This window comes from Arthrobacter sp. P1_D4 (assembly GCF_056406115.1).
Map to the genome: position 1 here is coordinate 57,672 of NZ_JBFUAU010000008.1, position 113,200 is coordinate 170,871.

Here is a 113,200-nt window from a genome sequence, read left to right on the forward strand (position 1 = left end):
CCGGGTATCTGCTCCAGACGAACTTCGATTCGCAGTGGATTGCCTTTGAAGCGAAGGATGCGCTGAACGCGGTCGGCGTAGGCGCTTGGTTCAATGTGGCCAACGTCGGTCAGCTCTTCACCTGGCACGTCACGCTGCTGCCCTTGGCCGTGGGTGCTGTGGTGGTCCTGCACGTCCTGCTGGTCCGGGTCCACGGCGTTGCACCTCCACTGGATGCCGCGGAGTCCGACGCCCAGCTGCTTCACAACCGCCAGGAGGCCACCGAACCTCCGAAGGCCACCGAACCCGGGGGCACAGAATCCGGGGGCGCTGAATTCGGGGGTGCAGTGCAGTGACCAGGAAGAGCCGCAGTATCTCCTCGCGGAAGGCGGACGACGTTGCCGGCCGGCCCTGGACGGGCAGCGTCCGCGAATATGACCTCATCAAAGAACTGATCATCGGCGTTGTGGTGGTCGGCGTGCTCGTGCTCGGTGTGTCCGCCATCTTCGGGTCCCCTGATGAGCCCAGCGTGAGCCTCAAGGCGTGGGCCACGGCCGCCCCCGCGGATTTCGTTGGCACCGCCGCGAAAGAGCTTGCCGGCACCAGCGATACTGCCGGATACGGGCCGCCCTACAACTCGACCCCGGACGCGACGCAGAACATCGGCCCCGTGGACCTTCAAAGCCTCTCCGGCGTCCGCCTTCCGGTTGATACCGCCAATGACTTCGTGATCGCCCCGCTGGCGACGCTGCCGTCGCCGCCGGCAGAGCTGGCCAGCTGGACGGCCGCCACAGATCAGCAGCGCTCAGCCTGGGCAGCTGCCTATTCGGACGCCCTTGCCGCTGCGCCGGATAACGACCCGGCCCAGGTGGGCGACGGCGAGTATGGCCCGGTCCCTGCACTGACCGGAGCGTTGCTGGAGATGGCGCGCCAAGGCAGTTTGGACGGCGTGCTGCAAAACGGTGGAAACTTCTACAACATGGACTACACGCGCGGCCTCCTCTTTTTGGGCGACGGCGGCTACTTCCCGGATCTTGCGGCCAGCCAACACCTCTCCGGGGATCAGTGGGGCGTGATGAACGAAACCGGCGATACGCCTGGGCAGTCCTGGTTGTGGCTCTTCTCGCTCCTTTACCAAGTGGAACCGTTCAAGTCCGCGCCTAATGCCGATGCCCTCGTCGTCGTCACGATGTTCGTGCTGACGGCGTTGCTGGCCCTGCTGCCGTTCATCCCCGGACTACGGTCGCTGCCGCGGGTGATCCCCCTCCATCGCCTGATCTGGAAGGACTACTACCGCAACCGCTGAGTCCGCCGGCAATCCGTGACGCCTAGCTTCGGCTGAGGAGTACAGGCGCGTTATTGTCAGAGGCCCCTGAGACACTGGGTTCATGGACGGCAATCACGGGCCCGAAGTGGCTCCGGCGGGACACGGCGACGCCGGCTTCGGCCATGCCGCGGGCGATGCCGCCGCCATTCCGGGCACCGCAGAGGCGGCCTTGGCGGGCCGGCTGGCCGCCGGACCAATGGACTTAGACTGTCCGCCCACGGACAGTGCCGGGATCATTGACCGGATCCGGGAACTGGAGGACTGGAAGTCCGCCGCGTCCGCGGAACAGGCCCGGCTCGCCGTGGCCTTCGACCTGCTCCAACGCCGCGAACAAGCCGCCGCCGGAGTCCCGGCCGAGAAGCTCGGCGCCGGGATCGGCGCGCAGATCGCCCTGGCCCGGCGCGAATCACCCGCCAGGGGCGGCCGGCTCCTCGGCCTGGCCAAGGCCCTGATCACCGAGATGCCGCACACGCTCGCCGCGCTCGGAACCGGGGAACTCAATGAATGGCGCCCACCCTGCTCGTGCGCGAAACCGCGTGCCTGAGCGCCGCGGACCGGGCCGCCGTCGACGCCGAACTCGCACCCGACACCGGGACGTTCGCCGGGGCGGGTGACCGGTCCCTGGTCGCCGCGGCCCGGGCCGCCGCGTACCGGCGTGACCCCCGCTCGGTGACCGAACGCGCCGCGCACGCCGCCACCGAGCGGCACGTCAGCCTCCACCCCGCCCCCGACACCATGTGCCACCTCACCGCCCTGCTGCCCGTGACCGCCGGCGTCGCCGTCTACAAGGCGCTGAACGGGCACGCCGACACCCTCCGCGCCGCCGGGGACCCGAGGGGCCGCGGGCAGCTCATGGCCGATGCCCTGGTCGAACGCACCACCGGAACCCCGGGCGGGATCAGAGGCGTCGAGATCCAGGTCATCATCACCGACCGCGCCCTCTTCCAGGCCGGCGCCGAACCGGCCCGGCTCCCCGGCTACGGCACCGTCCCCGCCGGCTGGGCCCGGGAACGCGCCGGCGCCGGGACGGACGCCAAGGACCGGGACTTCAAGACCTTGCTCCGGCGGCTCTACACCCACCCCGGCACCGGCGAGCTTGTGGGGATGGACTCCCGCGCCCGGCTCTTCCCGCCCGGGCACCGCCGCTTCATCCAGGCCAGAGACGACACCTGCCGAACTCCCTACTGCGACGCGCCCATCCGCCACCTGGACCACATCATTCCCTGGCACACCGGCGGCCCGACCACCACGGACAACGCCGCCGGACTCTGCGAAGCCTGCAACCACACCAAAGAAACCCCCGGCTGGAAAGCACGCCCCAGCCCCGGAGCCGCACCCGGATCCGCCTCGAGCATTGGCGCTCGGCACACCATCGAACTCACCACCCCCACCGGCCACACGTACCGTTCCACCGCGCCGCCCCTGCCCGGATCGCCTGCCGGCGAAGCGAGCGTGGATTCCCGCCGCCGGGCCGTGATGAGCGCCACCGCGCGAAGACGCTCAAGGGTATGCGGCCCTCAGGCTGACTGGCGGCCTGAGCGGCGAACGGGCCACAAGCCTTCCCGAGCTGCATGCACGAAAAAGCCGCCCGCCGATCGAAACGATCAGCGGGCGGCTTTAGGGCAACTCGTCGGCGGCCTTTAGCGCGCGCCGATCTCCTCCGGCTCGGGCTCGCTGTCGGCCGAAGCTGAGGCCGAAGCCGCGGGCCGGAGCTTGGCGCCCTCGACGTCGACGTCCGGCAGGATCCGGTCCAGCCAGCGGGGCAGCCACCACGCCTTGTCGCCGAGCAGGTACATCACGGCCGGAACGATCGTCATGCGGACTACAAACGCGTCCACCAGGACACCGAAGGCCATCGCGAAGCCCAGCGGCCGGACCATATTCAGGTGCGAGAAGATGAAGCCGGCGAACACGCTGACCATGATGATGGCCGCGGCGGTGACCACGGACGCGGCATGGCTGAAGCCGGTGCGGACCGCATGCCGGGCCGATTCGCCATGCATGAAGGACTCACGCATGCCCGAGGTGATGAACACCTGGTAGTCCATGGCCAGCCCGAACAGGACGCCGATCAGGATGATTGGCAGGAAGCTCAGCACGGCGCCCGGGTTTTCGACGCCGAACACCGTTCCCAGCCAGCCCCACTGGTAGACCGCGACGACGGCTCCGAAGGCGGCCGCGAGCGAGAGCAGGAAACCGCCTGTGGCCAGCAGCGGCACCACGATCGAGCGGAACACGAGCAACAGCAGGATCAGGGACAGCCCGACGACGATGGCCAGGTACGGGGGCAGGGCATCGCCGAGTTTGGCGGAGACGTCGACGTTGCCGGCAGTCTGCCCCGTGAGGCCGATGCTGACCCCGGTGGAATCCTTGATGCGGTCCTTTTCGGCGCGCAGCTCGGAGACCACCTGGACAGTGCTCGCGCTGGCCGGGCCCTCCCGGGGGATGACCTGGAACACCGCGGTGCGGCGGTCCTCGCTCAGCGCCACCGGAATGGCGGCGGTGACGTTGCCAGTACCGCGGAGGATGTCGGCGACGTCGAGCTGCTTGGCTGTGGCTTCCTCCGCGCTCAGGCCGGCCGGGAAGTCGCCCACCACCACGATCGGGCCTGTCATGCCTTCGCCGAAGCTGCGGCCGGTGACGTCATAGGCCTTGAACGCCTGCGACTCCACGGGCTCGGACCCGCCGTCGGGCAGCGCGAGCCGCAACTGGCTGGCCGGCAGCGCCACGATGCCCAGCAGCAGGACACCGGCCAGCAGTGCCAGAACCGGGTGCCGGGTGACGAGTCCGCCCCAGCCCTGTTTGCTGCGGCGTTCGTCGCGGGCACGGTCTGCGCTCTCGTGGCCGGGGGCGGCATTGTGCTTCTCCGCCTTGGCCCAGACGCGGCGGGAAATGAGTCGGGGCCCGATCAGGGACAGCATGGCAGGGGTGAGGGTCAGGGCGACGACGACGGCGACGGCCACCGTTGCGGCGGCGGACAGGCCCATCACGGCCAGGAAGGGCAGGCCCGGAATCACGAGCGCCGCGAGGGCGATGATGACGGTCAGGCCCGCGAACAGCACCGCGTTGCCGGAGGTGCCGGTGGCGAGGGCGACGGATTCCTCGCCGTCCATGCCGGCCAGGAGCTGGCCGCGGTGCCGGTTGACGATAAACAGCGAGTAATCGATGCCGACGGCGAGGCCCAGCATGAGCGCCAGCATCGGGGAGATGGAACTCATGTCGACGGCGCCGCTGAGGGCGAAGGTGCCGCCGACGCCCACTGCCACACCGACCAGGGCCATCAGCAGGGGGAGTCCGGCGGCGATCAGGGTTCCCAGCATGACGATGAGCACCAGCGCCGCGATGGCGATGCCGAGGATCTCCGAGATGCCGAACAGCTCGGAGACGTCCTCCGTGATTTCCTTGCTGGCCAGGGCGGTCACGCCGTCAGAGGAGACTTCGTGGGCGATGTCCTGGACCTGCTGGCGCACGGCGGGGGCCAGCCCGTTGATCGAGGTCTTGAACTGGACCTGGGCGATTGCCGCGGTGCCGTCCTCGGACACGAACCGCATGCCCTGCGAGGCCTCGAGCTGGCGTTTGGCCAGGGCGAGCTTGGCCGCGCCGGCCTGGAGTTCCTTGGTCCCGGCGTCGAGCTTCTCCTGGCCCGCGGCGAGGGCAGCTTTCTGCTGGCCAAGCTGGGCGTCGATGGCCTCGGCGGACATGCCGGCCGCGGTCATCTGCTGCTCGGCGGCGGACAGCTGGGCCTTGCCGGCGGCCAGCCGGGCGGCCGAGGCATCCAGCTGCGCCCGTCCTGCGGATGCCTGCTGCTCGCCGGCGGCAAGGTCCGTGACGGCCTTGTCCAGCTGGGCCTGCGTGGCGAACGGGTCCACGGTGCCCTGAACATCGGGGAGGGCTTTCAGCTTGGTCAGCGCAGCCGAGACCGCGTCCTTGCCGGCCTGCGTGAACTGGCCGTTCTGCGACTCGAACACGATGCCGGCCGAGCCGCCGGATGACTTGGGCAGCTCCTGCTTCAACTTGTCCGCCATCTGCTGGGTTTCAGTGCCGGGGATCTGGAAGTTGTTGGACATGGTGCCGTGGAAGGCCGCAGCCGCGCCGCCGACGGCCACCAGGACGGCGAGCCAGAGGGAGATGACGAGCCAGCGGTGGCGGTAGGAGAACTTGCCGAGACGGTAGAGCAACAGGGCCATGTCAGTGCCGATCTGGGGAAGGGGTGGCGGGGGAGTGGGACGCGAATCCGGAGCCGAGGAGGCCCATCGAATCGATCAGGAGCTGGCGCAGGACGGACAGGGACTCGGGAGCCAGGTCGCCGCCGCAGCGGGCGAACCAGACATCCATGGCAGCTTTTCCGCACGAGATGACGGAGCCGGCGAGGGCGCGGAGGTAGAGCTCGTCGACGTCGCCGGCCGCCGTCAACGCAAAGCGTTCGCGGGCGGCGTCGATGATCTGTTCGGTGCAGTGGTCCCAGGCTTCCAGCTCGGAGCGGCTGAGCTGGGGGTTGGTCTGGCCCAGGCTGTAGAGCTCGGCCACCGGTGCGACGGTCATGGGATCGGCCAGTTCAACGAGGGCTGCGCGGGCCGATTCCAGGATTGGCTCGCCGGCCGGGCGGAGCCGGAACTGCTGAAGTGCCGTGTCCAGGAAGCCGAACGTCACCGAGGCGAGCGCCGCCTCGGTGCTGCCGAAGTAGTTGAAGAACGTGCGGCGGGAGATCCCGGCGGCGTCGGCGATGTCCTCCACCGTGAAGTTTCCGGGTCCCCGCGTGCGGAGCAGGTCCATGGCGGCGTCCGTGATGGCCTGCCGGGTAGCGGCCTTGTTCAGTTCGCGGCGCGAGGGGACACCGGGGTCGCCGGATGCGGCGGAGGGGAAGGGCGATGGGGACACGCGCTTACACTACGTGCATGTTTGCACTCCGGGCAAGTATTTTCCAGAGTGGGGCTGGCAGGGTTTGCGCTCAAGGCTTGAGCTGGGCTGCCGCGTTGCCGGAATTGGTCAGGGGGCGGACGGTCAGGCCCATGACTTCGCCGAGGACGGCGTCGATCCGGTGGCCCGGGATGTCATTCGAAGTGACGATCAGCATGCCCAGAGCCTATCCACCTCTGCCGCCATTTTGCCCACTTTTTGCCCTCTGGGCGTCTCTGCCGGATTCACAGGAAAGTGAAAGCTGGGAAACAGCTATCTCTGCTGGGGCAGGTGCAGACTGGAGATGCTCGTGGAGCAGCCTTCCCCGGACGAACCATCAGCTTCAAGCGCCGTCACCGCGCGGCAGATCCAGGAGACAGCAGATGTCACGCACGACGAAAATCGCACTCGGCCTCGGGGCGGCGGCCGTTGCACTGGGTGCAGGGCTCGGGGTCGCCGGGATGGCCTCCGCCACCACGACGCCGACGCCCACCCCGACACCCAGCTCGAGTGCTCCCGGGAACAACTTCGCCGACGGCTACGGCATGCGCGGCGGACACCGCGGCCACGGCGGTGCGGAGTTCGGCGCCCGCGCCAAAGAACTCGCCGCCAAGCTCGGCGTCGACGAGGCGAAGGTCACCGACGCCCTGAAGACTTTCCGCGAAGCCAACAGGCCGGCCACCCCGCCGGCCCCGGGGCAGAAGCCGGACCGCGCCGCAATGGAGAAGGCCCTGGCCGCTTCCCTGGCGAAGTCGCTCGGCCTCGATGAAGCCAAGGTCACCGCTGCCCTGGAGGAATTGCGTACCGCGGAACAGGCCAATCACGCCGCGGCACTGAAGCCCCGGCTGGACCAGGCCGTCAAGGACGGCACCCTGACCCAGGCAGAAGCGGACGCAGTTACCAAGGCCGCCGAAAAGGGTGTGATCGGCGGACACTAGGCCCGTGCGGACCCGGGCCGAGGCCGGTTAAAGCCGAAGCCGGAAAACCAGAGAAGTCCCCGGGGATTCCCGGGGACGCGGCAGTGCCATCGACGTCGTCGCTAAACGGATCGCCGTTCCGCGGCGCGTTGTACAGCCTTTCGTCCAGGATGCCCTGGCGCTTGCCCACAATCGCCGGGATCAGTGCCTGCCCGGCCACGTTGACGGCGGTGCGTCCCATGTCCAGGATCGGGTCGATGGCCAGCAGCAGGCCGACGCCGGCCAGCGGCAGTCCCAGCGTGGAGAGCGTCAGCGTCAGCATCACGACGGCGCCCGTGGTGCCGGCGGTCGCGGCCGAGCCGAGGACCGACACCAGCGCGATCAGCAGGTACTGGGTGAAGTCGAGCTGGATGCCGAAGAACTGGGCCACGAAAATCGCCGCCACGGCCGGGTAGATCGCCGCGCAGCCGTCCATCTTGGTGGTCGCGCCGAGCGGCACGGCGAAGGAGGCGTAGGCGCGGGGGACACCCAGGCTTCGTTCGGTCACGCGCTGGGTCAGCGGCAGGGTGCCGATCGAGGAGCGGGAGACGAAGGCCAGCTGCACGGCCGGCCACACGCCGGAGTAGTACTGCTTGATGGACAGTCCGTGGCTGCGGATCAGCACGGGGTAGACCACGAACAGCACGAGCGCCAGGCCGATGTAGATCGCCACGGTGAACTTGCCGAGCGAGCCGATGGTGTCCCAGCCGTAGACGGCCACGGCGTTGCCGATCAGGCCGATCGTGCCCAGCGGCGCGATACGGATGATCCACCAGAGGACCTTCTGGATGACGGCGAGGGCGGAGGAGTTCAGGGCCAGGAACGGTTCGGCCGCCTTGCCCACTTTCAGCGCGGCGATGCCGACGGCGATCGCGATCACCAGGATCTGGAGGACGTTGAAGCTCACGGCGGTGGTGGCGACGCCGTCAGTGACGGTGGTGGTCGCGCTGAGGCCCAGGAAGTTCTTCGGGAACAGCCCGGTCAGGAAGGCCCACCAGTCACCGGACTTGCCGGCGTACTTCGCTTCCTGGCTGATGCCGGTTCCGGCGCCGGGCTGCAGCAGCACGCCCAGGCCGATGCCGATCAGCACGGCGATCAGCGAGGTGATCGCGAACCAGAGCAACGTGTTCCAGGCCAGCCGGGCGGCGTTGGAAACGGCGCGCAGGTTGGAGATTGAGCTGACGACGGCGGTGAAGATCAGGGGGACCACGGCGGTCTGCAGCAGCGAGACGTAGCTCGAGCCGATGGTCTGCAGCGTGGTGCCTAGGGCGTTGGGGTTGGCCTTGGTGCTGCCGGTGTACTTGGCCAGCAGGCCAAGGCCCAGGCCGACGATCAGGGCGGCAATGATCTGGAAGCCGAACGAGCCGGCCCATTTGGGCAGCTGGAACCCGGTCTCTCCAGCGGGTGCGGGGGTGCTTGTCTGAGTGGTCACCGGAACACGCTAGGACCGTTGCCGATAGCACGACGAACGGATGTTGAGAAATGTTACGGCACCACCGGTGGCCCCGCGCCGCGGAATGCCCGGGATTGCCGCGCCGGCAGGGCCTTTTGTGAAGTTATTCCGGCAAGCGGTGTGGCGATTGTCTCGTCGCCGGACGGCCCGTACCGCCCTGTGAGGCGCGAGATGACAATTCGCGGCAATGCTCTGGAGAAACACTGCCGCGAACTGCCATCTCAACGGCCTTGGGGGGTTTACCCCAGGAGCGCGCGCTTGAGGGTGTCCAGGCCCACCGAGCCGATGTTCAGGGCCTTCGTGTGGAACGCCTTGAGATCGAAGCCGGGGCGGGATTCCAGCTCTTCCCGGATCTGCTCCCAGAGCCGCTGGCCCACCTTGTAGGACGGGGCCTGTCCCGGCCAGCCCAGGTAGCGGGTGAACTCGAACTTCAGCTGCCCCTCGCTGATCGGCAGATTGGCGCGGAGGAAGTCAAAGCCCTTCTCCGAGGTCCAGATGCCGCTGCCCCAGCGCTCGGGGACTTCGAGTTCCAGGTGCACGCCGATGTCGAACACCACGCGGGCCGCACGCATGCGCTGCATGTCCAGCATGCCCATGTGGTCGCCCGGATCATTGAGGTAGCCGAGCTCCTGCATGAGCTTCTCCGCGTAGAGTGCCCAGCCTTCGCCATGGCCCGAGGTCCAGCACACACTGCGGCGCCACTTGTTCAGCAGCTCACGGCGGTAGGTGGCGGTGGCGACCTGGAGGTGGTGGCCGGGCACGCCCTCGTGGTACACGGTGGTGGTTTCGGCCCACGTGGTGAAGGTGTCTTCACCGGCCGGCACGGACCACCACATGCGGCCCGGGCGGCTGAAGTCCTCCGAGGGACCCGTGTAGTAGATGCCGCCTTCATCGGTGGGCGCGATCCGGCACTCCAGCGTCTTCATGACGTCCGGGATCTCGAAGTGGACGCCGGCGAGCTCCGCGACGGCTTTGTCGGACAGTTCCTGCATCCAGGCCTGGAGGGCGTCGGTGCCCTTGAGCTGGCGGGCGGGATCGTTGTTGAGGATCTCTTTGGCTTCCTCCACCGTGGCGCCGGGCCGGATTTCGCCTGCCACCCGTTCCTGTTCGGCAATGAGGCGGTCGAGTTCCTGGACGCCCCATGCGTAGGTTTCCTCCAGGTCCACGGTGGCGCCGAGGAAGTCCCGGGAAGCCAGGGCGTAGCGGGCGCGGCCCACAGCGTCCTTGGCCGGGGCGACGGGCAGGAGCTCGGACTCGAGGAAACCTGCGAGCCGGGAGTACGCCACCCGGGCAGCTGCCGCGCCGGTGTCGAGCCGGGACTGCAGTTCCGCCGGGAGCGGGCCGTCCGCGGTCTTGGCGCCGGCGGCGAGCTTGGCGAAGAAGCCGTCGTCCGCGGCGTGCTTGGTGGCCTGCTCGATCACGATCGAAACCTGGCGGGCCGCGGCGACTTTGCCGTCCTGCATCGCCGAACGCAGCGACTCGATGTAGCCGTCGATTGCGGCGGTGACATTGTGGGCCCGGCCTGCGATGTGCTCCCACTGCCCGGCGGTATCCGTCGGCATGAGGTCAAAGATCGCGCGGATGTCCTGGGACGGGGAGGCGATGTTGTTCAGATCGGCCGTGGCCCAGCCCGATTCGTGGATTTCCAGCTGCAGGCCCAGCCGCTCGCGCATGGCGTCGAGGGTGACGGCGTCGACGTCGTCAGCCGCCTCCAGCCCGTCCAGCGCCGCAAGTGCCTCGCGGGCGGCGGCCGCGAATTCCTCGTGGCCGGCGGGGGAGAAGTCCTGGTACTCCGTCTCGTGCCCGGGCAGGCCAAGTTCGGTGGCGAAGCTCGGGTTAAGCCGGATCAGGGTGTCCGTGTAGGCGTCGGCGACGGCGTCAATGGCTGTCTGCTGGCGCGCGGGGGCAGTGTTGTCTGAGGCGATGATTTCGGTAGTCACCCGACGAGACTAGCCCGGCCGCCGTGGTTATGAAAGAGTCACTGAACTTTTTCGCGTGCAACTTTCCCGTGCAGATTTCGGCTGCGGGCCGGCCCTGCCAGGACGCTGAACCGGGTCGGCTCAGCCCAGGCTGCGGCGCCAGGCCTGCGGACCGGGCCTCGGCGCCAGCCGAAGCTGCTGCCGGCGGACCCAGTGCCGGACGCCGGGGCTTTCCGGTGCTGCCTGCTGGGTCTGCCCCAGGGACAGCACGACGGCGGTCAGCGCCGCCAGCTCTTCCGGCGTCGGCTGACCCTTGGCGACAGAGAACAGGATCCCGGGCGCGGCGTCGCTGCTTACCGCGTCGGCAGGTTCGTCGGGTTCGGCCATGGGGCTCACAGCGGGATGTTCCCGTGCTTCTTGGCGGGCAGGGCGGCCCGCTTGTCCCGGAGGGCGCGCAGGCCCTTGATAATCTGCAGCCGGGTCTCGGACGGTGCGATAACCGCGTCCACATAGCCGAGCTGGGCGGCCTGGTACGGGTTGAGCAGCTCTTCCTCGTACTGGCGGATCACCTCGGCGCGCTTGGCCTCGACGTCGCCGCCGTCCTCCGCCACCGCGGCGAGTTCGCGGCGGTACAGGATGTTCACGGCACCCTGGGCGCCCATGACGCCGATCTGGGCGGTGGGCCAGGCGAGGTTGAGGTCCGCGCCGAGCTTCTTGGAGCCCATCACGATGTAGGCCCCGCCGTAGGCCTTGCGGGTGATTACGGTCAGCTTGGGCACGGTGGCCTCGGCGTACGCGTATAGCAGCTTGGCGCCGCGGCGGATGATGCCCTGGAACTCCTGGTCCTTGCCTGGCAGGAAGCCCGGCACGTCCACGAGCGTGATGATGGGGATGTTGAAGGCATCGCAGTGCCGGACGAAGCGTGCGGCCTTTTCCGAGGCCGCAATGTCCAGGGTGCCGGCGAACTGCATGGGCTGGTTGGCCACGATGCCCACCGTGTGGCCCTCGACCCGGCCGTAGCCGATGATCACGTTCGGGGCATAGAGGGACTGCATCTCGAGGAAGTGGGCGTCGTCGACAATTTGCTCGATGACCTTGCGCATGTCGTACGGTTGGTTGGCCGAGTCCGGGATCAGCGCGTCCAGGGCGAGATCGTCGTCGTCGACCTCCAGTTCCTGCTGGTGCTCCAGCACCGGGGCCTCGGCGAGGTTGTTCGAGGGCAGGAAGTCGAGCAGTTCGCGGACGAACTCGACGGCGTCGGCCTCGTCGGAGGCCAGGTAAGTCGAGGTGCCGGTGTTGGCGTTGTGCTGCCGGGCGCCGCCGAGGGTTTCCATGTCCACGTCTTCGCCGGTGACCGTCTTGATGACGTCCGGGCCGGTGATGAACATGTGCGAGGTCTTGTCCACCATGACCACATAGTCGGTCAGGGCGGGGGAGTAGGCTGCGCCGCCGGCGGACGGGCCCATGATGAGGGAGATCTGCGGGACGACGCCGGAGGCGTGGACGTTGTTGCGGAAGATGTCCGCGAACATCGCCAGGGAGGCGACACCCTCCTGGATGCGGGCACCGCCGCCGTCGAGGATGCCGACCACGGGGCAGCCGTTGCGCAGCGCGAACTCCTGGACCTTGACGATCTTTTCGCCGTTGACCTGGCTCAGCGAGCCGCCGTAGACGGAGAAATCCTGGCTGTAGACCGCGACCGGGCGGCCGTCCACCGTGCCGTAGCCGGAGACGAGGCCGTCGCCGAGGGGCTTCTTCTTCTCCATGCCGAACGCGGTGGAGCGGTGCACGGCCAGCGCATCGAATTCGACGAAGGAGCCGGCGTCCAGCAACAGGTCGATGCGCTCGCGGGCGGTGTTCTTGCCGCGCGCGTGCTGCTTGGCGATCGCTTCCGGGCCGGAGGGCTGTTCGGCACGGGCCTGGCGGTCGCGGAAATCCGCAATCTTTCCCGCAGTCGTGGTCAGATCGTGGCTCATCAAGTTTCTCCGGCTCTGTCGCAAGGTTGTACGGCGCCCGTCGCGTGGGGTCCTTTGGCTGGAATCCACAAAAGCAGGGCTCTGCTGGCAAGTCTAGTGACGGTATTGGCCGGTGCCGCTGTAGGGAACCTACAATTTTCCCGCCGCGAAGCTCCCGCACCGCTTTGTTACCCGCCAGTAACATTGGTCGGCTAGAGTGTGGGAATGACTTCAAGCAACGATGCTTCGGGCACCGCCGCAGGGCCGTACCAGGCCGCCGGTTCCCTCCAGGGCCGCACTGTCCTCATCTCCGGGGGCAGCCGTGGCATCGGCCTGGCCATCGCGCTCCGCGCGGCCCGGGACGGCGCCAACATTGTCCTGATGGCCAAGACCGGTCAGCCCCACGCCAGGCTGGAGGGCACCGTGTATACCGCCGCCGAACAGATCGAGGCCGCCGGCGGCCAGGCCCTGCCGCTGGTCGGCGACGTGCGCAACGACGCCGACGTCGCCGGTGCAGTCGGCGCCGCCGTGGACCACTTTGGCGGGATCGACGTCGTCATCAACAATGCATCCGCGATTGACCTCTCCACCACCGACGACGTGGACATGAAGCGCTACGACCTCATGCAGGACATCAACGTGCGCGGGACGTTCCTGCTCTCGAAGATGGCGCTGCCGGCCCTGCGCGCCTCTGGGGCCGGGCACATCCTCACCCTCTCCCCGCCCCTGAACCTGGATCCGAAGTGGGCCGGCCTGCACCTGGCCTACACCATGGCCAAATACGGCATGAGCCTGACCACGCTGGGGCTGGCCGAGGAACTCAAGGCCGACGGCGTCGCCGTGAACTCACTCTGGCCGTGTACCTTGATCGACACCGCGGCCATCCGCAACATGCCCGGCGGCGACACGATCGTCAAGGGCGCCCGCAGCCCCGAAATCATGGCCGACGCCGCCCACGCCGTGCTGACCGGCGGCAACGCGGTCCCCGCCCACGGCAGCCGGAGCGGCAACTTCTATACCGATGAGCAGGTTCTCGCGGCGGCAGGGGTGACGGACTTCAGCCCGTACAGCCTCGGCGCGCCGGAGGCCCAGCTGGTCCCGGACATCTTCCTCTGAACTTGCTGGGTCTTTTGTGGCCGTCTGCCCCGCGGAATTTCCCCTCATTTGGCGCCCGGGCGCCGGAATCAGCGGTGTGTTCGGCCGACACGCCGGACATCCCGGCCAAAGGTGGGGAGTTTCGGCGGAGGCATGTGAGGCAGACGGCCGGGGCCCCGGTGCGCTTTCCTCGGTAGGATTCAAGGATGGAAGCCGCGCAGGAAACCCCGGACCGTCCGCCCCTGGACCTGAGTGCCCTCAGTGATGAGGCGTTCCTGTCCGCCAACGGAATTCCGCGCCTGACGGTGCTCGAGTCCACCGGCTCCACCAACGCCGACCTCCTCCGCGGGGTGACCGAGGATCCCGGCGCGTGGCCGGACCTGTCAGTGCTGACCGCCGAGTACCAGAGCGACGCGCGCGGCCGGCTGGACCGCCGGTGGGAGGCGCCGGCCCGCAGCTCGGTCTCTGTCTCCCTGGTGCTCCTGCCGGTCAACGGGGCCGGCCGGCCGCTGCCGACCCACAGGTACTCCTGGCTCTCCCTTCTGGCCGCCCTCGCCCTGCGTGAGGCCCTGACGGAAACGGCAGGCCTTCCGGCGGAACTCAAATGGCCCAACGACGTCCTGGTCCGGGGCCGGAAGATCGCCGGCATCCTGGCCCAGCTCGGCCCGCTCGGCGCCGGCGGCGCGCCGCCGGTCATCCTCGGCACCGGCCTGAACGTCACGCTGACGGAGCCCGAACTCCCGGTTCCCACCGCCACCTCCGTGCTGCTGGAGAATCCGGACACAGTGGACCGGACGGAGCTCCTGAAGAGCTACCTGTCCCGCTTCGCCACCCTGTACCGGAGTTTCTGCAACGCCGACGGCGACCCCACCGCCGGCATGGCCGGTGGCCCGTCGCTGCACAAACGCGTGGAGCACCTCCTCTCAACCCTCGGCAAACAGGTCCGGGCCCAACTCCCGGGCGACCACGAGATCATTGGCCACGCCACGCGCCTGGACGAATACGGCTCCCTGCTGGTGGTCGATGCCGCGGGCCATGAACATGTGGTGACCGCCGGCGACGTCGTGCACCTGAGGCCGTGGAACCCGGCCGGGACCGGCGGCCAGGGCGCCGGCAGCGGCGGAGCAGAAAGCGGCTATGCGTAGAGTGCTCCTGCCGGGAGAGCAAGTGATTGTGGTGACCCGGCCCCAGCCCAGGATGCTCATTGTCCCGGCGCTGATGTTCATTGTTGTTCCGGCCTTGGCCGCCTACGCCTGCGCCTGGGTTGTCAAGGGCGGCCCGGCGCGGCTCGTCCCCCTCGTCCCGAAAGAGTGGACCCCCTGGCTCCTCGCCGTGTGCCTGGCGTTGGCGGCGTGGGTGCTGCTGGGCTATTGCCTCCCGCGGGTCATTGCGTGGCACGCCACCCGTTACATCCTCACCAGTCAGCGCATAGTTGCCCGATACGGCATGTTACGGCGGCGCGATGAACAGGTCCCCCTCGCCGCCGTCCGCCATGTGGCCATTGAGCAATCCTTGTTGCAGCGCCTATTGCACTCCGGGAATATATCCTTGGAAACCGGGTACCCCCTTGGAACGGTGGTCCCCGATGTCCCGGAGGTCGCGACATTCCGTAATTTCCTGCTGGACGCCATCGACGACCTCCCGCAGGGCGAGGCGTCCGGCGCCGATGGCATGACCGACAACGCCGATGGCATGACCTACAACCCGGGCGAGGCCTGGCCGTGGGAGACGAGAGAAGGTGGAAGAGATGAACGCTGAGAACGTCCACCAGGACATCGATCTCGCTGCCCCGGATTTGCCCCGGGAGCCCGAGGACGCCGCCGGTTCGGCTGCCGCCGACAGCGACGCCGGGACCGCCTTCGGCAGCGAAGCCGGCGCGCTCATCGAACCCGCCGCCGAACCCGAACCCGAAGTCGAGCCAGACGAACCCGAACCCAACGAAGCCGCCGGACCCGCCGAAGCTGAACCCGTGGCCCCGCCCACCGGCACGATGTCCGCTGAACGGCTCGCCGCCAAGGCCCTGGAAGCGCGGCTGCTGGGCGGAGAACGCAAGCTTCGGCGTCGTGAAGTAGCTGCCGGTGCAGGGCTCTCGCTGCTCTCTGCCCGGAAACTTTGGCGCGCCCTGGGTTTTCCCAACCTCGGGGATGAAGATGTCGCCTTCACCGAGCGTGACCAGGCCGCCCTGTCCACCATCGTGGACCTGGTGCGCGACGGCAAGCTCACCGAGGAAGCCGCAATCTCCATCACCCGGGCCATCGGCCAGATGACCGACCGGATGGTGGTGTGGCAGATCGAGGCCCTCGTGGAGGACATGGTCCAGGAACATGGCGTGACCGACGCCGTCGCCCGCAAGCGGCTCGTCAGCGAGTTGCCGAACCTGATTGACCCCCTCGAGGAGATGCTCGCCTACTCCTGGCGCCGCCAGCTCAACGCCGGTGTGCAGCGCCTGGCAGTCCGGGCCGAAGCCGGGCTGCAGTCCAGCGAAGAGGGCCGCGAAGGCGACGAGGACGATGCGCCCCTGCCGTTGGCCCGGGCGGTTGGCTTCGCTGACCTTGTCTCCTACACCAGCCTGTCCCGCCGGATGAACGAGAAGACGCTCGCCCAGCTGGTGCAGCGCTTCGAGAACAAGTGCGCCGAAATCATCTCGGTCGGCGGCGGCCGGCTGGTCAAGACCGTCGGCGACGAAGTCCTGTACATTGCCGAGACTCCGGCGGCCGGCGCCGAGATTTCCCTGGCCCTGTCCCGTGCCTTCACCGACGACGAGATCCTGCCCCAGGCCCGCGTGGCCATGGTGTGGGGCCGCATCCTCTCCCGCCTCGGCGACATCTACGGACCCACCGTCAACCTCGCCGCCCGCCTGACGGCTCTCGCGGACCCTGGAACAGTGCTGGTGGATTCGATGACCGCGGCCGCGCTGGAGCAGGACGAACGCTTCGTCCTGGTGCCCCGGCCGGCCGAGGACGTCCGAGGGTTCGGTGAAATCCACCCGGTGCAGCTGCAGCCCGGCAGCGGCCGGGGCCTGATCCTGGACTGAACGCCGGATCAGCCCGGCGGCAGGCCGTGGCGGGCTTCTCAGCTGAGCGGCGCATATGCAATAGTCGGACCGGCAGTTGCGATCCGGCCGGGTTGTGAACGCCGTCAACCCCCGCGCACCAGTGAAGCCGCGCACCACTGTATTGAGGACCGCCATGAACCCATCGCCAGACGCCCCCATTCCGCCGTCGGACGGAAAACGGGGACCGCTACTGCGCTGCGGGTACGGCACGGACCGGGGACTGCGCCGCGAGGCGAACGAGGACGCCTTCCTTGCCGCGGACCCCGTCTTCGCCGTAGCGGATGGCATGGGCGGGCACGAGGCCGGCGAAGTTGCCAGCAGCATCTGCGTGCGCACCCTGGCCGAGCTGCCACAGTCCAAGACCGGCAGCCGGGATGCGACAGCGGACATCCTGCAGGAGTACCTGCTCATGGCAGATGCGGGCATCCGTCACGCCACCGGATCGCGAGCCGGAACCACCCTGTCCGGCGTCGTGGTGGTGGAACAACAGGACGTTCCGTACTGGCTTGTCCTCAACATCGGAGACTCCCGCACCTACCGGTACAGCCACGGCCAGCTCGCACAGATCAGCGTGGACCATTCCGAAGTCCAGGAACTCCTTGACACCGGCCAGATCACCGAGGCCGAGGCCGCCGTGTACCCCCGCAGGCACGTGGTGACCCGGGCGCTGGGAACCGGGGATGACTCCGAGGCCGACTTCTGGCTGGTTCCCCTTGAAGACGGCGACCGGATGCTGGTCTGCTCCGACGGCCTCAACGGCGAACTCAGCGATGAGAAGATCGCCGGCATCCTCGCGGCCGAGGCCGACCCCCAGGCGGCCGTGGACGAACTGATCCAGGCGGCCTTGCGCAGCGGCGGCCGGGACAACATCACGGCGATCGTGGTCGACGCCCGGACTGCAAACGTGGACGAGCCCGCCTGACCTCCTGGTCAGCGTCAGTCCAAATTCGGAAGCGGACCCCAGACCGGACCCTGGACCGGACAATGTCGGGGATCTAGGGCAGGATAGGTCTGTGAGCACAGGGAAGACCGCAGCAGAGACCGCAGCAGGGACTGAAGAAGCAGCCGAAGCAGCCCCCGGGCACGTCACGGACCCTCAAGGCCCCGCGGGGGAGCAGGTCCCCTCCGGGGACATCCGCGCGGAGTATGAAGACCTTGTTGAGCAGGTCCGCAAGCACCGCTTTGCCTACTACCAGCAGGACGCGCCGATCATCTCCGACGCCGAGTTCGACGAGCTCTACCGGCGGCTGGAAACGCTCGAAGCCATGCATCCGGAACTGGTGGCCAACGATTCGCCCACGCAGGAAGTCGGCGGCGAGGTGTCAGCGGCGTTTGCCGCCGTGCAGCATTTGCAGCGCATGTACAGCCTGGAGGATGTCTTCTCGCTCGAGGAGCTGGAGGCCTGGATGGTCAAGGCCGAGGCGGGCGTCGCCAAGCTCGGCAACGGCGGGAACCCGCCGTCGTGGCTCACCGAACTGAAGATCGACGGCCTGGCCGTCAACCTGCTCTACCGCGACGGCGCCCTGGTCCGGGCCGCAACCCGCGGGGACGGCACCACCGGCGAGGACATCACGCATAACGTCCTGACGATCAAGGAAATCCCGAAGCAGCTCAGCGGCACCGGCTTCCCGGCGGAGGTGGAGGTCCGCGGCGAAGTCTTCATCCCGTCGCAGGCCTTCGCGGAATTCAACGAAGCCCTGATCGAGGCCGGCAAGGCGCCGCTGGCCAACCCCCGCAACGCCGCCGCAGGTTCGCTGCGGCAGAAGGACCCCGCGGAAACCGCCAAGCGGCCGCTGCGGATGTACGTCCACGGCATCGGCGCCCGCGAGGGTCTCGACACCGCCAGCCAGTCCGAGACCTACCGCAAGCTGGCCGAGTGGGGACTGCCGACGAGCCCGTATTTCGAGGTTCTGGCCGGGCTTTCCGACGTGCTCGAATTCATCAAGCGCTACGGCGACAAGCGGCACAGCCTCACCCACGAGATCGACGGCATTGTGATCAAGGTGGACGACTTCGCCACCCAGCGGGCCCTGGGCTACACCACCCGGGTGCCGCGCTGGGCCGTGGCCTACAAGTACCCGCCCGAAGAGGTCCACACCAAGCTGCTCGACATCGCCGTCAACGTCGGCCGCACCGGCCGGGTCACCCCGTACGGCGTGATGGAACCGGTCAAAGTCGCCGGCTCCACCGTGGAAATGGCCACCCTGCACAACCAGGAAGTGGTCAAGGCCAAGGGCGTGAAGATCGGCGACATTGTGGTGCTGCGCAAGGCCGGAGACGTGATTCCGGAAATTGTGGGCCCGGTGCTGGCGCTGCGGGACCAGCAGGACCCTCCCGTTCGCGACTTCATCATGCCCACCGAATGCCCCGCGTGCGGCACGCCGTTGGCCCCCGGGAAGGAAGGGGACGTGGACATCCGCTGCCCCAACTCCCGGTCCTGCCCGGCGCAGCTGCGTGAACGCGTCTTCCACCTTGCCGGCCGCGGCGCCTTCGACATCGAGGCCCTCGGTTGGGAAGCCGCCATCGCACTGACCCAGCCGGCCGAGCCCGCGGAGCCGCCGCTGACCACCGAGGCGACACTGTTCGACCTCACTCCGGAGCAGCTCGCGGACGTCCGTGTCCGCCGGGAGAAGCGCTCCAAGGGTGTCGGCACCGGGGAATTCGAGCTGGTGCCCTACTTCTTCACCAAGGCCACCACCAAGACCCCGTCCAAGCCCACGGCCACGACGGACAAGCTCTTCCGGGAGCTGGAAAAAGCGAAATCCCAGCCGCTGTGGCGGATCCTGGTGGCCTTGTCCATCCGGCACGTCGGCCCGCGGGCCTCGCGCGCCCTCGCCACCGCGTTCGGCAGCATGGACGCCATCCGGCAGGCCTCCGAGGAGGAGCTCGCCCACGTGGACGGCGTGGGCCCGGTCATCGCCCAGGCGCTGACTGAATGGTTCGCCGAGGACTGGCACCGCGACATCGTGGACCGCTGGGCGGACGCCGGCGTCCGGATGGCGGACGAACGCGACGAGTCGACGCCCAGGACGCTGGAGGGGCTGACCGTGGTGGTGACCGGGAGCCTCGAGGGCTTCAGCCGCGATGAGGCCAAGGAAGCCATCCTGATCCGCGGCGGCAAGGCGGCCGGATCGGTGTCGAAGAACACCAGCTACGTGGTGGCGGGCGAGAACGCCGGCACGAAGCTGGACAAGGCCGAACAGCTCGGCGTCCCGGTCCTGGATGAGGACGGTTTCCGTGCCCTGCTGGCGAACGGGCCGGCCGGCACCGGCGCGGACGGCAGCGCGGAGAGGGTGCCGGGCAGCGGCGCGGACGGCCTCCCGGACCCGGCCGACGGCGGCGGGGCCCCCGGCGTCGAGGTTGCTGCGGCCGAATGAGTTCCCACTCCGCGGGTCCTCCCGCACCTGGCATTCCGGAGCTGCTCGAACTGGCCAAGTCGGCCGCGGCGGCGGGCGCCGCCGTCCTGGCCACCCGGAAGACCGCGGCCCTGGACGTCAGCAACAAGGGCGACTCAGGAGACTGGGTGACCGCCTTCGACCTCGCCGCCGAAGCCGCCGTCCGGGACGTCATCACCGCCGCCCGGCCGTGGGACATCATCACGGGGGAGGAGGGCGGCACCGTCCTGCCGGCGGAGCCCAGCGGCTACCGCTGGTCCATCGACCCGCTCGATGGCACCACCAATTTCATCCGCAACATCGTCTACTACGCCACCTCCGTGGCGGTGGCCGACGCCGACGGCGTCTGGCTGGCCGGCGTCGTCAGCGCACCGGCGCTGGGACGCACCTACTACGCGTCCCGCGGCGAGGGCGCCTGGCTCCAGGAGCAGGGCCAGGTGACCGCCCTGTTCGGCCCGGTCCCCGGACGGACCGGCCAGATCCTGGCCACGGGCTTCAGCTACGATCCCGGCGTGCGGGCGGAACAGGCCGCAGGCCTCGGCACCCTGATGGACGGCTTCGCCGACATGCGCCGGCTCGGGTCCGCGGCACTGGACCTGTGCCTCGTGGCGGACGGCACGCACGACGCCTACGGTGAGCGCGGGCTCAACGAACACGACTTCGCCGCCGGGGCCCTGATCGCCGAGGAGGCAGGCTGCTGGGTGCGCCGGCCGCGGCTCACCAGCCCCCTGGCCGGCGGCCCCTCCGACGACGAGCGCCTCACAGCATGGACGTGCGCCGGGCCGCTGGAACTCTCCGGCAAGTTCCCGCTCTAACGTCGTCTCGCCGGGCAGGCTCTACGCCTGTCAGATGCGCCTGAGTGATAGTTCAGTCACGGAAACGGCCTTTCCGGGCACGGCCCGGGCCGGGCGCCCGTACCATTGACAGGTGCCTTCGCAGATCCTTATTCGCCCCGCCGTTCCGGCCGACTTCGACGCCATAGCGCGCATCACCCGGGACGCCTACCTGGCGGCGGGCTACTTTGAGAGCGCCGACCACCCCTACATGCAGCAGATCCAGAACGTCGGGCAGCGCGCGGCGGCCGCGACGGTTTGGGTCGCCGAGCGTGGGGGCCGGATCCTCGGCTCCGTGACGCTGGCGGTCGCCGGCGAGCCCTACGCGGACATCGCCTTCAGCGACGAGCTCGAGTTCAGGATGCTCGTGGTGGACCCCTCCGTGCAGCGCAGCGGTGCCGGCAAGGCCATGGTCCAGGCCATCATCGAGCACGCCAGGGCCCTGCCCGGCATCCACGCCGTGGCCCTCACCACGGGCGAGAGCTGGGAAAGCGCCCACGGCCTCTACCTGAAGACCGGCTTCGTCCGGGCGCCGGAGCGCGACTGGCTCGTGCCGGGCACGGACATCAAACTGCTCGTTTACCGCCAGGAACTCTAGCCGGGGCGGTGGCCCCGCGCAGGTCCGCCGACACAAAGCAACCCGGTTTGGCGGCCCGGCCGTCCGGCGCCCTACAGTTGTGCCGATCCCTGCGGCAACTGCGAAAGGCCCACCATGCGCAAGACCTTCGGTACCGGCTCCACCTGGGAACAGACCCTCGGCTATTCCCGGGCTGTCCAGGTGGACAACACCCTCTACATCTCCGCGACCGCCGCCAGCGGTGAGGACGGAATCATGGGCGAGGACTTCTATACCCAGACCAGCTACATCCTGCAGAAGCTCGGCGCCGTGCTGGCCGAGGCCGGCTTCGGCTTCGAGGACGTGGTGCAGTCCAAGCTGTACCTGACGGACATCAGCCAGTGGGAAGAGGCCGGCCGGGCCCACGGCGAGGTCTTCGGCGACATCCGCCCCACGCTCTCCCTCGTTCACGTGCTGCCGTTCCTGGATCCCAAGATGCTCGTCGAGATCGAACTCGTCGCCCAGAAGAGCGCCACCTAGGGCCAAAGCGACGGTTGCCCGGGGCGTTGCGGGGGCCGGCCGGGCTCTGGCGGAACGTCGGGACTTGGAGTATGAAGGGCGCATGACCAAGGCGCACGGGCAGGGGCCCACCAGGATCCCCCTCATCGGCCAGTTCCGCTCCTATGACCGCTCGTGGCTGCGCGGCGATCTGATTGCCGGGGTCACCGTCGCGGCCCTGATCGTTCCGAAGAACCTCGGGTACGCAGGCATCGCCGGGATCCCGCTGCAGAACGGCCTGTATGCCGCGGCCGCCGGCGCCATCGTCTACGCGATCTTCGGCACGTGCCGGCAGATCTCGATGGGCCCGAGTTCGGGCCTGGCGGCGGTGGCCGCGAGTGCCGTGCTCGCGGGGGGCATCACCGGCGAGCAGGATGTCGCCTCGTTCGTTGCCGGAATTACCCTTGCCTCCGGCATCCTGTTCCTGATTCTTGCCGTCTTCAAGATGGGCTGGATTGCGCAGTTCCTCTCGAAGGCCGTGGTCACCGGCTTCCTTTTCGGCGCGGCGATCGACGTCGTGATCGGCGAGCTCCCCAAACTCACGGGGACCGAGGTCACCGGCTCGAATCCGCTCCAGGAGCTGTGGTCGTGGCTGGGCACCCTGGGCGAGGCACAGCCGACCACCGTGGTGGTGGGGGTCATCGCGCTGGCTGTGGTCTTCGGGCTGAAAGCCATCGCTCCCCAAGTCCCCGGCGCCCTGGTCCTGGTGGTGGGCGGACTGGCGGCGGAGGCGCTCTTCGGTCTCGGGGCCAAAGGCGTGGCCCTGGTGGGCGACGTACCCAGCGGGCTGCCCTCGCTGCAGGTCCCGGACGGCCAACTCATGTGGGACCACGTCGGCACCGTGGCGCTCGCGGCGGTGGCACTGGTCCTGATCGGCTTCTCCCAGACCGCAGGGGATGCCAGGGCGTTCGCTGCCAAACACCGCTACCAGATCGACATCAACCAGGAATCCATTGCCCAGTCAATGGCCAACATCGCCTCGGGTCTGTTCAAGGGGATGCCCGTCTCGACGAGCCTGTCCGCGAGCTCGCTGAACGACCACTCGGGGGCGAAGACCGGACTGGCCTCCCTCACCTCGGGGATCACCGTCCTGCTCACGCTGCTGTTCCTGGCGCCGCTGTTCTCGATCCTGCCCAAGCCCGTGCTGGCGGCGCTGATCATCGAGGCCGTCGTCATGGGCATGATGAACGTGCCCGAGCTGCGGCGGCTGGCCCGCGTGCAGAAGTTCGACTTCTGGATTGCGGTCGCGGCCATCATCGGGACCCTCATCTTCGGCGTGCTGGCGGGCGTCGTCATTGGAATCGGGCTCTCGCTCATCTGGCTCGTCCGGGTGGCGACCCATCCGGAGATGCCCGACCTGGGCCGCGAGCCCGGGACCCAGGTCTTCCGCGACGCCGGTGAGCACCCCGGCGACGAGACCGTTCCCGGCATTGCCGTGATCCGGTTCGACGGCGGCCTGTTCTTCGCCACGGCCGATGCACTGGAGGACCGCCTGCGCGACGTCATCCAGTCGACGCCGGGGCTCACCGGGATCGTGCTCGACTGCGGCGGGATCAACTTCGTCGACTCGCAGGGGGCGGCAAAGGTGGCGGACATCGTCATCCTCGCCCGGGAGGCCGGGGTCAACCTGCGCCTGACCCGGCTGAAGCCCGCGGTCCGGTCGGTCCTGGAGCGGGACGGCGTGATCGAGCGCGTCGGGGCGGACATGATCCACGGCAACATCCACAGGGCCGTGCAGGCGGAGCAGGCGGCGGCACAGAGGGAGCCCGACGGCGCCTAGTGGCCGGCCGGGGCGGGGATTCCGTAGCGGTGCTCGGGGCGCCCGGTGGTGCCGTAGCGCAGCTGGATGTCGACGGCGCCGTCGTCCGCCAGCGCGGACAGATACCGCTGGGCGGTGGCCCGGGACACACCGACCCGGGCGGCGACGTCGGCGGCTGAATACTGCTCGCCGGGCACCAGGGATTCCAGCACCGCGGCCTCGGTGGCGGAGCGGGGACGTGCCGAGGCGACGACGTCGCCCGGGATCAGGGCGCGCTTGGCGCGCTCCACCGTCTCCTGGCTGACGGAGCCCGGCTGGGCCAGGATCCGGCGGTAGCGTGCATAGGAGCGCAGCTGCTGCGAAAGGGATTCGGCCGTGAAGGGCTTGAGCAGGTAGCCCAGTGCCCCGCGGCGGAACGCGAGCCGCAGCGAGGCCGTGTCCGAGGCCGCGCTGAGGATCACGGTATCGACGTCCAGCTGGTGCAGCAGGTCCAGGCCCGAAGCGTCCGGCAGGTAGACGTCCAGCAGCACCAGGTCCGGGCGGAGGCTGTGGATGGCCTGCAGTGCCTGGGACGCCGAGCCGGCCGGCGGCAGCGCCAGGAAGCCGGCCACCGAATCCACATAGGCGGCATGCAGCTTGGCGACGTGGAAATCATCGTCGACAATCAGCACCCTGAAATCCTCAGACATCGTTGTCCTCCCGGTTTGCTTCAGTGATTGCAGGTTCGGTCTTTCCCGGCAGCGTTGGCCCCGGTTCGGTGGTTCCCCGCAGCGTGGCGACGAAAACGGCGCCCGGGCCGCCGGGGGAGCCGGCTTCGAGCACCCGCACGTCTCCGCCGCGGCGGCGCGCGAGCTGTCGGGACAACGCCAGCCCCAGGCCCTGCCCTCCGCCAGGGCGCGCGGGCCGGACCGAGGTCGTGTAGCCTTCCGCGAAGACCCCCTCGGCCTCGGCGGCTGTCATTCCAACGCCCAGGCCGTCGCCGGAATCGGCCACCACAATGTGGAGTGTGCCGGCGCCTCCGTTGATGCCCGGTTCGTCCAGCACTTCGACTTCCACCCAGCGCTCGGCCGCGGATCCGGCGACGGCGGCGTTCACGGCGTTGTCGATCAGGTTCCCCAGGACGGTGGTGACGTCCTGGGGTTCGGTGACGTGGCCGCGGACCACGGATTCCGGGCCGAGGCGGAGACTCACGCCGCGCTCGTCCGCCTCGACGCCCTTGGCACCGAGGAAGGCCTGCAGGTAGGGGTCCTGGAGCAGCTCGGCCTGGTCCACCGGGAATGCCAGCGGCCCGGTGCCGGCCAGTTTGGCGAGATAGTCCTGGGCCTGCTGGGGCTCCCCGATGCTCATGAACCCGGCGATCGTGTGCAGCTGGTTGGCAAACTCGTGGCGCTGTGCCCGCAAAGCCGCGGACATGGTGCCGACGGCGTCGAGCTGGCGGGTCAGCTGCTGCAGCTCGGTCCGGTCCCGCAGCATCACCACCCAGCCCAGGTCCTCGCGGCCGTGCAGGGCCTTGCGGGCGCTCACCACCAGCACCCGGCCGCCGGCCACGAGTTCCACCGCCTCGCCCTCGGCCGCATCGGCCCGGGTCAGGGCCTTGAGTTGCTCCGGGACCGGCGCGGCGGCCCAGGCCGTGCCCGCGAGGTCCGGGACACCGAGCAGCCGCTGGGCGGCGGCGTTGAAAACGCTGACCCTGCCGTCGGCCGAAACGCCGATCACGCCGTCGTCGACCCCCTGTAACACGGCCACCTGGTCGTGCACCAGGGTGCTGATCTCCTCGGGTTCGAGCCCGAGGGTCAGCCGCTGCAGCCGCCGCCGCAGCAGGAAGGAGGCGAGCACGCCGGCCAGCAGCGCGCCGGCGGCCGTGACGGCGATGGGGATGATGTCCCGGGCCAGGCTTTGGCTGATCGTCTCGGTGGAGTAGCCCACGCTCACCTCGCCCACCACCGCCGTCGAGTCCGGGGCGTACACCGGGACCTTGGCGCCGGCGGACGGGCCCAGCGTGCCCGTGTTCCGCGTGGTGACCTCCCGGCCCGCGAGGGCGTCCGAGGGGTCGGTACTGACCTTTTCGCCCAGCCGCTCCGCGTCGGGGTGCGCCAGCCGGATGCCGGTCTCGTCCGTAATGACCACGAACAGGGCGCCGGTGCGGGTGCGGGCACCCTCCGCGGCAGCCATCAACGGACCGGCCAGCAGCTCGGCGGCCGGGGGAGCGGCGGGAAGGGCGCTGATGGACTGGACCTGAGCCCGCACGGAGGGGTCCGAGGCCACCGTCCGGGCCAGGGTCAGCGCCTGGTTCTCCGCCTCGCGGCCCAGCCGGTCATAGCTCAGCCAGGCGTGGACGGCGCTGCTCAGCAGCACCACCAGCGCCACGACGCCGAGCTGCAGCAGCAGTGTCTGGGTCGAAAAGCGCAGGGCCGGCAGTGCTGTGCGGCGCTTCATCGGGCTCCTGCCTGGGGTTGGTACGGACGTGAGCAAAATGCGCAAAATGCATCCAATAAGCAGTATGCCAATCAATTGAGCCAAAGGCCCAGTCGTGACGGGCGCCACTCTAACGTCTGTAGTGCGCATCACACCGGAGTGGTGTCATTCAACGAAGAAGGAGCCGGCCGTGCTGGTATTACTAGGATTCGCCATGATCGCGGTATTCATGGTGCTGATCATGACGAAGAAGTTGACGCCGGTGCTGGCGCTCATCATTGTTCCCACAGTCTTCGGGCTTTTCGCCGGCGCGGGCCTCGGCATCGGCCCGATGGTCATGGACTCCATGAAATCCATGACCTCCACCGCCGCGCTGCTGATGTTCGCGATCATCTACTTCGGGCTGATGATCGACGTCGGGCTCTTTGACCCCCTGGTCCGGTTCATCCTGCGAAAGCTCGGCAACGATCCCGCCAAGGTGGTCCTGGGCACGGCCATCCTCGCGGCAGCGGTCTCCCTCGACGGCGACGGCTCCACCACCTTCATCCTCACCACAGCGGCGATGCTGCCGGTCTACCTGCGGCTGAAGATGAGCCCCGTGGTCCTGACCTGCGTGGCCGGCCTGGCCAACGGCACCATGAACATCCTGCCCTGGGGCGGCCCCACCGCCCGCGCCGCCTCCGCGCTGAAGCTCGACGTCAACGATGTCTTCGTGCCCATGGTCCCGTCCCTCATCGCAGGGCTCATCGTCGTGCTGGTCTTCTCCTGGCTGCTCGGCCTGCAGGAACGCAACCGTCTCCGCGCCGTCGCCCCCGAGATCTGGGGCGTCCCGGACACAGCTGCAGCCTTCGACGGCGATGCAGACGGCGCAGCCGGCGGCACCGCGGCCGGCGGTACCGGAATCCGCCGCGGCCGCAAGGGCCCCGGAGCCTCGCCCGCCGGGCTCTCCCCGGAAGGATCGTCCGTTGCAGTGCTGGAGCGCGCCGATTCCTTCGTTGACGACCGCGACTCCGCCATGGCCGACACCGCCCTGGACCCCAACCGCAAGACCCTCCGTCCCAAGCTGTTCTGGTTCAACCTCGGCCTCACGGTCGCGGTCATGGCGACGCTCGTCGCCAACGTCATTCCGCTCCCGTTCGTCTTCATGGTCGGCGCCGCCATCGCCCTGCTGGTCAACTTCCCCAAGGTCAAGGACCAGAGCGCCCAGCTGATCGCGCACGCTCCCTCGATTGTCGCGGTCGTCAGCATGGTCATGGCCGCCTCGGTCCTGACCGGCGTCCTCAACGGCACGGGCATGGTCAAGGCCATGTCGGAATGGCTGGTCCAGATCATCCCGTCGGACATGGGTCCGCTGATGGCCGTGATCACCGGTGTCCTGAGCATCCCGATGACGTTCTTCATGAGCAACGACGCCTTCTACTTCGGCGTCCTGCCGGTCCTGAGCGAAACGGCGGCCCACTACGGCGTCAGCGCCGCCGACATGGCCCGCGCTTCCATCACCGGCCAGCCCTTCCACCTGCAGAGCCCCCTGGTCCCCGCCATCCTGCTCCTGGTCTCCCTCGCGAAGGTGGACCTGGGCGACCACCACAAGAAGGTCCTGTGGCGCACGGCCGTGATCTCCCTGGTGATGCTCGGAGTAGGAGTGCTCACCGGAGCCATCGGCATCGGCTAACAAACCAAGGAGCACCACAAATATTGATAGCGAGGCTGTCGGGTTCGGAGATTTTCCGGACCCGACAGTCCCGTTTGGTGAGGGAGGCTCGTCCGGCCKGGCGCCGGACGGCGGCAGGGAGTTCAGACACGTAGACTGGGACGGAAAATTATCCATACCTTGCAGGGGAGATCCATGGCTGCGATCAACCGCGACGACGTCGCGCATCTCGCGCAACTCGCGCACATCGAGATGAGTGCTGAAGAGCTGGACAGGATGGCCGGCGAACTCGCCGTCATCGTGGATTCAGTGAAGTCCGTCAGTGAAGCCGCCGGTGATGACGTCCCGGCCACGTCCCACCCGATTCCGCTGACCAATGTGTTCCGCGAGGACGTCGTGGGCCACACGTTTACGGCCGAGCAGTCCCTCTCCGGTGCCCCCGACGCGTACGAAGGCCGTTTCAAGGTCCCGGCAATCCTGGATGAGGACTAAGACCATGACTGAGAACAACGAACTGATCCGCCTCTCCGCCGCCGCGCTCGCCGAGAAGCTGGCCGCCCGCGAGATCACCGCCGTCGAGGTCACCCAGGCCTACCTGGACCGCATCGCCGCCGTCGACGGCAAGGTCCACGCCTTCCTCCACGTCAACGCCGACGAGGCGCTCGCCGTCGCCGCCGAAGTGGATGCGATCCGCGCCGCCGGCGGTGCCGCCGCCGAAGAGCTCCACGTCCTCGCGGGCGTCCCGATCGCCGTCAAGGACCTCATCGTCACGATCGGCCAGCCCACCACGGCCGGCTCGAAGATCCTCGAAGGCTGGCACAGCCCCTACGACGCCACCGTCGTCGAGCGCCTGCGCGCCGCCAAGATGCCGATCCTGGGCAAGACGAACCTCGACGAATTCGCGATGGGCTCCTCCACCGAGCACTCGGCCTACGGGCCCACGCACAACCCATGGGACCTGGACCGCATCCCGGGCGGTTCCGGCGGCGGCTCCGCTGCCGCCGTCGCGGCCTTCGAAGCCCCGCTGGCCCTCGGCACGGACACCGGCGGATCCATCCGCCAGCCCGGCGCCGTCACCGGCACGGTCGGCGTCAAGCCCACCTACGGCGGCGTTTCCCGCTACGGTGCCATCGCCATGGCCTCCTCGCTGGACCAGATCGGGCCGGTGTCCCGCACCGTGCTCGACTCGGCCCTGCTGCACCAGGTGATCGGCGGGCATGATCCGCGCGACTCCACCTCGCTGCCGGACCCGCTCGAGGACCTCGTGGCCGCGGCCCGGACCGGCAACGTCGAGGGCATGAAGATCGGCATCATCAAGGAGCTGCACGGCGAGGGATACCAGGCCGGCGTCGAGAACCGCTTCAACGAATCCCTCGAACTGCTCAAAGGCGCGGGCGCCGAGATCGTCGAGGTCTCCTGCCCCAACTTCAAGTACGCCCTGGGCGCCTACTACCTGATCATGCCGTCCGAGGCTTCCTCCAACCTGGCCAAGTTCGACGGCGTCCGCTACGGCCTGCGGGTCCTGCCCGAACAGGGACCGCTGACCATCGAGCGGGTCATGGGGGCCACCCGCGCCGCCGGCTTCGGCGACGAGGTCAAGCGCCGCATCATCCTGGGCACCTACGCCCTGAGCGCCGGCTACTACGACGCCTACTACGGCTCGGCCCAGAAGGTGCGCACCCTGATCCAGCGCGACTTCGACGCCGCCTTCGAAAAGGCCGACGTGCTGATTTCCCCGACGGCGCCGACCACGGCGTTCAAGCTCGGCGAGAAGCTCAACGACCCGCTGGCGATGTACCTCAACGACGTCGCCACCATCCCGGCGAACATGGCCGGCGTCCCCGGCCTCTCCCTGCCCGGCGGCCTGGCCGACGAGGACGGGCTGCCCGTCGGCATCCAGCTCCTGGCCCCGGCCCGCCAGGACGCCCGCCTGTACCGCGTCGGCGCGGTCCTGGAATCCCTGCTCGAGGCGCAGTGGGGCGGCCCGCTGCTGGACAAGGCCCCCTCGCTCACTGATTCTGCCGTTTCAAGCCACGGAGGCTCACACTAATGACTGACGCAACCCTCAGCTTTGAAGAGGCGATGGACAAGTACGATCCCGTCCTGGGGTTCGAGGTCCACGTGGAGCTCAACACCAAGACCAAGATGTTCTCCTCCGCGCCGAACGTCTTCGGCGACGAGCCGAACACCAACGTCAACGAGGTGGACCTCGGCATGCCCGGCGTGCTGCCGGTGGTGAACAAGACCGCGATCGAGTCCTCGATCAAGATCGGCCTGGCGCTGAACTGCAAGATCGCCGAGAAGTGCCGCTTCGCCCGGAAGAACTACTTCTACCCGGACACCCCGAAGAACTTCCAGACCTCCCAGTACGACGAGCCCATCGCGTACGACGGCTACCTGGACATCGAGCTCTCCGACGGCACCGTGTTCCGGGTTGAGATTGAACGCGCGCACATGGAGGAGGACGCCGGCAAGCTGACCCATATGGGCGGCGCCACCGGACGCATCCAGGGCGCGGACTACTCCCTGGTGGACTACAACCGTTCCGGCGTGCCGCTGGTCGAGATCGTCACCAAGCCGATCGAGGGCGCCGGCAGCCGCGCCCCCGAACTCGCCAAGGCCTACGTGGCCGCCGTCCGCGAGATCGTCAAGAACCTCGGGGTCTCGGACGCGAAGATGGAGCGCGGCAACGTCCGCTGCGACGCCAACGTCTCGCTGCGCCCGCACGGCCGCGAACGTTTCGGCATCCGCTCGGAGACCAAGAACGTCAACTCGCTGCGCGCCGTCGAACACGCCGTCCGCTACGAGATCCAGCGGCACGCCGCCGTGCTGGACTCCGGCGAGCCGGTCATCCAGGAAACCCGCCACTGGCACGAGGACACCCGGACCACGACGTCGGGCCGGGCCAAGTCCGACGCCGACGACTACCGCTACTTCCCGGAACCTGACCTGGTCCCGATCACCGCGTCCCGCGAATGGGTCGAGGAGCTCCGGGCCACCCTGCCCGAGCCGCCGGCCGCGCGCCGCAAGCGCCTGCAGGCGGACTGGGGCTACTCGGACCTGGAGTTCCGCGACGTCGTCAACGCCGGCGTCATGGACGAGATCGAGGAAACCATCGCCGCCGGCGCCACCGCCACCGTGGCCCGCAAATGGTGGATGGGCGAGATCGTCGGCCGCGCCAAGAACGCCGACGTCGATCCCGGCCAGCTCGGCGTCAACCCGGCCACCATCGTGGAACTGAACAAGATGGTGGAGGACGGCAAGATCAACAACAAGATGGCCTCCGAGGTCCTGGACGGCGTGCTGGCCGGCGAAGGCACTCCGGCGGAAATCGTCGAGAAGCGCGGCCTCGCCGTGGTCTCCGACGACGGCCCGCTCCTGGAAGCGATCGACGCGGCCCTCGCCGCGCAGCCCGGCGTCGCGGACAAGATCCGCGGCGGCAAGATCCAGGCGATCGGCGCCATCGTCGGCGCTGTCATGAAGGCCACCCGCGGGCAGGCCGACGCCGGCCGCGTCAAGGAGCTGATCCTCGAGCGCCTCGGCGTCGAGGGCTAGCCCCTAGCCGCCCACTAAATCGGTCATGATGGTCTGCAATGCTTCGCAGACCATCATGACCGATGTGCGTTTAAGGTTCTCCGGCCGGGCCAGGACGTCGATCCGGCGCCGGGTGCTGATGCCCTCCAGCGGCCGCAGCACAATGTCCGGGTTCAGCACAGGCCGCGCGGTGTGCCGCGGCAGCAGGCCGATCACGCCGCCGGCCGCCACGAGCGCCGCCACAGTTGAGTAGTCGTTGATGCGGTGCACGATGTTCAGCTCACGGCTGGAGACCGCCGCGAGGGCGGAGAGCACGTCGGCGGGGGAGTAGCCGGCGCGGCTCGTCACCCACGGTTCGCCCACGACGTCGTCCGCCGTCACCGCGCGCTGGCCGGCCAGCCGGTGCCCGGCGGGCAGTGCCACGTCCAGCGGCTCGTGCGCGAGCGGGATCACCGCGACGCGTTCCTCGGGCCAGCGCGGGCTGTGGTCCATCCGGTGCGCCAGGACCAGGTCGTACCGCGCCGTCAGGGCGGCAAAATCCTGCTGGGCGACGTCCTCGTCGGAGAGCAGGATCCGCGGCTGGCCCGGGCCGTCCAGCAGCCGGGCCAGCGGTGCGAACAATGCCTGCCCGGCGCTGTGGAAACCGCTGAGCGTCACCGGCGCCACCGGTGAGCCGTGGTAGGCACCGATCGCCATCTTCGCATCCGCCATCGCGCTGACCACCGCGGCCCCGGCGTCCGCCAGCACCTGGCCGGCCTCCGTGAGCACCAGGTTCCGGCCCTCCTTGCGGGTCAGCGGCACCTCCACAGTCTTCTGCAGCGCGGCCAGTTGCTGGGACACCGCCGACGGCGTTACCAGAAGGGTTTCGGCGACGGCCTTGACGCTGCCCAGAGCTCCGAGTTCGCGCAACATCTCCAGCTGGTGGATTTCCATGCCAGCCATTCTATGCAACAGTGATTGCTAATTCGTCGATTGAGAAAAATTCGGTTGTGCTAATGCTTTCTGGTGGGTCTAATGGGGTGAGTTGTCCCACACGCCCGCCCCGCATGCGGAAACAGAACACGCGGAACAGAACGCGCGGAGCAGGACCCCAAAAGCACAGTTAGGAAGGCCCATGAAGGCTCTCTACAAGGCCGGCGCCCACGCAGGATTCGAGCTCGTGGACCGCCCCGAGCCCCAGACCGGGCCCGGCGACGTCAAGATTCGGGTCATGACCACGGGCATCTGCGGCACTGACCTGCACATCCAGGCCTGGGACGCCTGGGCGCAGGGCATCATCAACGCCCCCCTGATCGCCGGCCACGAGTTCTACGGCGAAGTCGTCGAGACCGGCGAGGACGTCCTGGACGTCAAGGTCGGGGACCGGGTCTCCGGCGAGGGCCACATCGTCTGCGGGATCTGCCGTAACTGCCGCGCCGGCCGCAAGCAGATGTGCATCAACACCGTCAGCGTCGGCGTCCAGCGCGACGGCGCCTTCGCCGAGTACGTCGTGATCCCCGAGACCAACGTCTGGGTCCACCAGGACCCCTCCGTCACCCCGGAACTCGGTGCCATCTTCGACCCCTTCGGCAACGCCGTCCACACCGCCCTGAGCTTCCCGCTGGTCGGCGAGGACGTGCTGATCACCGGCGCCGGACCCATCGGCCTGATGGCGATCGCCGTCGCCCGGCACGCGGGCGCCCGCAAAATCGCGATCACCGACGTCTCCGCGCCCCGGCTGGAACTGGCCCGCAGGCTCGGCGTCGACCTCGCGATCGATGTCTCGAAGATGCGGGTCAAGGACGCCCAGCGCGAACTCGGCATGCGCGAAGGCTTCGACATCGGCATGGAAATGTCGGGACACCCCACCGCGCTGCCTGAGATGATCGACAACATGAACCACGGCGGCCGGATCGCGATGCTGGGACTGCCCAGCCAGTCCATCGACATCAACTGGGGCAAGGTGGTCACGCACATGCTGACCATGAAGGGCATCTACGGTCGCGAAATGTTCGAGACCTGGTACGCGATGAGCGCCATGCTCTCCTCCAACCCGGCCCTGCACGCGAACATCTCGGCCGTGGTCACGGACACGCTGCCGGCCACCGACTGGGAAAAGGGTTTCGAGGTGGCCCGCGCCGGCGTCGGTGGCAAGGTGGTCCTCGACTGGACCGTTTTCTAGGTCCCTTTCCCCGATCGCGCGCTTCCGGGCTCCTGCCAGACGCCGCCTTCCACGCACAGCATTCCGCCCCCGCATCCAACCAGCCGAGGAGCCAACCCATGTATTCAGCCATCAAGGACCAGCTGCAGCACGAACTCGATGAGATCCGCAGCGCCGGTCTGTTCAAGACCGAGCGGCATATCGACTCGCCGCAGGCCAACCGCATCAAGGCCGGGCAGATCGGCGAGTCCGGCGCCGACGTGCTGAACTTCTGCGCCAACAACTACCTGGGCCTCGCCGACCACCCGGACATCATCGCCGCGGCGAAGACCGCCATGGACGAGCGCGGCTTCGGCATGGCCAGCGTCCGCTTCATCTGCGGCACCCAGGACCTGCACCTGGCACTGGAAAAGCGCGTCTCGGCGTTCCTCGGCACCGAGGACACCATCCTGTTCTCCAGCTGCTTCGACGCCAACGGCGGCGTATTCGAGTCCCTCTTCGGCCCGGAAGACGCAGTCATCTCGGACGCCCTGAACCACGCGTCCATCATTGACGGCATCCGGCTCTGCAAGGCCCAGCGCTTCCGCTACGCCAACCAGGACATGGCGGACCTCGAATCGAAGCTGATCGAGGCCACCACGCAGGAGAACCCGGCCCGCCGCAAGATCATCGTCACGGACGGCGTCTTCTCGATGGACGGCTTCCTGGCCCCGCTCGAAGCGATCTGCGACCTCGCCGATAAGTACGACGCCCTGGTCATGGTGGACGATTCCCACGCAGTGGGCTTCATGGGCGCCACCGGTGCCGGCACGCCGGAACACGCCGGCGTCTCGGACCGCGTGGACATCTACACCGGCACCTTCGGCAAGGCCCTCGGCGGCGCCTCCGGCGGCTACGTCTCGGGCCGCGGCGAGGTCGTGGCGATGCTCCGCCAGAAGGCCCGCCCCTACCTGTTCTCCAACTCGCTGGCCCCGGCGATCGTCGCGGCCACGCTCAAGGCCCTGGACCTCGTGGAAAACTCCGGCGAACTGCGCGGCAAGCTCTTCGCCAACGCTGAACTCTTCCGGAACCGCATGAGCGAGGAAGGCTTCGACCTGCTCCCCGGCGAGCACGCCATTGTCCCGGTAATGTTCGGCGACGCCGTCATGGCGGCCAAGGTGGCCGACGCCATGCTCCACAACGGCGTCTTCGTCACGGCGTTCAGCTACCCGGTGGTGCCCAAGGGCGCCGCCCGGATCCGCGTCCAGCTCTCCGCCGCGCACAGCGCCGACGACGTCGAAGCCTGCGTCCAGGCGTTCGTGCGCAGCCGCGCAGCAGTGGCAGCAGCCTAGAGCGCCTGATCGCCGAGGCCGGGCCCCCGCATTCAGCACGGGTCCGGCCCGGCGCCAGGAGCCCGGCCCTGCCCGGCCCTGCCCGGCCTTGCTCGTTCATCCAGGCTTCCTCCACGTGCTGGTCCGCGGGACAAGTCCAGCTTCGGCAGCGAGGACTGGACATAATGCCACTATGTCCAATGGCCACGACCAAGGAGGGGCATGTCCCGGGCCTGCCCGCCGCAACGAGGGACATGTCCAGCCGTGCGGACCACGGAAGAGCATGTCCCGGGCCGGCCCGCAGCAAGGAGGGACATGTCCAGTCGTGCGGACCACGGAGGGGCATGTCCCGGGCCTGCCCGCCGCAACGAGGGACATGTCCAGCCTTGCGGACCACGGAAGAGCATGTCCCGGGTCTGCCCGCCGCAACGCGGGACATGTCCAGCTCCGGCAGCGAGGACTGGACATAATGCCACGATGTCCAATGGCCACGACCAAGGAGGGGCATGTCCGGGTCTGCCCGCCGCAACGAGGGACATGTCCAGCCGTGCGGACCACGGAAGAGCATGTCCCGGGGCGGCGTGCACAATTTATCCAAGCAACCAGAATTCCAAGAAGGTCGCCGCCAAACTCGGAATCGTGGAGACGGCATGTGCCGAGAACACCGTGAGTCACTGGACATTTCAACGCCCTGGCACCCAACAACGCCGCTGGTGATGACTGTGGGACCCGATTCACGCCGCTCGCCCGGGCGCAGGTTGCGGCAAACGCCGTATAGCCGGACGTGATCACCTGACCCGACAATCTGCAAGGATGGGATCATGTCAGCTCATTACGATGTCGTAATTGTCGGCGGCGGGATCGCCGGCCTGTCCCTTGCCTCCGCCTTGGCCGGGCACTGCAGCGTGGCCCTGATCGAAGCCGAGCAGACCCTGGCGTACCACACCTCGGCCCGCTCGGCCCGGCAACTGATTCCCAGCTACGGCCCGCCTGTGGTTCAGGAGCTCACCGTCCGGACGCTCGACCTCATCGCGGCCCAGGACGCCGAACGTCCGGAACCGGTGCTCACCCCGCGCAGCTTCATGCTGATCGGGGACGACGCCACCGTCCGGGCGGAGGCAAGCGGACACATGCAGCGGATCACCCACGCCGAGGCACTGGACCTGTGCCCGGCCCTGGTCCCGGATTCGTTCAGCGCCGCCGGGCTGGACACCGGATCCTTCGCCTGCAACGCCCCCGTGCTGCTCGAGGACCACCGGCGGCTCGCCGTGGCCGGCGGCGTGGACATCATTACCGGCGCCAGGGTCCATTCGGCTCAGCGCCTGGGCACCGGCTGGGAACTGGGCGCCGGGCAGGAAGGCTTCCAGTCCGCCGTCGTGGTTAACGCCGCCGGTGCCTGGGCCGACGAGCTCGCCGTCCTCAGCGGCGTCGAGAAGCTGGGCCTGCAGCCGTACCGGCGCACCGCGGCGATCGTCGACGTCGATAATCCGCTCCCGGAAGCCTGCCCGATGGTGGCGGCGGCCGATGACAGCTTCTACTTCCGGCCCGATAACGGCCAGGTCCTGATCTCACCCGCGGAGCACGTGCCGAGCGGACCCGAGGACGCCCGGCCCTATCCCGGCGACGTCGAACGGGTCATCGCCCGGCTCAACGAGATCACGACGCTCGGGATCCGGAACGTCCGCACCGCCTGGACGGGGCTGCGGACGGAGGCGGCCGACGGCGTCCCGGTGGTGGGGTTCGACGCCGAGGCCACCGGATTCTTCTGGCTCGCCGGTCAGGGCGGGTACGGATTCCAGACATCATCCGGCGTCGCGGAACTGGCCGCCGGACTGATCCTCGCCGGCCAGGGCTCCGCCCCGGCCCTGACCCCGGGTGTCTCCCCGGCTATGTCTCCGTCCACCGAGGCCAGTCCGGCATCCCGGACAGCGGAGGCGCTGGCCGCGACCCGCTGGTCCATCCGGCGCTGAAGAATGGATCCATGAGCACCCTCATCACCAATATCGCCGAACTGATGACCCAGGACGCGGAACACCGCGTCCTCCGTGACGCGGCGGTGGTGATCGAGGGGGAGCGGATTTCCTGGCTCGGGCCCGCGGCCGGCGCCCCGGCCGCGSACGAACGGGTGGATGCCGGTGGCCGGGCGCTCCTGCCGGGCTGGGTCGACTCCCACACGCACCTGATCTTCGCGGGGGACCGCACTGCCGAGTTCGAGGCCCGGATGGCGGGAGAGAGCTACAGCGCCGGCGGGATCGCCGTCACCACTGGCGCCACCCGGAGCACGAGCGACTTCGACCTGACCCGGCTCGCGATGGGCCGCGTCGCGGAGGCCGTGTCGCAGGGCACCACCTACCTGGAGACCAAAACCGGCTACGGCCTGGACCTCGAGAACGAGGCCCGCAGCGCCCGCATCGCCTCGACCGTGGCGGACGAGGTGACCTACCTGGGGGCGCACCTTGTGCCCGCCGGGATGGACGCGGAGGAATACACGGAGCTGGTCTGCGGGCCGATGCTCACCGCAGTCCGGCCCTACGTCCGCTGGGCCGACGTCTTTTGCGAGCAGGGCGCGTTCAACGAGGACCAGTCCCGCCGGGTGCTCCTGGCCTGCAAGGCCGCCGGGCTGGGACTGCGCGTCCACGGCAACCAGCTCGGCGAGGGCCCCGGAGTCCGGCTGGCGGTGGAAGTCGGCGCCGCCAGCGTGGACCACGTGAACTACCTGTCGGCCGCGGACGTCGACGCCCTCGCCGCGAGCTGGTCCGGCTGGGACGCCGCCGGCGGCAGCGGCACCCCTGGATCCGGGCAGCGCGGCACGGTTGCCACCTGCCTGCCGGCCTGCGATCTTTCCACCCGGCAGCCGCTGGCCCCCGGCCGGGAGCTGCTCGACGCCGGTGTGCAGCTGGCGCTGGCCTCCAACTGCAACCCCGGCACGTCCTACACCAGCTCCATGGCGTTCTGCGTCACCACCGCCGTGCTGCAGATGCGGCTCAGCGTCCACGAGGCGGTGCGCGCCGCGACCTACGGCGGCGCGCTGGCCCTGGGCCGGGAGTCCGGGAACGACGCCGACGGCGCACGCGCGGTGGGCTCGATCGCCGTCGGGCACCGCGCGGACCTGCACCTGCTCAACGCCCCTTCCGCCACGCACCTGGCCTACCGGCCCGGCATCCCCCTGACGCACGCGGTGTGGCGCGCCGGTGTAGCGCAGCCGGTCCGTTAGCCCTAGAACATCATGGGCGGTGCGTCGAGGACGGTCTCGTCCACGCGCCTCTTCTCCCACTGCGTGAAGGGCTTGTCGAGCTCGTACTTGCCGTGCGAGGTGCGCAGTAGGGTTCGGACCTCGGCGTTCTCGGGGTTGTTCAGGGACTCGAAATATTCCACCGACCAGTGGAACCAGCGCATGCAGAACAGCCGCATGGTCAATCCGTGCGTCACGAACAGCGCGTTCGGGGCATAGCCGGGCCGGGACCAGTGCCGGTGCAGGGTTTCCATGAAGGAAGAAATCCTGTCATATACATCGGAACCGGACTCGCCCTCGCGGAAGCGGTAGAAGAAGTGCCCGTAGGCGTTGCGGAGCTCTTTCTGGTCCTCGATGTCGCCGGCGATCTGAAAGTTGGCCCAGTCCTGTTCGCGCAGCCGCGGTTCCTCGATCACCCGCTCCACGAGCGGGCCGAGATTCAGCGCCTCGAGGGTCTGGTAGGCGCGCAGGTAGGGGGAGACGTAGACGCACACCGGGCGGCCGTCCAGCTGGCGCCGGACCTCCTCCCCGGCCGCGGTGGCCTGCTCCAGGCCCAGCGCGGTCAACGGGATCCGGTAGTCCGGAACACGGTTGTAGATCGAGGTGTCGGCATTGGCGGCAGACTGGCCGTGCCGGATCATGATGATTTTCCGGGGCGCACTCATAATCCCCAAGCATAGGGCTCCTAAAAGCAGGTGCCGCAGGCAAAACCCCGTTCGGCCGGTACCACGCGGGCACCAGCAAACTATCGGCAAGTGCAGGCAAGATAGAACCATGTTGGTTCCCTCCCGCCGTCGGCTGCGGTTCGAAGTGTTGATTGTCCTGGGGTTGTCGCTCGGGCAGTCCGCGATCTATTCCCTGGTGCAGTTGCTGGACAAGATGACCACGGCGCCGCTGGCCCAGGGGACATCCACCCTGAACCGCTCACAGAGCGCACGCGAATACTTCGACCTCACCTACCAGTTGCTGGACATCATCTTCGCCCTGGTCCCGGTGGCCCTCGTGATCTATTTCCTCACCGAGCACTGGCCGGCCGGTGAGCGCGGAACCTCGGCGTTCCGAAGGATCGGCTTCGACTTCGCCCGGCCCGGCAAAGACCTCCTGCAGGGGCTCGGACTAGCTGCGCTCATCGGCATTCCGTCCCTGGGGCTCTACGCCGTCGGCCGGGCGCTGGGGATCACGACGGCGATCATCCCCAGCGCCCTGGACGCGTACTGGTGGACCGTGCCGGTGCTGGTCCTGTCCGCGATCCGGCACGCGGTGGTCGAGGAAGTGATTGTGGTGGCGTACCTGCTGGACCGGCTCGGGAAACTGGGCTGGAGCGTGCCGGCGGCCATCGCCGCCAGCGCCCTGCTCCGCGGCAGCTATCACCTGTACCAGGGGTTCGGGCCGTTCATCGGCAACGCGGTGATGGGCGTGGTCTTCGCGCTCGTCTACACGCGGACCAAACGGGTGATGCCGCTGGTGATCGCCCACGCCATCCTGGACACTGTGGCGTTCGTGGGGTTCAGCCTGTTCGGCAGGGCCGTGGGCCTGGGCTGATGGCGTTGCCCGTACAGCCGGCGCCATCGGCAGGCCTTAAATGATCTCGGCCGCCGTCTCCTAGGTGACAACGTTGGCACCTAAGAGATGGCGGCCGAAGCGTGGGGCAGGTGGAGCGTTAGATCGTGACCGCTCCGGAGGCGGTCTCGAAGGTGACAGAGAGGATGCCGGGAGTCCCGTGCGGCGCGATCCAGTTCACGGCGACGTCTTCCAGCGGCTTTTCAACCGGTTCGCCCAGCCACTCCGTGACGCGCGCGGCCGAACCGGCAATGGTCAGTGCGGACATCTTGACATCGCTCGCGTAGGCGTTGGACGGGTGCAACTCCGGGTCGCCCTCCCACTTGAGCATGTACGGCACCTGGGGGTCGGCGATGAGCCCCAGGATGCCGATCTGCTTCCAGATCAGTTCGCGGCCGTCGGGAAACTTCCGGTTGCCGTTGACGGCGGCGCGGCCGAGCCGCTCCTCGAACGGGGCCAGGTCGTCAACCTCGACGCACCAGCCCATCCAGCCGCCGCCGGCCTCGGAGCGTGCCCGGACGGCCTGGCCGAACGGGGCCTTGTCGGAGGCCGGGTGGTTCAGGACCTCCACGACTTCCAGGTACTTGTGTCCCGCGAGCGGGATAATCATGTTGCGTGTCCCGAAACGGGGGTGCACTCCACCCTTCACGGCTTCAACGCCGAGGGCAGACGCAATACGTTCAGTGGTGGCTGCCAAGCCATCGTGTTCACAGGCGTAAGAAACGTGATCCATGCGCATGCCATCATCTTGGCACTTTGTGATGGACCTCTCAGCTTAGGCTCCCCTAACCGTCATGGGACGTCCCGGGGCGCCGAACGCGGCGCCCCGGATGCTCCGTCACGGCAGCCCTCTTCATCTTCGTCACAAAGCTATCCAGGGCTCCGCCGCCATTCCTACACTGAAGCCAGGTCATGAGTGCCAGCGCACAGCCCCGGCTTGCTGGCCGGCAACCCTCGTATCGCGGTGGGGTGCCCCGGGTGAAGACCTGGCCGTCCGGCGCCCGCCGGAGGGCAAGCGCGGCGCCTGTTCCGGTTCGGGCCGAAAGCCCCGGCCGGTGCTGTGCCCAGTGACTCGAGGAGCACCAATGTCCAATGCCTGGTCCTTTGAAACCCGCCAGATCCACGCCGGCCAGGAGCCGGACAGCGCCACCGGCGCGCGTTCCCTGCCCATCTACCAGACGACGTCGTTCGTGTTCCCCAGCGCCGAAAGCGCCGCGAACCGCTTCGCGCTCGCCGAGCTCGCGCCCATCTACACCCGGATCGGCAACCCGACCCAGGACGCCGTCGAACAGCGCGTCGCCAGCCTGGAAGGAGGCCTCGCGGCGCTGCTGCTCAGCTCCGGCCAGGCCGCCGAGACGTTCGCGATCCTCAACATCGCCGAGGCCGGGGACCATGTGGTGGCCAGCCCCAGCCTCTACGGCGGAACCTACAACCTGCTCGCGCACACGCTGAAGAAGTTCGGCATCTCCGTGACCTTCGTGGCGGACCCGGACAACCTGGACCAGTGGCGGGACGCCGTCCAGCCCAACACCAAGCTGTTTTTCGGCGAAGTGGTCTCCAACCCCCGCCAGGACGTCCTGGACATCGAGGGCGTCTCCCGCGTGGCGCACGAGGCCGGCGTGCCGCTGGTGGTCGACAACACGCTCTCCACCCCCTACCTGATCCGGCCGATCGAGTGGGGCGCGGACATCGTGGTCCATTCGGCCACCAAGTACCTCGGCGGGCACGGCGCCGCAATCGCCGGCGTGATCGTGGACTCCGGCAACTTCGACTTCGGGAAAGACCCGGAGCGGTTCCCCGGCTTCAACACCCCGGACCCCACCTACAACGGCCTGGTTTACGCCCGCGACCTCGGAGCCGACGGCGCGCTGGGCGCGAACCTCTCCTACATCCTCAAGGCCCGGGTCCAGCTCCTGCGCGACCTCGGCTCCGCGGTGTCCCCGTTCAACGCCTTCCTCATCGCCCAGGGCATCGAAACGCTGAGCCTGCGCGTCGAGCGCCACGTGGCCAACGCCACGAAGGTGGCGCAATGGCTGGAGGGGCGGGACGACGTCGAATCGGTCGCCTACGCCGGGCTGCCGTCCAGCCCCTGGTACGAGCGCGGCCGCAAGTACGGGCCCAAGGGGACAGGCGCCGTCGTGGCGTTCAACATCGCCGGGGGAGCGGAGGCCGGCAAGCGGTTCGTCGATGCCCTCGAACTGCACTCGCACGTCGCGAACATCGGCGATGTCCGGTCGCTGGTGATCCATCCGGCGTCGACCACCCACAGCCAGCTCTCGCCCGAACAGCAGGTGATCGCCGGGGTGAATCCCGGGCTGGTGCGGCTTTCGGTGGGACTGGAGCATATTGACGACATCCTGGCGGACCTCGACGCCGGATTCCGCGCGGCCAAGACCGCCTAGACGGAAGCCCACGCGGAATTTCCCCACCTTGCTGGCATGACGCCGGGAATCGCCGGCACTTCGGCGCGACCCGCCGGTCACGGCTGTCAAAGGTGGGGAAACTGCGGTGCTGACGGGTCCGGCTGTCACATGGAAGTCATAATCTTCGTGATTTCCGCACCCTGTTTCGTAGACTCGTACCAGGTCATGAGTGCCAGCGACAGCCCCGGCTTGCTGGCCGGCAACCCTCCTTTTGCGGCGGGGTGCCCCGGGTGAAGACCTGGCCTGCCGGTCAGCTGACGGCGGGCAAGCGCGAAGATAGGTCCTCACATGACGATTGCCGTCACCCGCACGGGTGTTCCCGAAACCAAACCATCCCGGACCCCTGACGGGACCGTCCAGTTCGTCAGGATCGGTGATCTGCAGCTCGAATCCGGGACTCCGTTGCCGGATGTGGTGCTCGCCTACGAGACGTGGGGGACCCTGAACGCGGACGCCTCCAACGCAGTGCTCATTGAACACGCCCTGACCGGCGACACACACGTGACCCGCGGCGAGAGCGGGGAGCCCGGCTGGTGGGAACAGCTCGCCGGACCCGGGGCTCCCGTGGACACGGACAAGTACTTCGTCGTTTCGATCAACATCCTGGGCGGCTGCTACGGATCCACCGGACCTTCCACCCCGGCCCCCGACGGGCGCCCCTGGGGATCGCGGTTCCCGCTGGTCACCCTGCGGGACACCGCCGCCGCCGAGGCGCGGCTGGCCGATGCCCTGGGCATCGGCAGCTGGTACGCGGTGCTGGGCGGCTCGCTCGGCGGCGCGCGGGCCCTTGAATGGGCCGTCACGTTTCCCGGCCGGGTCCGGCGCTGCGCCGTGATTTCCGTCGGCGCCAGCAGCACTGCCGAACAGATTGCCTTCGCGCAGGCACAGACGCTGGCCATCCGCCAGGACCCCCACTTCAGGGGCGGGGACTACTACGGCGGCCCGGAACCCGAGTCGGGGCTCGCCCTCGCCCGCCGCATCGCGCACATCACCTACCGCTCAGCGGCCGAACTGGACGGCCGGTTTGGCCGCAACGCCCAAGAGTCCGAGACGCCCCTGGAAGCCGGATCGCTGGCCGGACGCGGGCGCTATCAGGTGGAAAGCTACCTGGACCACCAGGGCAGCAAACTGGCCCGGCGTTTCGACGCGAACAGCTACATCGCGATCACCGAAGCCCTCATGAGCCACGATGTCTGCCGGGGGCGCGGAGGTCTCGGGGAGGCACTGGCCCCGGCCACCGCAGAATTCCTGGTGGCGGCCGTGGACTCGGACCGCCTGTATTTCCCGGCCCAGTCCCGTCAACTGGCAGAGGCCCTGCCGGGCGGCCCGGAACTGCATATCATTCAAGCGCCAATCGGCCACGACGGCTTCCTGACCGAAATCGGCCAGCTCAGCGGGCAGCTCCGGGAGACCTTCTTCAGCCACTAGGCCGGCCCGCTTGTGCATTTTTGCAGATGCGCTCTGCACTAATGGCCGTTGAGGCTGAGGGCCGGAGCGTCCATACTCATGGGGAATGACGCCCTGTGCCCTAAATCACAAGCGTCCTCAGTCCAATGGTCCACAGGGTGTCGATGGAGACGCCGAAGGAGTCACGATGAGTACGGAAAACGCCGCAAGGCGCGCTGAAGAAACCGACGTCAAAACGTCCGGCCTGAAGAAGGTGGTGGCGGCCTCCATGGCCGGCACCGTGGTTGAGTGGTACGAGTTTTTCCTCTACGCCTCCGCCGCCACCCTTGTGTTCGGCAAGCTGTTCTTCCCGAACACCGGTTCGGAACTGGATGGCATCCTCGCCGCTTTCCTCACCTACGCGGTCGGCTTCATTGCCCGCCCGATCGGCGGCATCGTCTTCGGCCACTTCGGCGACAAGTTCGGCCGCAAGCAGTTGCTCCAGCTGAGCATCATCCTTGTCGGCGTTGCCACCTTCGCCATGGGCTGCCTGCCCACCTTCGCGCAGATCGGCTACTGGGCCCCGGCCCTGCTGGTCTTCCTGCGCTTCGCCCAGGGCTTCGCCGTTGGCGGTGAATGGGGCGGCGCAGTCCTTCTCGTCGCCGAACACAGCCCGAGCAAGTCCCGCGGATTCTGGGCAAGCTGGCCGCAGTCGGCGGTTCCGATGGGCAACCTCCTGGCCACGGCTGTCCTCTTCACCCTTTCCGCCACGTTGTCCTCCGCCGACTTCCTCAGCTGGGGCTGGCGCGTAGCCTTCTGGCTCTCCGCCGTGATCGTGCTGGTCGGCTACTACATCCGCACCAAGGTCCAGGACGCCCCCATCTTCCTGGAGGCCCGCAAGGAGGTCGAGGCCGGCCACAAGGGCTACGGCGTGGCCGAGGTCTTCCGCCGCTACCCGCGCGGCGTCTTCACCGCCATGGGTCTGCGCTTCGCCGAGAACATTCTCTACTACCTTGTGGTCACCTTCTCGATCACTTACCTGAAGGTCATCGTCCAGACGGACACCTCGCGGATCCTGCTGCTGCTGCTTGTGGCGCACATCGTCCACTTCGCCGTGATCCCGATGGTCGGCAGGCTCTCGGACAACGTCGGCCGCAAGCCGGTCTACATGGCCGGCGCCATCCTCGGCGGAACGTGGGGATTCTTCGCGTTCCCGATGATGGACACCAAGAACGACCTCGTCATCCTCGCTGCGATCACCATCGGCCTGCTGTTCCACTCCCTGATGTACGCCGGCCAGCCGGCGCTCATGGCCGAAATGTTCCCGACCCGGATGCGCTACTCCGGCGTCTCGCTGGGCTACCAGGTCACCTCGATTGTGGCCGGTTCGCTGGCTCCGATCATCGCCGTCGCGCTCCTGGGCCAGTACAAGTCCTCGGTCCCGGTCGCCATCTACCTCCTCGGCGCCTGTGTGGTCACCTTGGTTGCGGTGTTCTTCCTTAAGGAAACCCGCGGCATCTCGCTCCGCGACGTCGACGCCGCCGACGCCCAGGGCACCGCTGACCTCCTCGCCGCCAGCAAGAAGTAACAACGAATTAGCACGGCAACAGCCCGGGTCCCGCACTGCGGGGCTCGGGCTGTTGGCGTTTGGAAGCAGGACCGGCCCGGCAGGCTGGCTCAGCCCGCCAGGACCGCTCAGCCTGCCAGGACCGCCTGGCGGTCGGCAATCTCGGTCCGGATCGCCTCCAGCACGGCACGGACCGGGGCCGAACGCAGCGCCTCGGGCCGCGCCACAGCCCAGATGGGCAGCTGGCGCTGGAAGTCGTCCGGCAGGACGGGCAGAAATTCCGGCCGGCCCGCCACGAGGAAATTGGGGAGCAGGCCTATCCCGGCGCCCCGCCGGACGGCCTCCAGCTGGGCGAAGACGCTTGTGGCCTGGAAGCTGGACCGGGGCACCGGCAGCTGCGTTGAACGGTGGCCCAGCTCCGCGACCTGGAGCGCCGATTCCACGTAGGAGACAAAGCCGTGCTGCCGGACGTCGTCGAGCGTTGCCGGAAGCCCGTGCTCCTGCGCATAGCCGGGACTGGCGTACAGCCTGAGGAAATAGTTGCTCAGGAAGATCGCGCGGGCGGTGGTGGTGTCCATGTTGCCCACCACCACTTCCAGGTCCACGCCGGAGCGGTTTTGGCTCACCTTGCGGGTGGCGCTGAGCAGTTCGACGTTGAGCAACGGATTCGCCCGCTGCAGCCGGACGAGGGCCGGGGCCAGGAATTCGGCGCCGAAGCCGTCCGGGGTGCTGATCCGGACCAAGCCGGAGACCACGTCGCCGGAGCGGGCAATGCTGCTGGAGAGGGCACCGAGAGTGCCCTCGATGGCTTCCGCCGCCGCGACCGCCTGGCTGCCGAGTTCGGTCAGCTCCCAGCCGTGCGGGCTGCGTTCGAGCGTCCGGCCGCCGAGCTGTTTGTCGAGGGCCAGGACGCGGCGGGAAATGGTGGTGTGGGTGGTGCCGAGCGTCTCGGCCACGGCGTTGAACCGGCCCAGCCGTGCCACGGTCAGCAGGATCAGCAGGTCGTCGGGGCTCGGAAGCCGGCGCAAGTCCACTATTGTCCCCCTCTGCAGCGAGTGTGGCGGAGCCAGAGCCGTCATTGTGCATCTGTGCACATGGCATCTGTGATTTTTTACCTTGATTGCACTCTAGCAGGGTGTGATGGTGGACACGGGGCGCCGGAGTTTCGGTTTTCAGGCCGGAGCGCGTCGAGGCGCCCGGCAGCACATCAAGCAAAGGAGCTTAAGCCATGGCAGTCATCGCCTGGATCGGACTCGGAAACATGGGCGGATCCATGTCCGTCAACCTCTCAAACGCCGGACACGAAGTCCGTGGCTTCGACCTCAACAGCGCAGCCGTTGCCGCCGCCGAAGCCGGGGGAGTCAAGGCCGCCGGCAGCATCGCCGAGGCCGTCGCCGGTGCCGACGTCGTCTTCACCATGCTCCCCAAAGGTGAGCACGCCCGCGCCGTGTACCTCAGCCAGGACGGCGTCCTTGCCCACGCGGACACCCGGACCCTCCTGGTGGATTCCTCCACCATTGACATCGCCTCCGCACAGGCCCTGCACGACGCCGCCGCTGCCGCCGGCTTCCGCTTCGTCGACGCACCCGTCTCCGGCGGCATGAGCGGCGCGAAGGCCGCCACGCTGACGTTCATGATCGGCGGCGAGGCCGGCGCCGTCGCCGACGCCACCGAATACATCCGCCCGATGGCCGCGAACATCATCCCCACCGGCGGCGCCACTACCGGCCAGGCCGCGAAGATCTGCAACAACCTCATGCTCTTCATCAACCTCGCCTCCACCGCCGAGGGCGCGGTCCTGGCCGATCGGCTCGGCCTGGACAAGCAGGTTTTCTGGGACATCGCGTCGGTCTCCTCCGGCGACAGCTGGGCGTTGCGCACCTGGTACCCCGTGGCCGGCGTCGTGCCGACCGCCGCGTCCAACAACGACTTCGCTCCGACATTCACCACCGAACTGGCCAACAAGGACATCGGCCTGGCCATCAGCGCCGCGCGGGACACCGGCACCCCGCTGGAACTCGGCGAGCACGTCCAGCAGCTCTTCCAGCGGCTCATCGACTCCGGCCAGTCCGGCCAGGACTGCTCGATGATCGTCAAGCTCGTCGACGGCACCCTCGAGTCCGCCAACTAGCCCTTAACGGCCCTGCCCTTAACGGCCCTGCCCTTCACGGCCCTGCCCTTCACGAAAGAGACCCACCCATGGAACGCATCCCGCACTTCATCAACGGCGCCCTGATTGCCGACGCCGAGCGCTTCGGCCCCGTGTTCAACCCGGCCACCGGCGAGCAGGAGAAAGAGGTCGGCATGGCCTCCGCCGCCCGCGTCGAGGAGGCCATCGAGGCCGCCCGCGCCGCCCTGCCCGGCTGGCGCGCCACGAGCCTGGCCAGGCGCACAGCCATCTTCTTCAAGGTCCGTGAACTGCTCATGCAGCGCCGGCCCGAACTCGCGGCCCTGCTCACCAGCGAGCACGGCAAGGTCCTCTCTGACGCGGAAGGTGAAATCACCCGCGGCCTGGAGAACATCGAATTCGCCACCGGGCTCTCCCACATGCTCAAAGGCGAACGCTCGGAGCAGGTCTCCGGCGGCGTCGATGTCCACTCGGTCCGCCAGCCGGTCGGCGTCGTCGCCTGCATCACGCCGTTCAACTTCCCCGCCATGGTGCCGCTGTGGATGATCGGCAGCGCCCTGGCCTGCGGAAACACCGTGCTGCTCAAGCCGAGCGAGAAGGACCCGTCCTCCGCCATCTTCATCGCCCAGGTCTTCGCTGAGGCCGGGCTGCCGGCAGGGGTGCTCAACGTGGTCCACGGGGACAAGGAAGCCGTGGATGTCCTGCTGGAACACCCGACGGTCAAGGCCATCAGCTTTGTCGGCTCGACGCCGATCGCGCAGTCCATCTACAAGCGCGCCGCCGATCACGGCAAGCGCGTCCAGGCACTGGGCGGGGCGAAGAACCACATGGTGGTCCTGCCGGACGCGGACCTCAACATGGCCGCGGATGCCGCCGTCTCGGCCGCCTACGGCTCCGCCGGGGAGCGCTGCATGGCAGTCAGCGTCCTCGTCGCGGTCGGCAGCATCGCCGACGACCTCGTGGAGGCGATCACCACCCGCATGGCAGCCCTCGCGATCGGCCCGGGCACGGACCCGGCCTCCCAGATGGGTCCGCTCATCACGGCCGAGCACCGCGACAAAGTGGCCTCCTACGTTGCCGGCGCGGCCAACGAGGGCGCCACCGTGGTGGTGGACGGCCGCGAACACGAATTCGACTCCAACGGCTTCTTCATCGGCGTCAGCCTGATCGACCACGTCAAGCCCGGAATGAAGGTCTACGACGACGAGATCTTCGGGCCCGTCCTCTCCGTGGTCCGCGTCGAGACCTACGCCGACGCCGTGAAGCTGGTCAACGACAACGAGTTCGGCAACGGCGTGGCCATCTTTACCCGCGACGGCGGCGCCGCCCGCCAGTTCGAGTTCGACGTCGAGGCCGGCATGGTGGGCGTCAACGTGCCCATCCCGGTGCCGGTGGGCACCTTCTCCTTCGGCGGCTGGAAGAATTCGCTGTTCGGCGACACCCACATGTACGGCCCGGAAAGCATCCGTTTCTACACCCGCGGCAAGGTGGTCACCACCCGCTGGCCGGACCCGTCCACCTCGGTGATCGACCTCGGCTTCCCCCAGGTCGACTGACGCTTCTGCCCGTCAAAGCGACGCGGGGTCACTTATCCGGCACTGGATTATGGGCCGCAAGTGACCCCTCGTTGCTTTCGGGGTCCGGGATTAGAGTAGGCAGACAGGGACAGCCAGGATCCGGGAGGCACCATGACCACGCTCGTCAACCGTCCCAACACGGCATTGCTCGTCGTCGATATGCAGATCGGTGTGGTCGCTGAGGCATACCGCCGCGACGACGTCGTCGCAACCATCGCCGCGCTCGTGGACAAGGCCCGCGGCGCCGGGGTGGACGTCGTCTGGGTGCAGCACAGCGGTGAGGAACTCCCGCGCGGCAGCGACGGCTGGCAGTACGTGCCGGAGCTCGCGCGCCGCAGTTCGGAGCCGCTCGTGGCCAAGGAGTACAGCGACGCCTTCGAGGCCACCGACCTGGAATCCGTGCTGGCCGGGCGCGGCATCGGGCGCTTCTTCCTGGCCGGTGCGCAGACCGACGAGTGCATCCGCTCGACCCTGCACGGCGCGATCACCCGCGGCTACGACGTCACGCTGGTCGCCGACGCCCACACCACCGAGGACCTGACCGAGTACGGCGCCCCGCCGCCGGCTCTGGTGGTCGCGCACACCAATCTGTACTGGCAGTACCACAAGGCGCCGGGGCGGACGGCGGGAACGGTCAAAGCGGCCGACGTCGAGTTCGCCGGCCCGGCAGGGTCTTAGCCCTTCATGATTTCCGCGCGCTGGGCCATGTAGTCCTCCATGGACAGCTTGCCGTCGGTGTACTGCTGGTCGAGCTCGGCCAGCTTGCGGGCCCGGTAGCCCTGCCCGGCCGACGGCGGCGGAGACTGCGGCGCCTGCGCCTGTCCCGCGCCCGGCGCCGGGGGAGTTTGCGATGCCTGCGGCCGTTGCGGTTGCGGCGGGTTGTTCAGGTACTCCGGGCTGTCCTCGTACGGGACGGGGGACTGGTAGCCGACCGGGTTTGGGTACTGCTGGCCGGGGTACGGCTGGTTCGGGAACGGCTGGTCCGGAAACCGGGGACGGGGGTTCTGCGCGCTCGGGTACTCCGCGCTGGGGTACGGCGGGTTGGGATACGGCTCGTTGGCAGGACCCGACTGCTTCGGGGCGCCCAGCTGGCCAAAGCCGCCGAAGTAGTCCTGCTGGGTGTAGCCATCACGCGGCTGGTTACCCTGGCCGGGGTTGTTCTGGCTGCCCGGGAACCGGCCGAACTGTCCCGGCGTGCCCTGGTTCCGGCCGCGGGCAGACCTGCGGTAGAGGCGCATCGCCACGGGAACCAGGAAGGACAACACGATGATCCAGAAGAACATACTGCTCACGGTACTGGGCCTTTCAGCTGCTGGGCCTTCTCATCTGCGGGCTCATCTGTAGGGCCGGAGAAGTGTTCCTCCAGCTTATGCCCCGCAGGCTCAGGCCCGAAGCCTCAGGACCGGACCGCGTCCTCGGCTCCGGGCGGGCCTTCGCCGGAACCAAGCGGAACGCCGGGACCGAACACCGGTCCGGCCAGCGGCCGCTTGGCCGTCATGCCGTCGCCGGAGGAGCGGTGCCGCAGCCGGCGGACCACCCAGGGGACGAAATACTCCCTGGCCCACACCAGGTCCCCGCTGCGCGCCTCGCGCCAACTGCGCTGTGGCAGCGGTTTGGGGGAGAGGGGCTGGAGCGTGTGCTCGACGTTCAGCGAGTCCAGCACCATGGCCGCGATCGTGTGGTGGCCCAGCGGTGAGAAATGCAGCCGGTCGACATTCCACATCTGCGGGTCATTGAGCTGGCGCAGCGACCACATGTCCGCGATCACGGCGTCGTGGCGCGCGGCGATCGTGCGCAGGTTCTCGTTGTAAATGGCCACCTTGCTGCGGATCCGGCCCAGCACCGTGGAGCCGGTATCCGGGCCGTTGAACAGGACAACGGTGGCGCCGCCCAGGCTCAGGATCTGCACCACCGAATCCAGCTTTTCGGCCAGCACGTCCGGATCGCCGCCCGGGCGGATGAGGTCGTTGCCGCCTGCGGAGAGCGTGATGAGGTCCGGTTTGAGGGACAGGCAGTGAGCCATTTGCTGGTCCACGATCTGCTGCAGGAGCCGGCCACGGACGGCCAGGTTCGCGTAGGCGAAGTCGTTGTGCCCACGGCTGAGTTCCTCGGCCACGCGGTCCGCCCAGCCCCGATGGCCGCCCGGACTGGCCGGTTCCGGATCGCCGATGCCCTCCGTGAATGAGTCGCCCATCGCCACATACCGGGTCCACGGGTGGGTGACGGTGTCAACGGTGGTCTCGGCTGGGGTGTCCGGTGAATTTTCCATGGGATAGGTATTGCTCACCCCCTTATCCTGCACTGTTCCCGTTTAGCTGCGCCACCGTATTAGCTGCGCCCCGTAATTTGTTACCGTCGGGTAACTGTAAGAATAGTTCCATGACTCACGCTGACGCCTTCCCCGCCCCTGTCGTCCAATGGTCCCAGAAGGAGCAGGAACGGGCCGGCAAGCCGCTTCTTGTCCTGTTGCACGGCTACGGCGCCAACGAACAGGATCTGCTCAGCCTGGCCGGGATGCTGCCGCAGGAATTTGCGGTGGCCTCGTTGCGCGCCCCGATCGCCATGGGACCGGGCTTCACCTGGTTCCCGCTGACAGGGTCCATTGACTACTCGCTCGACGCCGTCAAGGTCGCGGCAGGCTACGTTCAGGACTGGCTCGACGGCGTCAAAGCCAACCACCCGTCGGTGACGCTGTTGGGGTTCTCGATGGGCATGGCGATGGCCACCACGTTGCTGCGGCAGCGGCCGGCGGACTTTGCCGCCGTCGTCGGGCTGTCAGGGTTTGTCGTCGACGCCGGCGATGACCCCAGCTTCCGCGACGGCGAACTGGACGGCACTGTGCCGCTGTTCTGGGGGCGGGACCAGCAGGACCCCGTGATCACCGAGGACAAGATCGACTACACCGTCGGCTGGGTGCGCAAGCACGTGAAGCTCACCAAGGTCCTCTACACGGGCATGTGGCACGGCATCAACCAGCAGGAGATCGGCCACGTCTCGGAGTTCCTCACGCACGTGGTGCTCAACGCCAAGAAGTAGGCGCGCCGGGGAAGTGTGCGCCGGGAAGCGGCGCCGGGCGGGCGGCTAGGCGGCCGGGGGCGCGCTGATCCGCACGGTCCGGCCGTTCACGGTGACGGTGTCGCCGTCGTGCAGCTGGCGGCCGCGGCGCTCGTCGATTTCGCCGTTGACCTTCACCAGCCCGTTCTTGATCAGTTCGGCGGCCTCCACGCCGTCCTCGACCAGATTCGCAAGCTTCAGCAGCTGGCCCAGCCGGATCATGCTGTCGCGGATAGTGATGTCTTCGAATTCCGGATTGCTCATACAAGCAATAATGCCTGACCTAAGGTGGCACCTATGACCCATCACCGCCGTCTTCCGCTGATCGTCGGCCTGCCCATGGCCGTCGCAACGGGACTGTTCATCCCGATCCAGGGCCGGATTAACGGCGCCCTCGGGGTGGCGCTGGAGGACGGAATCGGTGCCGCCGTCGTCAGCTTCAGCACCGGACTGCTGGTCATGACGGTCATTTCCCTGGCCTTGCCCCGGGGCCGCGCAGGGCTGGCGCGGATCCTGCCCGCCGTGCGCGAACGGCAGTTTCCGCCGTACTACGTCCTGGCCGGCTGCATCGGCGCCCTCTTCGTCTTCGCCCAGTCCTTCACCGTGGGACTGCTCGGCGTCGCCCTCTTCACGGTGGCCGCCGTGACGGGACAGACCCTCAGCGGCCTGCTGGTGGACCGGATGGGGATCGGACCGGCGGGGAAGAGGCCCATTACCGGCATCCGGGTGCTCGGCAGTGTGCTCACCGTTGCCGCCGTCGCCTGGGCGGTGTCGCCCAGATTCAGCGCCGGGGAATCCGGGCTGCAGTTGCTGGTTCCCGTGATGCTTCCGCTCCTGGCCGGGTTCCTGATGAGTTTCCAGCAGGCCATGAACGGCACAGCCACCGTGCACTACGGCACCCCCATCGCCGCGACACTCGTGAACTTCATCGCCGGAGCGGCCCTGCTGTGGGTGGCCTGGCTGATCAAACTCGCCGTGGCCGGGGCCGGCAACCCCCTCCCGGCGCAGTGGTGGTACTACCTTGGCGGCCCGCTCGGCTGCATCTTCATCGGCATCGGCGCCCTCCTGGTCCGCAGCCTGGGCGTGCTGGTCACCGGCCTCGGGATGATTGCCGGCCAGCTGCTGGGGTCCCTCGGACTGGACCTTCTATTGCCGGTGCCCGGAACGGTGATCGCCCTCCCCACGGTCCTCGGCACCATCCTGACGCTCGGCGCCATCGTCCTGGCCACCCTGCCCTGGCCCAAGGGCGCGCTGAAGCGGTAGCGGGCCGGTAGGCTTGGAGTTTGCATCGCACTGTTCGCAGTGCATTGTTCGTATCGCTTTGTTCGTATCGTCCCGGCCGGCAACCAGCCGGCGTCCCGGGGCCAACACCACGGACCGCACCCAGCGGCCCTGTAGAAAATTGGAGTTCCCATGGCAGCAAAATCCGTCCTCGACCAGATCATTTCCCTCGCCAAGCGCCGGGGATTCGTTTTCCAGGCCGGTGAAATCTATGGTGGCTCCCGTTCTGCCTGGGACTACGGCCCGCKCGGCGCCGAGCTCAAGGAAAACATCAAGCGCCAGTGGTGGCAGTCCGTGGTCCGCGGCCGCGACGACGTCGTGGGCCTGGATTCCTCCGTTATCCTGCCCCGTCAGGTGTGGGAGGCCTCCGGCCACGTCGATGTGTTCTCCGACCCGCTGGTGGAGTGCCTGTCCTGCCACAAGCGCTACCGCGCGGACCACCTCGAGGAAGAGTACGAGGAGAAGAAGGGCCGTCCCGCCGAGAACGGCCTCAAGGACATCGCCTGCGCCAACTGCGGCACCCGCGGCCAGTGGACCGAGCCCCATGAATTCTCCGGGCTGCTCAAGACCTACCTTGGCCCCGTCGCCAGCGAAGAAGGCCTGCACTACCTGCGGCCCGAAACGGCCCAGGGCATCTTCGTGAACTTTTCCAACGTCCTGACCACCTCGCGGAAGAAACCGCCCTTCGGCATCGGCCAGATCGGCAAGTCCTTCCGCAACGAGATCACGCCCGGCAACTTCATCTTCCGCACCCGCGAGTTCGAGCAGATGGAGATGGAATTCTTCGTCGAGCCCGGCACCGACGAACAGTGGCACGAGTACTGGATGAAGGAACGCATGTCCTGGTACACGGGCCTGGGCATCCGCGAAGAGAACCTGCGCTTCTTCGAGCACCCGCTGGACAAGCTCAGCCACTACTCCAAGGGCACCACGGACATCGAATACCGTTTCGGATTCCAGGGCTCGGAGTGGGGCGAGCTCGAGGGCATCGCCAACCGCACCGACTTTGACCTCTCCACCCACGCCAAGGCCTCCGGCGCGGACCTGAGCTACTTCAACCAGGCCACCAACGAACGCTACACCCCGTATGTGATCGAGCCCGCTGCCGGCCTGACCCGTTCGTTCATGGCCTTCATGATCGATGCCTACACCGAGGACGAGGCCCCCAACGCCAAGGGCGGGGTGGACATCCGCACCGTGCTCAAGCTCGATCCGCGCCTGGCGCCGGTGAAGGCGGCCGTGCTGCCGCTGAGCCGCAACGAGGACCTGTCCCCGAAGGCCAAGGACCTCGCAGCGCAGCTGCGCAAGAGCTGGAACATCGAGTTCGACGACGCCGGCGCCATCGGCCGCCGCTACCGCCGCCAGGATGAGATCGGCACCCCGTTCTGCATCACCGTGGACTTCGACACGCTCGAGGACCAGGCCGTCACCATCCGCGAACGCGACACCATGAGCCAGGAACGCGTCTCCCTGGACAAGGTGGAGGGTTACCTGGCCGCACGGCTGATCGGCGCCTGATCATGGCGATCGCATACCGGGAATGGCGGGAAGGCGACGACCTCGCGCTGCTGGAAATCTGGGGCGGCCCTGAGACCGTCCAGGCCGGACAGTTCCGCGGGACGCTGTCGCCCTCGGGCAATTCCCCGTGGCGCCGCTGCATCGTGGCCGAGGACGTCGTGGACGGTGTCGCCATTCCGGTGGCGGCCGCCGTGGTCCACGAGGCCTCGCTGCACCCGGACCGGCTCTGGGCGTATGTCGAGGTCGCCCGGGACCACCGCCGCGCCGGCCTGGGGTCCACGCTGCTGACCATGCTGCGGCACGAGGCCGCCCAGGCGCCGTCGGGCGTGTCCAGACTGCGCTGCAAAGTGGAGCCGGGCACACCCGGTGCGGCGTTTGCCGAGGCCGCGGGCCTGGCCCCGATCCAGCGTTCCCGCCTCGTCGTCGTTGACCCGGCTCCGCTCAAGCTGCCGGTGTTCGGCGACGGTTCGGAGTCCGCGGCCACCGACCAGGTCGAGGACCTGGCCACGGGTTCGGTGGAGCTCAGCGACGTCGTGGGACGCTACTACACGGCCGTGCACGGCTGGGACAGCCCGGGGGAGCTGAGCGTCGCCGCGGTGCAGCGCCTGTTCCTCGATGACCTCAGCGGCGCCCACGGAGCGATCGTGCTGCGGGCGCCCAAGGCCAGCGCCTTCGGGCACGGCATCGCGGCCAGCCGCAAGGGCCGGCTGGAGGGGTTCGCCATCAGCTACGCCCAGGGAATTCCGGGGGCCGACGGCGGCGCCGATGCCGGTGCCGGCGGCGCGGCCTCGACCACTGAGCCTACTGAGGTGTTCCTCGGGCACGAGCCCAAGCTTGGCGCGGACGAGGCCAAGGCCGCCGTCCGGGACCTTTTGGCCCTGATCGCTTACCAGCACCCGGTGATGCTCGAACTGGACGACGCCATGACCGCCCTGCGCACCGTCGTCGAACCGCTGCTCGAGAGCGGCAAGGCCCATGTCCAGGGCTCGGAAACGCTCGTCGTCTCCGACCCGGCCTAGGCCTTAACCCGACTGACCCGCAGCTGTAGCCGTAGAAAGCTCTATGACGGCCGCAGCTGCGGGTCAGTCTGCGTTAAGACCCACTTATGGGGGGCGCCGTTATTTGGGCATCACCGGCGGCACGAAGTCGAAGGTCATGCCCAGCAGCCAGACGAGCAGCAGGACCACCGGCAGGTGGAAGACGAACTGCAGGAAGGTGAAGCCCACCAGGTCCCGGGCGCGCAGCCGCAGCACCGCGAGCAGCGGCAGCATGAAGAACGGGTTGACCAGGTTCGGCAGCGCCTCGGCGATGTTGTAGATCTGCACGGTCCAGCCGAGGTTCATCTGCACGTCGGTGGCCGACTGCATCACGTAGGGCGCCTCTACCAGCCATTTTCCGCCCCCGGAGGGGACCAGGATGCCCAGTACAGCCGTGTAGAGGGCAATGACGACGGCGAAGCCGCCGCCGCTGCCGATGTCCGAGAAGAACGCCGCGAGGTGGGTGGAGAGGCTCATGCCGCCGGTTCCCGTGGCCTTGGTCAGGATGGCCGCCATCGCCGCGTACAGCGGGAACTGCACGAGGATGCCCGCGGTGGCCGGGACGGCCTTCGTCACGGCCTGCAGGAAGTTCCGCGGCGTCCCGTGCAGGACCAGGCCCAGGATGAGGAACACGAGCAGGTAGCCGTTGAGGCTGCTGACCACGCTGAGGAAGGACTTGGTGAGGAACTGCGAGACGAGCCAGCCGAGCGTGAGGACGCCCGCCAGGATCGGCAGGACCCGGCTGTATTCGAGCCATTCGCCCGGCCGGGAACGCGGCGCGGACTCGGCCGGCTCGTCGTCCAGGTCCACGCCCAGGTCCTCTGCGGTGCGGATCGAGCCGCCCTGGGGCGCGGAGAAGTGAGCAATCACGGTGGTCAGGGCCATCAGGATGGCCAGCGTCAGCAGTGACTGCCAGGTAAAGATCGTGGTGCCGAAGTCCAGGATGCCCGTGATCTTCAGCAGCGCCGGCGGCAGCGACGCGGCCGTGGCCTGCAGCTGCGCGGCAGAGGAGGACAGCCCCAGAGCCCAGACGGCGCCGAGGCCCATGAACGCCGCCGCACCCAGGGCACGGTAATCCACCGTCAGGTCCTTGCGGCGGGCAATCGCGCGGGCCAGCAGCCCGCCGAAGATCAGGCTGAGCCCCCAGTTGAGGAAGGACACGGACATGGCGAGCACGGCCACGAAGCTCACCGCGGTCCGCGCCGTTGACGGCACGAGCGCCAGCCTGTTGATCAGTCTCGCCACGGGCGGGGAGGTGGCCACGACGTAGCCGGTGAGGACCACCATGGCCATCTGCAGGGTAAAGGCCGTCAGGTCCCAGAAGCCGTTGCCGAACGAGTCGGCGATTGCCTGGGGCGTGGCGCCGATGGCGAGTGCGGCCACCGCGATGATGACGACGCCGGCGAGGGCGAAGATGTAGGCGTCCGGGAACCACCGCTCCGTCCACGCCGCCATTCGTTGGGCTATCCGTGCGAGACCGCGTTCTTCGGTTCCGCTCTTGGTCACGACTGTGCTTGCCACAGGTGTCCCTCTCCATTGAGTGCTTTTTGTACCCCACGGAGTTTAGTCAAGACGATGGCGGAAGTAGGGCTTATCGGCGCTTGGCACCTGCGCGCCGGGGGCCGTCGGCCTCGTCGAGCCGGCGTCTTTCCTCCTCGGTCGGGGCGCCGCCGCCAAGACCGGCCGGCATCCACCAGGCCCCGGGGGCCGGTCGCAGGGGGAAATCGGCAATGCCGGCGTCGATCCCGTCCTGCAGGGTCTTGGCCAGGCGCGCCGTCGCGGCCCGGGCGTCGTCGGCCGGGTCCGGGAGCGAGCCCGGAAGGATCGGCTCGCCGACGTGGATGCGGACCGGGGCGCGCCAGGCGTGCCGAGGCGAGAAGGCATGGTGGCGGGTCATCAGCCGGTGGGCGCCCCAGATGGAGACCGGGATGATCGGCACGCCGGCCTCGGCGGCCATCCGCACCGCACCGGTCTTGCATTCGCGCACCGTGAAGCTGCGGCTCACGCCGGCCTCTGGCAGGACGGCGACGTATTCGCCCTCCCTCAGGCGGGCGACGGCGGCGTCGTAGGCGTGTGCTCCCGATCCGTACCCGACCACCACATGCCCGGCGGCGCTGACCGCGGGGCCAGCAAACCAGTGGTCGGCGGCGCCCTGCGTGATGAGGAAACGCAGCTGGGCCCGGTTGTGCCACCACAGCAGCATCTCGGCAAAGGCAAAGTCGAGGTAGCCGAAGTGCGTGATCGCGATCACGGCGCCCTGGCCGGGCACCACCGGGCGGGACGGGAGGCGGGTTGATGCGCCGCGGGTTGAGGCATTGGGAGGCCCGGGCTGGGGCAGGTGCTCCCGCCCCGTGACGAGGACGCGGATCCGGAACAGCCAGCGCAGCGCCAGCCCGGTGCGGACAATGAAACGGTAGAACCGGTCGCTGGGCTCCGGCCGCCACTTCACGGGCCGCCAGCCCAGCCCGTGCCGGGCACCTGCCGGGCCGCGCACGTCAGTGTCCGCCCACCCGCCGCCGGGGCGGCCAGGGCAGGAAGCCGGAGGTGGAGTCGATGTATTCCTTGTACCCGGGACGCGCGGACATTGCCTTTTCCGTCAGCGGCTTCCCGGTCTTGCCGGCGAGCGTCCAGATCATCAGGGCGGGGGAGAGCACGGTCAGGACACCCGGCCAGGAATCGGCCGCCACCAGGAACAGCCCTGCCCAGACGGCGGCGTCGCCGAAATAGTTGGGGTGGCGGGTGTAGCGCCACAGGCCGGTGTTGAGGACGGTGCCGCGCCTGGCGGGATCGGCCTTGAACTGCGTCAGCTGCCAGTCGCCGACCGTCTCGAACACGAAGCCAAGGATCCAGAGCAGGACGCCGGCGAACGCCAGCCAGCCCAGGCTTCCCGTGGCGAACATGCCGACCTGGATGGTGAGCGAGACGAAGAACATCACCAGCCCCTGGGGCAGGTAGACCCGCCGCAGGGCATAGACATTGCGTGATCCGGGCGCTCCGGCGAGCATGTCCACGTAGCGCGGGTCCTCGTGGCCGCCGCGTGCGCGTGCCCCGATGTGGACGGCGAGGCGGATGCCCCACACCGCGACCAGGGCAAGCAGGAGCAGCCGCCTGCCGGCGTCGCCGTATCCGGCGGAAAGCACCCACGAGATGCCGGCCACCACCACGAAGCCCAGACCCCAGACGGTGTCGATGACGGAGTGCCGGTTCTGCCGCACGGCAACCGCGAAAGTCACTGCGAGCAGCACCACGAGTCCCGCGATGACCCAGGGCAGGCTGGCAAGGAAGGCATCGAGCGGGAACGGCGGCATCACAACACCACCGGCATACGCGTTCCGGCCGCCGGCGGGGCGCCGCCGAGGGCGCTGCGCAATGCGTCCCTGGCGCCGGAAACATCGGCCCCCGTTGCCTCGCTGAAGGCGTCCAGGACGAAGCCGTTCGCCAGCACGTTCCACAGTGGCAGCCGGCGGATCATGAAATGGCCGGCCTCCTTGAGCGAGACGTAGTCAACGGACGCGGCGACGCCCTCGGCGCGCCGGGCATAGTCCAGTGAGTTCGCCGGGCTGGTCCAGCGGTCGTCGGTCCCGTGGACGATCAGGACGCGGCGGCCCGCGACAGGCTGGACCGAGGTCTTGTGGTTCAGCCACGGGGCGAGCGCGACGACGGCCTCGACCTGCGCGTCGTCGGCCACGCACAGCGCCGTGAGACCGCCCATGGAGTGGCCCAGCAGGTACACCGGCACGCCGGGATGTTCCTGGCTGATCCGGGCGAGCGCCCAACGGGCATCGTGAACGGGGGACATGTCCTCCCCGTTCCAGCCGCGGTAGCGGTTGCGCAGGGTCCACACGGCCAGCCCGTGGGGGCCGCCCTGCCTGTGCAGCGCCCGGGCGAAGGGCACCATCCGGGCCGGACTCAGGTGCCGGCCGCGGACTGCGTCAAAACTGTCGGCCCGCCCGCCGTGCAGGATCAACACGACTCCGCGGGCCTCCCCGGCGGCTTCGGCGATGGTCAGCACGGCTTTGGCGACGGCCCCGGAACGGCGCGCCTCCGGCTCGCGGTCGTCGAGTTTGCGCATTGCCACGTATGTCTCCTTCCGGTCCTTCGTCCGTCAATTACCAACCATAGGTTGCGGCCCCCTCCCGTCAAGGCCGGTGGTCCCTAGTGTGGATTCGGAGCCGGCGCCCCCGGTGATGGGTGCGGCCGGCACGCGTGCATTTGCTGGCGCCCTTGACGGGGAAATGCGGGAAGAGTAGGCATGAGCAGGTAAACCTCCGGGCGCCACGCCGGCTGGGAGCGCAGAGAACCGTCCGGTCGAATCTCACGACGAAATCGACGGTATACATAATGAACGGAACACAGTTCGATAGCCTGCGCGGGCAAGTCCGCGGGCAGATCATCACGCCCGGCGACGCCGGCTACGATGCGGCACGGGCAGTCTTCAACGGCATGATCGATAAGAGGCCGGCAGCGGTGGCCCAGGTATCCCAGGTGGCCGATGTCATCTCCTGCGTCAACTTCGCCCGGGACAACTCCCTGGACCTGGCGGTCCGCGGTGGAGGACACAGTGCCCCGGGCTTTGGCACGTGGGATGACGCCCTGGTCATCGATTTCTCCAACATGACCGGCGTCCGGGTTAATCCGGCAGCCGCGACGGCGCGCGCGGAGCCGGGTGCGACGTGGGCTGACTTCAACCACGCGACCCATGCCTTCGGGCTGGCAACTCCCGGCGGCATTGTCGGCTCGACCGGCATCGCCGGGCTGACCCTCGGCGGCGGCATTGGATACCTGAGCCGCAAGTATGGACTCAGCTGCGACAACCTGCTCTCTGCCGACGTCGTCACGGCCGAGGGAAAATTCCTTACCGCCAGCGAAAGCGAGAACGAGGACCTGTTCTGGGCGTTGCGCGGCGGCGGCGGGAACTTCGGCGTCGTGACGTCGTTCGAGTACCGGATGCACCCCGTGGACATGGTCCACGCCGGCATCATCATTTACCCCATCGAGCATGCCGAGACGGTGGCGCGGTTTTACCGGGACTACATGGCCACCGCCCCTGAAGAGTTTGGCGCGTTCCTGGGCTTCCACCAGGGTCCTCCTGTTCCGTTCCTGCCCGAGGAATGGCATGGCAAACCGGTGTGCGTCATCGTCGGCATGTGGACCGGTGATCCGGCGGAAGGTCCGGCACGCTGGCAGCCGTTCCTGGACGCCGCGCCGGCTGCGGGATCCATGGTGGGACCAATGCCGTACCCCGCCTTGAACTCGGCATTCGACCCGCTGCAGCCCCCTGGCATGCAGGCCTACTGGAAAGCGGATTTTCTGGCAGAACTGAACGACGGTGCCATCGCGGCGCACATCGAACACGGCAGCAAGGTCCCCAGCGTGCAGACCGCGGTACACCTCTACCCCATCGATGGTGCGGTCCAGCGGGTGGGCGTGACGGACACGGCGTTCGCCAACAGGAACGTGAAGTTTTCGCCCGTGATCGCGGCGCAGTGGATGGACCCCGCGGAAAACGAGGCAAACATCGCGTGGGTGCGGGACTACGCGGCCGCCCTGCGGCCCTATTCGGCCCCCGGCGGCTACATCAACTTCATGGACGGCGATGATCTACCCAGGGTTGCGGAGAACTACGGGGAGAACTACAAGCGGCTGAGGGAGGTCAAAGCCAAATACGATCCGCAGAACCTCTTCCACGTCAACCAGAACATCGCGCCGGCGTAAGCGCGGCGTCATCGGTCCTGAGCGGAACCGCCCACGCCGTAAAGTTTTCGGCATGAGGTTGAACTGCTGATGGGCGCCGGACACTCGCACTCCCACAACGAACATCCGGAGCCGACGCCTCAAATGCTGGCTGCGCGGAAGAAGGCCAACTGGATCCTGGCTGCCATCCTGATCCCGCTGACCCTGCTGACCCTGGCGGCCATGGCTTTCATGTGGCCGTCGGGAAGCAAGGAAGGCATCACGCTGGCCAGCCCGTACGCGGCGGCCCCGGGGGTGACGTTTGACACCGGCAAGATCCAGCGGGTCGTCGTCGGCAGCTGTTCGGATGTCCAGGCCGGCGGTGACGCCGCCCAGCAGGGCACCTCCGGTTCCGGGGCCGCGCCGCAGCCGCCGAACGAGGGCTCTCAATGCACGTTCGCCTACACCGAGCCGGACAAGGGCGGCAACCCGGTGAAAGTGGTCATCAACCCTGACGTCGCGAAGTCCCACGGCGTGAAGCCCGGGGACGGCATCCGCTACCTGAACCTCTCCAAGGTGCAGGGCGCCGCGGGCCAGGGCGCGCCGGCCTATGTCTTCGTCGACTTTGTCCGGACCCTGCCCATCGTCTTCCTGGCCGTGCTCTACGCCGTCGTGGTGATCGCCGTGGCGCGCTGGCGCGGACTGCGGGCCCTGATCGGGCTTGTCGGCGCATACGTGGTGCTTGTCTCGTTTATGCTGCCCGGGCTGGTCGAGGGCAAGCCGCCGCTGCTCCTGGCTCTCGTGGGATCCACGGTGATCATGATCGGGGTGCTCTACTTCGCCCACGGCTTCTCCGCCCGCACGTCGACGGCGCTGCTCGGGACGATGTTCGGCCTCGCCATTACGGCGCTGCTGGCGGCCTGGGCCACCGACGCCGCCAACCTCGCCGGTGTGGGCAGCCACGACGCTGCCACCCTGACCAACATCTCAGACAACATCTCAATCTCCGGCATCATCCTGTGCGGACTGATCATTTCCGGGCTGGGCGTGCTCAACGACGTCACCATCACACAGTCCTCGGCCGTCTGGGAACTGTGGGAACTGGCCCCCGAAACCAGCGCCCGGCAGCTCTTCACGTCCGCCATGCGGATCGGCCGGGACCATATCGCCTCCACCGTCTACACCATCGCGTTTGCCTATGCCGGCGCGGCCCTGCCGGTGCTGATCCTGGTCATGCTCTACGAGCGGCCGCTCGGGGACGCCCTGACCAGTGCCGAACTTTCCGAGGAAGTCATCCGCACCCTCGTCGGCTCCGTGGGACTCGTCCTGGCCGTGCCGGTCACCACCCTCATCGCCGTGCTGGTGGTCAAGGCCACCGGCATCAGGGGCGGTGCGGCCAGGGGCGGTGCGGTCAGGGGCGGCGCGGAGACGCCCGGTGCCGCTTCCGCCCGCGTGCTGGCCGGCGGCCGCGCGCCCGCCGCCGGTGCGTCCGACTGGGGCGGGTCCGACGGCGGCGGGTCTGCGGAGACCGAGCCGGATGGCATCGGGCCGGCTGGGACTGGGCCGGATGAGACCGAGCCAGACCTAGTCGGGTCCGGCGGTGCCGGTGCCGGTGGCGCCACCCGCCGCGGGCGGCGGGCCGCACTGCGGGGCTGACTACGAATCTGCCCGCACCGAACGCCGCCAGATCGGGGAGATTTCCACATAGCCGGAGCGGGACCGGGCCGATTTGCCCGTCTTTGAGACAATGGTCGGGTGACTGTTGTAGCAACCCCTCCCGCCCCCAAGCTGGAACTCCCGCCCCTGAAGCTGGGCCCGATCACGGTGGACACCCCCGTGATCCTGGCTCCCATGGCGGGCATCACCAACTCCGCCTTCCGCAGACTGTGCCGTGAATACGGCGGCGGCCTGTACGTGGCGGAGATGGTCACCTCGCGTGCCCTCGTCGAGCGCACGCCGGAGTCGCTGCGCATCATTTCGCACGACGACGACGAAAAAGTCCGCTCCGTCCAGCTGTACGGCGTGGACCCCGTCACCGTCGGCCAGGCCGTCCGGATGCTGGTGGAGGAGGACCGGGCGGACCACATCGACCTCAACTTCGGCTGCCCCGTGCCCAAGGTCACCCGGCGCGGCGGCGGATCGGCCTTGCCATGGAAGATCGACCTCTTCACCTCCATCGTCCAGACCGCGGTGAAGGAAGCCTCCAAGGGCAATGTCCCGTTGACCATCAAGATGCGCAAGGGCATCGACGAGGACCACCTGACCTACCTCGACGCCGGCCGGATTGCCCGCGATTCCGGCGTCGCAGCCGTCGCCCTTCATGGCCGAACGGCAGCACAGTTCTATTCCGGCCAGGCCGACTGGTCCGCCATCGCCCGGCTGCGCGAGGCCCTGCCGGACATTCCCGTTCTCGGCAACGGAGATATCTGGTCCGCGGAGGACGCAGTCCGGATGGTCCGCGAAACGGGTGTGGACGGCGTCGTCGTCGGCCGTGGCTGCCAGGGCAGGCCCTGGTTGTTCGGCGACCTCATGGCCGCGTTCGAAGGCAGCGACCAGCGGCACCGGCCGGACCTGCGCCAGGTTGCCGAGAGCGTGTACCGGCACGCTGAGCTCATGGTCGAGACGTTCGGGGACGAGGGCAAAGCCCTGCGCGAAATCCGCAAGCACATTGCCTGGTACTTCAAGGGCTACGTGGTCGGCAGCGAACTGCGGACCAAGCTGGCGCTCGTCACCAGCCTGGAGGTGCTGCGCGGCACCCTGGACCAGCTGGACCTCGACTCGCCGTATCCCGGAGGCGACGCCGAGGGTCCGCGCGGCCGCGCCGGTTCGCCCAAAAAACCGGCACTGCCCAAGGACTGGCTGCTGAACCGGACGCTGGATGATGCCCAGACCCGCGATATTTCCTTCGCCGAACTGGATGTCTCCGGTGGCTGAGACCCGGACCACCGCGCCCGTCCTCGACGGGTATACCTCCCGCGACTGGGCCCGCTGGGTCGAGGAGCCGCCCAAGAGCACCTACCGCTCGGACTTCGAGCGGGACCGTGCAAGGGTCCTGCACTCCTCGGCGCTGCGCCGGCTCGGCGCGAAGACCCAGGTGGTGGCCCCGGATACCGACGACTTCGTCCGGACCCGGCTCACGCACAGCCTCGAAGTTGCCCAGGTGGGCCGCGAATTGGGCCGTGCGCTGGGCTGTGACCCCGACGTCGTGGACACCGCATGCCTCAGCCACGACCTCGGCCACCCGCCTTTCGGCCACAATGGCGAAGCGGCCCTCAACGAAGTGGCGCACGGGATCGGCGGCTTCGAGGGCAACGCCCAGACGCTGCGGCTGCTGACGCGGCTGGAGCCAAAGGTCCTCGCCGCCGACGGCCGGCCGGCCGGCCTGAACCTGACCCGGGCCAGTCTCGATGCCGCCGCCAAATACCCGTGGTCCGCGGTAAACGCCCCGGTCATCCACGGGGAGCGGACCAGCAAGTTCGGTGCCTACGAGGACGACCTCCCCATCTTCGACTGGATCCGCGACGGCGCCCCGGAACGCCGGTCCTGCCTCGAAGCGCAGGTCATGGACCTGGCGGACGATATCTCCTACTCGGTGCACGACGTCGAGGACGCGATCGTCGCGGGGCATTTCCAGCTGCGCTGGATGGACAACCCGGACCACCGCGCCCGCGTCGTCGGCTACGCCAAGCAGTGGTACCTGCCGCACAACGATCCCGCCGCGATCGACGCCGCCCTGGCCCGGCTGGAGGCCACGGACGTCTGGGTGCGCGAGGCCGACGGCAGCCGCAAGGCCATGGCGGCGCTCAAGGACATGACCAGCCAGCTCATCGGCCGCTTCTGCCAGAGCGCACTGGAGGCCACCCGCACGGTCTACGGCCCGGAAAACCTGACCCGCTACAACGCGGAGCTGATCGTCCCGGATGAGACCGTGATGGAAATCGCGGTCATGAAGGGCCTGGCCACCACCTTCGTGATGACCACCGAACACCGGCAGCCCATCTACGAGCGCCAGCGTGAGGTCCTGCACGCCCTCGTCACCGCACTCAGCGCCACGGGGGCCCGCCACCTGGAACCGATGTTCGCCGCCGACTGGCTCGACGCGGGCGACGACGCCGCGCGGCTGCGTGTCGTCATCGACCAGGTCGCGTCGCTGACGGACGGCTCGGCGCTGGCCATGTACGAGCGTCTCGTGGGCAGCCTGCCGTCGCTGTGGTGAGGGCCACCATGGCCGGCCCGTCGGCGTCATACCCGGGGACTAGGATGGCAATGTGGCCGGCCTGATCAAACGCGAAGACATCGATGAAGTACGCCAACGCACCGACATCAAGGAAGTCATCGATGGCTACGTGACGCTCAAGGGAGCCGGGCTCGGGTCCTACAAGGGTCTGTGCCCCTTCCACGACGAGCGTTCACCCTCCTTCACCGTTCGGCCCCAGGTTGGCCGATACCACTGCTTTGGCTGCGGCGAGGACGGCGACGTCATCTCCTTCGTCCAAAAGCTGGACCACATCTCCTTCCACGAGGCCGTCGAGAAGCTGGCCCACCGGATCGGCTTCGAGCTCCACTACGAGGACGGCGGCTCCGGGCCCAACCGGGAGGACATCGGCCGGCGCCAGCGGCTGCTGGACGCGCACAAGGTGGCCGACGAGTTCTTCCGCGCCCAGCTGCTCACCCCCGGCGCCGCAGAGGGCCGCAACTTCCTCTACGGGCGCGGCTTCGACCGCGCGGCGGCCGAACAGTTCGGTGTGGGCTACGCGCCGCAGGGCTGGGACTCGCTCCTCAAACACCTCCGCGGCCGCGGCTACACGGACCCGGAACTCAAGCTGACCGGCATGTTCTCTGAAGGCGGCCGGGGGATCTATGACCGTTTCCGCGGCCGGCTGATCTGGCCCATCCGGGACATCGCCGGCGACACCATCGGCTTCGGTGCCCGCAAGCTCTACGAGGACGATCAGGGACCAAAGTACCTGAACACCCCCGAAACCGCGCTTTACAAGAAGTCCCAAGTCCTCTACGGAATCGACCTCGCCAAGCGCAACATCGCCAAAGACCGCCAGCTCGTGGTGGTGGAAGGCTACACCGACGTCATGGCCTGCCACCTGGCCGGCATTCCGACGGCGGTAGCCACGTGCGGGACCGCCTTCGGCACCGAGCACATCAAGATCGCCCGCCGGCTGCTCTCCGACGACGGCAGCGGTGGAGAGGTCATCTTTACATTCGACGGCGACGCCGCCGGGCAGAAGGCCGCCCTGCGCGCCTTCGAAGAGGACCAGCGGTTTGTCGCACAAACCTTCGTGGCGGTCGAACCCAACGGCGCGGACCCCTGCGAACTGCGCCAGTCCAAGGGCGACTCCGCCGTCCGGGATCTGATCGGTAGCCGGCGCCCGCTGTTTGAGTTCGCCATCCGGGCCACCCTGAAGCGGCACAATCTGGACACGGTCGAGGGCCGGATCGCGGCCCTGCGTGAATCCGCGCCCGTGGTGGCGCAGATCCGCGACGCCGGAATCCGGCCGGCCTATGCCCGGGAGCTCGCCGGCTGGCTGGGGATGCCGGTCGAGGAGGTCAGCAGGGCCGTCGGCGCGGCGACCAAGCGCGCCGCACAGGCTGCATCGGCTCCGCCGGGCGGCGGCCAGGCCCAGAGCCACGGGCAGGGCGGCGGGCAGGGCTATGCGGGGTCCGGCCGCGGCTTTGCCGGGACCGCGCCCGGCGTTGCCCCCTTGCCGCCGTCGGCCGTACTCCCGTCCTTCAACCGCCCTGATCCCCGGGACCCCGTGGCCGCGATGGAGCGCCAGGCGCTTGAGGTCGCGCTGCAGGAACCCGGCATGCTCGAGGGCGAGACGTGGCAGCGCTTCTCGGAGGCGCGGTTCTCCACACCCGCCTACCTCGCCATCCACGAGGCCATCCGGGCCACCGGACTCGAGTTTTCGGGGGATCCGGTGCGCTGGGTCGAGCAGTTGCTGCAGGAGGTCCCCGAGCCCCTGCGCCCGCTCGTGTCCGAGCTCTCCGTGGTGCCCCTGCCGGCCAACACCCCCGAAGGCGTCCTGCGCTACTGCAAGGACATCCTCGCCCGCTTGTTCGAGCTCCAGATCACCCGGGTCAAGGCCGAGAAGATGGGCCAGCTGCAGCGTCTGGACGCCTCGGCCGACCCCGAAGAATTCCAGCGGCTGAATCGCGAACTCATGCAACTTGAGATGCAGCGGCGGTCCCTGCGCTCGGACGCCTGAGCCGCCGATTTCGTTTCCCGGGCTGGTGTTTGCTAGGCTTATACCCGCTTCATTCCTCCTTAGCTCAATTGGCAGAGCATTCGACTGTTAATCGAAGGGTTGCTGGTTCAAGTCCAGCAGGAGGAGCGCGCAGTCCCCGTTCCGGGTTCCGGAACGGGGACTTTTTTATACCCGGAGGGGGTATTTCGCGACTGGCAGGCGCTGGCCCCGCGGCCGATTTCCCTACCGGCAAAACCTTTGCTAATGTCGTACCTGCTTCATTCCTCCTTAGCTCAATTGGCAGAGCATTCGACTGTTAATCGAAGGGTTGCTGGTTCAAGTCCAGCAGGAGGAGCGGACAGGTCCCGCGGCCGGTGAAAACCAGCTGCGGGACCTTTTTTGTTTCCTCTTTTATTTCCTCGTCTTTGTTGCTCCGTCTATGGCCAGGGCTTTCTGCCGGGCAACGCAGTGGCGGGCGGGTCAGGTGGAGGTTCAGACGAAGTACATTTCCACCTGGAGGAAGCGCTGGGCCTCGGCGACCGCTGCCTGGAAGGCCTCCAGCTCCGTGGGGGACTTCCGAGGCTCCCGCGGGTGCCATTCATGCGGCGCCGAGTGCACCTGGGTGAAACCGCCGCCCGGGGGCGCATAGAAGATGCCGAACCGTTGCACCGGCCACTCCGGGGAAGATTCCGGTGCCACGAGAAGGGCGGAGTCATATGCGGGGTTGTACCACTGGGCAATCGGACGGCGGCGGTCTTCGGTGAACAGGCCGGCGGCGAACAGGGCCGCCGACTGAGGACTAGTCTGAGCGCACAAGCGATCCCACCACAGGGGCAGGATTCCGGCGTCGGACCGCTGCCAAGTGGCCGGAAGGGGCTGGTGATCCTGCCTGTCGGGCATGAAATAACTTTATCGCCCGCCGCGGATGTCGAACAGGGCACAACGGGGGCGCGGGGCTGCAGGCAACGGACAGGGCTGCGTGGGCGGACGGGCGGGGCCATGGGCACAGGGCGCGGCCACGGTGTTCGCCGTACTGGGGCTGCCCGGGGGACATGCTCAGTGCCGGCGCGATGCCCCTGGGGACATGTCCAGTGGTGGCGGGATGCCCTTGGGGACATGTCCAGTGGTGGCGGGATGCCCCTGGGGACATGTCCAGTGGTGGTCCTGGCGGATGGACATAGTGCCAATATGTCCAGCCCCGGGAGCCAAGAATGGGCATGTCCCGCGGGGAGGCTGTGAAGAATGGGCATGTCCCGTGGGGAGGCCGTGAAGATTGGGCATGTCCCGCGGGGAGGCCGCGATAAATGGGTATGTCCCCCGGGGGAGGGCCCGGCTACTGAATCGGTGGCACCGTGCTGGGCCGAACAACCAGCCACAGTGCAGCGGCCGCCAGAAGGATGCAGACGGCCTGGACGGCGCCCATCGGGGTTGCGGAGCTGACGCCGAGCCAGCCGACCACCGGCGAGACCAGGCCAGCCATCAAGAAGGTCGCCGCGCCGAGCAGTGAAGCCGCGGTTCCGGCCTGGGCCCCGTGTTTGGCCAGGGCCAGGACCTGCACGGTGGGGAAGGTGAAACCGGCGCCCAGGATGTAGAACCACAGCGGCACCAGGACGCCCCACAGCCCGAACCCCAGCTGGTCGAAGACGACAATCATGACGGCCATGACGAACATCCAGGCCGTGGAACAAGCCAGGATCCACTGCGGCGGGACGCGCTTGATGAGCCGCGCGCTGGTCTGCACGCCTGCCACGATGCCCAGCGAGTTTATGCCAAAGAGCAGGCCGTACTGCTGGGGCGTGAACCCGTAGACGTTCTGGAACAGGAACGGCGAGGCGGAGAGGTAGGTGAAGAGGCCCGCGAAGTTCATCCCGCCCACGAGCAGCAGGCCTACGAAGATCCGGTCGGAGAACAGCACCTTATAACGCTGGCCCATGGTCATCCCGGTTTTGCCGCGCAGTTCCGGCGGCAGGGTCTCCCGGATCACGAAGAGGGCCGCGATGATGACGCAGGTCCCGTAGGCGGCCAGGAACAAGAAGATGCCGGGCCAGGGCATCAGCAACAGCAGCTGAGAGCCGATGACCGGGGCGAGGATCGGGGCCAGCCCGTTGACCAGGGCCATCCTTGCGAACATCCGCACCATCGCGTAGCCGCTGAACAGGTCACGGACCATGGCCATGGCCACTACACCGCCTCCGGCAGCCCCGACACCCATGAGGACACGGAAGAAACCCAGCGTGGCGATGTCCGTGGACTGCGCGGCGCCCAGGGATGCCGCGATGTGGACCGCCGTCGCCACGATCAGGGGCAGGCGTCGGCCGAACTTGTCGCTCAGCGGGCCCACCACCAGCTGTCCCAGCGCGAAACCTATGGTCGTCCCCGTGAGCGTCAGCTGCACCGCGGCCGCGGAGACGCCAAGGCTGTCTTCCAGGGCCGGGAATGCGGGCAAGTAGAGGTCGACCGTGAACGGCCCTAGGGCGGTCAAAGCGCCGAGCGTCAGGATGTAGAGGAATTTGCGACGGCGGCTCAGGGAATCACCGGGATTGTGGGGTGTGCTCACAGAGGTCCATCCTAGGGCCCGCCGGGGTGGCCGGCCGGTGGCTGGGCGGGCGCGCCACACCTTGCCCGAAAAGGCCTCCCAAGAGCCTAAATGATAGTTTTGACACCGGGGTCTGTGCGAAGCTGTCCAGACCCGGCAAGCCCGCGCGAGCGGATCGACGGATGGCACCAGTTAGGCGGGACCGATGAGCGGACGTCACAGCGGCGGCACAGGCAGCGGGTTGCGGATTTCCGCGCTGCCGCAAACCCTGAAGATGATCTTCAAGCTGGCGCCCCGGCAACTCAGTGACGAGATTGCCCTGGCCAAGGCCGAAATCAAACGCAAGGGGACCCAGCTCGGCGTCGCCGGTGCCTTCTTCGCCGTCGCCCTTGTCTTTGTTGGACTCCTGGTGATCGGACTCTTCATTGCAGCGATCATGGGACTGGCCACCATCATGCCCGCGTGGCTCGCCGCCTTGTTGGTCTCTGCCGTCTGCCTGATTATCGCCGCGATCGGGGCGCTCATCGGGCAGAACAAGTTCAAGAAGCTCATGCCGCTGGTCCCCGAGGATACGATCCGGGGGCTTAAATACGATCTCGGCATCGCCAGGGAAGGCTCCGCCTTCGACGCCAGGATCCTGGATCCGAGCACCGAGCAGTACAAAGCAGCGAAGGCCGCCAAGGAAGCCGCCGCAGCCAAAGCGACGGCGGAAAAGGAAGCAAAGGCTGCCGCCAAGCCCGACTTCGGACCGCCGCCCACAGAGGCTGAACTCCGACGCCGGCTGGACCTGCGGCGCACGCACCTTACCGGCGTCCGCGACGACCTCGGCCGTGAACTCGATGTCAAGACCCAGACCCAAATCCTGCTGGCGGCCGCCCAGGTCCGGCTCCAGGACGGCAAGGAGCAGCTCAGCGACAAGATCGCAGGCTTCCGCGCCTCAGCCCGGTCCTCGGCGGGCTCGGCCACATCCGCTGACGGGCAGGGCCTGGCCGACACGATCAAGCGGCGCTGGAAGCCCCTGGCTGTGCTCGCCGCCTCTGGAGCCGCTCTCGCGGTCCTGGTGCGCAGGCTGATAAAGGGCTAGACAGATCCCTGAACCTAAACGCCAAACCGTTGCCGTCCACGGAAAGGGGGAATCGATGAAGTTCATCGGCGCCGGCGCCCGCCCCGGGCAGCCCCTCGTCCACCGCGACTCGGTCTTCACGGTTCCCAATGTCCTGACCGTGGTGCGCTTCCTTGGCGTTCCGTTATTCATCTGGCTTGTCCTCTCGGAGCACAAGTACGGCTACGGTGCCCTCGTGCTCGCGGTCATGGCCAGTACCGACTGGGTGGACGGCTACATTGCCCGCCGCTTCAATCAGATGTCCAACCTCGGACGGGTCATGGACCCGATTGCGGACAGGCTTTCCCTGATCGCCGTCGCCGTGACCCTCGTGATCGCAGGCGTCGTCGAGTGGTGGTATCTCGCCGCGCTGCTGGTCCCGGACGCGGTCCTGCTGGCTCTGTCAGTGTTCTATTTCCACGGCCACCCGGATCTGCCGGTGAGCCGCATCGGAAAGATCCGGACGGGCCTGCTGCTGGTGGGCACGCCGCTGCTGGTGCTCTCCAAGCTTCCGGTGCCCGCCGCGGACGTCTATGCCACGGTCGCGTGGATCTTCCTGGGATTGGGGCTCGTGGGGCACTGGATCGCGGCCTACAACTACGTCTGGGCGATCATCGGCAAGGGCAGGCAGCTTCGGGCGCACGACGGCGGCTCCCGCTGATGGTCTGGGTTGCGGTTTTGCTTGCGGTCCTCGGCGCCTTCTGCCTGGCGTTTGGGGCACAGCGCCAGGGCAGTGCGGTCAAGGCCGATACCGGCGGCCTGGCGCTGAGCACCCACGGCCTGCTGCGGCTCGTGCGTAACCCGCGCTGGGTATTCGGGTTTCTTCTGCTGTGCGCCGGGATGGGAATGAACGCGATCGCCCTCGTCATGGCGCCCTTGACGGTGGTGCAGCCGATCGGCGCGATCGCACTGGTCATCACCACCGTGGTCAACACCAAGGACCAGGGCCTGAGCATGAACCGTGCAACTGTCGTGGCCATCTCGCTCTGCGTGACCGGCTCAGCGCTGTTCGTGCTGCTGGCCGTCACCGCCACGCAGGAGAATCACAACGTCAGCAGCGAGGACGAGCTGACAATCGTGCTGCTCCTGGCCATTGCGGTCGCGGCCTTTGGCACGCTCGCGGTCCTGTTCAGGCACCGCATGAGCGCCTTCGTCTACATCCTCGGCGCCGGCGTCCTGTTCGGCTTCGTGGCTGTGCTGACCCGCATCATCGGCAGGCATCTGCTCGATCCAAATGGACAGTTCCTGCTGAATGTGCCGTGGTACAGCGTCGTTGCAATCATTGCTGCAGGCGTTCTGGGATCGTGGTTTGTCCAAAACGCCTACTCCAGCGGACCGCCGGACCTCGTGATCGCCGGATTGACGGTGATCGACCCCATTGTGGGCATCGCGATTGGCATCGTGATTCTGGGAGAACTGCGTCCGGATGTCCAAGCCGTGACGGCTATTGCCATGGGGACGGCCGCATTGCTTGCTATCGTGGGAGTCATAGCCCTCTCCAGGCACCACCCGGAAGTCACCAAGCGCAAGAAGGACGCGCGGAAGGCAGCGGGCAGGTCCTAGGGCGTCAGTCCAGACTTCGGCTGCAGGCCCGGCGCGCCTGTGCCGACTGCCAGCCGGCCGCCATTGATCCAGCTGTCCGCACAGCGACCACCAGGAGCTCTTCACGTGACCACGTCCGACAACCAGCCCCCGCTGACCATCCTGATTGCCGCTGACACGTACCCGCCCCACGTCAACGGCGCCGCCCAGTTCGGTTACCGCCTGGCCAAGGGGATGACAGCCCGGGGTCACGATGTCCACGTCCTGGCGTGCCGCCCGGGCAAGGGCCCGAGCTACAGCGAGTTCAGCGACGAGGCCACCGTCCACCGCCTGCGCTCCCACTCGGTGCCCACGCACGAGTACTTCCGGGTCACCTTCCCCTGGGAGATCAAGAAGGAAATCGGGCTGTTGTTCGACCGCATCCAGCCGGACGTGGTGCACATCCAGAGCCACTACATGATCGGCGAGCACGTCCTGTACGAGGCCGTGAAGCGCGGTATCCGGGTGGTGGCGACCAACCACTTCATGCCCGAAAACCTGAACCCTTTCCTGCCGTTCCCGCAGTGGTTCAAAGACATTGTGGGCCGGATCTCCTGGCGGGACATGGGCAAGGTCATGGGCCAGGCCGACGTCGTGACCACACCCACGCCGCTTGCCGCCAAAGCCATGCACCAGCACGCCTTTCTCCGCCAGGTCCTGCCCCTTTCCAACGGCATCGACGCCGCAGCCTACGAGCTGCATCCCGACGAAACGGCCGAACGCCACGCCAGCCCCACAGTCCTCTTCGCCGGCCGGCTGGCGGAGGAGAAGCACGTGGACGTCCTGATCGATGCCGTCGCCAAGACGCCTAAGGAACTGGACATCCACCTCGAAATCGTCGGCGGCGGAGAAGTCCGCCCTGCCCTGGAGGCGCAGGTCGCCCGGCTCGGACTGAAGGACAGGGTCAGGTTCCTCGGCCTGGCCAGTGACGCCGAGCTTCGCAAGGCCTACATCACGGCCGATGTGTTCTGCATGCCCGGCACCGCAGAACTTCAGTCCCTCGTGACCCTGGAGGCGATGTCGGCGTCCACGCCAGTCCTGCTGGCCAACGCCATGGCGCTGCCGCACCTGGTCCGGGACGGGGAAAATGGCTATCTCTTTATCCCCAACGACAGCGACGACCTCGCCGCCAAGCTGACGCGCGTGTTCTCGCTGCCCGACCACGAGCTTGATGCGATGGGCAAGACCAGCCGCGAAATGGTGGAAAGCCACGGTATCGCGCGCACGCTGCAGACGTTTGAGGACATCTACCGGGGCGCGAGCTACGACGACCTGGTCCTTTAGGGGCGCCGTCTGGCAGAACGGCGTCCACTCCGAACGCTTCAAGCTCCAGGACGCCCAGTCCAACAGCATCCAAGTCAGTTGCAGCAGGCCGCCTGGCGGTGACGGCATGCACGTGTGATGCGTCTACTATTGCTAGAGTATTTTTGCCCGGAACCAATCCGGCCCGCGCGGGCCAGGTCTGGCTCCGGGCGCAGGGGGCTATAGCTCAGCTGGTTAGAGCGCGGGACTCATAATCCTAAGGTCCTCGGTTCAAGTCCGAGTAGCCCTACATTCATTTCTGCGGCAGCCTCCTCATCCGAGGTCCGCAACCACGGGAGCCGTGGCTGACATCCGACGTCGGCCGCGGCTCCCTTTTTGTCGGGTTTGTCGGGTTTTCATTGGGCCGGCACTTGCAGGCGTCCCGACACTGCGATAAGTTACTGATGAGTAACATATCGCCGGCGCGAAGCCCGCGCCCTTTGGTCCCCGCTGATCGAGTGAAGGAACACCATGTCCAAAGCTGCCATCGACATCCACAACCTGCCCTACGCCGATGGCGATTTCTTTGCGTTCGAGCAGTTGCTCAGCGCCAAGGAGCAGGACAGGCTGGCCGAAGTCCGTGAATTCCTTACCCGCGAAGTCCGGCCGATCGCCGTCGATTGCTGGAATCGCGGGGAGTTCCCCATGGACTTGATCCCGAAGCTCGCCGAAATCGACATGGTCAGCCCCGTTCGGAGGCAGGGCTACTCGAATCTCTTCGCAGGCATCCTGCACGCGGAAGCCACCCGCGCCGACACGTCAATCGCGACGTTCATGGGCGTCCACGACGGGCTCTTCACCGGCTCTATCGAAGCCCTTGCCTCCCAGGAGCAGCAGGATGCGTGGCTTCCGGAGATCTACTCGCTCAAGAAGATCGGCGCCTTCGGCCTCACCGAGCCCCTGGGCGGCTCCGACGTCGCCGGCGGTACGCGCACCACGGCACGGCGCGACGGCGATAACTGGATCCTCAATGGAGCCAAGCGCTGGATCGGCAACGCGACTTTCTCCGACTGGGTGGTCATCTACGCCCGCGATGTTGACGACAACCAGGTCAAAGGGTTCCTCGTGGACACCAAGGCCGAGGGATACAGCGCCGTGAAAATTGAGAACAAGATCTCGCTGCGCACGGTCCAGAACGCTGACATCACGCTCGACAACGTTGTGGTGCCGGAGTTCTTCAAGCTCGCCAACGCCAACAGCTTCCGCGACACGAACAAGGTCCTGAAAGTCACCCGCCTGGCCGTGGCCTGGCAAGCGGTGGGCCAGCAGCTCGCGGCCTTCGACGTCGCCCGGCGCTACGCCGTGGAACGCAGCCAGTTCGGCCGTCCGATTGCCTCTTTCCAGCTGATCCAGCACCAGCTCGTACAGATCCTCGGCAATGCGGTGAGCTCCATGGGCATGATGGTGAGGCTTTCCCAGCTGGAGGACGCGGGGGAGGCGAAGGACGAGCAGTCCGCCCTGGCCAAGGCGTTCACCACCGCGCGGATGCGCGAAAGCGTGGCCCTGGGCCGGAGCATCCTCGGCGGGAACGGGATCGTGACGGACTTCGAGATGGCCAAAGTCTTTGCGGACGCCGAAGCCATCTACTCCTACGAGGGCACGCACGAAATCAACACCCTCGTCACCGGCCGGGCTATCACGGGCATTTCCGCGATCGTCTGACGGGCGCCAAACGCCCGCCGCGGCTGCCCGCGGGCGTCAACGGACGATCCGCGCATCAAAGCCAAACGCCCGCCGCGGCTGCCCGCGGGCGTCAACGGACTGGCCGCGCATCAAAGACGGCGCCAAATGCTGCATCACGGACCCGGATTCAGGGGCGGGAGCAGAACGGAAGGCCGAAGGTCCATCACGAACGCCAGCGGATTGACGTAGTCTTCGCCGCGGCGGACGCCCCAGTGGAGGCAGGGCGGGGCCGGGCCGCAGTGGCCGGTCTGCACCTGCCCCAGGACATCGCCCTCCGCCACGGCGGACCCCGCCCTCAGTGAACTCGCCACCGGCTCGAAACTGCTGCGCAGCCCGTTGCCGTGATCGATCGTGATGACCGGCCGGTCCACCACCGTCCCGACAAAGCTCACCGTCCCGGCGGCGGGCGACTTGAGCGGGGCGCCATCGAAGGGCGCCTCAAGGTCGACGCCGCGGTGACCGCTGAGCCACGGCTTGGCCGGGGGATCGAAGGCGCGGAGCACCGCCGGCCTTGGGCTCAGCGGCCAGCTCCAGGCAGACGCAGGGACCGGCCCCGCCCTCGGGGAGCCCCGGCCGGAGGAAATCGCAGCCCGGGCGGCAATGGCGGAGTAGCCGGCGTCTGTGGGGCCGGAGAGGACGGCGTCTGTGGCGTCGGCGGCGGAGGCATGGGCAGCGGCAGCGATATCGGCGTCGGCGGTGATGGGGGGCGGCGCCAGGAACGTTGCCAGGAACAATGCCGCCAGGAACAATGCCGCCAGGAGCTGTGCTGCCAAGAGCAATGCCCGCAGGCCAAGTGGGAGCTTCATGGCCCCAGCCTGCCAAGGCGGCACCCCGGGCGGAATCTCCCGCCATGGCTATGTGGATAAGGTGCCCGCCGGCCCCCGCCAAAGCCCCGGAACCCCGTACCGTTGCCGCGGCAAAACCGTCCGCCTGGGCGGGGCCGCTGTAGTACACTTGGTGGAGCAGTTTGCTGTGCCCTCACGCTTGTAAGTCGCGATACTTCGTGATTGCCGAAGCCGGCACGCCTCATTCAGGGGTGCGGGGGAGCAGCAGCTGACTACGCGTATCCAGCCCTCCTCAAAAGAAGCCTGAAACTTCCGATGCGGAGGACTGCGCCTCCTGCGGTCCGTTCCACATGGCATGTCCATATGGCGCGGATGGGAAGCGCGGTGGATGCCAGGAGCAACGCCCGCCCCGGGCGAATGCTAAACAACCGTCAACTATTGGCAGGGTAAGAGGGCCATGGGCTCTCTCATGAATGACCTGCCGGAAGGAGCGTCGGCATGCCCGTCGTAACTATGCGCCAGCTGCTTGACAGCGGCGTCCACTTTGGACACCAGACCCGCCGTTGGAACCCGAAGATGAAGCGCTTCATCTTCACGGAGCGCAACGGTATCTACATCATTGACCTGCAGCAGTCGCTGTCCTACATCGACCGTGCCTACGAGTTCGTGAAGGCCACCGTTGCACACGGCGGCACCGTTCTCTTCGTCGGCACCAAGAAGCAGGCGCAGGAATCCATCGCCGAGCAGGCCACCCGCGTTGGCCAGCCGTACGTCAACCAGCGTTGGCTCGGCGGTATGCTGACCAACTTCCAGACGGTCTCCAAGCGCATCCAGCGCATGAAGGAACTCGAAGAGATCGACTTCGACGACGTCGCCGGTTCGGCTTACACCAAGAAGGAACTGCTGCTCCTTCGCCGCGAACTCACCAAGCTGGAAACCAACCTCGGTGGTATCCGCAACCTGACCAAGGCGCCGTCCGCGCTGTGGATCGTTGACACCAAGAAGGAACACCTTGCTGTCGACGAGGCCAAGAAGCTGAACATCCCGGTTGTGGCCATCCTGGACACCAACTGCGATCCCGACGAAGTCGACTTCCCGATCCCGGGTAACGACGACGCCATCCGCTCCGTCAACCTGCTGACCCGCGTTGTCGCCGACGCCGTTGCTGAGGGCCTCATCGCCCGTAACCAGCGCGCCACCGGCACCACGGAAGCTCCGGAAGAGCCGCTGGCCGAGTGGGAGCGCGAGCTCCTCGAAGGCAACAAGGCTGAAGCTGCTGCAGCGCCGGCCGCTGAGGCTGCACCGGCTGCTGAAGAAGCACCGGCCGCCGAAGCTGCTCCGGCCGCCGAAGCTGCTGAAGAAGCACCGGCCGCCGACGAAGCCAAGTAGTCAGACAAGTAAATCTGGATCTCCCCACATGCGCTCAGCTGCATAGGGGGTACCGACAGGATGGCCGCTCACTCGGTGAGCAGCCGTCCTGTCGGTCCGTACACCACATAAATTTCTAGACAGAGGGGTTCACATGGCGAACTACACTGCCGCTGATATCAAGGCTCTGCGCGAGCGCACTGGCGCCGGCATGATGGATGTCAAGAAGGCTCTTGACGAAGCCAACGGTGACGCCGAGAAGGCCATCGAAATCATCCGCATCAAGGGCCTGAAAGGCGCCACCAAGCGCGAAGGCCGCTCCACCGCCGAAGGCCTGGTTGCCGCCAAGGTCGCCAACGGCGTCGGCGTGATGATCGAAGTCAACTGCGAGACCGACTTCGTCGCGAAGGCTGACAAGTTCATCCAGCTGGCCGACAAGGTCCTGGCTGTGGCCGTCGAGTCCGGCGCTGCCGACCTCGAGACCCTGCTCGCCACCGAGGTCGACGGCAAGCCGCTGTCCGAGGTCGTCATCGAAGAGGGCGCCGTTCTGGGCGAGAAGGTTGTTGTCCGCCGCATCTCCCGCATCGAGGGCGCCACGGTCGACGCTTACCTGCACAAGACCTCCAAGGACCTCCCGGCCCAGGTCGGCGTGCTGTTCGCTGTTGACGGCGAAGGCGAAGCGGCTGCCACCGCAGCCCACGACGTCGCCGTTCACGTCGCCGCCATGGCTCCGAACTACCTCACCCGTGAGGACGTTCCGGCCGATCTCGTCGAGTCCGAGCGCCGCATCGCCGAGGAAACGGCCAAGGCCGAGGGCAAGCCCGAAGCTGCGATGACCAAGATTGTCGAAGGCCGCGTTACCGGCTTCTACAAGGGCGAGGTCCTCGTTGACCAGGCATTCGCCAAGGATGCCAAGAAGTCTGTCGCACAGGTCCTCGAAGAAGCCGGCGTCAAGGCAACTGCCTTCACGCGCTTCCGCGTCGGTTCCTAGTCAGACTGGCCAGACACCAGTCAGGCACTAGCCAGACACGCTAAGGGGGTGGTCACCACGGTGGCCACCCCTTTTGCATGCACCCGTGAGGCACCGTTTCCGGTCACGGCCGGAATGCCTCCTTGGGCGCCCAGCACGATAACCTAACTCAGAGTTCACCAACGGGAAGGCACCATGGAAACCGTCACCACTTCAGCCCAGCCAAAGAAGAACAGGCGCCGCGTCCTCTTGAAGCTCTCCGGCGAGGTCTTCGGCGGTGGGAAACTGGGCGTCGACCCGGATACCGTCCGCGGCGTGGCCAAGCAGATCGCCGCCGCAGTTCCCGATGTGGAGGTCGCAATCGTCGTCGGCGGAGGCAACTTCTTCCGCGGCGCCGAACTGTCCCAGAGCGGCATGGACCGCTCCCGCGCCGACTATATGGGCATGCTCGGAACCGTCATGAACTGCCTCGCGCTCCAGGACTTCCTTGAGCAGGCCGGGGTGGAAACGCGCGTGCAGAGCGCCATCACCATGGGCCAGGTCGCCGAGGCCTACATCCCCCGCCGCGCCATCCGCCACATGGAAAAGGGCCGGGTTGTCATCTTCGGCGCCGGCGCCGGCCTGCCGTACTTCTCCACTGACACCGTGGCCGCCCAGCGTGCCATGGAGGTCCACGCCGACGTCGTCCTGATGGCCAAGAGCGGCGTCGACGGCGTCTACACCGCCGACCCGAAGAAGGATCCGACGGCGGAGAAACTGCACCGCCTCAGCTACGACGACGCCCTCCGCCGCGACATCCGCGTGATGGACCAGACCGCGATGACCATGTGCAAGGACAACAACCTCACAATGGTGGTCTTCGGCATGGAAGGCGAGGGTAACGTCACCCGCGCCATCCGGGGCGAAGACCTGGGCACCGTCGTCACCCCCTAGCAACGGCTAGGATGTTTTCAGGACCTTTCCGCCGCCAGGCGGAAGACAAAAGCGCCCGGCGGCATACGGCAGGCGCACAAAGAAGACGTGCCGCGCCCCGGCCCCCGGGACGCACCAATTTCTGAGGAGAGACCGTGATCGAAGAAACCTTGCTCGAAGCCGGGGACAAGATGGACAAGGCAGTTGAGGTAGCCAAGGAAGACTTCGCCTCGATCCGGACCGGCCGCGCGACGCCTGGCCTGTACAACAAGGTCATCGTCGAGTACTACGGCACGCCGACGCCGCTGCAGCAGCTGGCCTCCTTTGCGGTCCCGGATGCCCGCACCATCCTCGTCACCCCGTACGACAAGACGGCCCTGCGCGACATCGAACGTGCCCTCAGCGACTCCGAGGTCGGCGCCAACCCGTCCAACGACGGCAATGTCATCCGGATCACCATTCCCGAGCTGACGTCCGAACGGCGCAAGGAATACGTCAAGATCGTCAAGTCCAAGGGCGAGGACGCAAAGGTGTCCATCCGCAACATCCGCCGCAAAGCCAAGGAAACGCTGGACAAGCTCGTCAAGGACGGCGACGCCGGCGAAGACGAAGGCGCGCGCGGTGAGAAGGAACTCGACGCCATGACCAAGGCACACGTGGACGGGATCGACGAGCTGCTCAAGCGCAAGGAAGCTGAGCTGCTCGAGGTCTGATGAATCAGGCACAGGAGGCCTCCGGGCCGCGCGCCCGGAGGCGGGGGAAGCAGCGCGAGAACCCAACGCCCAAAGCGGGCCGGAACCTGCCCGCCGCCACGGTGGTGGGCGTTGGCATGCTGGTGTGCGTCCTCGGCGGCCTGCTGTTCCTCCCGCTGGGCTTCGTCCTGGTGACCGCCACCTTTGCGATCTTCGGCGTCTGGGAGATCTTCCGTGCGCTGGAGGCCGCAGGCACCCGCCTGCCGATCGTGCCGGTGATGGTCGGCACGGTCGCCATGCCAATCGCCGCCTACTTCGGCGGCCTCGAAAGCCTGCTCTTCGCCATGCTTGTCAGCAGCGTGGCGGTGCTGTTGTGGCGGACCCTGGAGGGCGCCGCCGGTTCGGCGCGGAGCATTTTCGCAGGGGTCTTCACCCTGTCCTGGGTGCCGTTCCTGATCAGCTTTGCGGCGCTGCTGCTGCACACCGCCGACGGCGAGACGCCGGTAGGCCTGTGGCCTGACGGGGTGATTCCGGCGGGTGCGTGGGAAATCGCGACCCTGCTGCTCCTGGTGGTAGCCAACGACACCTTCGGCTACCTCGTGGGCGCCTCCCTGGGCAAGCATCCGATGGCCCCCAAGATCAGCCCCAAGAAGACCTGGGAAGGCTTCGCCGGCTCGATCGCCGGGGCCGTCGTCGTGGGCGTGCTCGCCATGATCTTCGTGCTGGGCGAACCGTGGTGGTTCGGCGTCGTGCTCGCCGTGGGCATGGTGGCGGCCGCCACTGCCGGCGACCTCGCCGAATCCATGGTCAAGCGCGAGCTCGGCATCAAGGACATGAGCAGCATCCTCCCCGGACACGGAGGCGTCATGGACCGGTTGGACTCGATTGTCTTCGCCTCGCCGGTGGCGTTCATCCTGTTCTCGGCCCTCACAGCCGCCTAGAAGCACCGGAACAGCACTTCCGGCGCCTAGAATGGTGCCGAGCAAACCAGCCGAACGGCATCAAAGGAACAAAGTAACAGTGGACATTCAACGGCAGATTCCTGCGTCTTTTGACCGCGTGCAGCGGAACCAGTATGGCTACAACGCCAGGCAGGTCGACGATTTCCTGCAGCGCGCACGGGTGTCATTCGAAGCTCCGTCCTCGGCCTCCCGCGCCATCAAGAGCTCGGACGTCCGCTCCGTGTCCTTCGATCCCGTGAAGGGCGGCTACGCCGCCGCCGGCGTGGACGCCGCGCTGGACCGGCTCGAAGACGCCCTCGCCCGGCGCGAGCGCGATGAGCTCGTTGCCGAACGCGGCGAGGATGCCTGGCTGCGCGAAATCGGCCGGCTCGCGGGCGTCCTGCGCGGGCGCCTGCACCGCCCGGACGGCCAGCGCTTCCGGCGCCCGTCCAAGCCCAAGGCCCGCAGCTACAACACCACCGACGTCGACGACCTCTGCCACGAGCTGATCGGCTACCTCGAGGAGGACCAGCCGCTGAGCGTGGACAACGTCCGGCGCGCCGTGTTCCGTCCCGCAGTGGGCCGGGAGGGCTACGAGGAAAGCCAGGTCGACGCATTCCTGGAGCGCGCCGTCGAGCTCATGGCGGCCATCGACTAGTCACGCCCCGCGCGGACCCACGCCTGGAGCCCCACCGGCCTACCACCCGCCCGGGTCACCGACGCCGGATCGCGACCGCAGGGTCAGCGTTGCCGGAGCCCCGCCCGGGTCAGCACGGCAGGGTCACCGTTCCGTCGCGAGCGGCCGTTCAGGGGTGTGCAGCCGGGTCATCAGCCGTGTCATTGTCCGCGGCACCCGGCCCCGCGTGGCCCGGGACACCAGGATCGTGACGGCGAACGCGGCCGGCACCGTCCAGGCGGCGGGCTGCGCCAGCCACGACGGCGTCTGCGCAGCACCCAGCACCGAGCCGGCCACCATCGCACTGCCGCAGAGCACGCCGCCGGTCACCATGCCCGCGATAGCCCCGGCGTCCGTCAGCCCCCGCCACCAGATGCCCAGCAGCAGGACCGGGCAGATCGTGGACGCGGTAAAGGCAAACACAAGCCCCACGCTGCCGGCCAATGCCTGCGATTCGGTCATCGAGGCGATCCCCAGCGGGACCAGGGCCGAGACCACAGCTGCCAGCCGGAAGCCCCGGACACTGCCGCCGAACACGTCCTGGCTGATCACGCCGGCCAGCGAGACCACCAGGCCGGACGTCGTCGACAGGAACGCCCCGAACGCTCCGGCCACCACAAGCGCCGTCAGCAAGTCGCCGGCCACCCCGCCAATCATCCGGCCGGGCAGCAGCAGAACCAGGGCATCAGCCTGGCCGCTCCGGGCAAGGTCGGGGGCGAACGCTCGGCCGAGCGTGCCGTACGCCGTCGGAAACAAGTAGAAGACGGACAGCAGGCCCAGGACAATCAGGGTGGTCCGGCGGGCGGACTGCCCGTCCGGGTTGGTGTAGAAACGGACCAGCACGTGCGGCAGCCCGAGCGTGCCAAAGAGCAGGGCCACCAGCAGCGAAATGATCTGGTAGGGGCCCGCGGGCGCCAGCGCCGTGGGGTTGGCCGTACTGGGCGGCGGCAACTCCGCCGCGGCGGAGTCCCCGCCGCCCAGCGCCAGCAGCATGAACACGATGGGCACCGCCACCGCCGTGAGCTTCAGCCAGTACTGAAACGCCTGGACAAACGTGATGGAGCGCATTCCGCCCGCCACCACGGTGAAGCAGACGACGCCGACCACCGCCACCGGGCCCACCCACGCCGGCAGCCCGGTGGTGATCCGGATGGCCAGGGCAGCGCCGTGCAGCTGCGGGACGATGTAGAGCCAGCCGACCAGGACCACCACCAGGCTTGTGACGCGGCGGACGGCACGCGAATCGAGGCGCGCCTCGGTGAAGTCCGGAATCGTGTAGGCCCCGGACCGGCGCAGGGGAGCGGCGACGAACAGGAGCAGCATCAGGTAGCCGGCCGTGTACCCCACCGGATACCACAGGGCGTCGGTGCCGGAGAGTAGGATCAGCCCTGCGACCCCCAGGAAGCTGGCGGCCGAGAGGTACTCCCCGCCGATCGCCGAGGCGTTCCACCACGGCTTGACCGTCCGGGACGCCACGTAGAAGTCTCCCGTGGTGCGCGAGATCCGCAGCCCGTAGAAACCGATGACTGCCGTGGCAAGCGAGACGGCGGCGAACGCCGCCACCCCGACGACGGGGTTCACGTTCCGCTCACCCGGCCCCGTGCGTGGCCGCCCGCCGGGCCGTTCACCTGGGCCCTCACCAGTCCCTCACTTGTCGCCGGCGAGGTCCCGGTAGCGGGCCTCGTTCCTTGCCGCGGTCCGCACATACAGCCAGGCACTGAGACCGATCACCGGATAGATGCCGGCACCCAGCAGGACCCAGTCGAATGGCAGGCCTGCAATGGTGGAGTGCGCAAGGCCCGGGACCAGCCCCAGCACAAGCGGGAAGGCGAGCATGATCAGCAGGAATCCCAGGGCCACCACGAGGCCCAGCCGGAGCTGGGACCGGATGAGGGAGCGGACGAACAGCTGCCCGGCGTCGGATTCCTCTGCCGCCTCCTGTGAGGCCGCCGCAGAGCGCCCGCCGGTCAGGGCGGCGCTGCCCGATGCGGCACTTCCCGGTGTGACACTTCCCGAAGTGACGCTGCGCGGCGCCGTGACCCGGACCCGCGTCATGCCTGCGGCCGGATACGGCTTGCTTCGAGCTTTTCCCGGACCGCCGGGAGGTGCCTGCGGCTGATGGGCAGTTCGGCCCCGGCCACGGTGACACTGGGCCTCGCCGCGGCGAGCTTCATGTGGCTGATGTGGCCCAAGGCGGTCAGGTACGAGCGGTGGATGCGCAGGAACCCGGCGTCGGCCCACTGCTGCTCTAGGTCGGCCAGCGGAACCCTGATGAGGTAGCTGGCCTCCGCCGTGTGCAGCCGTGCATAATCGCCCTGCGCCTGGACGTACGTCACGTCCTCGCGCCGGATCATCTTGGTGGTCCCGCCGAGGTCCACGGTGATCATTTCCGGGGCCGGCGCGCCGTCCTTGAGCAGCTCGCTGATCCGGCCGATCGACTTCGCCAGCCGATCGGCGCGCACGGGCTTGAGGAGGTAGTCCACAGCCGCGAGCTCGAAGGCCTCCAGCGCGCAGTCCTCGTCCGCGGTGACGAAGACCACGGCGGGCGGGTGGGCGCTGCGGGAGATGACCCGGGCAATGTCCAGCCCGGACAGCGCCGGCATGTGGATGTCGAGGAAGATGACATCGACTTCTTCGGCCTCCAGTGCCCGCAGGGCCTCGGCGCCCGAGGAAGCGCGGTGGATAGTGCCGATCCGGTCATCCCTGCCGAGCAGGAAAGCCAGTTCCTCAACGGCGGGGAGCTCGTCGTCGGCGACGAGGACGTTAATCATGCCACTAGCCTACTGCCGCGGCCATTGTGGCCGGCTCAGCCCGTCAGCCAACTGCCGCCGGGCACGACACCGCCGGGAACCGACCGGAAATCAGGCGTCGTGCCGGGGCTGGGACTTGGGGACGCGCATCGTGATCAGGGTGCCCTCGCCCGGTGCCGTCTCGATCACGAGGCCGTTCTCGTCCCCGTAGACCTGCCGCAGGCGGGCGTCGACGTTGCGCAATCCGACGTGGTCGCCGTCGCTGTGCCCGGCAAGGACGGAGCGGAGCTGGTCCGGGTCCATGCCCACGCCGTCGTCCTCGATCGTCACCTCCGCGAACGCCCCCGAGTCGTTCGCCGTGATGGAGATGTGCCCCGGGCCCTCCTTGGCCTCAAGGCCGTGCCGGACCGCGTTTTCCACCAGCGGCTGCAGGCTCAGGAAGGGAATCACCGTGCTCAGGACCTCCGGAGCGATCCGCAGGCTGACCTGCACGCGGTCGCCAAAGCGGGCCCGTTCCAGGAGCAGGTAGCGGTCGATGCAGCGCAGTTCCTCGGCCAGGGTGGTGAAGTCGCCGTGGCGGCGGAAGGAGTAGCGGGTGAAATCGGCGAACTCCACCACGAGCTCGCGCGCCCGGACCGGATCCGTGTTGATGAAGGAGGCGATCGCGTTCAGCGAGTTGTAAATGAAGTGCGGGCTGATCTGGGCGCGGAGGGCCCGGACTTCCGCCTCCATCAGGAGGGTGCGGGAGGCGTCGAGCTCGGCGAGTTCCACCTGGGTGGCCACCCAGTCAGCCACCTCGCCGGTGGCGCGGACCAGTCCGGCGCCGGCGGCCGGCGCGAAGGCGGCCACCACACCCACCACACGCGCGCCGGTTTTGATCGGGGCGATCACGACGGCGCGCTCCACCTCCGGCGCCAGCGTCACGCCGCCGTCGCCGGCGGCCAGGAGCTGGAGTTCGCCCGCCGGAATGACGGCGAGGTGGCCGCCTTCGAACACTTTAGACGCGAGCCCCATCAGGGCAGGTTTGAGTTCCTCGCCGGCGCCGTCCCACGCGAGCACGCCGGTTGTATCCGTGATGGCCAGGGCGTCACAGCCCAGGAGGCTGCGCAGCTGTTTGCTGGCCTTGGCCGCGCCGGCCGGGTTTAGGCCGGTCCTCAGGTGCTGGCCGGCACGGGATGCGGCATGCAGCGTCTGGTAGGTGGCCCGCTCCGCATCGGTGCCGAGATCGCGGAAGGACCGGAGGACCTTGAGTCCCACGGCGACGACGGCAGCGATCGCCAGGGCAATCACCGCGACGGCGGCGGCGGTGAGCAGGGGAGAATCCGGCATGGTGCCAGCCTACCGCCGGGGTTCCTTTCGGCGGCCGGGGGCGCCGTTTGGCGCAGCGTCGGGACCGCTGAGCGACGCAGGCCGCCCCGGCTGTGGCAGGTAACCCGCGCCACAGTGCACAGTGATTGCAGTCACATCAGCAGGATGGGTTGCAGGGCGCGTCCCGCGCAGACCACGGCAGCCGGTGTGGACTCACCAGTCTCAATGAGGAGGAACCGATGGGTCACGACGCCCAAGAAACGGACGCTGCGGCGGCCGTGGACTTCAAGGAAGTCCAGTCGACGGAGCAGTTCCAGGAACTGCGCACACGTCACCGCAGCTTTGTCTTCCCGCTGTCCATTGCCTTTCTGCTCTGGTACTTCGCCTATGTCCTGCTGGCCGACTACGCGGTGGGATTCATGTCGATCAAGGTTTGGGGCAACATCAACGTCGGCCTGATCCTTGGCCTGCTGCAGTTCGTCTCCACGTTCGCGATCACCGGCTGGTACGTCAGCTATTCGAACCGCAAGCTGGACCCCATTGCCTCCGAGATCCGCCAGGAAATCGAGGGGCACGAATTCGACAAGCACGGCAACCCGGTTGGGGGGACAGCAAAATGACACTCATGGTTCCCGCAGTAAACGTTGCGGATCTCAAGGACACCACCCTGCTGAACATGGGCATCTTCGCCCTCTTCGTCGCGATCACCATGGTCATCGTGATCAGGGCCAGCCGCAACAACAAGACGGCAGCCGACTACTACGCCGCCGGACGTTCCTTCACAGGCCCGCAGAACGGCACCGCCATCGCCGGCGACTACCTCTCCGCAGCGTCCTTCCTCGGCATCACCGGAGCCATCGCCATCAACGGCTACGACGGCTTCATGTACTCCATCGGCTTCCTCGTCGCCTGGCTCGTCGCCTTGCTGCTTGTCGCCGAACTGCTCCGCAACACCGGCAAGTTCACCATGGCCGATGTCCTCTCCTTCCGGCTCAAGCAGCGCCCCGTGCGCATCGCGGCGGCCATCTCCACGCTGGCCGTCTGCTTCTTCTACCTGCTGGCCCAGATGGCCGGTGCCGGCAGCCTCATCTCGCTGCTCCTGGGCATCAGCGACTGGGGCGGACAAGCCCTGGTGATCATCGTCGTCGGCGCCCTGATGATCATGTACGTCCTGATCGGCGGCATGAAGGGCACCACCTGGGTGCAGATCATCAAGGCCATGCTCCTGATCGCCGGAGCCGCTGTCATGACCTTCTGGGTCCTCGCGATCTACGGCTTCAACCTCTCGGACCTGCTGGGCGGCGCGGTGGAAACCTCGGGCAACCCGAACCTGCTCAACCCGGGACTGCAGTACGGCAAGACCGAGACCTCCAAGGTCGACTTCCTGTCCCTCGGCCTGGCCCTGGTACTCGGCACCGCAGCCCTGCCGCACGTGCTGATGCGCTTCTACACGGTTCCGACCGCAAAGGAAGCCCGAAAGTCCGTGGTGTGGTCCATCTGGCTCATCGGCATCTTCTACCTGTTCACCCTGGTCCTGGGCTACGGCGCAGCTGCGCTGGTGGGTGCCGACACCATCAAGGCCGCCCCGGGCGGCGTCAACTCGGCCGCGCCGCTGCTCGCCTTCCACCTCGGCGGTCCGCTGCTCCTGGGCTTCATCTCGGCGGTGGCCTTCGCGACCATCCTGGCCGTCGTCGCCGGCCTGACGATCACCGCGGCGGCATCCTTCGCACACGACATCTACGCCAGCGTCATCGCCAAGGGGAAAGCCGACGCCGCCACCGAGGTCAAGGTTGCCCGCCGCACCGTGGTGGTGATCGGGCTGCTGGCCATCGCCGGCGGCATCTTCGCCAACGGACAAAATGTCGCGTTCCTCGTGGCGCTCGCCTTCGCCGTGGCTGCCTCCGCCAACCTTCCGACCATCCTCTACTCGCTGTTCTGGCGCCGGTTCACCACCCAGGGAGCCCTGTGGAGCATGTACGGCGGATTGTCCGCGGCCATCATCCTGATTGCGCTCTCCCCGGTGGTTTCCGGGGCCAAGACGTCGATGATCCCCGGCGCCAACTTCGCCATCTTCCCGCTGAGCAACCCGGGCATCGTCTCCATCCCGCTCGCGTTCTTCCTGGGCTGGCTGGGCACCGTCCTGGACAAGCGGAAGGAAGACGCCACAAAGCAGGCCGAAATGGAGGTCCGTTCCCTGACCGGGGTGGGCGCCGAGAAGGCTACCAACCACTAGAAAGGCCGCACCAACAGAGAAGCTCCCGTGCAGCAGCACGGGAGCTTCTCCCATGGATGGGCGCCAGCTTGGACTGAGTTTTCCGAGGTCAGCGCTGGGGCCTCAGCCGAATGTTCACCATCTTCAGTTCATCGTGGCCCTCGAAGCGGTAGGCCAGTTCCACGCTTTTCGTGTCGCAGTCGATCGTTCCGGCGACGTCGGCGGCGTTGGAGCCGTTGTTGGAGCTGACGTTGAGGGTTGAAAAGTTCGGTTTGCAGCTGCCGTCAAGCTCCAGGCTCTGCACGCCCGCGGCGAACTCTTCCGGGGAAATCTTACGCATGAGGGCCGGATCCAGGTACTTCTCGTAGGCGGTGCTGACCTCGCCGGCGATGATCAGCTTCGTGAAATCGTCCGCGATGCCCCGTGCCTGGTTGGTGGCTCCGCCCACCACGTTGAGCAGGACGACGACGCCGGCACTCACCAGCAGGAGCACACCGCCGACGATCCCGAGGACAATCCACAGGGCCTTGCGGCTCTTTTTCGGGGGCGGCTGCCCCGGCCCGCCGTAGTACGGAGGTGCGCCGCCGCCGGGTGGCGGGTAGCTGGGAGCCGCGCCGGTCGCGGGTGGCGGGTAGCTGGGTGCCGCGTAGTTGGGCACCGCGGCGTCGGCGGGGGGCCCGGGCGGCGGGGCGTAGTACGGAACGGGCGGCTGGCCGGGCGCCGGGTGGCCGGCTGCAGGCTCATGCCCGGGCTGCGGCGGTACCGGGCGGTGTGGTTCCTCGGGACTGCTCACGGTTCAAGCCTTTCCGGCAGTCCAGACAAGCCACTGCCTGTTGCACTGGGCCGCGTGCGCAGACCCAAGGACTCAGGGGGACCCAACGGACACAGCCTAGCGCCGCGGCCGCCCACGGCACAGATGAAAAGCGGATCAGTTATCGGCGGATCCGCGCTCCAGCAGGGGCTGGATCCGGAACGGGATCAGCTCGCCCATCGCCAGTGCGGTATCGGTCCGGTCCACGCCGTCGCACGCCAGTATCTTGCCGTTGATCCGGAACAGGTCCTCGGCGTCGAGCGCCACCACCCGCAGGAGCAGATCGGCCGAGCCCGTCAGGCCGTAGCCCTCCAGGATTTCCGGAATCCCGGCGAGCTCGACGGCGAGGGGTCCGAGCTTCTGCTGCTGGACGTGGACGGAGATGAAAGCCATCAGCGGGTATCCCAGGGACACCGGGTTGATCCGCCGCTCGAAGGAGAGGAACACGTGCTTCTTCTCCAGCTGGGCCATCCTGGCCTGCACCGTATTGCGCGAGAGTCCGAGCTTCTGGGCGAGGGCAACCACGGTCCGCCGGGGGTCCCGCGCCATGGCTGAAAGCAGGCGGGTGTCAGTGCCATCCAAGGTTTGCATAATGCGCAAGATTAGCACGGTTGACGGACGCCAAACAGGGCATAATGCTCAATATTTTTGCGGGTGGTTGTACCCGATGAGCATTGTGAGTAGGGTCACAATTATCCGGGGCAACGGCGCCCGGGCGGCTGGCGCGCCGCGGGATCACGAGTCCTGCGAGTTCCGGTCAGACGACGTCAGAAGGTGCGGACAACAGTGTTTACCGACGACGCGGGCAAGGGCGGCATTGCCGCCGGGGGCCCCGGAAACAGTGAAAATTCTATGAGGCGGACGGGCGGCGACCTCGTCCAGCTCATCACCCCGGCGGGCGAGCGCATCAGCCATCCCGAGTTCGATCCCTGGCTCCAGGACGTCAGCGATGAGCAGCTCTGCGCGCTCTATGAGGACATGGTGGTCATCCGCCGGATCGATGCCGAAGCCACGGCCCTCCAGCGGCAGGGCGAACTGGCACTGTGGCCGCCACTGCTCGGCCAGGAAGCATCCCAGATCGGCTCGGCCCGCGCCCTCCGCGAGGACGATTTTGTCTTCCCGAGCTACCGCGACAACGGCGTCGCCTACTGCCGGGGAGTGAAGCCGGAGGACCTCGTCCGTGCCTGGCGGGGCAATGCCTCCGCCGGCTGGGACCCGTTCACCGTCAACGTTGCCACCCAGCAGATCATCATCGGTGCGCAGAGCCTGCACGCCACGGGCTACGCCATGGGCATCCAGAACGACGGCGCCGACTGCGTCGCCGTGGCCTACTTCGGCGACGGAGCCACGAGCGAAGGCGACGTCAACGAAGCCATGGTCTTCGCCGCGAGCTTCCAGGCGCCTGTCGTCTTCATCTGCCAGAACAACCACTGGGCCATTTCCGAACCCGTCCGGCTGCAGTCCCACATCCAGCTCGCGGACCGCGCCTCAGGCTTCGGCATCCCCAGCATGCGGGTAGACGGCAACGATGTCCTCGCCGTCATGGCAGCCACCCGCATTGCCCTGGACCGTGCCCGGCGCGGCGGCGGCCCCACCTTCATCGAGGCCGTGACCTACCGGATGGGCCCGCACACGACGGCGGACGACCCCACCCGCTACCGGGATGCCAACGAACTCGAGGACTGGGCCGCCAAGGACCCGATCAGCCGGATGAAGTCGCTGCTCGAGCGCAAGGGACTGCTGACCGCGGACCTTGAGGCCGCCGTCGCCGCGCAAGCTGACGCAGTGGCCAAGGAACTCCGGGCCGGGACCATCAACATGCCCGAGCCGCAGCCGCTGGATATCTTCAAGCACGTGTACAGCACGCCCAACTCCTGGCTGGACCGCCAGCAGGAGCACTACTCCCGTTACCTGGCTTCTTTCGGCGATCCCGCAGAAGCCGCTTCTGAAGAAGGTGCACGCTGATGACGCAGATGACCTTTGCCCGAGCCATCAATTCGGGCCTGCGCAAGTCCCTCGAAAACGATCCCAAGGTGGTCCTGATGGGCGAGGACATCGGCGCCCTTGGCGGCGTCTTCCGTGTCACGGACGGGCTGCAGAAAGACTTTGGGAAGCACCGCGTCGTGGACACCCCGCTCGCCGAGTCCGGCATCATGGGCACCGCCGTCGGCCTGGCATACCGCGGCTGCCGTCCGGTGGTGGAGATCCAGTTCGACGGTTTCATCTACCCGGCGTTCGACCAGATCGTCAGCCAGGTCGCCAAGATGCACTACCGCACCCAGGGCGCCGTCAAGATGCCCATCACCATCCGCGTGCCCTTCGGCGGCGGCATCGGCTCGCCGGAGCACCACTCGGAATCGCCCGAGGCCTACTTCACCCACACCTCGGGGTTGCGCGTGATCAGCGTGTCCAACCCCCAGGACGCCTACACAATGATCCAGCAGGCCATCGCCTCCGACGATCCCGTCCTGTACTTCGAGCCCAAGCGGCGCTACCACGACAAGGGCGAGGTGGACGAGAGCGTCGACCTGAGTTCTGCCTTGTCCATGGAAAAGGCCCGCGTTGTCACCGAGGGCACGGACGTCACCCTCGTGGCCTACGGCCCGCTCGTCAAGACCGCCCGCGACGCCGCCCTGGCGGCCGCCGACGAAGGCATCTCGGTTGAGGTCATCGACCTGCGCTCGCTGGCACCACTGGACTTCGCCACCCTTGAGGCCTCGGTCCGCAAAACCGGCCGTCTGGTCATCACGCACGAGGCCAGCCAGTCCGGCGGCCTCGGCGCCGAAGTCGCCGCGAGCATCACCGAGCGCTGCTTCTACCACCTCGAGGCCGCTCCCGTCCGCGTGACCGGCTTCGATGTTCCCTACCCTTACTCCAAGCTGGAAATGCACCACCTGCCGGGCCTTGACAGGATTCTCGACGGCGTCGACCGTGCCCTCGGCCGCCCCAACTCCCTCAGCGGGCTGGAAGGATGAGCGCCACCATGATCAAGGAATTCAGGCTCCCGGACCTCGGCGAGGGACTGACGGAATCGGAAATCGTCGCCTGGAAGGTCGCGGTAGGGGATACCGTCACCCTCAACCAGATCATCGCCGAGGTAGAGACGGCCAAGGCCGTCGTCGAGCTGCCCTCGCCGTTTGCCGGCGTTGTCGCGGCCCTGCACGAACAGCCCGGCACCGTTGTTGAAGTCGGGAAGCCGATCGTCTCCTTCGAGATCGAGGGCGACGACGGCGCCGCCGGTTCCGCCGGTGCCGGTGCGGACGGGGCCGCCGCCGGCAAGCGTGAGCCGAACCTCGTGGGCTATGGCGCCGTCCTGGAAGCCTCCGGTCGGCCGGCCCGCCGCGCCCGCACCTTCGCGGCCCCGGCGGCCCCTCCGGCCGTCGCGGCCGAGCCGGTGGCACCGGTCCGTGCTGCTGGGCCGGCCGAAACCCAGCCGGTCGAAACCTCGCCGGCCGCAACCACAGCTGGCGACATGTCGCCGGGGGAGCGCCCGCGGTCCACGCCTCCGGTGCGCAAGCTGGCCAAGGATCTCGGCGTCGACCTCGAGGCCGTGACCGGTACCGGGGAGCGCGGGCTCATCACCCGCGACGATGTGCTGAACTTCGTCGGCGGCGGGGACCTGCCCACGGCCGCCCAGGAACCCGCCGGTGCGACGGCGCAGGCCGCATGGCTTGTCCAGGCCCCGGGCGAGCGCGAGACCCGCACGCCGATCAAGGGCGTACGGAAGTTCACCGCGGCTGCCATGGTGGCCAGTGCCTTCACTGCGCCGCACGTCACCGAGTTCCTGACCGTCGACGTTACGCCCACGATGGAGCTGCTGGCACGGCTCAAGGCCAGCCGCGCGTTCGCCGGGTACAAGCTCACCCCGCTGACACTCGTGTCCAAGGCCGTGCTGATTGCGTTGCGCAACCACCCGACCCTCAACGCCCGGTGGGACGAGGCCAACCAGGAGATCGTCCAGTTCAACTACGTGAACCTGGGCATCGCGGCTGCGACCCCGCGGGGGCTGACCGTTCCGAACATCAAGGACGCGGACCGGATGTCCCTCATGGATCTCTCCTCGGCCCTGACGGAACTGACGGACACGGCCCGGGCCGGGAAGACAAGCCCTGAGGCGCTCTCCGGCGGCACGATCTCCATCACGAACATCGGCGTCTTCGGCATTGACGCCGGCACGCCCATCCTGAATCCGGGCGAGGCAGCCATCCTGGCCCTCGGCGCGGTCCGGAAGATGCCGTGGGAGTACAAGGACGAGGTCGCGCTGCGCCAGGTCATGACGCTCAGCCTGTCCTTCGACCACCGGCTGGTCGACGGCGAGCAGGGCTCGCGGTTCCTCCAGGACCTCGGGGCCATGCTGGCCGATCCGGGCATGGTCCTCGCGATGGTCTAGGTCCCTGCGACACAGCTGCCGGCTGCCCCGTCCGAAAGGAAGGGGCGGCCGGCAGCTTCGTGGTGTGCGGGGCCGACCCGCGGACCCGGGAGGGCGCCCGGGACCGGGGAGTTGCTTAGCTGAGCGGCTCGGTGGGGGCCGGTGCCAGGAGCGCGGCCAGCGCCATGCTTTCCAGCAGCGGCCTGGCGCGGCGGACGCCGATCCGGCGTCCGTGGCTGCGCACCGAGTGCGGGGTCGAATTGATCAGCCCGAACGTGGCGTGCGCGCGCATCCGCAGTTCGGCGGCCTCCCTACCCTCGTGCAGTCCGGCCAGCACGTCCACCCAGAGTTCAACGTAGTTGCGCTGAAGCGTGCGGACCTCGGCCTGGTCCTCGCCGGCCAGGTTGCTGAAGTCCTGGTCCTGGACCCGGATGACGTCCGGGTTGCTCAGGGCAAAGTCGACGTGGAAGGCCACCAGCCCGCCCAACGCCGCCAGATCGCCGTCGGAATCGGCCACTACCTTGCGGCCGCCGTCGAGCAGGTCCTGGCTGACACTGAGCAGCAGGGCGCCGAGGACGGCCTGCTTGCCGGCGAAGTGACGGTAGACCGCCGGTCCGCTGACGCCGGCCGCGGCCCCGAGATCCTCCAGGGAAACGCGGTTGAAGCCCTCCAGGGCAAAGAGCGCAGCGGCGGCGGACAGGAGGGCCTGCCGCCTGTTCGCCTTCGCCTGGCTGCGCTGCGTTGAGGCTGCCTGGGTTGACGGAAGCTGGGCAGTCTGGCTGGGCTCGGTCACCGGCGCATCCCCTCGTTGCAAAATGATCCCTGTGTTGGACATCACAGTTAATAGAGACTAACCTAAATCTCAGTTATGCGGTACTAACCGAAATAGTCGGGCGGCCTGAGTTGCCGCTCGGGCGCGCAAGTCCGCGCAGGTCAGGGAACGGAAGCAGTCAATGGAGACAATCGCCAGCCGGGTGGATGCGACGAGCACCGCCTACGCCGCGAACCGGGAGGCCCAACTGGGGCTGGCCGGCGAGCTGAGGGAACGGCTCGCCACCGCCGCGCTGGGCGGGCCCGCGAAGTCCCGGGAACGCCACGTGGCGCGCGGCAAGCTCCTGCCGCGCGAGCGCATTGACCAGCTGCTCGACGACGGCAGCCCCTTCCTGGAGATCGCCCCGCTGGCCGCGGACGGCATGTACGACGGCGACTCGCCCGGTGCAGGCGTCATTGCCGGCATCGGGCTGGTGCACGGCCGCCAGGTGCTGGTCATTTCCAACGACGCCACAGTCAAGGGCGGCACCTACTATCCGATGACAGTGAAGAAGCACCTCCGCGCGCAGGAAATCGCGCTGGAGAACCGGCTGCCCTGCATCTACCTCGTGGACTCCGGCGGGGCGTTCCTGCCCAAGCAGGACGAGGTCTTCCCGGACAAGGAACACTTCGGCCGGATCTTCTTCAACCAGGCGAGGATGTCCGCGGCGAAGATCCCGCAGATCGCGTCCGTGATGGGCTCCTGCACCGCCGGCGGCGCGTACGTTCCGGCGATGAGCGACGAGACCGTGATTGTCCGCAACCAGGGCACCATCTTCCTGGGCGGCCCGCCGCTGGTGAAGGCCGCGATCGGCGAAATCGTGACCGCGGAGGAACTTGGCGGCGGCGACGTGCACTCGAAGATTTCCGGGGTCACGGACCACCTGGCCGAGAACGATGAGCATGCCCTCCAGATCGTCCGCGACATCGTCTCCACCCTGCCGAAGCCTGCCGCACCCGTCTGGGACGTGGACACCGCCGTCGAGCCCGTTGCCGACCCGGATGAGCTCTACGGTGCCGTGCCCACGGACGTCAACGCCCAGTACGACGTGCGTGAGGTCATCGCCCGGCTGGTCGACGGCAGCCGGTTCCACGAGTTCAAGAAAAACTACGGCACCACCCTGGTCACGGGCTTCGCCAAGCTGCACGGCCACCCCGTGGGCATCGTGGCGAACAACGGCGTGCTGTTCAGCGAGTCCTCCCTCAAGGGAGCCCACTTCATCGAACTGTGCGACCAGCGCGGGATCCCGCTGATCTTCCTGCAGAACCTCTCCGGCTTCATGGTCGGCAAGGACTACGAACAGGGCGGCATCGCCAAGAACGGCGCCAAGATGGTCACCGCCGTCGCCACCGCCCGCGTGCCCAAGCTGACCGTCGTGATCGGCGGGTCCTTTGGCGCCGGGAACTACTCGATGTGCGGACGCGCCTACTCCCCGCGCTTCCTGTGGATGTGGCCGGCGTCGCGGATCTCCGTGATGGGCGGCAACCAGGCTTCCAGCGTGCTCGCGACCGTGAAGCGGGACCAGTACGAGGCCCGCGGCGAGGAATGGTCCGCCGCGGACGAGGAAGCCTTCAAGGCCCCCATCAAGGCCCAGTACGAGGACCAGGGCAGCCCCTACTACTCCACCGCCCGCCTCTGGGACGACGGCGTGATCGACCCCGCGGACACCCGCACCGTCCTGGGACTGGCGCTCGACGTCGTCTCCCGCGCCCCGCTGCCGGAGACCTCCTTCGGCCTCTTCCGGATGTGAGCCAGCCATGAACCTTTCTTCGCCGACCATCTCTTCGCCCACCACGCCTTCCGTGGCCACCCCTCCAGCCACCCCCACAACCGGCACCCCGTTGTTCGGCACCGTGCTCGTCGCCAACCGCGGCGAAATCGCCTGCCGCGTCATCCGGACCCTGCGCGCCCTCGGCATCCGTTCGGTCGCCGTCTATTCCGACGCCGACGCCGACGCGCGGCACGTGCGGGAAGCCGACGTGGCGGTCCGGATCGGCCCCGCCGCGGCCACCGAGAGCTACCTCAAGATCGAGGCCATCATCCAGGCCTGCCGCGACACCGGCGCCGAGGCCGTGCACCCCGGCTACGGCTTCCTGAGCGAGAACGTCGACTTCGCCCGTGCCCTCGAAGCCGCCGGGATCACGTTCATCGGCCCCGGCGTCGAATCCCTCAACGTCATGGGCGACAAGATCCGCTCCAAGAACCACGTCACCGGCTACGGCGTCCCCGTGGTCCCGGGCATCGCTGAACCCGGCATGAGTGACGCGCAGCTGATCGAGGCCGCGGCCGGCGTCGGGTTCCCGCTGCTGATCAAGCCCTCCGCCGGCGGCGGCGGGAAGGGCATGCACATCGTCGAACGCGCCGAGGACCTGGAAGCCACCCTGGCCACCGCACGCCGGGTCGCCGCGAGTGCGTTCGGCGACGACACCTTGTTCCTGGAACGGCTCGTGCTCACGCCGCGGCACATCGAGGTCCAGATCCTGGCGGACAACCACGGCAACGTCATCCACCTGGGGGAGCGCGAGTGCTCGCTGCAGCGCCGCCACCAGAAGGTCATCGAGGAAGCACCGTCCCCGCTGCTGGAATCCCTGCCCGACGGAGCGGAGATCCGCGCCCGGATCGGCGAGGCCGCCTGCCAGGCCGCGCGCAGCGTCCACTACTCCGGCGCCGGGACCGTGGAATTCCTGGTCTCGGACGCCGCCCCGGACGAGTTCTTCTTCATGGAGATGAACACCCGCCTGCAGGTCGAACACCCGGTCACCGAGATGGTCACCGGCATTGACCTCGTCGAATGGCAGGTGCGCATCGCCGCCGGCGAGGAACTTACGGTGACCCAGGCCGACGTCGTCCTGACCGGCCACTCCGTGGAGGCACGCGTCTACGCTGAGGTGCCGGAGAAGAACTTCCTGCCCTCCGGCGGTGAAGTGCTGCTGCTGGACGAATTGCCCGGCCCGGCCCAGCGCCCGAGTGCTCCGGCCCGCAACGAAGTCGAAACGGCCCACGGCCGCGTCCGGGTGGACTCCGCCCTCGTCCACGGACTCGAGATCTCCTCCAGCTACGATCCGATGATTTCCAAGGTCATTGCCTGGGGCCAAGACCGAACGACTGCCCTCGATACCTTGGACGAGGCGCTCGCCGGGTACACAGTGCTGGGCATCGATACCAACGTCGAATACCTGCGGCTGCTGATCAACGACGCCGACGTCCGCGCCGGCCGGCTCGACACCGGCCTGATCGAACGCAAGATGCCGGAATTCAGCTTCCGGCGGGTGGGCGACAGCGAACTTGTGGTCGCCGCACTGTACGCCTTGGCCATGGCGGAGGAAGCCAAGCAGGAGGAGCGTGAAGGCAGCCCGTGGCAGCGCCGCGACGGCTGGCGGATCGGTGCGCCGGCGCCGCGCCGGATCAGCCTGGGAACCCCCGACGGGGGCGTCGCCACAGTGGAGGTGAGGGGCCCGGTCGCGGGGGAGCAAGTCACTGTAAGGGTTAACGGAGGTCCGCAGCTCACAGCCTTCATGGAGTTCACCGCGCGGGATCGCCCGGTGCTCACCCTCGAGGGCGAGACCAGCAGTTATGCACTTGCACCCGTTCGCACCGGTCCCCCCGCCCAGAGCTGGATGGCTCCCGATCCCCGCGTCCTGTCGGAAATCTTCCTCGGCAGCGAGGGCTGGTCCTGCCGCCTCGAGGTGCTCACCCGGGAGACCCGGCTTGCCCGGGTGTTGGCGGCGATCGAACGCGAGGAAGGCGCCGCCGACCCGGCGGTGCGCTCGCCGATGCCCGGCACCGTGGTGTCCGTGTCCGTCAGCAACGGCGACACCGTGGAGGCCGGCCAGGTCCTGCTCTCGGTCGAAGCCATGAAGATGGAGCACCAGCTCGTGGCGCCCCTGGACGGAACCGTCCACATCAGCGTCGGCTCCGGCGACCTCGTCAAGGCAGACCAGGTGCTGGCGACGATCCACCCCGCCGTCCCGACGGAGCCCTCGAAAGCCGAGGACACGATCGAGGAAGCGGTCATCGCCATGGGCGCGGCCGAATGACCGCACCCTACTGACACCACCGCCCTCACCCCGGCTGACCAACCACAGCGCAGCCAACACCCCTTTTCACCAGACCACAGATGTACCTCAGACACAGGAGACACCCCATGGCAGATTTTGAACTCAGCGAGGACTACCAGATCCTTAGCGACACCGTCCGCGAATTCGCCGACGAGGTGGTGGCCCCTGTCTCCGCCAAGCACGACGAAGAGCACAGCTTCCCCTACGAGGTCGTCTCCCAGATGGCGGACATGGGCCTGTTCGGCCTGCCGTTCCCGGAAGAGTTCGGCGGCATGGGCGGGGACTACTTCGCTCTGGCCCTGGCCCTGGAACAGCTCGGCCGGGTGGACCAGTCTGTCGCGATCACCCTCGAGGCCGGCGTCTCGCTCGGTGCGATGCCGATCCACCGCTTCGGCAACGAGGCGCAGAAGCAGGAATGGCTGCCGCTGCTGGCCTCCGGCAAGGCGCTCGCCGGCTTCGGCCTGACCGAGCCGGAAGCCGGCTCGGACGCCGGCGGGACGAAGACCACCGCCAAGCTGGGCGGCGGAGAGTGGGTCATCAACGGCAACAAGGAGTTCATCACCAACTCCGGCACCGACATCACCAGGCTCGTCACCGTCACCGCGGTCACCGGCCAGGAGGAACGCGCGGACGGCAGCATCAAGAAGGAAATCTCCACCATCCTGGTGCCCACCAACACTCCGGGCTTCACCGCGGAAAAGGCCTACAACAAGGTCGGCTGGAACGCCTCGGACACCCACCCGCTGACGTTCAACAACGTCCACGTCCCCGAGGAGAACCTGCTCGGTACCCAGGGCCGCGGCTACGCCAACTTCCTCTCCATCCTGGACGAAGGCCGGATCGCGATCGCGGCCCTGGCCGTCGGCGCCGCCCAGGGATGCGTGGACCAGTCGGTGAAATACGCCAAGGAACGCAGCGCGTTTGGGCAGAACATCGGCAAATACCAGGCCATCGCATTCAAGATCGCCCGGATGGAAGCCCGCGCCCACACGGCCCGCCTGGCCTACTACGACGCGGCCGCCCGGATGCTTGCCGGCAAGCCGTTCAAGACGCAGGCGGCCATCGCTAAGATGGTCGCAGGCGAGGCAGCCATGGACAACGCGCGGGACGCCACCCAGGTGTTCGGCGGCTATGGCTTCATCAACGAATTCACCGTGGCGCGCCACTACCGCGACTCCAAGATCCTTGAAGTCGGCGAGGGCACCACGGAGGTCCAGCTGATGCTGATCGCCCGCGAACTGGGACTGTAGCCGGCCGGAAGGATCACCGATGATCAACAAAGTTGTTGCCAGCGCCGCCGAGGCTGTCGCGGACATCCACGACGGCGCCTCGCTCGCCGTCGGCGGGTTCGGGCTGTGCGGCATTCCCGTGACGCTGATCGAGGCCCTGCATGAGCGCGGTGCCACGGACCTGGAAACCGTCAGCAACAACTGCGGCGTCGACGACTGGGGCCTCGGGATCCTGCTCAAGGACGGCCGGATCCGGCGCACCATCAGCTCCTACGTGGGGGAGAACAAGGAGTTCGCCCGGCAATACCTTTCCGGCGAGCTGGAGGTGGTCCTCACCCCGCAGGGCACGCTGGCCGAAAAGCTGCGCGCCGGCGGCGCGGGTATCCCCGCGTTCTACACCCCGGCCGGCGTCGGCACCCAGGTGTCCGAAGGCGGCCTGCCGCAGAAGTACGACGCCGAGGGCAACGTCGCGATTGCCTCCGCCCCGAAGGAAGTCCGCAGCTTCCACGGCGCCGAGTACGTGCTGGAGGAATCGCTGACGCCCGACTTCGGCCTCGTGCACGCCTGGAAGGGTGACCGCCACGGCAACCTCGTCTTCCACGCCACGGCCATGAACTTCAACCCGCTGTGCGCCATGGCAGGGAAGATCACCATCGCCGAGGTCGAGGAGCTCGTGCAGCCGGGGGAGCTGGACCCGGAGCACGTCCACGTCCCGGGGATCTTCGTCCAGCGCGTGGTTCTGGCCCCGCAGGGCGAGAAACGCATTGAAAAGCGGACGGTTGCGGTGGCCACCAGCGCCTCCGGCACACCAAAACTGTCGCCGGAGCAGGCAGGAGCCTAGCCGTGGAAACGAACAAAGCCGCAGAGGCCCCGCCCCGTCCCGAGGCCGTGCGCCACGAATACCGGCGCTCCGCCGTCGAACACGCCGCCGGTGCTGAGGGCAAGGGCTGGACCCGCAATGAACTCGCGGCCCGCGTCGCGCAGGAACTGCACAACGGCCAGTACGTCAACCTCGGCATCGGCATGCCGACGCTGATACCCAACTACATTCCGGCCGGCGTCGAGGTGGTGCTGCATTCGGAGAACGGCATCCTGGGCGTCGGGCCGTACCCGGCCGAGGATGAAGTCGACCCCGACCTGATCAATGCCGGCAAGGAAACCGTCACGGTCAACAAGGGCGCGGCGTTCTTCGATTCCGCAGCCTCCTTCGGCATGATCCGGGGCGGCCACGTGGACGTGGCCGTGCTCGGCGCCATGGAGGTCGCCGTCAACGGCGACCTCGCCAACTGGATGATCCCGGGCAAGATGGTCAAGGGCATGGGAGGCGCGATGGACCTGGTGTTCGGGGCCAAGAAGGTGATCGTGATGATGGATCACGTGGACCGCAACGGCAAGCCGAAAATCGTGGAAACCTGCACGCTGCCGTTGACCGGCAAAGGCTGCGTGGACCGGATCATCACCGACCTCGCCGTGATCGACGTCGTGACCGAGGGCGGGAAGTCCCGGCTGGTGCTGCGGGAACTGGCGCCGAACGTGTCCGTGGAGGACGTCGTGGCGGCCACCGGAGCCGAACTCTTTGAGGAAGACCAGGAACTGACCGTATGAGTGATGCAGGCACGACTTCACCGGGCACAGGCGCGCACCCGGGTACCGGCACCCCCCGGGTGATTGAGCAGCGCGGCCTCTATTTCGATGAGCTGGATGAGGGCGTGGTCTACGCCCACCGGCCGGGCCGGACGGTCACGGAGACGGATAACGTCCTGTTCACCACCATGACCATGAACACCCAGGCCCTGCACCTCGACGCGGCCTGGAGCGCCGGGCAGCCCTTCGGCCAGCGGCTGATGAATTCGATGTTCACCCTGGCCACCGTGGTGGGCCAGTCCGTGCCGCAGCTGACCCAGGGCACCATCATCGCCCAGCTCGGCCTGATGGATGTGTCTTTTCCGCACCCGCTGTACCACGGGGACACCCTCTACACGGAGACGGTGGTGACCGGGAAGAGGCTGTCCGCGTCCCGCCCGGGGCAGGGCATCGTGACCATGCAGCACACCGGACGGAACCAGCACGGGGACGTGGTGGCGCTCGCCGCCCGCAGTTGCCTGATGTGGACACGCGAGGCCCACGCCGCTGCCGAGCTGGAAGCGGCGCAAAAGGGGAGAATAGAGACATGAGTTTCCTGATGGGCCCTGCCCTGCTGTTCTGCCCCGCCGACCGCCCCGAGCGGTACCAGAAAGCCGCGGAACGCGCCGATACCGTGATCGTAGACCTTGAGGACGCCGTTGCCCCTGCCGACAAGCAGCGGGCCCGCGGCGCCATCCTTGCCCAGCTTGGCGCCACCGGCGACGTCCCGGAACTGGATCCGTCCCGCACGATCGTACGGGTCAACCCGGCCGGCACGGACGAGTTCGAGAAGGACCTGCACTGCCTCAAGCACACGCCCTACCGGCACATCATGCTGGCCAAGGCGGAGAGCGCTGCCCAGCTGAGGGAACTCGAGGGCTACAGCGTAATTGCCCTCTGCGAGACGGCCGCCGGCGTCCTCAACGCCGCCGCCATCGCCGCCGAGCCCAATGTGGTGGCCCTGATGTGGGGTGCGGAGGACCTGCTGGCATCGCTCGGCGGAACCTCGAGCCGGGCGGAGGACGGCAGCTACCGGGCCGTCGCGCTGCACGCCCGTTCCAGCGTGCTGCTGGCCGCCGGCGCCTTCGGCAAGGACGCGATCGACGCCGTTTACGTCAACATCCCGGATCTGGCCGGTCTGGCCCTCGAATCCCGTGACGCGGTGGCATCCGGATTCTCGTCCAAGGCCTGCATCCATCCGGACCAGGTGGCCGTCGTCCGCGAAGCCTACGCACCCTCCGAGGCCGACGTCTCGGCAGCCGCGGAGCTGCTCGATGCCGCCTCCGCAGCCGGCTCGGGCGTCTTCCAGTTCAAGGGCAAGATGGTCGACGGGCCCATCCTCAAGCACGCCGCGTCCACACTGCGCCGCGCGGGCCGCGTCGGGTCCTGACCGCGGGACGGCTACCCACCGACACGTGCTCTGGGTTAGTGGGCTGGCCGGCGTCCCGGGGCTGGCGCCGGGCATCGTCGTGGATGCACCTCGACCAGTCTCCGCGGCCACTGCCAATGGGTCCCTGAGTGGCTGCCGGCGTCCCGGAGGATGGCCGGGCATCGTCGTGGGTGCCGAGGTGGGATCCGGCCGGGGTTGACTTCGTCGATTCGCCTCAGATGGCCGGATTGGCTGGTCCTATTGCGGCCATCTGCGTCGAATGGGTGGCTTGTGGCTCTGAACCTCGGCCAGTCTCCGCGGCCCGTGCCCCGCATTTGTGCCACGTGTCCCGGGCTGCCCCAAGAACTGGGCATGCTCAGTGTGGCCGTCATGAACTGGGCATGCTCAGTGTGGCCGTCATGAACTGGGCATGCTCAGTGTGGCCGTCATGAACTGGACATGCTCAATGCTGCCTCCAAGAACCGGACATGTCAGCGGCGCCAGAGGTAGCGGTTCTCCGGCCGGCCCGCGGCTCCGTAGCGGGGCGTCAGCCGGGCATGGCCGTGAACTACGAGGTACTCGAGGTAGCGGCGGGCGCTGACCCGGGACAGGCCCAGTTGCAGCGCCAGGCCGGCCGCCGAGACGTCCTCCGGACTGGCCTTCAGTGCCTCGATGACCGCGTCCAGGGTGGGGCGCGACAGTCCCTTGGGCAGCCGTACGGCGGCCTGGTCTGGCTGGGCGGCCTGACCCGCCGGGGTTTCCGCCGCCCCGGACCGGCGGGAGGGCGCCACCAGGCGGTCGATGCTCGCCTGGTCAAGCGGCCCGGAAGCGCCGGAGGCCAGATGGTCCCGCAGCATGACGTACTCGTCGAGCCGTTCGTTCAATGCCTGCGAGGAAAAGGGCTTGACCAGGTAGTGCAGCACACCGCCGGCCATCGCGCCGCGGACCGTGTCAAGCTCCCTGGACGCGGTGATCACGAGGACATCCACGGGCCGCCGGCGCGCGCGCAGCCGCTGCAGGACGTCCAGGCCGGACATGTCCGGCAGATGGATGTCCAGCAACACCAGCTCCGGGCCCAGCTCCGCGGCCAGATCGATGCCCTGCTGCCCGGTGTGGGCCATGGCCACGACGTCGAATCCGCCGCGTGCGAGCAGGAACCCGTGATGGATCCCGGCCACTGCTACGTCATCGTCAATGATGAGGGTGCGTATGGCGCTCATTGGTTTTGTAGTTCCGCCTCTTTTGTCCTGAGCACTACCGAGAAGCAGGCTCCGCCCAACACCGATGAGGATACTGCCGCCCGGCCTCCGCGCCGGAGGGCAACCCGCTGGACCAGGGCCAGCCCAAACCCGCGGCTGTTGATTCCCTCGGACTCCTTGCTGGTCACGCCGGGCTCGAACACTTTAGCGCGTTCAGGAACCGGGACGCCGGGTCCGTCGTCCTCCACCACGATGGTCCGCCCGCCGTCGGCACTCTCGCCCAGCCGGATGGCAACAGTGCTGTCGTAACCCGCAGCGTCCACAGCGTTGTCGATCAGGTTGCCCAGCACCGTGATGACGTCGCCTGAGTCATCAACCGAGCACAGCGAATCCGGGCTGACGATGATCTCGATGCCGCGCTCGGCGCAGACCGTGGACTTGGCGATCAGCAGCGCATGGACCCCGTGGTCGGTGATTCCGGCCGCCAGCGGCCGGTTCGCGAAGACGGCGTCGTTGTGGCTGCGGCCCAGGTATTCGATGGCTTTGTCCTGCTTTCCGAGCTCCAGCAGCCCGGAGATGACGTGCAGTTTGTTGGCAAATTCGTGCGCCTGGGCGCGGAGTGCCTGCGTCACGTCCACGGCGCCGTCGCGGTCACGCAGGACGGTGTGGAGCTCCGTGCGGTCGCGCAGGATCAGCACCTTGCCGACTTCGCGGCCGTCGACGGTGGCCGCATTGACCTTGCCCAGCAGTATCCGTTCACCCGAGAGCACCAGTTCCTCCGTGGCGGATCCGGCCGAGAGCAAGCGGAGGACCGCCGGTTCCAGGCTTGCCTCTGCAGGGGTCCCGGTGATGTCCCCGGCCAGGGCGAGCAGGCGGCGTGCCTCATCGTTGACCAGCGCGACCCTGCCGTCGGCGTCCACCGCCACCAGTCCTTCACCCAGGCCGTGGAGCATGGCGTCGCGCGTTTCCAGCAGGGCAGCGATGTCCTCGGGCTCGAGTTTGTAGATCCGCCGCCACACCAGTTTCGAGACATACATCGCGCCCATCGAACTCAGCAGCGCCGCCCCGAGCAGCCAGCCGAACAGCTGCGGCATGTCCTCATGGAGGTCAGCGGCCAGGGTGCTCTCCAGCACTCCCACGGATGCGGAGCCGATCACGGCGCCTGCCGCATCGAAGATAGGAACCTTCACCCGCCAGGACTCACCGAGTGTGCCCGTCTGGGTACCCACATAGATCTCCCCGGACAGCGGCACGGACGGATCGGTGGAGACCGGCCGGCCGATTTCCGCCGGATTGGGGTGCGACTGCCGGACCCCGTGCCGGTCCGTCACCACCACATAGGTGACGTTGGATGCCTGCCGGATGACTTCCGCGATCGGCTGGATGGTCTGCGCCGGCGACGATGTGCCGAACGCGTTGATGACCGAGGGCAGCTGGGCAACACTTTCGGCGACGCCGATCAGCCTGCCCTTGTAGGCGTCACGGAGCTGTTGTTCCTGCATCCGGATGGTCACGGCCCCCACCACCGTGAGGACAGCCAGCACGATGCCCAGCTGCAATGCGACCAGCTGGAACCGAAGGGGAATCCTGTGAAACATGTCACAAGTTTCCCATTGCGGGCGCAGCCCGCCCGCCAAAAAGACGGCCAGGGCCGTGACCAATATGACCACTACTACCTCTACGGCCAAATGCTGTTGCCGTTCGGCGGGCGCTCCTAGGGTCAGTGACGTGATTCCAATGATGTGCATCACATTCGCTCAAGGAGAAACCATGACTGCCCAGAACTTTTTCACGCGGCCCGCTTTCACGCGTCCCACCCACACACGTCGCGCCGCCCTCATTGCCGGCGCCGCCGGAGTCGTCCTGGCCATGTCCGCCTGCGCGGGAAGCGGAACCGGCACGGCTGCCGGCGGGTCCGCGGGCGCCGATCCGATCAAGAAGCTCAGCATCATCGTCCCGGCCAACCCCGGCGGCGGCTGGGACCAGACCGGACGCGCCATGCAGCAGGACCTGCAGACCAACAAACTCGTCTCCTCCGCCCAGGTCACTAACATTGGCGGCGGCGGCGGGACCAACGGCCTCGCCAAGCTCGCCACCGAGAAGGACGTCAACACCCTCATGGTGATGGGCTACGTCATGGTGGGTGCGGTCGAGACCAATGGCGCCAAGACCCGGCTCGAAGACACCACCCCGATCGCGCGGCTCACCGAAGAGCCGCTGGTTCTCGTGGTGCCGGCGTCGTCGAAATACCAGTCGGTCGCCGACCTCGTCGCGGACATCAAGGCCAACGGCAAGGGCGTGGCCATCACGGGTGGCTCGGCCGGGGGCGCGGACCACATCCTGGCCGGGCAGATCCTGAAATCCCAGGGCGTGGAAGCGGACAAGCTGAACTACATCGGCTACTCCGGCGGCGGCGAGTCCATCGCGGCGCTGCTCGGCAACAAGGTCCAGGCCGGCATCTCCGGCGTGGGCGAGTATGCCGAACAGGTCAAGGCCGGCAAGGTCCGGGCGCTCGCCGTCTCCGGAAAGGCCGAGGCCCCGGCGCTTCCCGGGATCAAGCCGCTCAAGGACCAGGGGATCGACGTCGTGCTGACCAACTGGCGCGGCGTGGTGGCCCCCGGGTCCATCGACGACGCCCAGCGAGCGAAGCTGACCGACGTCGTCACCAAGCTGCACGCGTCCGAGGCCTGGAAGTCCACCCTGACCAAGAACAACTGGGACGACGCGTTCCTGGCCGGTGACGGCTTCAAGACCTTCCTGACCGAGGACATCGCCAAGGTCAAGACCACCCTGACCCAGATCGGCCTGGTCAAGTAACAGTGTCTGACCTCGCATCAACGTCGGCACCCGCCGCGGCGCCCGCCAAACGGCCGACAGGGGAGATCCTGTTCGCCCTCGTGTTCGTCAGCGTGGGCGTCGCGGGCCTGGCGACGGCGGGATCCATTCCGATCCCGCCGTCGGAGACCGGCATCGGCCCGCGGGCCTTCCCCTACATCGTGTGTGGCTTGCTGGTGCTGTGCGGCGCCGGGGTGGTCCTGCAGGTCCTCCGCGGCAAAGTCGGGCAGGCCGAGGACAGCGAAGACCTGGACGTGACCGCCAAGACCGACTGGGTGGCCCTGGCCAAACTCGTGGGTTTCGTGGTGCTGCACATCTTCCTGATCGAGCCGGCCGGCTGGCCGGTGGCCGCCGCCGTGCTCTTCAGCGGTGCCGCCTGGTCCCTGGACGCCAAACCCCTCTGGAAGGCGATCGGCGTGTCCGTGATCCTGGCGCTGGTGCTGCAGTACGTCTTCGGCGGCCTGCTCGGCGTGTCCCTGCCGCCGGGGCCGCTGCTCGAGGGGGTGCCGTTCTTCCATGGATAGCTTCATGCTCCTGCTCGAGGGATTCAGCACCGCGCTGCAGCCCGTCTACCTGCTCTACGCGCTGGGCGGGGTCTTCGTCGGCACCGCCGTCGGGGTGCTGCCCGGCATTGGCCCCGCCATGACCGTGGCCCTGCTCATGCCCATCACGTATGCCCTGGACCCCGCGGCCGCGTTGATCGTGTTCGCCGGGATCTACTACGGCGGCATGTACGGCGGTTCCACCACTTCCATCCTGCTGAACACGCCGGGCGAGTCCTCCTCGATCGTCACGGCGCTTGAAGGGAACAAGATGGCCAAAGCCGGCAGGGGAGCGGCAGCCCTGGCGACGGCGGCGATCGGATCCTTCATCGCGGGCACCATCGCCACGGTCCTGCTGACCTTCCTGGCACCCGTCGTGGCCGACTTCGCCGTCGGCCTCGGCCCCGTGGATTACGTGGCCCTCATGGTGGTGGCCTTCCTGACCGTCGGCGCGCTGCTGGGCGCCTCCGTCCTGCGCGGCCTGGCATCCCTGGCGCTCGGGCTGTTCATCGGCCTGATCGGCATCGATGACAGCACGGCCCAGCAGCGCTTCACGTTCGACAACCCCACCCTGGTGGACGGCGTCGACATGGTCCTCGTGGCCGTGGGCCTCTTTGCCCTCGGCGAGGCGCTATATGTCGCATCGAAGCTGCGGCACGGCCCGGTGGAGCTGATCCCGGTCAGCAAGGGCAAGAACGCCTGGCTGTCCAAGGAGGACTGGAAGCGGTCCTGGAAGCCGTGGCTGCGCGGAACCTTCATCGGGTTCCCGATCGGCACCGTCCCGGCCGGCGGCGCCGACGTCTCCACGTTCCTGTCCTACGCCGCCGAGCGGAAGCTGGCCAAGGGCGCCAACAAGGCCCAGTTCGGCAAGGGCGCGATCGAAGGCGTCGCCGGACCGGAAGCGGCCAACAACGCGGCGGCCGCCGGTGTCCTGGTGCCGTTGCTGACCCTCGGAATCCCGACGACGGCGACGGCGGCCATGATGCTCACGGCGTTCCAGCGCTACCAGATCCAGCCCGGTCCGCTCCTGTTCGAAAACCAGGGCGCGCTTGTCTGGACCCTGATCGCGTCGCTGTACGTCGGCAACCTCATGCTGCTGGTGCTGAACCTGCCCCTGGTGGGCCTGTGGGTGAAGATCCTGCAGATCCCGCGGCCCTACCTCTACGCCGGCATCCTGGTCTTCGCCGCGCTCGGCGCCTTCTCGGTGAACTTCTCCCCGAGCGACGTCGGCATCCTGCTGGTGGTGGGCATCCTGGGCTACTTCATGCGCCGCTACGGCTATCCCGTGGCGCCCATGGTGGTGGCGATGATCCTGGGGCCGATGTTCGAGGTGCAATTGCGGCGTTCGCTGCAGCTCTCGCAAAACGACCCCACGGCCTTGTTCTCCTCGCCATTCGCCCTGGTGGTGTACGTCTCCATGGCACTGATCTTCGCCGCCTCGTGGTGGCTGCGCCGCCGCCAGACAACGTTGGAGGCTGCGCCGGCGAAGGAAGAGGTCTCCGTCTAAGCGCGGGCGTTGAACTGAATTTGCCGCAAATGGCCGGAATGACGACACTCATTCCGGCCATTTGCGGTAAACGGCCCACGGGAACGCACCGCCCCGGGCCGCACCGCGCCGGTCTCACCGCCCCGGGCCGCACCGCGCCGGGCCTCACGCCTCCGACGTCGGGCGCGGCGCGGGGAGCCGCGACGGCGGGATCACGACATACAGCGGGGTCCGGATCCAGCGCTGGCCCGTCGCGCGGAACTCGGCCCGGGTGGAGAAATGGTAGAGGTAGCTGGTGGCACGTATCCAGTGCGGACGTCCGCCGTCGAACGGGTCGTGGCGCAGCAGCCGCAGCGTGGGCCGGTCCGCCGCCAGCAGTTTGGCCAGGAACGCGTAGAACCACTCCTCGTGCACGGTACGCAGCGGCAGGAACCACATCAGCCAGTCCAGGCGCAGGTGGTACGGGGCGTACTGGCGCGGGATGCGCCGGACGTCGCCGGGCTTGCCCTTGAACCCATACTCCCGCCAGTCCGCGTCGTCCCCGGGGTCCTCGTCGAGGGTCCCCTCCACCACGATCTCGATCCGCCGCTTGGTGACGGTGCCGAACGCGCCGTAGGTGTTGACCAGCTGCCAGCGGTTGAAGGATGCGTTCATCAACTGGTGGTGCGAGAAGAGGTTCTCGATGGGCCGGTAGCTGAGCACCACCAGCAGCACAGTGGCGAACACGACCACCACCAGCCAAGGAACCGGCGCCTGGCTGCCCAACCCGGCTGCGCCCACCGCCGCTCCTGCTCCGGCGCCTGCGGGCGCGGACGCGGCATGCCAGTCCAGCGGTATCGCCGGAATCACGGCGTGCGCCACGGGATCGCTGACCGCCGCGAAGGCCAGGATGATCGCCATCCAGTTCAGCCAGGCGAAATTTCCACTCGCCACCAGCCACAGCTGGGTGAAGACGATGATTCCGGCGGCGGCGCTGGCCAGGGGCTGCGGGGCAAAGAGGAAGAAGGGCACCACCAGTTGGGCGAAGTGGTTGCCCAGGACCTCCACCCGGTGCCAGGCCTTGGGGAGCAGGTGGGCCTGCCGGCTCAGCGGCCCCGGCATCGGCTGGGTCTCGTGGTGGTAGTACAGCGCCGTCAGGTCCCGCCATTCCCGGCCGCCCCGGATCTTGATCAGGCCCGCCCCGAACTCCAGCCGGAACACCAGCCAGACCAGCAGGATCAGGATGGTCCGGGGCGGGGGAGTCTGGTCGGAGCCGAGGAAGGCCACCGTGAACCCGGCCTCCAGCAGCAGCATCTCCCAGCCGAAGCCGTAGAACGTCTGCCCCACGTTCACGATCGACATGTACAACAGCCACAGGGCCAGGAACGCGATGAGCGGAACCCACGGCGGCCCGAGCTGCGGCAACCCGGCGATGAGCGTGGCGGCAATGGCCATGCCGCTCCAGCACACCGTCCGCAGCAGCCGGTCCGAGTAGCGCCAGCGGAACAGGCTGGGCCGGCCCAGACGGTTGAAGCCCTCGAGATACGCCGGCACCGGCAACAGGCCGCGCTCGCCGAGGAGGGCCGGGAACTGGTTCAGCGAGGAGAGGAAGGCCACGAAATACAGGGTGGCGGTGCTGCGCTGCAGCACCTGCCGGGCGAACTCGTACTCCGGCGCGTCGAACCACGCGGTCCACTCCACGTTTTCCACGTTACGCCTCCGCCCTGCTGCGTCAACGAGCGGCGGAAGACTCGACCCGGCGGCGTCGAGGTGGCGCTTCACGGCACTGCTGCACGCCGCGACTGCCGTGAAGTGCCACCTCGAGGCGAACGCGGCGCACCGGCGCGGTGCGGGATACTTGAATCATGCAGCCGCGCAAAATCGTCCTCCTCGGGTCCACCGGTTCCATCGGCACACAGGCGATTGACGTCGTCGACGGCGCCCCGCACCTTTTTGAGGTTGTCGCGCTCAGCGCCGGCGGCGGCAACCTCGAACTCCTGGCCCGGCAGGCCGTCCACACCCGCGCCCAGGCTGTCGGTGTCGCCTCCGGGGATGCCTCCGCCCTCCGGGGGATGATCGACGACGCCGCCCGCGCGGCAGGACTCATCGGGTACAGCCCCGAACTCATCACCGGCCCCGACGCCTCCACCCGGATCGCGGAAATCACCGCCGACGTCGTCCTCAACGGCATCACCGGCTCGATCGGACTTGCCCCCACCCTGGCCGCCCTCGCCTCCGGGGCCACGCTGGCACTGGCCAACAAGGAGTCCCTGATCGTCGGCGGCGCCCTGGTCAAGGCCGCGGCCCGCGAAGGGCAGATCGTGCCTGTGGATTCGGAGCACTCGGCCATTGCCCAGTGCCTGCGCTCCGGCTCCGCCGCGGAAGTGGACCGGCTGATCCTGACGGCATCGGGCGGGCCGTTCCGCGGCAAGACCCGGGACGAGCTGCACGACGTCTCGCCGCAGGACGCCCTCGCCCACCCCACGTGGGACATGGGCCTGATGGTCACCACCAACTCCGCCAGCCTGGTCAACAAGGGCCTGGAGGTGATCGAGGCGCACCTGCTCTTCGACATCCCCCTGGAGAAGATCGACGTCGTGGTCCACCCGCAGTCAGTGGTGCATTCCATGGTCCAGTTCGTCGACGGCTCCACGATCGCCCAAGCCTCGCCGCCGGACATGCGCCTGCCCATTGCCCTCGGCCTCGGCTGGCCGGACCGCGTCCCCGGATCCGCCAGGGCCTGCGACTGGAGCAAGGCCACCAGCTGGACGTTCGAGCCGCTGGACACCGTGGCGTTCCCCGCCGTCGACCTCGCGAAGGCGGCCGCCACGCAGGGCAGCACCTTCCCGGCCGTGTTCAATGCCGCGAACGAGGAAGCGGTGATGGCCTTCCACGCCGGGCAGATCCGGTTCACCGACATTGTGGACACCATCGATGCCGTCCTCAGCGAACACTCAGGCTCCTCCGGGCTGACGGTGGAGTCCGTACTGGATGCTGAAAGATGGGCACGCGCCCGCACCCACGAACGTTTAGCCGTAAGAAGCGTCTAGATTGCCAGTTTTCAGGAAGCAGCAGATCACAGCATGAGCCCCGTCCTCCTCTTTGTCCTCGGTGTCGTCTTCGTGGCGATCGGCATCGCCGTGTCCATTGCCCTGCATGAAGTCGGGCACCTGCTCCCGGCCAAGCTCTTCAAGGTCCGCGTGACCAAATACATGATCGGTTTCGGACCCACCGTTTGGTCGAAGAGAAAGGGCGAAACCGAGTACGGCCTCAAAGCCATCCCGCTGGGCGGCTACGTGTCCATGATCGGGATGTACCCGCCGAACAAGGAAGACGGAACCGTCCGCACTTCCAGCACCGGAATGTTCCAGTCACTGGCATCCGATGCCCGTTCCCTGGCCCACGAGGAAATCGGCCCCGGCGACGAAACCCGGGTCTTCTACCGGCTGCCGGTCTGGAAAAAGATCATCATCATGCTCGGCGGGCCCGCGATGAACCTGCTGATCGGCGTCGTGCTGACCGCGGTGCTGCTGATGGGCTTCGGCACCGCCAGCCAGACCACCACGATCGCGGACGTCTCCAAATGCCAGGTCAAGGCCGGCGAGACCGTGGACCCGGACTCCGCCGACTGCAAGCCCACCCCGGCCGCGGCCGCGGGCCTGTTGCCGAACGACACCATCACCTCCTTCGACGGCAAGGCCGTCACCAAGTGGGACGAACTCACCGGCTGGATCCGCGCCTCGGCGGGCCGGCAGGTGAGCATCACCGTGGAGCGCGGCGGCGCCACCGTCTCGACAACCGTCACGCCCGTGCTCTCCGCCCGCCCGGTTCTCGGTCCCGACGGCCGCCAGGCCAAGGCCGCTGACGGAAGCCTGCAGTACCAGGACGTCGGCTTCCTGGGCATCGGCGCGCAGACGGCACTCGTGCAGCAGCCGGCGTCGGCAGTGCTGCCCATGGCGGGGGAGAACATCAAGCAGGTCGCCGGTGTGGTGGTGAACCTGCCGGAGCGCGTGGCCGGCGTGGCCAAGGCAGCCTTCAGCGAGGAACCCCGGGACCCCAACGGCCCCATCAGCGTGGTGGGCGTGGGCCGCGTGGCCGGCGAGGTCGCCGCGATGGAGGAGGTCCCGCTGCAGTCCCGCTTCGCCGCCCTGGTGGGTTTGCTGGCCGGTCTCAACTTCGCGTTGGCCGTCTTCAACCTCATTCCGCTGCTGCCGCTCGACGGCGGCCACATTGCGGGCGCGCTGTACGAGGGGGCCCGGCGCCAGATCGCCAAGCTGTTCGGCCGCCCGGATCCCGGCGCCTTCGATATCGCCAAGCTGCTCCCGGTGACGTATGTGGTGGCGGTGCTGCTGATGGGCATGGGCGCGCTGCTGATCTACGCCGACATCGTCAAGCCGGTCAACCTCTTCGGATAGGCCCGGCATTTCAGCCAAATTCCGCTGACTATCATTCATAAGCCCATTTAGGCTGATTTTAAGTAATCAGTTGAAAATGGTTGATTATTCCCGATCACCTCCCCTAGGCTGGGGTCATGTACGTCATGACAATCGACCAGCGCGGCAGCACGGGCGACATCGACCGGGTTCCCGGCCTCCTGAAGGGGCTCAGCGCGCTCTCCACCGCCGGGCGCTTTGAGCGTTCGGTGG

The 113,200-nt window shown here is 67.8% G+C and carries 100 protein-coding genes, 3 tRNA genes, 1 pseudogene and 2 riboswitches (2 of these 106 only partly in view); of the genes and pseudogenes, 71 read left to right on the forward strand and 33 right to left on the reverse strand.

Features of this window, described 5'->3' with window-relative positions; all coding sequences use genetic code 11:
* The 3 genes and pseudogenes from AC1D0A_RS08950 to AC1D0A_RS08960 form a co-directional block, all read left to right on the forward strand.
* Positions 1–335, forward strand: partial view of a cytochrome b N-terminal domain-containing protein gene (locus AC1D0A_RS08950; protein ID WP_476945632.1) — the 3' portion only. 421 nt of this gene lie to the left of the window's left edge; the window shows 335 of its 756 coding nt (coding positions 422–756); its start codon lies beyond the left edge, outside the window; its stop codon occupies positions 333–335.
* Complete coding sequence (locus AC1D0A_RS08955) at positions 332–1,285, forward strand: hypothetical protein (protein WP_476945633.1); 954 nt, start codon at positions 332–334, stop codon at positions 1,283–1,285. The genes AC1D0A_RS08950 and AC1D0A_RS08955 overlap by 4 nt, the downstream gene beginning before the upstream one ends.
* Before the next feature lie 217 nt (positions 1,286–1,502).
* Positions 1,503–2,737: pseudogene (locus tag AC1D0A_RS08960) on the forward strand (HNH endonuclease); the annotation flags it as partial.
* 209 nt (positions 2,738–2,946) lie between these two features.
* Here AC1D0A_RS08960 and AC1D0A_RS08965 read toward each other — a convergent pair.
* The 3 genes from AC1D0A_RS08965 to AC1D0A_RS08975 form a co-directional block, all read right to left on the reverse strand.
* A complete protein-coding gene (locus AC1D0A_RS08965; RefSeq protein WP_476945634.1) occupies positions 2,947–5,493 on the reverse strand; it encodes an MMPL family transporter in 2,547 nt (848 codons plus the stop codon).
* Between the two features lies 1 nt (position 5,494).
* Positions 5,495–6,184, reverse strand: coding sequence for a TetR/AcrR family transcriptional regulator (locus AC1D0A_RS08970; RefSeq protein WP_243179669.1), 690 nt, complete (start codon positions 6,182–6,184; stop codon positions 5,495–5,497).
* Between the two features lie 70 nt (positions 6,185–6,254).
* On the reverse strand, positions 6,255–6,380 hold the full coding sequence (locus tag AC1D0A_RS08975; RefSeq protein ID WP_243179668.1) for a heavy metal-binding domain-containing protein: 126 nt from the start codon (positions 6,378–6,380) through the stop codon (positions 6,255–6,257).
* A gap of 205 nt (positions 6,381–6,585) precedes the next feature.
* Between AC1D0A_RS08975 and AC1D0A_RS08980 the strand changes: the two genes are divergently transcribed.
* Entirely contained in the window at positions 6,586–7,140 is a 555-nt protein-coding gene (locus AC1D0A_RS08980) for a hypothetical protein (RefSeq protein WP_476945635.1), read from the forward strand.
* Here AC1D0A_RS08980 and AC1D0A_RS08985 read toward each other — a convergent pair.
* The 4 genes from AC1D0A_RS08985 to AC1D0A_RS09000 form a co-directional block, all read right to left on the reverse strand.
* The gene (locus AC1D0A_RS08985) at positions 7,100–8,590 is read right to left on the reverse strand and encodes a dicarboxylate/amino acid:cation symporter (protein ID WP_476945636.1); all 1,491 of its coding nucleotides are present in this window, start codon (positions 8,588–8,590) and stop codon (positions 7,100–7,102) included. The genes AC1D0A_RS08980 and AC1D0A_RS08985 overlap by 41 nt on opposite strands.
* A 260-nt stretch (positions 8,591–8,850) precedes the next feature.
* A complete protein-coding gene (locus AC1D0A_RS08990; RefSeq protein WP_476945637.1) occupies positions 8,851–10,551 on the reverse strand; it encodes a DUF885 domain-containing protein in 1,701 nt (566 codons plus the stop codon).
* A 120-nt stretch (positions 10,552–10,671) separates the two neighbouring features.
* Positions 10,672–10,917: an acyl-CoA carboxylase subunit epsilon gene (locus tag AC1D0A_RS08995; protein WP_028278321.1), complete on the reverse strand. Its 246-nt coding sequence runs from the start codon at positions 10,915–10,917 to the stop codon at positions 10,672–10,674.
* A 5-nt stretch (positions 10,918–10,922) separates the two neighbouring features.
* Entirely contained in the window at positions 10,923–12,506 is a 1,584-nt protein-coding gene (locus AC1D0A_RS09000) for an acyl-CoA carboxylase subunit beta (RefSeq protein ID WP_079551557.1), read from the reverse strand.
* Between the two features lie 204 nt (positions 12,507–12,710).
* Between AC1D0A_RS09000 and AC1D0A_RS09005 the strand changes: the two genes are divergently transcribed.
* The 10 genes from AC1D0A_RS09005 (at position 12,711) to AC1D0A_RS09050 (ending at position 23,757) form a co-directional block, all read left to right on the forward strand.
* On the forward strand, positions 12,711–13,601 hold the full coding sequence (locus tag AC1D0A_RS09005) for an SDR family oxidoreductase (protein WP_243179665.1): 891 nt from the start codon (positions 12,711–12,713) through the stop codon (positions 13,599–13,601).
* A gap of 185 nt (positions 13,602–13,786) precedes the next feature.
* The gene (locus tag AC1D0A_RS09010) at positions 13,787–14,725 is read left to right on the forward strand and encodes a biotin--[acetyl-CoA-carboxylase] ligase (RefSeq protein WP_243179664.1); all 939 of its coding nucleotides are present in this window, start codon (positions 13,787–13,789) and stop codon (positions 14,723–14,725) included.
* The gene (locus AC1D0A_RS09015) at positions 14,718–15,338 is read left to right on the forward strand and encodes a PH domain-containing protein (RefSeq protein ID WP_243179663.1); all 621 of its coding nucleotides are present in this window, start codon (positions 14,718–14,720) and stop codon (positions 15,336–15,338) included. Before AC1D0A_RS09010 ends, AC1D0A_RS09015 begins: the two co-directional genes overlap by 8 nt.
* Complete coding sequence (locus AC1D0A_RS09020) at positions 15,328–16,614, forward strand: adenylate/guanylate cyclase domain-containing protein (protein ID WP_476945638.1); 1,287 nt, start codon at positions 15,328–15,330, stop codon at positions 16,612–16,614. The genes AC1D0A_RS09015 and AC1D0A_RS09020 overlap by 11 nt, the downstream gene beginning before the upstream one ends.
* A 154-nt stretch (positions 16,615–16,768) precedes the next feature.
* Complete coding sequence (locus tag AC1D0A_RS09025) at positions 16,769–17,557, forward strand: PP2C family protein-serine/threonine phosphatase (protein WP_243179661.1); 789 nt, start codon at positions 16,769–16,771, stop codon at positions 17,555–17,557.
* A gap of 91 nt (positions 17,558–17,648) precedes the next feature.
* Positions 17,649–20,012 carry an NAD-dependent DNA ligase LigA gene (gene ligA / locus AC1D0A_RS09030; protein WP_308197236.1) on the forward strand — a complete coding sequence of 788 codons (2,364 nt, stop codon included), beginning with the start codon at positions 17,649–17,651 and terminating at the stop codon, positions 20,010–20,012.
* Positions 20,009–20,845: an inositol monophosphatase family protein gene (locus AC1D0A_RS09035; RefSeq protein ID WP_243179660.1), complete on the forward strand. Its 837-nt coding sequence runs from the start codon at positions 20,009–20,011 to the stop codon at positions 20,843–20,845. Before ligA ends, AC1D0A_RS09035 begins: the two co-directional genes overlap by 4 nt.
* Before the next feature lie 112 nt (positions 20,846–20,957).
* Positions 20,958–21,461 carry a GNAT family N-acetyltransferase gene (locus AC1D0A_RS09040; protein ID WP_243179659.1) on the forward strand — a complete coding sequence of 168 codons (504 nt, stop codon included), beginning with the start codon at positions 20,958–20,960 and terminating at the stop codon, positions 21,459–21,461.
* A gap of 114 nt (positions 21,462–21,575) precedes the next feature.
* Positions 21,576–21,959, forward strand: a complete 384-nt coding sequence (locus tag AC1D0A_RS09045; protein WP_243179658.1) for a RidA family protein — start codon at positions 21,576–21,578, stop codon at positions 21,957–21,959.
* An 82-nt stretch (positions 21,960–22,041) separates the two neighbouring features.
* Positions 22,042–23,757, forward strand: coding sequence for a SulP family inorganic anion transporter (locus AC1D0A_RS09050; RefSeq protein WP_243179657.1), 1,716 nt, complete (start codon positions 22,042–22,044; stop codon positions 23,755–23,757).
* On the opposite strand, the gene AC1D0A_RS09055 is transcribed toward AC1D0A_RS09050, so the two are convergent.
* Together AC1D0A_RS09055 and AC1D0A_RS09060 are read right to left on the reverse strand one after the other, a co-directional pair.
* Positions 23,754–24,425 carry a response regulator gene (locus AC1D0A_RS09055; RefSeq protein ID WP_223914086.1) on the reverse strand — a complete coding sequence of 224 codons (672 nt, stop codon included), beginning with the start codon at positions 24,423–24,425 and terminating at the stop codon, positions 23,754–23,756. The genes AC1D0A_RS09050 and AC1D0A_RS09055 overlap by 4 nt on opposite strands.
* On the reverse strand, positions 24,418–26,172 hold the full coding sequence (locus AC1D0A_RS09060; RefSeq protein ID WP_476945639.1) for a sensor histidine kinase: 1,755 nt from the start codon (positions 26,170–26,172) through the stop codon (positions 24,418–24,420). The genes AC1D0A_RS09055 and AC1D0A_RS09060 overlap by 8 nt, the downstream gene beginning before the upstream one ends.
* Positions 26,173–26,341: 169 nt before the next feature.
* Between AC1D0A_RS09060 and AC1D0A_RS09065 the strand changes: the two genes are divergently transcribed.
* The 4 genes from AC1D0A_RS09065 to gatB all read left to right on the forward strand — a co-directional run bounded on the left by AC1D0A_RS09065 (position 26,342) and on the right by gatB (position 31,357).
* Positions 26,342–27,823 (forward strand): CitMHS family transporter, encoded by a 1,482-nt coding sequence (locus tag AC1D0A_RS09065; RefSeq protein WP_243179655.1) that lies wholly within the window; start codon positions 26,342–26,344, stop codon positions 27,821–27,823.
* Positions 27,824–27,997: 174 nt separating this feature from the next.
* Positions 27,998–28,294, forward strand: coding sequence for an Asp-tRNA(Asn)/Glu-tRNA(Gln) amidotransferase subunit GatC (gene gatC / locus AC1D0A_RS09070; protein ID WP_026537696.1), 297 nt, complete (start codon positions 27,998–28,000; stop codon positions 28,292–28,294).
* A 4-nt stretch (positions 28,295–28,298) separates the two neighbouring features.
* Positions 28,299–29,852: an Asp-tRNA(Asn)/Glu-tRNA(Gln) amidotransferase subunit GatA gene (gene gatA, locus AC1D0A_RS09075; RefSeq protein ID WP_079551532.1), complete on the forward strand. Its 1,554-nt coding sequence runs from the start codon at positions 28,299–28,301 to the stop codon at positions 29,850–29,852.
* Entirely contained in the window at positions 29,852–31,357 is a 1,506-nt protein-coding gene (gene gatB, locus AC1D0A_RS09080; RefSeq protein ID WP_476945640.1) for an Asp-tRNA(Asn)/Glu-tRNA(Gln) amidotransferase subunit GatB, read from the forward strand. The genes gatA and gatB overlap by 1 nt, the downstream gene beginning before the upstream one ends.
* A 3-nt stretch (positions 31,358–31,360) precedes the next feature.
* Here gatB and AC1D0A_RS09085 read toward each other — a convergent pair whose 3' ends face one another.
* On the reverse strand, positions 31,361–32,269 hold the full coding sequence (locus AC1D0A_RS09085; RefSeq protein WP_476945641.1) for a LysR family transcriptional regulator: 909 nt from the start codon (positions 32,267–32,269) through the stop codon (positions 31,361–31,363).
* Positions 32,270–32,450: 181 nt separating this feature from the next.
* Here AC1D0A_RS09085 and tdh point away from each other — a divergent pair, with 181 nt between their 5' ends.
* The 4 genes from tdh (at position 32,451) to AC1D0A_RS09105 (ending at position 38,000) form a co-directional block, all read left to right on the forward strand.
* The gene (gene tdh, locus AC1D0A_RS09090) at positions 32,451–33,497 is read left to right on the forward strand and encodes an L-threonine 3-dehydrogenase (RefSeq protein WP_476945642.1); all 1,047 of its coding nucleotides are present in this window, start codon (positions 32,451–32,453) and stop codon (positions 33,495–33,497) included.
* Positions 33,498–33,595: 98 nt separating this feature from the next.
* Positions 33,596–34,807 (forward strand): glycine C-acetyltransferase, encoded by a 1,212-nt coding sequence (locus AC1D0A_RS09095; RefSeq protein ID WP_243179652.1) that lies wholly within the window; start codon positions 33,596–33,598, stop codon positions 34,805–34,807.
* 800 nt (positions 34,808–35,607) lie between these two features.
* Complete coding sequence (locus tag AC1D0A_RS09100) at positions 35,608–36,756, forward strand: NAD(P)/FAD-dependent oxidoreductase (RefSeq protein ID WP_476945643.1); 1,149 nt, start codon at positions 35,608–35,610, stop codon at positions 36,754–36,756.
* Between the two features lie 11 nt (positions 36,757–36,767).
* Positions 36,768–38,000: an amidohydrolase family protein gene (locus AC1D0A_RS09105; RefSeq protein ID WP_476945644.1), complete on the forward strand. Its 1,233-nt coding sequence runs from the start codon at positions 36,768–36,770 to the stop codon at positions 37,998–38,000.
* 2 nt (positions 38,001–38,002) lie between these two features.
* Here AC1D0A_RS09105 and AC1D0A_RS09110 read toward each other — a convergent pair whose 3' ends face one another.
* The gene (locus AC1D0A_RS09110) at positions 38,003–38,683 is read right to left on the reverse strand and encodes a histidine phosphatase family protein (RefSeq protein WP_028278302.1); all 681 of its coding nucleotides are present in this window, start codon (positions 38,681–38,683) and stop codon (positions 38,003–38,005) included.
* A gap of 109 nt (positions 38,684–38,792) precedes the next feature.
* Between AC1D0A_RS09110 and AC1D0A_RS09115 the strand changes: the two genes are divergently transcribed.
* Positions 38,793–39,560, forward strand: a complete 768-nt coding sequence (locus AC1D0A_RS09115; protein ID WP_476945645.1) for a CPBP family intramembrane glutamic endopeptidase — start codon at positions 38,793–38,795, stop codon at positions 39,558–39,560.
* Between the two features lie 118 nt (positions 39,561–39,678).
* On the opposite strand, the gene AC1D0A_RS09120 is transcribed toward AC1D0A_RS09115, so the two are convergent.
* Positions 39,679–40,317, reverse strand: a complete 639-nt coding sequence (locus AC1D0A_RS09120; RefSeq protein ID WP_243179648.1) for a VOC family protein — start codon at positions 40,315–40,317, stop codon at positions 39,679–39,681.
* A 169-nt stretch (positions 40,318–40,486) separates the two neighbouring features.
* Positions 40,487–40,602, forward strand: a riboswitch (SAM riboswitch).
* Between the two features lie 61 nt (positions 40,603–40,663).
* Here AC1D0A_RS09120 and AC1D0A_RS09125 point away from each other — a divergent pair.
* The 3 genes from AC1D0A_RS09125 to AC1D0A_RS09135 all read left to right on the forward strand — a co-directional run bounded on the left by AC1D0A_RS09125 (position 40,664) and on the right by AC1D0A_RS09135 (position 44,975).
* Entirely contained in the window at positions 40,664–41,980 is a 1,317-nt protein-coding gene (locus tag AC1D0A_RS09125; RefSeq protein WP_028278300.1) for a bifunctional o-acetylhomoserine/o-acetylserine sulfhydrylase, read from the forward strand.
* A gap of 182 nt (positions 41,981–42,162) precedes the next feature.
* Positions 42,163–42,278, forward strand: a riboswitch (SAM riboswitch).
* An 11-nt stretch (positions 42,279–42,289) separates the two neighbouring features.
* Positions 42,290–43,429 (forward strand): homoserine O-acetyltransferase MetX, encoded by a 1,140-nt coding sequence (gene metX, locus AC1D0A_RS09130; RefSeq protein ID WP_243179646.1) that lies wholly within the window; start codon positions 42,290–42,292, stop codon positions 43,427–43,429.
* A 166-nt stretch (positions 43,430–43,595) separates the two neighbouring features.
* Entirely contained in the window at positions 43,596–44,975 is a 1,380-nt protein-coding gene (locus AC1D0A_RS09135) for an MFS transporter (RefSeq protein WP_028278299.1), read from the forward strand.
* A gap of 107 nt (positions 44,976–45,082) precedes the next feature.
* Here the strand turns inward: AC1D0A_RS09135 and AC1D0A_RS09140 are convergent, their stop codons facing one another.
* A complete protein-coding gene (locus tag AC1D0A_RS09140) occupies positions 45,083–45,982 on the reverse strand; it encodes a LysR family transcriptional regulator (protein ID WP_459385970.1) in 900 nt (299 codons plus the stop codon).
* A gap of 200 nt (positions 45,983–46,182) precedes the next feature.
* Between AC1D0A_RS09140 and mmsB the strand changes: the two genes are divergently transcribed.
* The 3 genes from mmsB to AC1D0A_RS09155 all read left to right on the forward strand — a co-directional run bounded on the left by mmsB (position 46,183) and on the right by AC1D0A_RS09155 (position 49,337).
* The gene (mmsB, locus tag AC1D0A_RS09145) at positions 46,183–47,085 is read left to right on the forward strand and encodes a 3-hydroxyisobutyrate dehydrogenase (protein ID WP_476945646.1); all 903 of its coding nucleotides are present in this window, start codon (positions 46,183–46,185) and stop codon (positions 47,083–47,085) included.
* Positions 47,086–47,153: 68 nt separating this feature from the next.
* Positions 47,154–48,638: a CoA-acylating methylmalonate-semialdehyde dehydrogenase gene (locus AC1D0A_RS09150; RefSeq protein ID WP_476945647.1), complete on the forward strand. Its 1,485-nt coding sequence runs from the start codon at positions 47,154–47,156 to the stop codon at positions 48,636–48,638.
* Positions 48,639–48,770: 132 nt separating this feature from the next.
* Positions 48,771–49,337, forward strand: coding sequence for an isochorismatase family protein (locus AC1D0A_RS09155; RefSeq protein WP_476945648.1), 567 nt, complete (start codon positions 48,771–48,773; stop codon positions 49,335–49,337).
* Here the strand turns inward: AC1D0A_RS09155 and AC1D0A_RS09160 are convergent.
* Positions 49,334–49,942 carry a hypothetical protein gene (locus AC1D0A_RS09160; protein ID WP_243180357.1) on the reverse strand — a complete coding sequence of 203 codons (609 nt, stop codon included), beginning with the start codon at positions 49,940–49,942 and terminating at the stop codon, positions 49,334–49,336. The genes AC1D0A_RS09155 and AC1D0A_RS09160 overlap by 4 nt on opposite strands.
* Before the next feature lie 113 nt (positions 49,943–50,055).
* Positions 50,056–50,928 (reverse strand): SGNH/GDSL hydrolase family protein, encoded by an 873-nt coding sequence (locus tag AC1D0A_RS09165; protein WP_043437127.1) that lies wholly within the window; start codon positions 50,926–50,928, stop codon positions 50,056–50,058.
* A gap of 110 nt (positions 50,929–51,038) precedes the next feature.
* On the opposite strand from AC1D0A_RS09165, the gene AC1D0A_RS09170 reads away from it, so the two are divergent.
* Positions 51,039–51,695, forward strand: coding sequence for an alpha/beta hydrolase (locus AC1D0A_RS09170; RefSeq protein WP_476945649.1), 657 nt, complete (start codon positions 51,039–51,041; stop codon positions 51,693–51,695).
* 45 nt (positions 51,696–51,740) lie between these two features.
* Here AC1D0A_RS09170 and AC1D0A_RS09175 read toward each other — a convergent pair whose 3' ends face one another.
* Positions 51,741–51,977 (reverse strand): RNA-binding S4 domain-containing protein, encoded by a 237-nt coding sequence (locus AC1D0A_RS09175; RefSeq protein ID WP_018774572.1) that lies wholly within the window; start codon positions 51,975–51,977, stop codon positions 51,741–51,743.
* Positions 51,978–52,010: 33 nt separating this feature from the next.
* On the opposite strand from AC1D0A_RS09175, the gene AC1D0A_RS09180 reads away from it, so the two are divergent.
* The 3 genes from AC1D0A_RS09180 to AC1D0A_RS09190 all read left to right on the forward strand — a co-directional run bounded on the left by AC1D0A_RS09180 (position 52,011) and on the right by AC1D0A_RS09190 (position 55,531).
* Positions 52,011–52,976 (forward strand): DMT family transporter, encoded by a 966-nt coding sequence (locus tag AC1D0A_RS09180; protein WP_476945650.1) that lies wholly within the window; start codon positions 52,011–52,013, stop codon positions 52,974–52,976.
* Positions 52,977–53,126: 150 nt separating this feature from the next.
* Positions 53,127–54,512 (forward strand): glycine--tRNA ligase, encoded by a 1,386-nt coding sequence (locus AC1D0A_RS09185; protein ID WP_476945651.1) that lies wholly within the window; start codon positions 53,127–53,129, stop codon positions 54,510–54,512.
* A 2-nt stretch (positions 54,513–54,514) separates the two neighbouring features.
* Positions 54,515–55,531: a GNAT family N-acetyltransferase gene (locus AC1D0A_RS09190; RefSeq protein ID WP_243179641.1), complete on the forward strand. Its 1,017-nt coding sequence runs from the start codon at positions 54,515–54,517 to the stop codon at positions 55,529–55,531.
* Positions 55,532–55,630: 99 nt separating this feature from the next.
* Here the strand turns inward: AC1D0A_RS09190 and AC1D0A_RS09195 are convergent, their stop codons facing one another.
* From AC1D0A_RS09195 to AC1D0A_RS09210, 4 genes are all read right to left on the reverse strand, one after another.
* Positions 55,631–57,070 carry a short-chain fatty acid transporter gene (locus tag AC1D0A_RS09195; RefSeq protein WP_243179640.1) on the reverse strand — a complete coding sequence of 480 codons (1,440 nt, stop codon included), beginning with the start codon at positions 57,068–57,070 and terminating at the stop codon, positions 55,631–55,633.
* 70 nt (positions 57,071–57,140) lie between these two features.
* Complete coding sequence (locus tag AC1D0A_RS09200; protein WP_243180348.1) at positions 57,141–57,998, reverse strand: lysophospholipid acyltransferase family protein; 858 nt, start codon at positions 57,996–57,998, stop codon at positions 57,141–57,143.
* A 46-nt stretch (positions 57,999–58,044) separates the two neighbouring features.
* Positions 58,045–58,857, reverse strand: coding sequence for a DUF1295 domain-containing protein (locus AC1D0A_RS09205; protein ID WP_243179639.1), 813 nt, complete (start codon positions 58,855–58,857; stop codon positions 58,045–58,047).
* Complete coding sequence (locus tag AC1D0A_RS09210) at positions 58,857–59,621, reverse strand: alpha/beta hydrolase (protein ID WP_476945716.1); 765 nt, start codon at positions 59,619–59,621, stop codon at positions 58,857–58,859. The genes AC1D0A_RS09205 and AC1D0A_RS09210 overlap by 1 nt, the downstream gene beginning before the upstream one ends.
* 269 nt (positions 59,622–59,890) lie before the next feature.
* Between AC1D0A_RS09210 and AC1D0A_RS09215 the strand changes: the two genes are divergently transcribed.
* The 7 genes from AC1D0A_RS09215 to AC1D0A_RS09245 all read left to right on the forward strand — a co-directional run bounded on the left by AC1D0A_RS09215 (position 59,891) and on the right by AC1D0A_RS09245 (position 67,780).
* Positions 59,891–61,264, forward strand: coding sequence for an FAD-binding oxidoreductase (locus AC1D0A_RS09215; protein WP_243179638.1), 1,374 nt, complete (start codon positions 59,891–59,893; stop codon positions 61,262–61,264).
* A gap of 69 nt (positions 61,265–61,333) precedes the next feature.
* Positions 61,334–62,878, forward strand: a complete 1,545-nt coding sequence (locus tag AC1D0A_RS09220; protein WP_243179637.1) for a YibE/F family protein — start codon at positions 61,334–61,336, stop codon at positions 62,876–62,878.
* 99 nt (positions 62,879–62,977) lie between these two features.
* Positions 62,978–64,156 (forward strand): tRNA dihydrouridine synthase DusB, encoded by a 1,179-nt coding sequence (gene dusB, locus AC1D0A_RS09225; RefSeq protein WP_018774562.1) that lies wholly within the window; start codon positions 62,978–62,980, stop codon positions 64,154–64,156.
* On the forward strand, positions 64,140–65,438 hold the full coding sequence (locus AC1D0A_RS09230) for a deoxyguanosinetriphosphate triphosphohydrolase (RefSeq protein ID WP_243179636.1): 1,299 nt from the start codon (positions 64,140–64,142) through the stop codon (positions 65,436–65,438). Before dusB ends, AC1D0A_RS09230 begins: the two co-directional genes overlap by 17 nt.
* A gap of 52 nt (positions 65,439–65,490) precedes the next feature.
* Positions 65,491–67,446 carry a DNA primase gene (gene dnaG / locus AC1D0A_RS09235; RefSeq protein WP_028278283.1) on the forward strand — a complete coding sequence of 652 codons (1,956 nt, stop codon included), beginning with the start codon at positions 65,491–65,493 and terminating at the stop codon, positions 67,444–67,446.
* A 53-nt stretch (positions 67,447–67,499) separates the two neighbouring features.
* Positions 67,500–67,572: transfer RNA gene (locus AC1D0A_RS09240), tRNA-Asn, on the forward strand.
* A gap of 135 nt (positions 67,573–67,707) precedes the next feature.
* Positions 67,708–67,780 (forward strand) — tRNA-Asn (locus AC1D0A_RS09245).
* Positions 67,781–67,917: 137 nt separating this feature from the next.
* Here the strand turns inward: AC1D0A_RS09245 and AC1D0A_RS09250 are convergent.
* Positions 67,918–68,325 carry a hypothetical protein gene (locus AC1D0A_RS09250; protein ID WP_028278282.1) on the reverse strand — a complete coding sequence of 136 codons (408 nt, stop codon included), beginning with the start codon at positions 68,323–68,325 and terminating at the stop codon, positions 67,918–67,920.
* A gap of 433 nt (positions 68,326–68,758) precedes the next feature.
* Positions 68,759–69,982, reverse strand: a complete 1,224-nt coding sequence (locus tag AC1D0A_RS09255) for a multidrug effflux MFS transporter (RefSeq protein ID WP_476945652.1) — start codon at positions 69,980–69,982, stop codon at positions 68,759–68,761.
* A 184-nt stretch (positions 69,983–70,166) separates the two neighbouring features.
* Here AC1D0A_RS09255 and AC1D0A_RS09260 point away from each other — a divergent pair, with 184 nt between their 5' ends.
* The 6 genes from AC1D0A_RS09260 to AC1D0A_RS09285 all read left to right on the forward strand — a co-directional run bounded on the left by AC1D0A_RS09260 (position 70,167) and on the right by AC1D0A_RS09285 (position 75,608).
* A complete protein-coding gene (locus AC1D0A_RS09260; RefSeq protein ID WP_476943011.1) occupies positions 70,167–71,045 on the forward strand; it encodes a phage holin family protein in 879 nt (292 codons plus the stop codon).
* 55 nt (positions 71,046–71,100) lie between these two features.
* Positions 71,101–71,724: a CDP-alcohol phosphatidyltransferase family protein gene (locus tag AC1D0A_RS09265; RefSeq protein ID WP_243179632.1), complete on the forward strand. Its 624-nt coding sequence runs from the start codon at positions 71,101–71,103 to the stop codon at positions 71,722–71,724.
* Positions 71,724–72,626 (forward strand): DMT family transporter, encoded by a 903-nt coding sequence (locus AC1D0A_RS09270; protein WP_028278278.1) that lies wholly within the window; start codon positions 71,724–71,726, stop codon positions 72,624–72,626. Before AC1D0A_RS09265 ends, AC1D0A_RS09270 begins: the two co-directional genes overlap by 1 nt.
* 105 nt (positions 72,627–72,731) lie before the next feature.
* On the forward strand, positions 72,732–73,928 hold the full coding sequence (locus tag AC1D0A_RS09275) for a glycosyltransferase (RefSeq protein ID WP_028278277.1): 1,197 nt from the start codon (positions 72,732–72,734) through the stop codon (positions 73,926–73,928).
* Positions 73,929–74,122: 194 nt separating this feature from the next.
* Positions 74,123–74,196 (forward strand) — tRNA-Ile (locus tag AC1D0A_RS09280).
* Positions 74,197–74,417: 221 nt separating this feature from the next.
* Positions 74,418–75,608: an acyl-CoA dehydrogenase family protein gene (locus AC1D0A_RS09285; RefSeq protein WP_476945653.1), complete on the forward strand. Its 1,191-nt coding sequence runs from the start codon at positions 74,418–74,420 to the stop codon at positions 75,606–75,608.
* A gap of 134 nt (positions 75,609–75,742) precedes the next feature.
* On the opposite strand, the gene AC1D0A_RS09290 is transcribed toward AC1D0A_RS09285, so the two are convergent.
* Positions 75,743–76,435 carry a M23 family metallopeptidase gene (locus tag AC1D0A_RS09290; RefSeq protein WP_476945654.1) on the reverse strand — a complete coding sequence of 231 codons (693 nt, stop codon included), beginning with the start codon at positions 76,433–76,435 and terminating at the stop codon, positions 75,743–75,745.
* A gap of 477 nt (positions 76,436–76,912) precedes the next feature.
* Between AC1D0A_RS09290 and rpsB the strand changes: the two genes are divergently transcribed.
* The 6 genes from rpsB to AC1D0A_RS09320 all read left to right on the forward strand — a co-directional run bounded on the left by rpsB (position 76,913) and on the right by AC1D0A_RS09320 (position 81,955).
* Positions 76,913–77,803: a 30S ribosomal protein S2 gene (gene rpsB / locus AC1D0A_RS09295; RefSeq protein ID WP_476945655.1), complete on the forward strand. Its 891-nt coding sequence runs from the start codon at positions 76,913–76,915 to the stop codon at positions 77,801–77,803.
* A gap of 133 nt (positions 77,804–77,936) precedes the next feature.
* Complete coding sequence (gene tsf, locus AC1D0A_RS09300) at positions 77,937–78,773, forward strand: translation elongation factor Ts (RefSeq protein ID WP_028275233.1); 837 nt, start codon at positions 77,937–77,939, stop codon at positions 78,771–78,773.
* 174 nt (positions 78,774–78,947) lie between these two features.
* Positions 78,948–79,685 (forward strand): UMP kinase, encoded by a 738-nt coding sequence (pyrH, locus tag AC1D0A_RS09305; RefSeq protein ID WP_018774549.1) that lies wholly within the window; start codon positions 78,948–78,950, stop codon positions 79,683–79,685.
* A 134-nt stretch (positions 79,686–79,819) separates the two neighbouring features.
* Positions 79,820–80,377: a ribosome recycling factor gene (frr, locus tag AC1D0A_RS09310; RefSeq protein WP_018774548.1), complete on the forward strand. Its 558-nt coding sequence runs from the start codon at positions 79,820–79,822 to the stop codon at positions 80,375–80,377.
* The gene (locus AC1D0A_RS09315; RefSeq protein ID WP_079551459.1) at positions 80,377–81,297 is read left to right on the forward strand and encodes a phosphatidate cytidylyltransferase; all 921 of its coding nucleotides are present in this window, start codon (positions 80,377–80,379) and stop codon (positions 81,295–81,297) included. Before frr ends, AC1D0A_RS09315 begins: the two co-directional genes overlap by 1 nt.
* Positions 81,298–81,328: 31 nt before the next feature.
* Positions 81,329–81,955: a DivIVA domain-containing protein gene (locus AC1D0A_RS09320; RefSeq protein ID WP_043434151.1), complete on the forward strand. Its 627-nt coding sequence runs from the start codon at positions 81,329–81,331 to the stop codon at positions 81,953–81,955.
* 123 nt (positions 81,956–82,078) lie between these two features.
* On the opposite strand, the gene AC1D0A_RS09325 is transcribed toward AC1D0A_RS09320, so the two are convergent.
* From AC1D0A_RS09325 to AC1D0A_RS09340, 4 genes are all read right to left on the reverse strand, one after another.
* Positions 82,079–83,554, reverse strand: a complete 1,476-nt coding sequence (locus tag AC1D0A_RS09325; protein ID WP_476945656.1) for a sodium/solute symporter — start codon at positions 83,552–83,554, stop codon at positions 82,079–82,081.
* Positions 83,555–83,620: 66 nt separating this feature from the next.
* Positions 83,621–84,028: a DUF485 domain-containing protein gene (locus tag AC1D0A_RS09330; protein WP_243179626.1), complete on the reverse strand. Its 408-nt coding sequence runs from the start codon at positions 84,026–84,028 to the stop codon at positions 83,621–83,623.
* Entirely contained in the window at positions 84,025–84,744 is a 720-nt protein-coding gene (locus tag AC1D0A_RS09335) for a LytR/AlgR family response regulator transcription factor (protein WP_243179625.1), read from the reverse strand. The genes AC1D0A_RS09330 and AC1D0A_RS09335 overlap by 4 nt, the downstream gene beginning before the upstream one ends.
* A gap of 90 nt (positions 84,745–84,834) precedes the next feature.
* The gene (locus AC1D0A_RS09340; protein WP_243179624.1) at positions 84,835–86,052 is read right to left on the reverse strand and encodes a sensor histidine kinase; all 1,218 of its coding nucleotides are present in this window, start codon (positions 86,050–86,052) and stop codon (positions 84,835–84,837) included.
* A gap of 218 nt (positions 86,053–86,270) precedes the next feature.
* Between AC1D0A_RS09340 and AC1D0A_RS09345 the strand changes: the two genes are divergently transcribed.
* Both AC1D0A_RS09345 and AC1D0A_RS09350 read left to right on the forward strand, forming a co-directional pair.
* Positions 86,271–86,651 (forward strand): DUF485 domain-containing protein, encoded by a 381-nt coding sequence (locus AC1D0A_RS09345; protein WP_026538258.1) that lies wholly within the window; start codon positions 86,271–86,273, stop codon positions 86,649–86,651.
* A complete protein-coding gene (locus tag AC1D0A_RS09350) occupies positions 86,648–88,264 on the forward strand; it encodes a solute symporter family protein (protein WP_026266623.1) in 1,617 nt (538 codons plus the stop codon). Before AC1D0A_RS09345 ends, AC1D0A_RS09350 begins: the two co-directional genes overlap by 4 nt.
* An 88-nt stretch (positions 88,265–88,352) precedes the next feature.
* Here AC1D0A_RS09350 and AC1D0A_RS09355 read toward each other — a convergent pair whose 3' ends face one another.
* Positions 88,353–89,036 carry a hypothetical protein gene (locus AC1D0A_RS09355; RefSeq protein WP_476945657.1) on the reverse strand — a complete coding sequence of 228 codons (684 nt, stop codon included), beginning with the start codon at positions 89,034–89,036 and terminating at the stop codon, positions 88,353–88,355.
* 135 nt (positions 89,037–89,171) lie between these two features.
* On the reverse strand, positions 89,172–89,645 hold the full coding sequence (locus AC1D0A_RS09360; RefSeq protein WP_026266622.1) for an Lrp/AsnC family transcriptional regulator: 474 nt from the start codon (positions 89,643–89,645) through the stop codon (positions 89,172–89,174).
* A gap of 195 nt (positions 89,646–89,840) precedes the next feature.
* Here AC1D0A_RS09360 and pdhA point away from each other — a divergent pair, with 195 nt between their 5' ends.
* Genes pdhA through AC1D0A_RS09375 form a run of 3 tightly spaced genes read left to right on the forward strand, consistent with a single transcriptional unit; the run spans position 89,841 to position 93,444 of the window.
* Positions 89,841–91,019: a pyruvate dehydrogenase (acetyl-transferring) E1 component subunit alpha gene (gene pdhA / locus AC1D0A_RS09365; protein WP_374706662.1), complete on the forward strand. Its 1,179-nt coding sequence runs from the start codon at positions 89,841–89,843 to the stop codon at positions 91,017–91,019.
* Entirely contained in the window at positions 91,019–92,029 is a 1,011-nt protein-coding gene (locus AC1D0A_RS09370; RefSeq protein ID WP_476945658.1) for an alpha-ketoacid dehydrogenase subunit beta, read from the forward strand. Before pdhA ends, AC1D0A_RS09370 begins: the two co-directional genes overlap by 1 nt.
* Entirely contained in the window at positions 92,026–93,444 is a 1,419-nt protein-coding gene (locus AC1D0A_RS09375) for a dihydrolipoamide acetyltransferase family protein (RefSeq protein ID WP_476945659.1), read from the forward strand. The genes AC1D0A_RS09370 and AC1D0A_RS09375 overlap by 4 nt, the downstream gene beginning before the upstream one ends.
* Before the next feature lie 115 nt (positions 93,445–93,559).
* Here the strand turns inward: AC1D0A_RS09375 and AC1D0A_RS09380 are convergent, their stop codons facing one another.
* Positions 93,560–94,258 carry an SACE_7040 family transcriptional regulator gene (locus tag AC1D0A_RS09380; protein ID WP_476945660.1) on the reverse strand — a complete coding sequence of 233 codons (699 nt, stop codon included), beginning with the start codon at positions 94,256–94,258 and terminating at the stop codon, positions 93,560–93,562.
* Positions 94,259–94,376: 118 nt separating this feature from the next.
* On the opposite strand from AC1D0A_RS09380, the gene AC1D0A_RS09385 reads away from it, so the two are divergent.
* The 7 genes from AC1D0A_RS09385 to AC1D0A_RS09415 all read left to right on the forward strand — a co-directional run bounded on the left by AC1D0A_RS09385 (position 94,377) and on the right by AC1D0A_RS09415 (position 102,534).
* Entirely contained in the window at positions 94,377–95,984 is a 1,608-nt protein-coding gene (locus tag AC1D0A_RS09385) for a carboxyl transferase domain-containing protein (RefSeq protein WP_243179619.1), read from the forward strand.
* Positions 95,985–95,991: 7 nt separating this feature from the next.
* A complete protein-coding gene (locus AC1D0A_RS09390; protein WP_476945661.1) occupies positions 95,992–98,271 on the forward strand; it encodes an acetyl/propionyl/methylcrotonyl-CoA carboxylase subunit alpha in 2,280 nt (759 codons plus the stop codon).
* 107 nt (positions 98,272–98,378) lie between these two features.
* Positions 98,379–99,542, forward strand: a complete 1,164-nt coding sequence (locus AC1D0A_RS09395; RefSeq protein ID WP_223914042.1) for an acyl-CoA dehydrogenase family protein — start codon at positions 98,379–98,381, stop codon at positions 99,540–99,542.
* A gap of 19 nt (positions 99,543–99,561) precedes the next feature.
* Positions 99,562–100,362, forward strand: a complete 801-nt coding sequence (locus tag AC1D0A_RS09400; protein ID WP_243179617.1) for a CoA transferase subunit A — start codon at positions 99,562–99,564, stop codon at positions 100,360–100,362.
* Between the two features lie 2 nt (positions 100,363–100,364).
* Entirely contained in the window at positions 100,365–101,126 is a 762-nt protein-coding gene (locus AC1D0A_RS09405; protein WP_028277096.1) for a CoA transferase subunit B, read from the forward strand.
* Positions 101,123–101,695 carry a MaoC family dehydratase gene (locus AC1D0A_RS09410; protein WP_476945662.1) on the forward strand — a complete coding sequence of 191 codons (573 nt, stop codon included), beginning with the start codon at positions 101,123–101,125 and terminating at the stop codon, positions 101,693–101,695. The genes AC1D0A_RS09405 and AC1D0A_RS09410 overlap by 4 nt, the downstream gene beginning before the upstream one ends.
* Positions 101,692–102,534 (forward strand): HpcH/HpaI aldolase/citrate lyase family protein, encoded by an 843-nt coding sequence (locus AC1D0A_RS09415; RefSeq protein ID WP_079551424.1) that lies wholly within the window; start codon positions 101,692–101,694, stop codon positions 102,532–102,534. Before AC1D0A_RS09410 ends, AC1D0A_RS09415 begins: the two co-directional genes overlap by 4 nt.
* Positions 102,535–103,004: 470 nt before the next feature.
* On the opposite strand, the gene AC1D0A_RS09420 is transcribed toward AC1D0A_RS09415, so the two are convergent.
* Together AC1D0A_RS09420 and AC1D0A_RS09425 are read right to left on the reverse strand one after the other, a co-directional pair.
* Entirely contained in the window at positions 103,005–103,733 is a 729-nt protein-coding gene (locus tag AC1D0A_RS09420) for a response regulator (protein WP_243179615.1), read from the reverse strand.
* Positions 103,730–105,310, reverse strand: coding sequence for an ATP-binding protein (locus AC1D0A_RS09425; RefSeq protein ID WP_476945663.1), 1,581 nt, complete (start codon positions 105,308–105,310; stop codon positions 103,730–103,732). The genes AC1D0A_RS09420 and AC1D0A_RS09425 overlap by 4 nt, the downstream gene beginning before the upstream one ends.
* Between AC1D0A_RS09425 and AC1D0A_RS09430 the strand changes: the two genes are divergently transcribed.
* From AC1D0A_RS09430 to AC1D0A_RS09445, 4 genes are read left to right on the forward strand one after another with little or no spacing between them, the layout of a single operon-like run.
* Entirely contained in the window at positions 105,302–105,430 is a 129-nt protein-coding gene (locus AC1D0A_RS09430; protein ID WP_476945664.1) for a hypothetical protein, read from the forward strand. The two genes, AC1D0A_RS09425 and AC1D0A_RS09430, sit on opposite strands and share 9 nt — an antisense overlap.
* Positions 105,431–105,482: 52 nt before the next feature.
* Positions 105,483–106,529, forward strand: a complete 1,047-nt coding sequence (locus AC1D0A_RS09435; protein WP_476945665.1) for a Bug family tripartite tricarboxylate transporter substrate binding protein — start codon at positions 105,483–105,485, stop codon at positions 106,527–106,529.
* 2 nt (positions 106,530–106,531) lie between these two features.
* Positions 106,532–107,071 (forward strand): tripartite tricarboxylate transporter TctB family protein, encoded by a 540-nt coding sequence (locus AC1D0A_RS09440; protein ID WP_243179612.1) that lies wholly within the window; start codon positions 106,532–106,534, stop codon positions 107,069–107,071.
* Positions 107,064–108,596: a tripartite tricarboxylate transporter permease gene (locus AC1D0A_RS09445; RefSeq protein ID WP_243179611.1), complete on the forward strand. Its 1,533-nt coding sequence runs from the start codon at positions 107,064–107,066 to the stop codon at positions 108,594–108,596. The genes AC1D0A_RS09440 and AC1D0A_RS09445 overlap by 8 nt, the downstream gene beginning before the upstream one ends.
* A 144-nt stretch (positions 108,597–108,740) precedes the next feature.
* Here AC1D0A_RS09445 and AC1D0A_RS09450 read toward each other — a convergent pair whose 3' ends face one another.
* Positions 108,741–110,255, reverse strand: a complete 1,515-nt coding sequence (locus AC1D0A_RS09450) for a lipase maturation factor family protein (protein WP_476945666.1) — start codon at positions 110,253–110,255, stop codon at positions 108,741–108,743.
* Between the two features lie 164 nt (positions 110,256–110,419).
* On the opposite strand from AC1D0A_RS09450, the gene dxr reads away from it, so the two are divergent.
* The 3 genes from dxr to AC1D0A_RS09465 all read left to right on the forward strand — a co-directional run.
* Positions 110,420–111,604, forward strand: a complete 1,185-nt coding sequence (dxr, locus tag AC1D0A_RS09455) for a 1-deoxy-D-xylulose-5-phosphate reductoisomerase (protein ID WP_476945667.1) — start codon at positions 110,420–110,422, stop codon at positions 111,602–111,604.
* Positions 111,605–111,637: 33 nt separating this feature from the next.
* A complete protein-coding gene (locus tag AC1D0A_RS09460) occupies positions 111,638–112,969 on the forward strand; it encodes a M50 family metallopeptidase (RefSeq protein ID WP_243179608.1) in 1,332 nt (443 codons plus the stop codon).
* Between the two features lie 116 nt (positions 112,970–113,085).
* Positions 113,086–113,200: the start of a hypothetical protein gene (locus AC1D0A_RS09465; protein ID WP_028277107.1), read on the forward strand. It continues 581 nt past the right edge of the window; 115 of the gene's 696 nt are visible here — the first part of the coding sequence; the start codon lies at positions 113,086–113,088; the stop codon falls past the right edge of the window.

What these genes read in the sequence shown, in the direction of transcription:
- AC1D0A_RS08965 (WP_476945634.1), bottom strand. Translation starts at nt 5,493, where the DNA reads ATGGCCCTGTTGCTCTACCGTCTCGGCAAGTTCTCCTACCGCCACCGC.
- AC1D0A_RS08975 (WP_243179668.1), bottom strand. Translation starts at nt 6,380, where the DNA reads ATGCTGATCGTCACTTCGAATGACATCCCGGGCCACCGGATCGACGCC.
- AC1D0A_RS08980 (WP_476945635.1), top strand. Translation starts at nt 6,586, where the DNA reads ATGTCACGCACGACGAAAATCGCACTCGGCCTCGGGGCGGCGGCCGTT.
- AC1D0A_RS08995 (WP_028278321.1), bottom strand. Translation starts at nt 10,917, where the DNA reads ATGGCCGAACCCGACGAACCTGCCGACGCGGTAAGCAGCGACGCCGCG.
- AC1D0A_RS09000 (WP_079551557.1), bottom strand. Translation starts at nt 12,506, where the DNA reads ATGAGCCACGATCTGACCACGACTGCGGGAAAGATTGCGGATTTCCGC.
- AC1D0A_RS09005 (WP_243179665.1), top strand. Translation starts at nt 12,711, where the DNA reads ATGACTTCAAGCAACGATGCTTCGGGCACCGCCGCAGGGCCGTACCAG.
- AC1D0A_RS09010 (WP_243179664.1), top strand. Translation starts at nt 13,787, where the DNA reads ATGGAAGCCGCGCAGGAAACCCCGGACCGTCCGCCCCTGGACCTGAGT.
- AC1D0A_RS09015 (WP_243179663.1), top strand. Translation starts at nt 14,718, where the DNA reads ATGCGTAGAGTGCTCCTGCCGGGAGAGCAAGTGATTGTGGTGACCCGG.
- AC1D0A_RS09020 (WP_476945638.1), top strand. Translation starts at nt 15,328, where the DNA reads ATGAACGCTGAGAACGTCCACCAGGACATCGATCTCGCTGCCCCGGAT.
- AC1D0A_RS09025 (WP_243179661.1), top strand. Translation starts at nt 16,769, where the DNA reads ATGAACCCATCGCCAGACGCCCCCATTCCGCCGTCGGACGGAAAACGG.
- AC1D0A_RS09035 (WP_243179660.1), top strand. Translation starts at nt 20,009, where the DNA reads ATGAGTTCCCACTCCGCGGGTCCTCCCGCACCTGGCATTCCGGAGCTG.
- AC1D0A_RS09045 (WP_243179658.1), top strand. Translation starts at nt 21,576, where the DNA reads ATGCGCAAGACCTTCGGTACCGGCTCCACCTGGGAACAGACCCTCGGC.
- AC1D0A_RS09050 (WP_243179657.1), top strand. Translation starts at nt 22,042, where the DNA reads ATGACCAAGGCGCACGGGCAGGGGCCCACCAGGATCCCCCTCATCGGC.
- AC1D0A_RS09055 (WP_223914086.1), bottom strand. Translation starts at nt 24,425, where the DNA reads ATGTCTGAGGATTTCAGGGTGCTGATTGTCGACGATGATTTCCACGTC.
- AC1D0A_RS09060 (WP_476945639.1), bottom strand. Translation starts at nt 26,172, where the DNA reads ATGAAGCGCCGCACAGCACTGCCGGCCCTGCGCTTTTCGACCCAGACA.
- gatC (WP_026537696.1), top strand. Translation starts at nt 27,998, where the DNA reads ATGGCTGCGATCAACCGCGACGACGTCGCGCATCTCGCGCAACTCGCG.
- gatA (WP_079551532.1), top strand. Translation starts at nt 28,299, where the DNA reads ATGACTGAGAACAACGAACTGATCCGCCTCTCCGCCGCCGCGCTCGCC.
- gatB (WP_476945640.1), top strand. Translation starts at nt 29,852, where the DNA reads ATGACTGACGCAACCCTCAGCTTTGAAGAGGCGATGGACAAGTACGAT.
- AC1D0A_RS09085 (WP_476945641.1), bottom strand. Translation starts at nt 32,269, where the DNA reads ATGGAAATCCACCAGCTGGAGATGTTGCGCGAACTCGGAGCTCTGGGC.
- tdh (WP_476945642.1), top strand. Translation starts at nt 32,451, where the DNA reads ATGAAGGCTCTCTACAAGGCCGGCGCCCACGCAGGATTCGAGCTCGTG.
- AC1D0A_RS09095 (WP_243179652.1), top strand. Translation starts at nt 33,596, where the DNA reads ATGTATTCAGCCATCAAGGACCAGCTGCAGCACGAACTCGATGAGATC.
- AC1D0A_RS09100 (WP_476945643.1), top strand. Translation starts at nt 35,608, where the DNA reads ATGTCAGCTCATTACGATGTCGTAATTGTCGGCGGCGGGATCGCCGGC.
- AC1D0A_RS09110 (WP_028278302.1), bottom strand. Translation starts at nt 38,683, where the DNA reads ATGAGTGCGCCCCGGAAAATCATCATGATCCGGCACGGCCAGTCTGCC.
- AC1D0A_RS09115 (WP_476945645.1), top strand. Translation starts at nt 38,793, where the DNA reads ATGTTGGTTCCCTCCCGCCGTCGGCTGCGGTTCGAAGTGTTGATTGTC.
- AC1D0A_RS09120 (WP_243179648.1), bottom strand. Translation starts at nt 40,317, where the DNA reads ATGCGCATGGATCACGTTTCTTACGCCTGTGAACACGATGGCTTGGCA.
- AC1D0A_RS09125 (WP_028278300.1), top strand. Translation starts at nt 40,664, where the DNA reads ATGTCCAATGCCTGGTCCTTTGAAACCCGCCAGATCCACGCCGGCCAG.
- metX (WP_243179646.1), top strand. Translation starts at nt 42,290, where the DNA reads ATGACGATTGCCGTCACCCGCACGGGTGTTCCCGAAACCAAACCATCC.
- AC1D0A_RS09135 (WP_028278299.1), top strand. Translation starts at nt 43,596, where the DNA reads ATGAGTACGGAAAACGCCGCAAGGCGCGCTGAAGAAACCGACGTCAAA.
- mmsB (WP_476945646.1), top strand. Translation starts at nt 46,183, where the DNA reads ATGGCAGTCATCGCCTGGATCGGACTCGGAAACATGGGCGGATCCATG.
- AC1D0A_RS09150 (WP_476945647.1), top strand. Translation starts at nt 47,154, where the DNA reads ATGGAACGCATCCCGCACTTCATCAACGGCGCCCTGATTGCCGACGCC.
- AC1D0A_RS09155 (WP_476945648.1), top strand. Translation starts at nt 48,771, where the DNA reads ATGACCACGCTCGTCAACCGTCCCAACACGGCATTGCTCGTCGTCGAT.
- AC1D0A_RS09160 (WP_243180357.1), bottom strand. Translation starts at nt 49,942, where the DNA reads ATGTTCTTCTGGATCATCGTGTTGTCCTTCCTGGTTCCCGTGGCGATG.
- AC1D0A_RS09165 (WP_043437127.1), bottom strand. Translation starts at nt 50,928, where the DNA reads ATGGAAAATTCACCGGACACCCCAGCCGAGACCACCGTTGACACCGTC.
- AC1D0A_RS09170 (WP_476945649.1), top strand. Translation starts at nt 51,039, where the DNA reads ATGACTCACGCTGACGCCTTCCCCGCCCCTGTCGTCCAATGGTCCCAG.
- AC1D0A_RS09175 (WP_018774572.1), bottom strand. Translation starts at nt 51,977, where the DNA reads ATGAGCAATCCGGAATTCGAAGACATCACTATCCGCGACAGCATGATC.
- AC1D0A_RS09180 (WP_476945650.1), top strand. Translation starts at nt 52,011, where the DNA reads ATGACCCATCACCGCCGTCTTCCGCTGATCGTCGGCCTGCCCATGGCC.
- AC1D0A_RS09190 (WP_243179641.1), top strand. Translation starts at nt 54,515, where the DNA reads ATGGCGATCGCATACCGGGAATGGCGGGAAGGCGACGACCTCGCGCTG.
- AC1D0A_RS09205 (WP_243179639.1), bottom strand. Translation starts at nt 58,857, where the DNA reads ATGCCGCCGTTCCCGCTCGATGCCTTCCTTGCCAGCCTGCCCTGGGTC.
- AC1D0A_RS09210 (WP_476945716.1), bottom strand. Translation starts at nt 59,621, where the DNA reads ATGCGCAAACTCGACGACCGCGAGCCGGAGGCGCGCCGTTCCGGGGCC.
- AC1D0A_RS09215 (WP_243179638.1), top strand. Translation starts at nt 59,891, where the DNA reads ATGAACGGAACACAGTTCGATAGCCTGCGCGGGCAAGTCCGCGGGCAG.
- AC1D0A_RS09220 (WP_243179637.1), top strand. Translation starts at nt 61,334, where the DNA reads ATGGGCGCCGGACACTCGCACTCCCACAACGAACATCCGGAGCCGACG.
- AC1D0A_RS09230 (WP_243179636.1), top strand. Translation starts at nt 64,140, where the DNA reads ATGTCTCCGGTGGCTGAGACCCGGACCACCGCGCCCGTCCTCGACGGG.
- AC1D0A_RS09250 (WP_028278282.1), bottom strand. Translation starts at nt 68,325, where the DNA reads ATGCCCGACAGGCAGGATCACCAGCCCCTTCCGGCCACTTGGCAGCGG.
- AC1D0A_RS09260 (WP_476943011.1), top strand. Translation starts at nt 70,167, where the DNA reads ATGAGCGGACGTCACAGCGGCGGCACAGGCAGCGGGTTGCGGATTTCC.
- AC1D0A_RS09265 (WP_243179632.1), top strand. Translation starts at nt 71,101, where the DNA reads ATGAAGTTCATCGGCGCCGGCGCCCGCCCCGGGCAGCCCCTCGTCCAC.
- AC1D0A_RS09270 (WP_028278278.1), top strand. Translation starts at nt 71,724, where the DNA reads ATGGTCTGGGTTGCGGTTTTGCTTGCGGTCCTCGGCGCCTTCTGCCTG.
- AC1D0A_RS09285 (WP_476945653.1), top strand. Translation starts at nt 74,418, where the DNA reads ATGTCCAAAGCTGCCATCGACATCCACAACCTGCCCTACGCCGATGGC.
- AC1D0A_RS09290 (WP_476945654.1), bottom strand. Translation starts at nt 76,435, where the DNA reads ATGAAGCTCCCACTTGGCCTGCGGGCATTGCTCTTGGCAGCACAGCTC.
- rpsB (WP_476945655.1), top strand. Translation starts at nt 76,913, where the DNA reads ATGCCCGTCGTAACTATGCGCCAGCTGCTTGACAGCGGCGTCCACTTT.
- tsf (WP_028275233.1), top strand. Translation starts at nt 77,937, where the DNA reads ATGGCGAACTACACTGCCGCTGATATCAAGGCTCTGCGCGAGCGCACT.
- pyrH (WP_018774549.1), top strand. Translation starts at nt 78,948, where the DNA reads ATGGAAACCGTCACCACTTCAGCCCAGCCAAAGAAGAACAGGCGCCGC.
- AC1D0A_RS09315 (WP_079551459.1), top strand. Translation starts at nt 80,377, where the DNA reads ATGAATCAGGCACAGGAGGCCTCCGGGCCGCGCGCCCGGAGGCGGGGG.
- AC1D0A_RS09320 (WP_043434151.1), top strand. Translation starts at nt 81,329, where the DNA reads ATGGTGCCGAGCAAACCAGCCGAACGGCATCAAAGGAACAAAGTAACA.
- AC1D0A_RS09330 (WP_243179626.1), bottom strand. Translation starts at nt 84,028, where the DNA reads ATGACGCGGGTCCGGGTCACGGCGCCGCGCAGCGTCACTTCGGGAAGT.
- AC1D0A_RS09335 (WP_243179625.1), bottom strand. Translation starts at nt 84,744, where the DNA reads ATGATTAACGTCCTCGTCGCCGACGACGAGCTCCCCGCCGTTGAGGAA.
- AC1D0A_RS09340 (WP_243179624.1), bottom strand. Translation starts at nt 86,052, where the DNA reads ATGCCGGATTCTCCCCTGCTCACCGCCGCCGCCGTCGCGGTGATTGCC.
- AC1D0A_RS09345 (WP_026538258.1), top strand. Translation starts at nt 86,271, where the DNA reads ATGGGTCACGACGCCCAAGAAACGGACGCTGCGGCGGCCGTGGACTTC.
- AC1D0A_RS09350 (WP_026266623.1), top strand. Translation starts at nt 86,648, where the DNA reads ATGACACTCATGGTTCCCGCAGTAAACGTTGCGGATCTCAAGGACACC.
- AC1D0A_RS09360 (WP_026266622.1), bottom strand. Translation starts at nt 89,645, where the DNA reads ATGCAAACCTTGGATGGCACTGACACCCGCCTGCTTTCAGCCATGGCG.
- AC1D0A_RS09370 (WP_476945658.1), top strand. Translation starts at nt 91,019, where the DNA reads ATGACGCAGATGACCTTTGCCCGAGCCATCAATTCGGGCCTGCGCAAG.
- AC1D0A_RS09375 (WP_476945659.1), top strand. Translation starts at nt 92,026, where the DNA reads ATGAGCGCCACCATGATCAAGGAATTCAGGCTCCCGGACCTCGGCGAG.
- AC1D0A_RS09380 (WP_476945660.1), bottom strand. Translation starts at nt 94,258, where the DNA reads ATGTCCAACACAGGGATCATTTTGCAACGAGGGGATGCGCCGGTGACC.
- AC1D0A_RS09385 (WP_243179619.1), top strand. Translation starts at nt 94,377, where the DNA reads ATGGAGACAATCGCCAGCCGGGTGGATGCGACGAGCACCGCCTACGCC.
- AC1D0A_RS09390 (WP_476945661.1), top strand. Translation starts at nt 95,992, where the DNA reads ATGAACCTTTCTTCGCCGACCATCTCTTCGCCCACCACGCCTTCCGTG.
- AC1D0A_RS09395 (WP_223914042.1), top strand. Translation starts at nt 98,379, where the DNA reads ATGGCAGATTTTGAACTCAGCGAGGACTACCAGATCCTTAGCGACACC.
- AC1D0A_RS09400 (WP_243179617.1), top strand. Translation starts at nt 99,562, where the DNA reads ATGATCAACAAAGTTGTTGCCAGCGCCGCCGAGGCTGTCGCGGACATC.
- AC1D0A_RS09410 (WP_476945662.1), top strand. Translation starts at nt 101,123, where the DNA reads ATGAGTGATGCAGGCACGACTTCACCGGGCACAGGCGCGCACCCGGGT.
- AC1D0A_RS09415 (WP_079551424.1), top strand. Translation starts at nt 101,692, where the DNA reads ATGAGTTTCCTGATGGGCCCTGCCCTGCTGTTCTGCCCCGCCGACCGC.
- AC1D0A_RS09420 (WP_243179615.1), bottom strand. Translation starts at nt 103,733, where the DNA reads ATGAGCGCCATACGCACCCTCATCATTGACGATGACGTAGCAGTGGCC.
- AC1D0A_RS09425 (WP_476945663.1), bottom strand. Translation starts at nt 105,310, where the DNA reads ATGTTTCACAGGATTCCCCTTCGGTTCCAGCTGGTCGCATTGCAGCTG.
- AC1D0A_RS09435 (WP_476945665.1), top strand. Translation starts at nt 105,483, where the DNA reads ATGACTGCCCAGAACTTTTTCACGCGGCCCGCTTTCACGCGTCCCACC.
- AC1D0A_RS09445 (WP_243179611.1), top strand. Translation starts at nt 107,064, where the DNA reads ATGGATAGCTTCATGCTCCTGCTCGAGGGATTCAGCACCGCGCTGCAG.
- dxr (WP_476945667.1), top strand. Translation starts at nt 110,420, where the DNA reads ATGCAGCCGCGCAAAATCGTCCTCCTCGGGTCCACCGGTTCCATCGGC.
- AC1D0A_RS09460 (WP_243179608.1), top strand. Translation starts at nt 111,638, where the DNA reads ATGAGCCCCGTCCTCCTCTTTGTCCTCGGTGTCGTCTTCGTGGCGATC.